Source organism: Agromyces sp. NPDC058126 (assembly GCF_042884595.1).
GTDB lineage: Bacteria > Actinomycetota > Actinomycetes > Actinomycetales > Microbacteriaceae > Agromyces.
Map to the genome: position 1 here is coordinate 55,163 of NZ_JBHVTS010000006.1, position 112,243 is coordinate 167,405.

General features: G+C 71.8%; 102 protein-coding genes (2 of these 102 cut by a window edge). 51 read left to right on the forward strand and 51 right to left on the reverse strand.

Features of this window, described 5'->3' with window-relative positions; genetic code table 11:
* On the reverse strand, positions 1-1,337 hold the start of the coding sequence (locus ACFVTR_RS17055) for an alpha-N-acetylglucosaminidase TIM-barrel domain-containing protein (protein ID WP_387039244.1). Its footprint begins 1,411 nt before the window's first position; 1,337 of the gene's 2,748 nt are visible here — the first part of the coding sequence; its start codon is at positions 1,335-1,337; its stop codon lies beyond the left edge, outside the window.
* Between the two features lie 127 nt (positions 1,338-1,464).
* Between ACFVTR_RS17055 and ACFVTR_RS17060 the strand changes: the two genes are divergently transcribed.
* Positions 1,465-2,691 (forward strand): ROK family protein, encoded by a 1,227-nt coding sequence (locus tag ACFVTR_RS17060; RefSeq protein ID WP_387039246.1) that lies wholly within the window; start codon positions 1,465-1,467, stop codon positions 2,689-2,691.
* A 19-nt stretch (positions 2,692-2,710) separates the two neighbouring features.
* Here ACFVTR_RS17060 and ACFVTR_RS17065 read toward each other — a convergent pair whose 3' ends face one another.
* Both ACFVTR_RS17065 and pheA read right to left on the reverse strand, forming a co-directional pair.
* Complete coding sequence (locus ACFVTR_RS17065) at positions 2,711-3,658, reverse strand: hypothetical protein (protein WP_387039248.1); 948 nt, start codon at positions 3,656-3,658, stop codon at positions 2,711-2,713.
* A 31-nt stretch (positions 3,659-3,689) separates the two neighbouring features.
* Positions 3,690-4,652 carry a prephenate dehydratase gene (pheA, locus tag ACFVTR_RS17070; RefSeq protein WP_387039249.1) on the reverse strand — a complete coding sequence of 321 codons (963 nt, stop codon included), beginning with the start codon at positions 4,650-4,652 and terminating at the stop codon, positions 3,690-3,692.
* Positions 4,653-4,709: 57 nt separating this feature from the next.
* Between pheA and ACFVTR_RS17075 the strand changes: the two genes are divergently transcribed.
* Positions 4,710-5,987, forward strand: coding sequence for a DUF445 domain-containing protein (locus tag ACFVTR_RS17075; protein ID WP_387039251.1), 1,278 nt, complete (start codon positions 4,710-4,712; stop codon positions 5,985-5,987).
* 31 nt (positions 5,988-6,018) lie between these two features.
* A complete protein-coding gene (pgm, locus tag ACFVTR_RS17080) occupies positions 6,019-7,647 on the forward strand; it encodes a phosphoglucomutase (alpha-D-glucose-1,6-bisphosphate-dependent) (protein WP_387039252.1) in 1,629 nt (542 codons plus the stop codon).
* Positions 7,648-7,659: 12 nt separating this feature from the next.
* On the opposite strand, the gene ACFVTR_RS17085 is transcribed toward pgm, so the two are convergent.
* The gene (locus ACFVTR_RS17085; protein WP_387039254.1) at positions 7,660-9,093 is read right to left on the reverse strand and encodes an amidase domain-containing protein; all 1,434 of its coding nucleotides are present in this window, start codon (positions 9,091-9,093) and stop codon (positions 7,660-7,662) included.
* A gap of 226 nt (positions 9,094-9,319) precedes the next feature.
* On the opposite strand from ACFVTR_RS17085, the gene ACFVTR_RS17090 reads away from it, so the two are divergent.
* Together ACFVTR_RS17090 and ACFVTR_RS17095 are read left to right on the forward strand one after the other, a co-directional pair.
* Positions 9,320-9,670: a GntR family transcriptional regulator gene (locus ACFVTR_RS17090; protein ID WP_387039256.1), complete on the forward strand. Its 351-nt coding sequence runs from the start codon at positions 9,320-9,322 to the stop codon at positions 9,668-9,670.
* Positions 9,667-10,680: a DUF1648 domain-containing protein gene (locus ACFVTR_RS17095; RefSeq protein ID WP_387039257.1), complete on the forward strand. Its 1,014-nt coding sequence runs from the start codon at positions 9,667-9,669 to the stop codon at positions 10,678-10,680. The genes ACFVTR_RS17090 and ACFVTR_RS17095 overlap by 4 nt, the downstream gene beginning before the upstream one ends.
* Here the strand turns inward: ACFVTR_RS17095 and ACFVTR_RS17100 are convergent.
* Complete coding sequence (locus tag ACFVTR_RS17100; protein WP_387039259.1) at positions 10,649-12,034, reverse strand: MFS transporter; 1,386 nt, start codon at positions 12,032-12,034, stop codon at positions 10,649-10,651. The genes ACFVTR_RS17095 and ACFVTR_RS17100 overlap by 32 nt on opposite strands.
* 5 nt (positions 12,035-12,039) lie before the next feature.
* Positions 12,040-12,846, reverse strand: coding sequence for a M15 family metallopeptidase (locus ACFVTR_RS17105; RefSeq protein WP_387039261.1), 807 nt, complete (start codon positions 12,844-12,846; stop codon positions 12,040-12,042).
* Between the two features lie 254 nt (positions 12,847-13,100).
* On the opposite strand from ACFVTR_RS17105, the gene ACFVTR_RS17110 reads away from it, so the two are divergent.
* The 5 genes from ACFVTR_RS17110 (at position 13,101) to ACFVTR_RS17130 (ending at position 19,007) form a co-directional block, all read left to right on the forward strand.
* A complete protein-coding gene (locus ACFVTR_RS17110; RefSeq protein WP_387039263.1) occupies positions 13,101-14,405 on the forward strand; it encodes an ABC transporter substrate-binding protein in 1,305 nt (434 codons plus the stop codon).
* A gap of 86 nt (positions 14,406-14,491) precedes the next feature.
* Complete coding sequence (locus ACFVTR_RS17115) at positions 14,492-15,523, forward strand: carbohydrate ABC transporter permease (protein ID WP_387039264.1); 1,032 nt, start codon at positions 14,492-14,494, stop codon at positions 15,521-15,523.
* A complete protein-coding gene (locus tag ACFVTR_RS17120) occupies positions 15,520-16,470 on the forward strand; it encodes a carbohydrate ABC transporter permease (RefSeq protein WP_387039265.1) in 951 nt (316 codons plus the stop codon). The genes ACFVTR_RS17115 and ACFVTR_RS17120 overlap by 4 nt, the downstream gene beginning before the upstream one ends.
* A 26-nt stretch (positions 16,471-16,496) precedes the next feature.
* The gene (locus ACFVTR_RS17125) at positions 16,497-17,960 is read left to right on the forward strand and encodes a GH1 family beta-glucosidase (RefSeq protein WP_387039266.1); all 1,464 of its coding nucleotides are present in this window, start codon (positions 16,497-16,499) and stop codon (positions 17,958-17,960) included.
* Between the two features lie 21 nt (positions 17,961-17,981).
* Positions 17,982-19,007, forward strand: coding sequence for a LacI family DNA-binding transcriptional regulator (locus ACFVTR_RS17130; protein ID WP_387039268.1), 1,026 nt, complete (start codon positions 17,982-17,984; stop codon positions 19,005-19,007).
* Position 19,008: 1 nt separating this feature from the next.
* Here ACFVTR_RS17130 and ACFVTR_RS17135 read toward each other — a convergent pair whose 3' ends face one another.
* The 3 genes from ACFVTR_RS17135 to ACFVTR_RS17145 all read right to left on the reverse strand — a co-directional run bounded on the left by ACFVTR_RS17135 (position 19,009) and on the right by ACFVTR_RS17145 (position 23,450).
* Positions 19,009-19,917, reverse strand: a complete 909-nt coding sequence (locus ACFVTR_RS17135; RefSeq protein ID WP_387039270.1) for a DNA-methyltransferase — start codon at positions 19,915-19,917, stop codon at positions 19,009-19,011.
* Positions 19,918-19,947: 30 nt separating this feature from the next.
* Positions 19,948-21,678, reverse strand: a complete 1,731-nt coding sequence (locus tag ACFVTR_RS17140) for an amidohydrolase (protein ID WP_387039272.1) — start codon at positions 21,676-21,678, stop codon at positions 19,948-19,950.
* 329 nt (positions 21,679-22,007) lie between these two features.
* Positions 22,008-23,450, reverse strand: a complete 1,443-nt coding sequence (locus ACFVTR_RS17145; RefSeq protein ID WP_387039273.1) for an APC family permease — start codon at positions 23,448-23,450, stop codon at positions 22,008-22,010.
* A 114-nt stretch (positions 23,451-23,564) separates the two neighbouring features.
* Between ACFVTR_RS17145 and ACFVTR_RS17150 the strand changes: the two genes are divergently transcribed.
* Positions 23,565-24,182, forward strand: coding sequence for a TetR/AcrR family transcriptional regulator (locus ACFVTR_RS17150; RefSeq protein WP_387039275.1), 618 nt, complete (start codon positions 23,565-23,567; stop codon positions 24,180-24,182).
* A 3-nt stretch (positions 24,183-24,185) separates the two neighbouring features.
* Here the strand turns inward: ACFVTR_RS17150 and ACFVTR_RS17155 are convergent, their stop codons facing one another.
* Complete coding sequence (locus ACFVTR_RS17155; RefSeq protein WP_387039277.1) at positions 24,186-24,509, reverse strand: hypothetical protein; 324 nt, start codon at positions 24,507-24,509, stop codon at positions 24,186-24,188.
* Between the two features lie 56 nt (positions 24,510-24,565).
* Positions 24,566-25,615, reverse strand: coding sequence for a lipoate--protein ligase family protein (locus tag ACFVTR_RS17160; RefSeq protein WP_387039278.1), 1,050 nt, complete (start codon positions 25,613-25,615; stop codon positions 24,566-24,568).
* 141 nt (positions 25,616-25,756) lie between these two features.
* Here ACFVTR_RS17160 and ACFVTR_RS17165 point away from each other — a divergent pair, with 141 nt between their 5' ends.
* The gene (locus tag ACFVTR_RS17165) at positions 25,757-26,401 is read left to right on the forward strand and encodes a histidine phosphatase family protein (protein WP_387039280.1); all 645 of its coding nucleotides are present in this window, start codon (positions 25,757-25,759) and stop codon (positions 26,399-26,401) included.
* A 71-nt stretch (positions 26,402-26,472) separates the two neighbouring features.
* Here ACFVTR_RS17165 and ACFVTR_RS17170 read toward each other — a convergent pair whose 3' ends face one another.
* Positions 26,473-28,194 carry a beta-N-acetylhexosaminidase gene (locus tag ACFVTR_RS17170; protein WP_387039282.1) on the reverse strand — a complete coding sequence of 574 codons (1,722 nt, stop codon included), beginning with the start codon at positions 28,192-28,194 and terminating at the stop codon, positions 26,473-26,475.
* 179 nt (positions 28,195-28,373) lie between these two features.
* Between ACFVTR_RS17170 and ACFVTR_RS17175 the strand changes: the two genes are divergently transcribed.
* A complete protein-coding gene (locus tag ACFVTR_RS17175; RefSeq protein ID WP_387039284.1) occupies positions 28,374-28,577 on the forward strand; it encodes a hypothetical protein in 204 nt (67 codons plus the stop codon).
* Between the two features lie 36 nt (positions 28,578-28,613).
* Here the strand turns inward: ACFVTR_RS17175 and ACFVTR_RS17180 are convergent, their stop codons facing one another.
* A complete protein-coding gene (locus tag ACFVTR_RS17180; protein ID WP_387039285.1) occupies positions 28,614-29,462 on the reverse strand; it encodes an alpha/beta hydrolase in 849 nt (282 codons plus the stop codon).
* 129 nt (positions 29,463-29,591) lie between these two features.
* Between ACFVTR_RS17180 and ACFVTR_RS17185 the strand changes: the two genes are divergently transcribed.
* Positions 29,592-33,395 (forward strand): NPCBM/NEW2 domain-containing protein, encoded by a 3,804-nt coding sequence (locus tag ACFVTR_RS17185; protein ID WP_387039286.1) that lies wholly within the window; start codon positions 29,592-29,594, stop codon positions 33,393-33,395.
* Between the two features lie 70 nt (positions 33,396-33,465).
* Here ACFVTR_RS17185 and ACFVTR_RS17190 read toward each other — a convergent pair whose 3' ends face one another.
* A complete protein-coding gene (locus tag ACFVTR_RS17190) occupies positions 33,466-33,879 on the reverse strand; it encodes a nitroreductase/quinone reductase family protein (RefSeq protein ID WP_376942160.1) in 414 nt (137 codons plus the stop codon).
* 117 nt (positions 33,880-33,996) lie between these two features.
* Between ACFVTR_RS17190 and ACFVTR_RS17195 the strand changes: the two genes are divergently transcribed.
* Together ACFVTR_RS17195 and ACFVTR_RS17200 are read left to right on the forward strand one after the other, a co-directional pair.
* Positions 33,997-34,479 carry a MarR family winged helix-turn-helix transcriptional regulator gene (locus tag ACFVTR_RS17195; RefSeq protein WP_376942162.1) on the forward strand — a complete coding sequence of 161 codons (483 nt, stop codon included), beginning with the start codon at positions 33,997-33,999 and terminating at the stop codon, positions 34,477-34,479.
* A 5-nt stretch (positions 34,480-34,484) separates the two neighbouring features.
* A complete protein-coding gene (locus ACFVTR_RS17200; RefSeq protein WP_387039287.1) occupies positions 34,485-35,864 on the forward strand; it encodes an MFS transporter in 1,380 nt (459 codons plus the stop codon).
* Positions 35,865-35,867: 3 nt separating this feature from the next.
* On the opposite strand, the gene ACFVTR_RS17205 is transcribed toward ACFVTR_RS17200, so the two are convergent.
* From ACFVTR_RS17205 to ACFVTR_RS17230, 6 genes are all read right to left on the reverse strand, one after another.
* The gene (locus ACFVTR_RS17205) at positions 35,868-37,304 is read right to left on the reverse strand and encodes a GH1 family beta-glucosidase (protein WP_387039288.1); all 1,437 of its coding nucleotides are present in this window, start codon (positions 37,302-37,304) and stop codon (positions 35,868-35,870) included.
* Between the two features lie 45 nt (positions 37,305-37,349).
* Entirely contained in the window at positions 37,350-38,375 is a 1,026-nt protein-coding gene (locus ACFVTR_RS17210; protein WP_387039290.1) for an SLC13 family permease, read from the reverse strand.
* Between the two features lie 83 nt (positions 38,376-38,458).
* Positions 38,459-39,820 (reverse strand): NADP-specific glutamate dehydrogenase, encoded by a 1,362-nt coding sequence (gene gdhA / locus ACFVTR_RS17215; protein WP_387039291.1) that lies wholly within the window; start codon positions 39,818-39,820, stop codon positions 38,459-38,461.
* Positions 39,821-39,938: 118 nt separating this feature from the next.
* Positions 39,939-40,508, reverse strand: a complete 570-nt coding sequence (locus ACFVTR_RS17220) for a hypothetical protein (protein ID WP_387039292.1) — start codon at positions 40,506-40,508, stop codon at positions 39,939-39,941.
* Positions 40,509-40,573: 65 nt separating this feature from the next.
* Entirely contained in the window at positions 40,574-41,920 is a 1,347-nt protein-coding gene (locus ACFVTR_RS17225) for an FAD-binding oxidoreductase (protein ID WP_387039293.1), read from the reverse strand.
* A 91-nt stretch (positions 41,921-42,011) separates the two neighbouring features.
* The gene (locus tag ACFVTR_RS17230) at positions 42,012-43,544 is read right to left on the reverse strand and encodes a LuxR C-terminal-related transcriptional regulator (RefSeq protein ID WP_387039294.1); all 1,533 of its coding nucleotides are present in this window, start codon (positions 43,542-43,544) and stop codon (positions 42,012-42,014) included.
* A gap of 53 nt (positions 43,545-43,597) precedes the next feature.
* On the opposite strand from ACFVTR_RS17230, the gene ACFVTR_RS17235 reads away from it, so the two are divergent.
* On the forward strand, positions 43,598-44,521 hold the full coding sequence (locus tag ACFVTR_RS17235; protein WP_387039296.1) for a 2-hydroxyacid dehydrogenase: 924 nt from the start codon (positions 43,598-43,600) through the stop codon (positions 44,519-44,521).
* 30 nt (positions 44,522-44,551) lie between these two features.
* Here the strand turns inward: ACFVTR_RS17235 and ACFVTR_RS17240 are convergent, their stop codons facing one another.
* The 3 genes from ACFVTR_RS17240 to ACFVTR_RS17250 all read right to left on the reverse strand — a co-directional run bounded on the left by ACFVTR_RS17240 (position 44,552) and on the right by ACFVTR_RS17250 (position 48,988).
* Positions 44,552-46,144, reverse strand: coding sequence for a serine hydrolase (locus ACFVTR_RS17240; RefSeq protein WP_387039297.1), 1,593 nt, complete (start codon positions 46,142-46,144; stop codon positions 44,552-44,554).
* Between the two features lie 116 nt (positions 46,145-46,260).
* On the reverse strand, positions 46,261-47,898 hold the full coding sequence (locus tag ACFVTR_RS17245; protein WP_387039298.1) for an alpha/beta hydrolase: 1,638 nt from the start codon (positions 47,896-47,898) through the stop codon (positions 46,261-46,263).
* 118 nt (positions 47,899-48,016) lie between these two features.
* Positions 48,017-48,988, reverse strand: a complete 972-nt coding sequence (locus ACFVTR_RS17250; protein WP_387039300.1) for an aldo/keto reductase — start codon at positions 48,986-48,988, stop codon at positions 48,017-48,019.
* Positions 48,989-49,190: 202 nt separating this feature from the next.
* Between ACFVTR_RS17250 and ACFVTR_RS17255 the strand changes: the two genes are divergently transcribed.
* The 4 genes from ACFVTR_RS17255 (at position 49,191) to ACFVTR_RS17270 (ending at position 53,645) form a co-directional block, all read left to right on the forward strand.
* Positions 49,191-50,264: an NYN domain-containing protein gene (locus tag ACFVTR_RS17255; protein WP_387039302.1), complete on the forward strand. Its 1,074-nt coding sequence runs from the start codon at positions 49,191-49,193 to the stop codon at positions 50,262-50,264.
* A 44-nt stretch (positions 50,265-50,308) separates the two neighbouring features.
* Positions 50,309-51,343 carry an NAD(P)-dependent alcohol dehydrogenase gene (locus tag ACFVTR_RS17260; RefSeq protein ID WP_387039303.1) on the forward strand — a complete coding sequence of 345 codons (1,035 nt, stop codon included), beginning with the start codon at positions 50,309-50,311 and terminating at the stop codon, positions 51,341-51,343.
* Positions 51,344-51,468: 125 nt separating this feature from the next.
* On the forward strand, positions 51,469-52,188 hold the full coding sequence (locus ACFVTR_RS17265; protein ID WP_387039305.1) for a FadR/GntR family transcriptional regulator: 720 nt from the start codon (positions 51,469-51,471) through the stop codon (positions 52,186-52,188).
* Between the two features lie 26 nt (positions 52,189-52,214).
* On the forward strand, positions 52,215-53,645 hold the full coding sequence (locus tag ACFVTR_RS17270) for an alpha-hydroxy-acid oxidizing protein (protein WP_387039307.1): 1,431 nt from the start codon (positions 52,215-52,217) through the stop codon (positions 53,643-53,645).
* 34 nt (positions 53,646-53,679) lie between these two features.
* Here the strand turns inward: ACFVTR_RS17270 and ACFVTR_RS17275 are convergent, their stop codons facing one another.
* Positions 53,680-54,264, reverse strand: a complete 585-nt coding sequence (locus ACFVTR_RS17275) for a dihydrofolate reductase family protein (RefSeq protein ID WP_387039309.1) — start codon at positions 54,262-54,264, stop codon at positions 53,680-53,682.
* A gap of 71 nt (positions 54,265-54,335) precedes the next feature.
* Between ACFVTR_RS17275 and ACFVTR_RS17280 the strand changes: the two genes are divergently transcribed.
* Complete coding sequence (locus ACFVTR_RS17280; RefSeq protein ID WP_387039311.1) at positions 54,336-54,908, forward strand: TetR/AcrR family transcriptional regulator; 573 nt, start codon at positions 54,336-54,338, stop codon at positions 54,906-54,908.
* Here the strand turns inward: ACFVTR_RS17280 and ACFVTR_RS17285 are convergent.
* From ACFVTR_RS17285 to ACFVTR_RS17305, 5 genes are all read right to left on the reverse strand, one after another.
* Positions 54,868-55,377 (reverse strand): hypothetical protein, encoded by a 510-nt coding sequence (locus ACFVTR_RS17285; protein ID WP_387039313.1) that lies wholly within the window; start codon positions 55,375-55,377, stop codon positions 54,868-54,870. The genes ACFVTR_RS17280 and ACFVTR_RS17285 overlap by 41 nt on opposite strands.
* Before the next feature lie 117 nt (positions 55,378-55,494).
* The gene (locus tag ACFVTR_RS17290; RefSeq protein ID WP_387039315.1) at positions 55,495-55,836 is read right to left on the reverse strand and encodes a hypothetical protein; all 342 of its coding nucleotides are present in this window, start codon (positions 55,834-55,836) and stop codon (positions 55,495-55,497) included.
* 186 nt (positions 55,837-56,022) lie between these two features.
* On the reverse strand, positions 56,023-58,329 hold the full coding sequence (locus tag ACFVTR_RS17295; RefSeq protein WP_387039317.1) for a glycoside hydrolase family 3 C-terminal domain-containing protein: 2,307 nt from the start codon (positions 58,327-58,329) through the stop codon (positions 56,023-56,025).
* Positions 58,326-59,111 carry a phosphatase PAP2 family protein gene (locus tag ACFVTR_RS17300; protein ID WP_387039318.1) on the reverse strand — a complete coding sequence of 262 codons (786 nt, stop codon included), beginning with the start codon at positions 59,109-59,111 and terminating at the stop codon, positions 58,326-58,328. Before ACFVTR_RS17300 ends, ACFVTR_RS17295 begins: the two co-directional genes overlap by 4 nt.
* Entirely contained in the window at positions 59,111-60,427 is a 1,317-nt protein-coding gene (locus ACFVTR_RS17305) for an MFS transporter (RefSeq protein ID WP_387039320.1), read from the reverse strand. The genes ACFVTR_RS17300 and ACFVTR_RS17305 overlap by 1 nt, the downstream gene beginning before the upstream one ends.
* Positions 60,428-60,522: 95 nt before the next feature.
* Between ACFVTR_RS17305 and ACFVTR_RS17310 the strand changes: the two genes are divergently transcribed.
* The 5 genes from ACFVTR_RS17310 to ACFVTR_RS17330 all read left to right on the forward strand — a co-directional run bounded on the left by ACFVTR_RS17310 (position 60,523) and on the right by ACFVTR_RS17330 (position 66,739).
* Entirely contained in the window at positions 60,523-61,119 is a 597-nt protein-coding gene (locus ACFVTR_RS17310; RefSeq protein ID WP_376942206.1) for a TetR/AcrR family transcriptional regulator, read from the forward strand.
* A complete protein-coding gene (locus tag ACFVTR_RS17315; protein ID WP_387039322.1) occupies positions 61,116-62,321 on the forward strand; it encodes an ROK family protein in 1,206 nt (401 codons plus the stop codon). The genes ACFVTR_RS17310 and ACFVTR_RS17315 overlap by 4 nt, the downstream gene beginning before the upstream one ends.
* Before the next feature lie 164 nt (positions 62,322-62,485).
* On the forward strand, positions 62,486-63,799 hold the full coding sequence (locus ACFVTR_RS17320; protein ID WP_387039323.1) for an MFS transporter: 1,314 nt from the start codon (positions 62,486-62,488) through the stop codon (positions 63,797-63,799).
* A gap of 9 nt (positions 63,800-63,808) precedes the next feature.
* Entirely contained in the window at positions 63,809-65,383 is a 1,575-nt protein-coding gene (locus ACFVTR_RS17325) for a carboxylesterase/lipase family protein (protein WP_387039325.1), read from the forward strand.
* Between the two features lie 114 nt (positions 65,384-65,497).
* On the forward strand, positions 65,498-66,739 hold the full coding sequence (locus ACFVTR_RS17330) for an ROK family protein (protein WP_387039327.1): 1,242 nt from the start codon (positions 65,498-65,500) through the stop codon (positions 66,737-66,739).
* On the opposite strand, the gene ACFVTR_RS17335 is transcribed toward ACFVTR_RS17330, so the two are convergent.
* Positions 66,691-67,485, reverse strand: a complete 795-nt coding sequence (locus ACFVTR_RS17335; protein WP_387039328.1) for a polyprenol monophosphomannose synthase — start codon at positions 67,483-67,485, stop codon at positions 66,691-66,693. The two genes, ACFVTR_RS17330 and ACFVTR_RS17335, sit on opposite strands and share 49 nt — an antisense overlap.
* Positions 67,486-67,531: 46 nt before the next feature.
* The gene (locus ACFVTR_RS17340; protein ID WP_387039330.1) at positions 67,532-69,052 is read right to left on the reverse strand and encodes a peptide MFS transporter; all 1,521 of its coding nucleotides are present in this window, start codon (positions 69,050-69,052) and stop codon (positions 67,532-67,534) included.
* A gap of 127 nt (positions 69,053-69,179) precedes the next feature.
* Here ACFVTR_RS17340 and ACFVTR_RS17345 point away from each other — a divergent pair, with 127 nt between their 5' ends.
* The gene (locus tag ACFVTR_RS17345) at positions 69,180-69,929 is read left to right on the forward strand and encodes a DUF4097 domain-containing protein (protein ID WP_387039332.1); all 750 of its coding nucleotides are present in this window, start codon (positions 69,180-69,182) and stop codon (positions 69,927-69,929) included.
* A gap of 79 nt (positions 69,930-70,008) precedes the next feature.
* Complete coding sequence (locus tag ACFVTR_RS17350; protein WP_387039334.1) at positions 70,009-70,797, forward strand: hypothetical protein; 789 nt, start codon at positions 70,009-70,011, stop codon at positions 70,795-70,797.
* Between the two features lie 18 nt (positions 70,798-70,815).
* Here the strand turns inward: ACFVTR_RS17350 and ACFVTR_RS17355 are convergent, their stop codons facing one another.
* The 3 genes from ACFVTR_RS17355 to ACFVTR_RS17365 form a co-directional block, all read right to left on the reverse strand.
* The gene (locus ACFVTR_RS17355) at positions 70,816-71,619 is read right to left on the reverse strand and encodes an LLM class F420-dependent oxidoreductase (RefSeq protein ID WP_387039336.1); all 804 of its coding nucleotides are present in this window, start codon (positions 71,617-71,619) and stop codon (positions 70,816-70,818) included.
* Between the two features lie 72 nt (positions 71,620-71,691).
* Positions 71,692-73,071, reverse strand: a complete 1,380-nt coding sequence (locus ACFVTR_RS17360) for an APC family permease (protein WP_387039338.1) — start codon at positions 73,069-73,071, stop codon at positions 71,692-71,694.
* A gap of 29 nt (positions 73,072-73,100) precedes the next feature.
* The gene (locus ACFVTR_RS17365) at positions 73,101-74,756 is read right to left on the reverse strand and encodes an amidohydrolase (protein ID WP_387039340.1); all 1,656 of its coding nucleotides are present in this window, start codon (positions 74,754-74,756) and stop codon (positions 73,101-73,103) included.
* Between the two features lie 119 nt (positions 74,757-74,875).
* On the opposite strand from ACFVTR_RS17365, the gene ACFVTR_RS17370 reads away from it, so the two are divergent.
* The 5 genes from ACFVTR_RS17370 to ACFVTR_RS17390 all read left to right on the forward strand — a co-directional run bounded on the left by ACFVTR_RS17370 (position 74,876) and on the right by ACFVTR_RS17390 (position 77,961).
* Positions 74,876-75,496 (forward strand): TetR/AcrR family transcriptional regulator C-terminal domain-containing protein, encoded by a 621-nt coding sequence (locus ACFVTR_RS17370; protein ID WP_387039341.1) that lies wholly within the window; start codon positions 74,876-74,878, stop codon positions 75,494-75,496.
* 71 nt (positions 75,497-75,567) lie between these two features.
* Positions 75,568-76,005: an Lrp/AsnC family transcriptional regulator gene (locus ACFVTR_RS17375; RefSeq protein WP_022889580.1), complete on the forward strand. Its 438-nt coding sequence runs from the start codon at positions 75,568-75,570 to the stop codon at positions 76,003-76,005.
* Positions 76,006-76,113: 108 nt separating this feature from the next.
* Complete coding sequence (locus ACFVTR_RS17380; protein WP_387039343.1) at positions 76,114-76,674, forward strand: RNA polymerase sigma factor; 561 nt, start codon at positions 76,114-76,116, stop codon at positions 76,672-76,674.
* 214 nt (positions 76,675-76,888) lie between these two features.
* Positions 76,889-77,551: a hypothetical protein gene (locus tag ACFVTR_RS17385; protein ID WP_387039345.1), complete on the forward strand. Its 663-nt coding sequence runs from the start codon at positions 76,889-76,891 to the stop codon at positions 77,549-77,551.
* Positions 77,552-77,604: 53 nt separating this feature from the next.
* Complete coding sequence (locus ACFVTR_RS17390) at positions 77,605-77,961, forward strand: GntR family transcriptional regulator (protein ID WP_387039347.1); 357 nt, start codon at positions 77,605-77,607, stop codon at positions 77,959-77,961.
* 29 nt (positions 77,962-77,990) lie between these two features.
* Here the strand turns inward: ACFVTR_RS17390 and ACFVTR_RS17395 are convergent, their stop codons facing one another.
* Complete coding sequence (locus ACFVTR_RS17395; protein ID WP_387039349.1) at positions 77,991-79,184, reverse strand: RimK family alpha-L-glutamate ligase; 1,194 nt, start codon at positions 79,182-79,184, stop codon at positions 77,991-77,993.
* A gap of 26 nt (positions 79,185-79,210) precedes the next feature.
* On the opposite strand from ACFVTR_RS17395, the gene ACFVTR_RS17400 reads away from it, so the two are divergent.
* Both ACFVTR_RS17400 and ACFVTR_RS17405 read left to right on the forward strand, forming a co-directional pair.
* Positions 79,211-79,711: an ATP-dependent zinc protease gene (locus ACFVTR_RS17400; RefSeq protein ID WP_387039351.1), complete on the forward strand. Its 501-nt coding sequence runs from the start codon at positions 79,211-79,213 to the stop codon at positions 79,709-79,711.
* An 8-nt stretch (positions 79,712-79,719) separates the two neighbouring features.
* Positions 79,720-80,796, forward strand: a complete 1,077-nt coding sequence (locus tag ACFVTR_RS17405; protein ID WP_387039352.1) for a hypothetical protein — start codon at positions 79,720-79,722, stop codon at positions 80,794-80,796.
* Positions 80,797-80,903: 107 nt separating this feature from the next.
* Here ACFVTR_RS17405 and ACFVTR_RS17410 read toward each other — a convergent pair whose 3' ends face one another.
* On the reverse strand, positions 80,904-84,587 hold the full coding sequence (locus ACFVTR_RS17410; protein ID WP_387039354.1) for a proline dehydrogenase family protein: 3,684 nt from the start codon (positions 84,585-84,587) through the stop codon (positions 80,904-80,906).
* 157 nt (positions 84,588-84,744) lie between these two features.
* Between ACFVTR_RS17410 and ACFVTR_RS17415 the strand changes: the two genes are divergently transcribed.
* Genes ACFVTR_RS17415 through ACFVTR_RS17425 form a run of 3 tightly spaced genes read left to right on the forward strand, consistent with a single transcriptional unit; the run spans position 84,745 to position 86,654 of the window.
* The gene (locus tag ACFVTR_RS17415) at positions 84,745-85,698 is read left to right on the forward strand and encodes a LysR family transcriptional regulator (protein ID WP_387039355.1); all 954 of its coding nucleotides are present in this window, start codon (positions 84,745-84,747) and stop codon (positions 85,696-85,698) included.
* Positions 85,699-85,747: 49 nt separating this feature from the next.
* The gene (locus tag ACFVTR_RS17420) at positions 85,748-86,179 is read left to right on the forward strand and encodes an META domain-containing protein (RefSeq protein WP_387039357.1); all 432 of its coding nucleotides are present in this window, start codon (positions 85,748-85,750) and stop codon (positions 86,177-86,179) included.
* 22 nt (positions 86,180-86,201) lie between these two features.
* A complete protein-coding gene (locus ACFVTR_RS17425; protein ID WP_387039359.1) occupies positions 86,202-86,654 on the forward strand; it encodes an META domain-containing protein in 453 nt (150 codons plus the stop codon).
* Positions 86,655-86,709: 55 nt separating this feature from the next.
* Here ACFVTR_RS17425 and ACFVTR_RS17430 read toward each other — a convergent pair whose 3' ends face one another.
* Both ACFVTR_RS17430 and ACFVTR_RS17435 read right to left on the reverse strand, forming a co-directional pair.
* Positions 86,710-87,495, reverse strand: coding sequence for an alpha/beta fold hydrolase (locus ACFVTR_RS17430; RefSeq protein WP_387039360.1), 786 nt, complete (start codon positions 87,493-87,495; stop codon positions 86,710-86,712).
* The gene (locus ACFVTR_RS17435; RefSeq protein ID WP_387039361.1) at positions 87,492-87,770 is read right to left on the reverse strand and encodes a DUF1905 domain-containing protein; all 279 of its coding nucleotides are present in this window, start codon (positions 87,768-87,770) and stop codon (positions 87,492-87,494) included. The genes ACFVTR_RS17430 and ACFVTR_RS17435 overlap by 4 nt, the downstream gene beginning before the upstream one ends.
* 78 nt (positions 87,771-87,848) lie before the next feature.
* On the opposite strand from ACFVTR_RS17435, the gene ACFVTR_RS17440 reads away from it, so the two are divergent.
* On the forward strand, positions 87,849-88,469 hold the full coding sequence (locus ACFVTR_RS17440) for a TetR/AcrR family transcriptional regulator (RefSeq protein ID WP_387039362.1): 621 nt from the start codon (positions 87,849-87,851) through the stop codon (positions 88,467-88,469).
* A 4-nt stretch (positions 88,470-88,473) separates the two neighbouring features.
* On the opposite strand, the gene ACFVTR_RS17445 is transcribed toward ACFVTR_RS17440, so the two are convergent.
* Positions 88,474-89,475, reverse strand: coding sequence for a helix-turn-helix transcriptional regulator (locus ACFVTR_RS17445; RefSeq protein ID WP_387039363.1), 1,002 nt, complete (start codon positions 89,473-89,475; stop codon positions 88,474-88,476).
* Between the two features lie 60 nt (positions 89,476-89,535).
* Here ACFVTR_RS17445 and ACFVTR_RS17450 point away from each other — a divergent pair, with 60 nt between their 5' ends.
* From ACFVTR_RS17450 to ACFVTR_RS17470, 5 genes are all read left to right on the forward strand, one after another.
* The gene (locus tag ACFVTR_RS17450; RefSeq protein ID WP_387039365.1) at positions 89,536-90,534 is read left to right on the forward strand and encodes an ATP-binding cassette domain-containing protein; all 999 of its coding nucleotides are present in this window, start codon (positions 89,536-89,538) and stop codon (positions 90,532-90,534) included.
* 27 nt (positions 90,535-90,561) lie between these two features.
* Positions 90,562-91,353, forward strand: a complete 792-nt coding sequence (locus ACFVTR_RS17455; protein WP_387039366.1) for an ABC transporter permease — start codon at positions 90,562-90,564, stop codon at positions 91,351-91,353.
* A 113-nt stretch (positions 91,354-91,466) separates the two neighbouring features.
* The gene (locus ACFVTR_RS17460) at positions 91,467-92,570 is read left to right on the forward strand and encodes an MBL fold metallo-hydrolase (protein WP_387039368.1); all 1,104 of its coding nucleotides are present in this window, start codon (positions 91,467-91,469) and stop codon (positions 92,568-92,570) included.
* A 45-nt stretch (positions 92,571-92,615) separates the two neighbouring features.
* Complete coding sequence (locus ACFVTR_RS17465; RefSeq protein ID WP_387039370.1) at positions 92,616-94,316, forward strand: phytoene desaturase family protein; 1,701 nt, start codon at positions 92,616-92,618, stop codon at positions 94,314-94,316.
* 43 nt (positions 94,317-94,359) lie between these two features.
* Positions 94,360-94,944, forward strand: coding sequence for a TetR/AcrR family transcriptional regulator (locus tag ACFVTR_RS17470; protein ID WP_387039371.1), 585 nt, complete (start codon positions 94,360-94,362; stop codon positions 94,942-94,944).
* A gap of 5 nt (positions 94,945-94,949) precedes the next feature.
* Here the strand turns inward: ACFVTR_RS17470 and ACFVTR_RS17475 are convergent, their stop codons facing one another.
* Both ACFVTR_RS17475 and ACFVTR_RS17480 read right to left on the reverse strand, forming a co-directional pair.
* On the reverse strand, positions 94,950-95,312 hold the full coding sequence (locus ACFVTR_RS17475) for a DoxX family protein (RefSeq protein ID WP_387039373.1): 363 nt from the start codon (positions 95,310-95,312) through the stop codon (positions 94,950-94,952).
* Between the two features lie 66 nt (positions 95,313-95,378).
* Entirely contained in the window at positions 95,379-95,747 is a 369-nt protein-coding gene (locus ACFVTR_RS17480; RefSeq protein WP_387039375.1) for a hypothetical protein, read from the reverse strand.
* 88 nt (positions 95,748-95,835) lie between these two features.
* Between ACFVTR_RS17480 and ACFVTR_RS17485 the strand changes: the two genes are divergently transcribed.
* On the forward strand, positions 95,836-96,342 hold the full coding sequence (locus tag ACFVTR_RS17485) for an SRPBCC family protein (RefSeq protein WP_387039376.1): 507 nt from the start codon (positions 95,836-95,838) through the stop codon (positions 96,340-96,342).
* A gap of 9 nt (positions 96,343-96,351) precedes the next feature.
* The gene (locus ACFVTR_RS17490; RefSeq protein ID WP_387039377.1) at positions 96,352-97,452 is read left to right on the forward strand and encodes an AI-2E family transporter; all 1,101 of its coding nucleotides are present in this window, start codon (positions 96,352-96,354) and stop codon (positions 97,450-97,452) included.
* Positions 97,453-97,465: 13 nt separating this feature from the next.
* Here the strand turns inward: ACFVTR_RS17490 and ACFVTR_RS17495 are convergent, their stop codons facing one another.
* The gene (locus tag ACFVTR_RS17495) at positions 97,466-98,026 is read right to left on the reverse strand and encodes a thioesterase family protein (RefSeq protein WP_387039378.1); all 561 of its coding nucleotides are present in this window, start codon (positions 98,024-98,026) and stop codon (positions 97,466-97,468) included.
* A 133-nt stretch (positions 98,027-98,159) separates the two neighbouring features.
* Here ACFVTR_RS17495 and ACFVTR_RS17500 point away from each other — a divergent pair, with 133 nt between their 5' ends.
* Positions 98,160-99,290 carry a M24 family metallopeptidase gene (locus ACFVTR_RS17500; protein WP_387039379.1) on the forward strand — a complete coding sequence of 377 codons (1,131 nt, stop codon included), beginning with the start codon at positions 98,160-98,162 and terminating at the stop codon, positions 99,288-99,290.
* Here ACFVTR_RS17500 and ACFVTR_RS17505 read toward each other — a convergent pair.
* Genes ACFVTR_RS17505 through ACFVTR_RS17520 form a run of 4 tightly spaced genes read right to left on the reverse strand, consistent with a single transcriptional unit; the run spans position 99,287 to position 103,601 of the window.
* Complete coding sequence (locus tag ACFVTR_RS17505) at positions 99,287-100,435, reverse strand: bifunctional 2-methylcitrate synthase/citrate synthase (RefSeq protein ID WP_387039381.1); 1,149 nt, start codon at positions 100,433-100,435, stop codon at positions 99,287-99,289. The genes ACFVTR_RS17500 and ACFVTR_RS17505 overlap by 4 nt on opposite strands.
* Positions 100,436-100,470: 35 nt before the next feature.
* Complete coding sequence (gene prpB / locus ACFVTR_RS17510) at positions 100,471-101,370, reverse strand: methylisocitrate lyase (RefSeq protein WP_387039383.1); 900 nt, start codon at positions 101,368-101,370, stop codon at positions 100,471-100,473.
* Positions 101,370-102,905, reverse strand: a complete 1,536-nt coding sequence (locus tag ACFVTR_RS17515; protein WP_387039510.1) for an MmgE/PrpD family protein — start codon at positions 102,903-102,905, stop codon at positions 101,370-101,372. Before ACFVTR_RS17515 ends, prpB begins: the two co-directional genes overlap by 1 nt.
* Before the next feature lie 30 nt (positions 102,906-102,935).
* Positions 102,936-103,601 carry a GntR family transcriptional regulator gene (locus tag ACFVTR_RS17520; protein ID WP_387039385.1) on the reverse strand — a complete coding sequence of 222 codons (666 nt, stop codon included), beginning with the start codon at positions 103,599-103,601 and terminating at the stop codon, positions 102,936-102,938.
* A 178-nt stretch (positions 103,602-103,779) separates the two neighbouring features.
* Here ACFVTR_RS17520 and ACFVTR_RS17525 point away from each other — a divergent pair, with 178 nt between their 5' ends.
* Together ACFVTR_RS17525 and sufU are read left to right on the forward strand one after the other, a co-directional pair.
* The gene (locus ACFVTR_RS17525) at positions 103,780-105,129 is read left to right on the forward strand and encodes an aminotransferase class V-fold PLP-dependent enzyme (protein WP_387039387.1); all 1,350 of its coding nucleotides are present in this window, start codon (positions 103,780-103,782) and stop codon (positions 105,127-105,129) included.
* On the forward strand, positions 105,126-105,578 hold the full coding sequence (gene sufU, locus ACFVTR_RS17530; RefSeq protein WP_387039389.1) for a Fe-S cluster assembly sulfur transfer protein SufU: 453 nt from the start codon (positions 105,126-105,128) through the stop codon (positions 105,576-105,578). The genes ACFVTR_RS17525 and sufU overlap by 4 nt, the downstream gene beginning before the upstream one ends.
* Before the next feature lie 13 nt (positions 105,579-105,591).
* On the opposite strand, the gene ACFVTR_RS17535 is transcribed toward sufU, so the two are convergent.
* Positions 105,592-106,698, reverse strand: coding sequence for an enoyl-CoA hydratase/isomerase family protein (locus tag ACFVTR_RS17535; RefSeq protein WP_387039391.1), 1,107 nt, complete (start codon positions 106,696-106,698; stop codon positions 105,592-105,594).
* A 48-nt stretch (positions 106,699-106,746) separates the two neighbouring features.
* On the opposite strand from ACFVTR_RS17535, the gene ACFVTR_RS17540 reads away from it, so the two are divergent.
* Positions 106,747-107,385 carry a LysE family translocator gene (locus ACFVTR_RS17540; protein ID WP_387039393.1) on the forward strand — a complete coding sequence of 213 codons (639 nt, stop codon included), beginning with the start codon at positions 106,747-106,749 and terminating at the stop codon, positions 107,383-107,385.
* Between the two features lie 77 nt (positions 107,386-107,462).
* Here the strand turns inward: ACFVTR_RS17540 and ACFVTR_RS17545 are convergent, their stop codons facing one another.
* The 4 genes from ACFVTR_RS17545 to ACFVTR_RS17560 all read right to left on the reverse strand — a co-directional run.
* Complete coding sequence (locus ACFVTR_RS17545; RefSeq protein WP_387039395.1) at positions 107,463-109,028, reverse strand: sodium:solute symporter; 1,566 nt, start codon at positions 109,026-109,028, stop codon at positions 107,463-107,465.
* 71 nt (positions 109,029-109,099) lie between these two features.
* Positions 109,100-110,734, reverse strand: a complete 1,635-nt coding sequence (locus ACFVTR_RS17550) for a thiamine pyrophosphate-binding protein (protein WP_387039397.1) — start codon at positions 110,732-110,734, stop codon at positions 109,100-109,102.
* Positions 110,727-111,725 (reverse strand): agmatinase, encoded by a 999-nt coding sequence (speB, locus tag ACFVTR_RS17555; protein WP_387039399.1) that lies wholly within the window; start codon positions 111,723-111,725, stop codon positions 110,727-110,729. Before speB ends, ACFVTR_RS17550 begins: the two co-directional genes overlap by 8 nt.
* A gap of 211 nt (positions 111,726-111,936) precedes the next feature.
* Positions 111,937-112,243 carry the 3' portion of a helix-turn-helix domain-containing protein gene (locus ACFVTR_RS17560; protein WP_387039401.1) on the reverse strand. Its footprint extends 272 nt past the window's final position, so only the last 307 of its 579 coding nucleotides appear in the window; the start codon falls outside the window, past its right edge; it ends in the stop codon at positions 111,937-111,939.

Here is a 112,243-nt window from a genome sequence, read left to right on the forward strand (position 1 = left end):
ATGCCGTCGACCGCACTGCCCTCGGCGTCGAGCCAGTCGTAGTAGCGCTCGTTCCACGTCGAGAGCTCGGCGCCCATGGTCGTGTGCCCGCCGAAGTTCCAGATGGTGCCGAAGGCGTACGGGATGCCGCTCCACTGCTGCTCGAGTCCGCCGCGACCGTCGTAGCGGTCGGAGAGGCCGTCGACGATGAAGGTGGTTTCGGGGTTCGCGGCCGCGGCGACGTCGGCGGGCGGGTTGTTCTGCCAGCCGAGCAGCACCCACGTGGCATCCGGATGCGCCGTCTGCAACGCCGTCTCGATCGCCCGCGTGGCGGCGGGCACGTCGACCGTGCCGCGACGACCGCCCTCGTGCAGGACGTCCATCTTGTACGCGGCCGAGACGCCGAGCTTCTGTTCGGACGCCGTGTAGAAGGCGTCGGCCACCTCGGGGAACACGCTCGAGTTCGGGTCGAGCCATCCGGGGCGCTGGAAGCCGACCCAACCGCCCTGCGGCTCGACGCGCGCGCCGGCGTTGCGGTCGGCGAAGTCGGTCGGCACGGTGCCGAAGTAGCCGGGCAGCACGGGGGTCATGTCGAGCTCGCGCAGTCGATCGGCGATCTTCCTGCCGAGCTCGGCCCGCTCGGCGAGCAGTGCGTCGCTCGTGCCGGCGGGATAGCTCGACATGTTCTGCAGCAGCCACCACGGTTGGTGGCCCGGCAGCGGGATCCAGGCGCGCGCCTCCTCCGCGGAGTACCCGAACTGCGTGAGCACCTCGAAGTACACGGCCTCGGAGCCGACCGGCATGAACACCTCGTTGAAGCCGAGCGCGGCGAGCTCGTCGATCTCGCGCTCCCACTGCTCCCAACTGCGATAGGCGCCGGTGTAGCCGTCCTCGGTGTCGTTGCCGTAGAAGCGGTGCGAGACGTTCGAGTTCGCCGTGATCGGCGAACGCGGCAGGGGCAGTGCGGCGTCCTCGTCGAGGTTGCGCACGTTCCACGAGATCGACTGCCCGATCGTGCCGAGGTAGGCGTTGACGCCCGCGATGGCGGTGGCCGGGTCGGTCGCGGCCACGCGGACGTGATTGCGCTTCGACGTGATCTCGTACCGGTCGGCGCCGTCGGCCGCGTCGAGCTTCGCGAAGTCGAAGCCGTCGGCCGCGTCGCCGAGGAGGCGATCGGCCGCGGCGCGGGCCGACTCGAACCCGCTCGCCGTCTTCGGCGGGACGTTGAGCTTCGCGTTGCGGTCGGGCGGCTCGGCGCTCGCGCCGACGGCGGTGCCGGTCACGAGCAGCAGGGTCGTCGCGAGCGCCGCGAGCGGCGCGATCACGGCGCGTCGACGGCGGTTGGGCGTTGGGTGCATCATCGGGCCTTTCGCCAAGGGAGTGCGCGGGATCCGCGCGGTCACGACCGACCCAACCAGAGCCCCAACATTTACGCAAGGTCTTAACGTAAAGTCTCGGCTAAAGTAATCTCGGAACGGAGCCCGAATGAACGACCCGATCGTCGGCACCGCGCGACTGAAGCGCTACAACACCGCGCGCGTGCTCGATGAGCTCCGCACCGGCACCGATCCCCAGCGCATCGTCGAGATCGCCGAGCGCACGGGACTCACCCGCTCGACGGTCGCCACGATCATGGAGGAGCTCGAGGTCGACGGCTGGCTGCAGCGTCACGAGCCCGCCGGATCGCTCGGCCGGCCGGCCGTCCGCTTCTCGGTCACGCCCGGCCGGTTTCACGTCATCGGCGTCGACATCGGCCTGCACCGCGTCGTCGCCGAGGTGGCGGATGCCTCGGGCACGGTCCTCTCCTCGGCGGATGCGCAGCACGAGCTGCACGACGGGCGGGCGCTGCTCCAGCTCGTCGGCGCGACGATCGACCGCGCCCTGGACGGTGCCGGACTGACGCGGCCCGACGTGGCGGCGCTCTCCATCGCGAGCGTCGGCATGATCGATCACGCCGAGGGTCGCGTCCGGGTCATCCGCGGCATCGACGCCTGGTCCGACCTCGACCTGACCCGAGAACTCGGCCGCGGCTTCACCTGCACCGCCGAGCTCGACAACGACGCCAACCTCGCGGCGCTCGCGATGTCCCGGCTCGACGACTGCCCGCCCTCCTTCCTCACCGTGCAGTGGGGCGAGCGGCTCGGCGCCGGGCTCGTGCTCGACGGACGCCTCTACCGCGGGCCGCTCGGCGCCGCCGGCGAGATCGGGGCCCTCCGAGTGGTCGACCCGTGGAGCGGCGAGCCGGCGGCGCTCGAAGCGGTCGTGGGAGCCGAGCGGATCGACGAGGTCGCCCGCCTCGTCGCCGCGCGCGACCCGTTCACGCGGCTCGCGTCGGTGCTCGGCGCCGAGGCGGCGACCGCCCAGGTGTTCGAGCGGGCGAACGACGGCGAGCGTGCCGCGATCGAGATCGTCGACCTGCTCGCGGACGTCGCGGCGCGCGCGCTCGCGCCGATCCTGCTCGCCCTCGACCTGCACCGCATGTACATCACGGGCGGCATCGCCCGCGGCGGCGAGGTGCTCACCGCCGCGCTCGAACGACGCCTCGCGGTCGGCGGCGCGTCCCCGATCGAGGTGCGGCTCTCGCCCTTCACCGAGAACACGGTGGTGCGGGGGGCCATCACCGCCGCGCTGCGGTCCGCCTGGGACGCCGCCCTCGACGGCGGCCTCGGACGCGTCGACCGTCCCGCCGAGGTGCACCGGGCCGCCCGCTGACGACCTCGCGTCCGCCGGGTCAGCGCCCGTCGGGCTCGATGCGGCGGGGCATCCCGCGCGCCGCCCGCCAGACCTCGATCACCGTGATGGCGACGAGGGCCGCGATCGCGGCGGACGCCATCGCCGGGATCAGCATCTGGGCGACCTGACCGAGCGCCATGGTGTCGAGGAGCGTCTGCTGGTCGTCGGAGACGTTCCCGTCGGGGTTGAACTGGAGGCTCGAGCCGACCCGGTTGCCCTCGACCGCGAGCGCGACGCCCCACGCGATCAGCACGACCGCGGCCACCACGATCGCGAGCAGCGCCCACCACGCGGGCGCGCGCCGGAATGGCGGGCCCTCCTCCGAGCCGGCGGGCCGCGCGTCGTCGTGGAGGTTCGCTGCCACGCCGGTCACCACGACCGCGCCGATCGCACCGGTCAGGAGCAGGGACGGTGCGAGCGCCCAGCCGAGGACACGCAGGTTCTCGGACGCCTGGTCGACGATGCCGCTGTAGTAGCTGAAGTCCGAGTTCACGCTCCACGACAGCCAGGTGCCGAGCAGCAGCGCTCCCCCGGTGACGGCCCACCCGGCGATCAGCCAGCTGTGCACGCGCGCGGCGGCCGCCCGGCGATCGGACTCCAGGTCCCGCTCCCCCGGTCGTCGCGTCCCCGCCATCGGCCCCTGCGCCCGACGCGGGTCCACCGCGGGGTCCGGGTCCGGGTGCGTCGACGGATCGGGGTCGGCGGGGGGCGGCGGCGTGATGTAGGCCGGCCGGTCGCGCCCGGCATCGAGCGACGGCTCGGGTTCGCCGGCCGCATCGGGCCCGCCGGCGTCGCGACCGGCAGCACCGTGCCCGGCATCACCCCGCGCCCCGACGGCGCTCGGGGCACCGGTCGACGCCGTGGCCTCGCCGTCGCGCGACGCGTCGTACCCGCGCTGGAACCGTGGGTCGTATCTCGGGTCCATGCCCCGTCCGGTGTCCGTCATCGTCGACCTCCTCCGCGAGCCTGCGTCGCCGTCAGGCGCCCTCGGGTTCGCCGCTCAGGATGCCGCGCAACCAGTCGCGGGCCTCGATGAAAATCTCGTCATCGTACTTCGAGTGGTACGCGACCTCCTGCAGGTCGGCGCGGGGGTACGAGCCGAGGAAGATCACCTTCGGGCTCGTGCGGCGCAGGCCCAGCAGGGCGTCGGCGACCCGTTCGTCGGCCGCGTGCCCGTCGAGGTCGACGACGAAGCGGTACCGCCCGAGGGCGTCGCCGATCGGCCGCGACTGGATGAGCGAGAGGTTCACGCCCCGGGTCGAGAACTGCTCGAGCATCGCGAGCAGCGCACCCGGCTCGTCGTCGGGCAGTTCGACGATGAGGCTCGTCTTGTCGGCCCCGGTCGGCTCGGGCAGCACTCGCGAGCGGCTCACGAGCACGAAGCGGGTCACCGCGTTGGGATTGTCGCCGAGGTCGCGGGCGAGCACCTCGACGTCGAGGTGCTCGGTGATGCCGGGCGGCGCGACGGCCGCGTCGGCCTGCGAGTCCTCGAAGAGGGATGCCGCGGCCGCGACGTTGCTCGTCGCCGGGATGTGCCCGTGGTCGGGCAGCTCGCGCTCGAGCCAGCCCCGCGACTGGGCGTAGGCGACGGGGTGCGCGTTGACGACCTTCACCTCGGCGAGCGTCGTGCCGTGTCGTGCGACGAGCACGAAGTTCACGGGCACGAGGTACTCGCCGACGATGCGAAGACCCGGCACCGTCGCGAGCGCGTCCTGCGTGGCGCTCACGCCGCCGTCGATGGAGTTCTCGATCGCGATCATCGCCGCCGTCGACCGGCCGGTGACGACGTCGGCCAGCGCCTCGCCCACGTTGTTCACCGAGCGCCAGTGCTTGCCCGCGGCCTCGGGAACCTGCTTCAGGGCCGCCTCGGTGAAGGTGCCGGCCGGCCCGAGGTACGAGTACGTCTCGTCGGGGGGTGTCGGCGTGGCATCCGTGGTCATGCGCCAAGCCTAACGAGCGCCGCGCGGGGCGCCTGAAATACTGCGGAGGTGGACGCGGTGACGACGAGGACCGTGCCGCCCGTGCCGAGCGACGCGGAGCGGCTGGCCGCGCTGCGTCGCATGAAGCGCGTCGCGACCGGCCTGCTCGTGGTGGCCGCCGCGGTGTTCGCCGTGTCGTTCGCCCTGCAGGACGACATCGCGTGGCTCGGCTACGTGCGGGCCGCCGCCGAGGGGGCGATGGTCGGCGCGATCGCCGACTGGTTCGCGGTGACGGCGCTGTTCCGGCATCCGCTCGGCATCCCGATCCCGCACACCGCGATCATCCCGAAGCGCAAGGACGAGATCGGGGCGAGCCTCGGCGCGTTCGTCGAGCACGAGTTCCTCTCCGATGAGGTCGTGCTCGGCAAGCTCCGCTCGATCGGCATCGCGCGGCGGGTCGGCGGATGGCTCGCGGAGCCCGCGAACGCCGAGCGGGTCACCGCCGAGGCCGCGGTCGCGGCCCGGGGCATCCTCACCCTGCTCGGCGACGACGATGTCGAGGACGTCATCGAACGGCTCGCCCGCCGCCATCTCTTCGAACCCGAGTGGGGCCCTGCGATCGGCCGGATCGGTGCGAGCCTCGTCGCCGCCGACCAGCAGCGCGCCGCCGTCGACGCGGTGCTCGAGAAGGCCGAGTCGTGGCTGGCCGCGCACCCCGAGGCGTTCGGGCGCATGGTCTCCGAGCGACTGCCGCGGTGGATGCCTGGCTTCGTCGACCGCCTCGTCGACGACCGCGCCCACCGCGAGGTGCTCGCCTTCGTACGGGCGGTGCGCGCCGACCGGGCGCACCCGCTGCGCCGCGCGATCGACCGGTACCTCGCCGAGCTCGCCGACGACCTGCAGCACGACCCCGTGATGATCGGCCGGGTCGAGCGCGTCAAGGCCGACCTCCTCGCGAGTCCCCGCGTGCGCGAGTTCGCGGGCGAGGCGTGGGGCGCGGTGAAGTCGACCCTCGAGGAGGGGCTCGCCGACGCGACGAGCGAACTGCGCACCGCGCTGCGCGACGCCGTCGTCGAGGTCGGCGCCCGCCTCGCGACCGACGAGGCGCTCGCCGCGAAGGTCGACGCCTGGCTGACGGATGCCGCCGCGTACGTCGTGCGCAACTACCGTCACGAGATCGCCGGCGTGATCACCGAGACCGTCGAGCGATGGGACCCGCGGGAGACGACCGAGAAGCTCGAGCTGCAGGTCGGCCGCGACCTCCAGTTCATCCGCATCAACGGCACCGTGGTGGGCGCCCTCGCCGGCCTCGCGATCTACTCGATCGCGACGGCGCTGCACGCGCTCGCGGGTTGAGGCGGGCTCCGCCCCGCGCCAGACTGTTCGCATGCACGAGCGAGCGGGAACCCCGGCGACCGAATCCGACCTCATCGACGTGGAGGCCCTCGTCAGGGCCTACTACGAGAAGAAGCCGGATGCCTCGGTGCCCGGCCAGCGCGTCGCCTTCGGCACCTCGGGGCACCGCGGCTCCTCACTCACGACGAGCTTCAACGAGGACCACATCCTCGCGACGACGCAGGCGATCGTCGAGTACCGCGCCGCGCAGGGCATCACGGGGCCGCTCTTCATCGGCGCCGACACCCACGCGCTCAGCGCCCCCGCGCAGACCACCGCGCTCGACGTGCTCGTCGCCAACCGCGTGCGCGTGCTCGCCGACGAGTTCGACGACTACGTGCCGACGCCCGCGCTCTCGCACGCGATCCTGAAGTGGAACAACGACCCCGCGAAGCGCGCCGAGGGCGAGGCCGACGGCATCGTGATCACCCCGTCGCACAACCCTCCGCAAGACGGCGGCTTCAAGTACAACCCGCCGCACGGCGGGCCCGCCGACAGCGACGCGACCTCCTGGATCGCGGCCCGGGCGAACGAGCTCATCGAGGACGGGCTGCGCGGTGTCCTGCAGGCCGAGCCGAGCGCGGTCGAGACCTACGACTTCCGCGGCGAGTACGTCGCCGACCTCGCGAACGTGATCGACTTCGACGCGATCCGCCGCTCGGGCATCCGCATCGGCGCCGACCCGCTGGGCGGGGCGTCCGTCTCGTACTGGGCCGCCATCCGCGACGCGTACGAGCTCGACCTCACCGTCGTGAACGAGAAGGTCGACCCGCGCTGGGCATTCATGACGCTCGACTGGGACGGCAAGATCCGCATGGACCCGTCGAGCCGCAACGCGATGGCCTCCGTCGTCGCGCAGGCGGGCTCGTACGACCTCCTGACGGGCAACGACGCCGACGCCGACCGGCACGGCATCGTCACCCCCGACGGCGGCCTCATGAACCCGAACCACTACCTCGCGGTCGCGATCGAGTACCTGTTCAGCCACCGCGCCGGCTGGCGGCCCGACGCCGCGATCGGCAAGACGCTCGTCTCGTCGTCGATGATCGACCGGGTCGCGGCCTCGCTCGGCCGACGCCTCTGGGAGGTGCCGGTCGGCTTCAAGTGGTTCGTGCCCGGGCTCGTCGACGGCTCGGTCGGCTTCGGCGGGGAGGAGAGCGCCGGCGCGTCGTTCCTGCGCTTCGACGGCACCGTCTGGACGACCGACAAGGACGGCATCCTGCTGTGCCTCCTCGCCGCCGAGATCCGCGCGGTCACGGGAAAGTCGCCGTCGGAGCTCTACACGGAACTCGTCGAACGGTTCGGCGACCCCGCCTACGAGCGAGTGGATGCCCCGGCGAACGCGGCGCAGAAGGCCGCCCTCGGCAAGCTCGACGGCGACGCGATCGCGGCGACCGAGCTCGCCGGCGCCCCGATCACGGCGAAGCTCTCGCACGCGCCCGGCAACGGCGCCGCGATCGGCGGGGTGAAGGTCGAGACGGCCGATGCCTGGTTCGCGGCACGGCCGAGCGGCACCGAGGACGTCTACAAGATCTACGCCGAGTCGTTCAAGGGCGCAGAGCACCTCGCGGAGGTGCAGGCCGAGGCGAAGCGCATCGTCGACGCCGCGCTCGGCGGCTGAGACCCCACCGGCCTACTTCAGCGAGAAGTAGGTGACCGCGCCGCCGCCCGAGGCGAGGGCCTCGTCGACGTTCCAGTAGTCGGCGTCCTTGGTGTGGCCGCCGACCCAGACGGCGGTGCCGTTCGCGGAGTGCTCGACGCGGGTGACGACGGCGGTGTGGTCGCGATCGCCCGAGCCGTCCCAGTCGAACTGGGCGATGTCGCCGACCTTCACGAGGCCGCGCTGCGAGTCGTCGAGCGGGGTCGCGAGGTCGGGGCGGCTGTACAGCCAGTCGCGCATCGCGGTCGAGCTCGACCAGCTCGGCGACATCGCGCCGGTGGCGCGGTCGTAGTACCAGCCCGCGTCCATCTTCCAGCCGCGGGCCATGAGCGACTGGCTCGTGAAGTTCGCGCAGTCGACGCCGCTCAAGACGGTGTACTCGGCCGAGTTGTAGTTGTTCCAGTGGGCGAGCACGTAGCCGAGCTGCGCGTCGATGGCGGGGTTGCTCGTGTAGGTGAGCGTGAGCGCGTCGAGCTGCTCGGTCGGCGCGACGGTCGTCGCCGACAGCTCGACGCCGGCGGCGGCGATCGAGGAGACGGTCTCCTCGACGGGCACGACCTCGCCCGAGGCATCCGTGAACTGCACCTCGACGCCGCCGAGCGCGTCGGCCGTCGTCGCGGGCACGGCGAAGGTGACCGCGCTCTCGTCGGCGGCGACGATCGTCGCGGGCACGCCGGCGACGCTCACGGCGCCGACCTGGTCGAGTTCGTCGCCAGTGACGGTGATCTGCGTGCCGCCCGTGAACGGCACCGAGGCCGTCGAGAGTCCGCTCGTGATGGTCGGCCCCTCGTCGACCACGGGCGTCGCGACGATCTCATCGGCGGCGCCCGCTGCGGCCGCGGCGTCCGTCACGGCCGACTCCTGCGCGAGCAGCGCCGGCGCATCGGAGGTGTCGGCCGACGCCGCGACGGCGCCGAAGGCGCTCACGCCGAGGATCGCCGTGGTGCACGACAGCGCCGCGAAGCGGCGGGCGCCGCTCGACGGGCGACGGTTGCGCACGTGGTCGGCGCGGTGGCGGGGCTGGGACGCCCGTTCGGCGGCGGGTTCGACGGCCGGCTCGGCCTCGGGCTCCTGGTCGGCCGGACTCGGCGATTCGGAGGCGGAGTCGATTGCATCAGGGGCGGATTCGGCGGCGCCCGACTCGACGACGTCGGCCTCGTGCGCATCGGCGTCGGCGTCGGGCGCGGCGGCAGCCGGGTCGACGGCATCGACTTCCGACGCGTCGGCGTCGGGCGCGGCGCGGAAACCCCGCCGACGACGCACGGGCTCCGAAGGCTCGATCACCTCGGCGGTCGCGGACTCCTCATCCGTGGCCGGCGATTCCGTCTCGTCGACCGCCCCCTCTGCGAGGAGAGCGGCGTCGATCGTTCCGGGCGCGCGGAAGGTCGAGCGACGGCGTTCGGGCATGGAGGCAGGCGGCGTCTTGCTGAGGCGTTTGAACACGAAGGGGGTTTCGGGTCGGCGTTTCGGGGGACAGGACACCTCATCATGCGATTTTGTGAGGAACCCTCCTGAACTCTGGGAGACCGGTGAGAACGCTCTCTCGAAAAGCGAGCGGCGTTCCGTTCTCCGGGTGGTCTGCGGCCGCTCGCAACTGTTCTAGTATTTATAGAACAGTTGTGAAGGAGCGCATGTGCTGATCCGAATCGATCCCGCGAGCGAGACGCCGATCTTCGCCCAGGTCGCGGCGTCGGTCCGAGCCGACGCCGCGGCCGGCCGCCTCCGCGCGGGCGACCGCCTCCCGTCGGCCCGCGACGTGGCCGCCTCGCTCGGCGTGAACCTGCACACGGTGCTTCGGGCGTACCAGGTGCTGCGCGACGAGGGCCTGGTCGACATGCGGCGCGGCCGAGGAGCGGTGGCCACCGACGCGGTCGAGCCGCTCGCCCAGCTGCACCACGACATCGAGGCGCTCGTCGCCCGCGCCCGCGACCTCGCCCTCTCGCCCGACACGCTCGCCGCCCTCGTCAAGGAGACCTACCGATGACCCGTTCCGACGAATTCCGCACCGCCCGGCGCCGCTATCTGCTCGTCGCCGCCCTCGCGCCCGCACTCGTCACGCTCGCGGGCGTCGCGCTCATGCTCGCCTGGCTGCCCGAGGTGCCGTCGACCATCGCGACGCACTGGAGCGGCGACGGCGCCCCCGACGCCTTCGCCCCGGCGTGGACGGTGCCGCTCGGTGCAGCCCTGCTCGGTTTCGGCCTCACGGCGCTCTTCGCCGGATTCATGTTCGCGGGCACCCGCGACGGTCGCTGGGGGCCGATGATGCGGCTGCTCGGCGCCTTCTCGCTCGGCACGACGGTGCTGCTCGTCGTGCTGCTGACCTGGTCGCTCGGCATGCAGCGCGGGCTCGACGACCCCGCCGACGCGCCGGGCATCGGCATCCCGCTGCTCGTCTCGGCCGGGCTCGCCGTGCTGTCGGGCCTCGCCGCCTGGTTCGCCCAGCCGCGCACGACGATCGCCGGCGCGAACGCGAGCACGACGGTCGCCCCGCTCGAACTCCGGCCCGACGAGCGCGCCGTCTGGGTGCGCACCACGACGATGTCGCGCGGGGCGATGATCGCGATCGGGGCGAGCATCGCCGCACTGGCCATCGGCACGATCGTCTTCGCTGCGGTCGGGTCGCCGGCGTGGTGGATCATGCTCGCCACCACCCTGCTGCTCGCGGTGCTGGCCGCCGCGACCTTCGTGTTCCGCGTGCGTGTGGACGAGCGCGGTCTCGAGGTGCGCTCGTCGATCGGCGCGCCCTGGTTCAGGGTGCCGCTCGCGCAGGTGCGCTCGGTGTCGGTCACCGATGTGAACCCGACGGCCGAGTTCGGCGGGTGGGGCATCCGTCTCGCCCCCGACGGCGCCTTCGGCATCGTGCTGCAGAGCGGCGAGGCCCTGCAGGTCGTTCGTGAGAACGGCCGGCGCTTCGTCGTGACGGTGCGCGACGCGGCCACCGCCGCCGCACTGCTCGAGGCGCTCAGCGAGCGGGCGCGCGCGTCCCGGCGCTGACCTCGGCGCCGGCACCGCCCGAGCGCGCCGCGCGAACGCCCGCGACCACGAGCGGCACGAGCACGAGGACTGCGACGGTGTTCACGCCGGCGAAGCCCCCGACACCGAGCACGAAGCCCGAGAGCGCAGCGGCGATCGCCGCCGAGAGGTTCATTGCCGCATCGGTGGCGCCCTGCAGCGGCACGCGGATCGACGGATGGACGGAGCTCGTGAGGAGCGTCGAGCCGCCGATGAGCCCGCACGACCAGCCGAGCCCGAGCAGGCCGAGCGCGAGCGGCACGAGCAGCATGTCGTCGGCCGGCGCGAGGATGCCGGTGAGGGTCGCCGAGAGCAGCACTCCCACGCCGATGAAGATCACGCGCGAGGCGCCGATGCGGTCGACGAGCCATCCGACGAGGGGGCTCGCGCCGTACATGCCGAGGATGTGGATGCTGATCACCACGCCGATGAGCGTGAGCGACAGCCCGTGCGCCATCATGTGCACGGGCGTCATGACCATGACGCCGACCATGACGGTGTGCGAGCACACGATCGCGAGGATCGCGAAGAGCGCCCGCGGCGTCCTCGCCGCGATGCGGAGCGCCTCCCACGCGCCGACCGGTTTCGCAGGGGCGGGGTCGGCCGGGTCGGATGCCTCGGCCGCCGTCGTGGCGGAGACCCCTGCGCCGATCGGCTCGGCGGGCACGGCCTCCGGTGCCGCATCGTCGCCCGGTGCAGGCGTCGCCGCCGGCACGGCGTCGGCGGCGAGCTGCCCCGCCTTCGGCAGGCGCAGCAGGGTCGCGACCAGCAGGGTCGAGAGCGCGAACGCCGCCCCCGAGAACAGGAAGGGGCCGACGAGCGGCGGGAGCCCGAGCGCCCGGCCGACCGTGTCGCCTGTCTCGGAGAGCAGTGGGCCCGCGACCGAGCCGAGCGTGGTGGCCCAGAGCACGAGCGACATCGAGCGGGCCTCGAACCCCGGCGCCGCGACCTCGGTGGCGGCGAAGCGCGCCTGGAGACCTGCGGCGGTGCCGGCGCCGAAGGCGGCGAGCCCGAGGAACACGAGCGGCACCCAGCCGCTCGTCGCCGCGATCACGATGAGCACCGCGCCGGTCATGCCGAGGGCGTAGCCCGTCGCGAGGGCGACGTGCCGGCCCGATCGCACCGCGAGCCGGGCGAGCGGGATCGCCGAGAGCGCCGCGCCGAGCACGCTCGACGACTGGGCGAGGCCGCCGAGGACGGCGGCGCCGGTGAGCTCGCCGATGAGCAGGGCCGCGACGGCGATGCCGGAGGCCACGCCCACGCCGGCGAGCAGCTGGTTGACGATGAGCACCGCGAGCGACAGGCCGCGGTGCGGCACGGGGGTCGCCCGAGGCATCCGGCTCATTGCGCCGCGCCGCCCGGAACGCCGAAGAACTCCTCGAGGGTCGTCACGCCGCGCTCGTGCATCTCGGTGGCGAGCTCGACGCCGACGTAGCGGAAGTGCCACGACTCGTGCGGGTAGCCGGTGATCTCGACCTTGTCGGCGGGGTAGCGGAGGATGAAGCCGAACCGGTATCCGTTCGCCCGGATCCATTCGCCCTCGGCGCTGTCATCCATGCACTCGAAGCTGCAGCCGCCCTCGGTGCCGATGTCCATGGCGAGGCCGGTCTGGTGCTCGGAGTGCCCGGGCGGCGCGGTCGTCGGGTCGCTGCCGTCGCCGTAGAGCTCGACCTGCGTCTCGTAGCTGCGGTAGGCGCTGTTGGAGGCCAGGTAGAAGTCGGCCTCGTCGGCGGCGGCCTCGAACATCGCGACGGCCGCGTCGGAGGCCTCCTGCCGCAGTTCGGGCACCCAGGTGTGGGCGACCGGCACCTCGACGAGGTCGTCGGGCACGTAGTCCTCGGGGTTCAGCGCACGCACCTGGTTCACGACGACCCAGATGCTCGCCGGGTCGTCGAGCGAGTGCGCGGCCTTGTCGAAGGTGTCGACGGTCGCGGGCGCGGCGGGTGCGGTCGGCGCGGGCCGCGGCGTGGCGGTCTCGTCGGCGGAGGCGGATCCGGGGGTCGCACCCCCGCCGCCTCCGGTGCCGACCACGGCACCGACGACGATCACGGCGACCGCGACGAGCACCGCGATGAGCGAGAGCGCGATGGTCATGCGGCGTCGCTGGACCGCCTCGTCGATGGGCGGCAGGCCTGCGGGATCGGACACTCTCACGAGTCTACGCGGGGCCTCCGCGCCACCCCGGCCTGCACGCCGAGGGGCTTCCCAGCGGGGTGTGCCGCACCCGCGCCACCGCGTCGCGGGCCCTCCGTGAGAGCGCTCTCTTGACATCTCGCGAAATCACTCGTAGAGTCACCTCCCGACGGTGTGAGAGCGCTCTCACGTTGACGTGAGAGAGCGCTCTCACCCTTGCACCGAAACACATCCCCACGCACACAACCCACGCACACAAAGGAGTGACCGTGAAGCTCTCACGACGCACCCGTGGTGCCGTCGCCCTCGCCGGCGCGGCATCCATCGCCCTCCTTGCCACCGCATGCTCCACCGGTGGCGACCAGGGCTCCGACGGCGAGGACATCACCCTCACCATCACCACGTTCGGCACGTTCGGCTACGACGACCTCTACAAGGAGTACGAGGACGAGAACCCGGGCGTGAAGATCGAGGCGACCAACATCGACACGGGCGGCAACGCCCGGACCGACGCGTTCACGAAGATCGCCGCCGGCTCCGGACTCAGCGACATCGTCGCGATCGAAGAGGGCTGGCTCGGCGCCATCATGGAGGTCTCCGACCAGTTCGTCGACCTCACCGAGTACGGCATCGAAGACCGCAAGGGCGACTGGGTCGACTGGAAGTACGACCAGGCGACCGACGCCGACGGCCGCGTCATCGGATACGGCACCGACATCGGTCCGACGGGTCTCTGCTACAACGGCCCGGCCTTCGCCGCCGCCGGCCTTCCGACCGACCGCGAAGAGGTCGCGGCACTGCTCGAGGGCGACTGGGCGCACTACTTCGACGTCGGCCGCGAGTACCAGGCTGCGACCGGCAAGGCGTGGTTCGACCAGTCCGGCTTCGTCTGGAACTCGATCGTGAACCAGATGCCCGAGGGCTACTACACGAGCGACGGCGAACTCAACGTCGAAGACAACGCCGAGCTCAAGGCGAACTTCGACCTGCTCGCCGCCGCGGTCGGCGACAAGCTCTCGGCAGCTCAGGCCGAGTGGGACTGGAACAGCGGAAAGTCCTTCGTCGACGGCACCTTCGCCACGGCGGTCTGCCCCGGCTGGATGCTCGGCGTGATTCAGGGCAGCACCGAGGCCGGCGGCGGCGACGCCTCCACCGGCTGGGACTTCGCCGACGTGTTCCCCGGCGGCCAGGGCAACTGGGGCGGCGCGTGGCTCTCGGTCCCCGAGACGAGCCAGCACAAGGAGGAGGCCGCGAAGCTCGCCGACTGGCTGACCCAGCCCGAACAGCAGGTCAAGCAGTCCACGGCCGCCGGCAACTTCCCGAGCACCCTCGGTGCCCAGGAGGAGCTCGCGTCCGCCGCCGAGCCCAACGAGTTCTTCAACGGCGCACCCACCGGTGCGATCCTCGCCAAGCGCGCCGAAGGCATCGTCGCCCAGTTCAAGGGCGCCGACGACTCGGTGATCCAGGAGAACGTGTTCGGCCCCGTGCTCGATGCCCTCGACCGCGGTGAGGTCGACGCCACCACCGGGTGGGACCAGGCCATCGAGCTCCTCCACGAGCTCGTCGAGGACTGACCGACCGCTCGCGCATTCGGGGTCCCCGGGCTCGCGCCCGGGGACCCCGACCCGTCCTGATCTCCCCACCCCGAGAACGGCCAGCCATGACCACCACGCTCCGCACACCCCGCGCGGACGCGGCGCCGACCCCGCCGCCCGCAGGCCCGTCCCGACCGACGTTCCGGCAGCGACTGTCCAGGTTCGACCTGAAGGCGTCCCCGTACCTCTACGTCTCCCCCTTCTTCCTCCTCTTCGCCCTCGTCGGCCTCTTCCCGCTCGGGTACACCCTCGTCGTCTCGATGCACGAGTGGGACCTGCTGAAGGGTCAGGGCCCGTTCGTCGGGCTCGACAACTTCGTCGAGATCCTCGGCGACAGCATGTTCTGGAACTCGATCTTCAACACCGTCAGCATCTTCCTGCTGTCCGCGATCCCCCAGCTCATCGTCGCGATCGTCTGCGCGTACCTGCTCGACCAGGGGCTCCGGGCCCCGACCTTCTGGCGCATGGGCGTGCTGCTGCCCTTCGTCGTCACACCCGTCGCCGTCGCCCTCATCTTCTCGAGCATCTTCAACGAGGCCGACGGTCTCGCGAACAACCTGCTGAACCTCATCGGCATCCCCGATCAGGCGTGGAAGCACGACACGTTCCTCAGCCACATCGCGATCGCCACAATGGTGAACTTCCGGTGGACCGGTTACAACGCACTCATCCTGCTCGCGGCCATGCAGGCCGTGCCCCGCGACCTCTACGAATCCGCCGCGATCGACGGGGCCGGCAGCATCCGTCGCTTCTTCTCGATCACGATCCCCTCGATCCGGCCGACCCTCATCTTCGTGATCATCACGGCCACCATCGGCGGCCTGCAGATCTTCGCCGAGCCGAGACTGTTCGACGTCTCGAGCGCGGGCGGCATCGGCGGCAGCGACCGTCAGTTCCAGACGACCGTGCTCTTCATGTGGGAGCTCGCCTTCTTCCGCCGCGACTTCGGCGAAGCCGCCGCCGTCGCGTGGCTGCTGTTCCTGCTGATCGTGGGCTTCGGCCTCGTGAACTTCCTGATCTCGCGGCGCATCGCAACCGGAGAGGGTCGCCCGAACCGTCGCACCCGCCGCGCCCTCGCCCGAGGAGAGAACCGATGAGCACCGCCATTCCCGAGCCGCTGCCCGCCGTCCAGGTCGACACCGTGGGCCCCGACCAGCCGCGCCGCCCGCGCGACGAGCGTCCGGCCGACTCGGCGCCCCGTCGCCGCCGCTCCTCCGGCGTGGCCGGCCTCGGCAGCCGCCCCGGGTTCCTCACCTACGGACTGCTCACCGCGTTCCTCATCGGCAGCGCCTACCCGTTGTGGTGGTCGTTCGTCGTCGGGTCCGGCACGAACTCGACGCGCGGCGAGACCCTTCCGCTCATCCCGGGCGGCAACTTCCTCACCAATGCGCAGAAGGTGCTCGACGCGATCCCGTTCTGGCTCGCGCTCGGCAACTCGATCCTGATCTCGACGATCATCACGATCTCGGTCGTGACCTTCTCGACGCTCGCCGGGTACGCGTTCGCGAAGCTCCGGTTCCGCGGCCGCGACGGCCTCCTGGTCTTCGTCGTCGCGACGATGGCGATCCCGACCCAGCTCGGCATCATTCCGCTCTTCATGATCATGAAGGAGCTCGGCTGGACCGGCACGATCGGCGCGGTCATCGTGCCGACGCTCGTCACCGCATTCGGCGTCTTCTTCATGCGGCAGTACATGGTCGACGTCATTCCCGACGAGCTCATCGAGGCGGCGCGCATGGACGGCGCGAACCAGCTCCGCACCTTCTTCACCGTCGGCCTGCCGGCGGCACGACCGGCGATGGCGATCCTCGGGCTGTTCACGTTCATGACGGCCTGGACCGACTACCTCTGGCCGCTCATCGTGCTGAGCCCGTCGAACCCCACGCTGCAGACCGCGCTCAGCCAGCTGCAGTCGGGCTTCTACATCGACTACTCGATCGTGCTGACCGGTGCGGTGATGGCGACCATCCCGCTGCTGATCCTCTTCGTCATCGCCGGAAAGCAGCTGATCTCGGGAATCATGGCAGGAGCAGTGAAGGGATGACCGTCGAACTTCGAGAGGAACGTCAGATGACCGCCACGACGGATGCCACGCGCCGCCGCTTCCCCGACGGGTTCCTGTTCGGCGCGGCCACGGCCGCCTACCAGATCGAGGGGGCCGCGTTCGAGGACGGCCGCCGCGCCTCCATCTGGGACGCCTTCACCCGCGTCCCCGGTGCGGTGACCGGCGGCGACAACGGCGACGTCGCCTGCGACCACTACCACCGCATGCCGCAGGACGTCGCGCTGATGCGCGAGCTCGGGCTGCAGACCTACCGGTTCTCGACCTCGTGGGCACGGGTGCGCCCCGACGGCGGCCCGGTGAACCCCGCCGGCGTCGACTTCTACTCGCGCCTCGTCGACGAGCTGCTCGGCGCCGGCATCAAGCCGTGGCTGACGCTCTACCACTGGGACCTGCCCCAGGCCCTCGAGGAGCTCGGCGGCTGGACGGTCCGCGAGACGAGCGACCGCTTCACCGAGTACGCGCTCTCGCTGCACGACGCGCTCGGCGACCGGGTCACCACCTGGACGACGCTCAACGAGCCGTGGTGCGCGTCGTTCCTCTCGTACACGGGCGGCGAGCACGCGCCTGGGCACCAGAGCGTCGCCGAGGGCCTGCTCGCCTCGCACCACCTGCTGCTCGGGCACGGGCAGGTCGTGCGCGAACTGCGGGCGCGCGACGCGTCGCTCGACCTCGGCCTCACGCTGAACCACACCGTCGCCGACCCCGCCGACCCGCAGAACCCCGCCGACGTGGATGCGGTGCGCCGCCTCGACGGGCAGTTCAACCGCTGGTTCCTCGACCCGGTCTTCCGTGGCTCGTACCCGGCCGACATCATCGAGGACGTCCGGGCCGTCGACGCCGCGGCCGTCGCGCGCTTCGAGGCCGCCGTCCAGGAGGGCGACCTCGAGGTGATCGCCGCCCCGATCGACACCCTCGGCGTGAACTACTACCACGGCGACCTCGTCTCGGCGGAGCCGCCCGCGACCCCGCCGGTGTCGGGAGCGCCCGCGAACGCGCGCCCGACGCGCAGCCCCTACCCCGCGCCCGACGGCCTCCACTCGGTCGAGCGGGGCCTGCCCCGCACGGCGCAGAACTGGGAGGTGCAGCCCGAGGGGCTCACCCGCCTGCTGCGGCGCATCTGGGACGACTACGCCGCCGCCGCGGGCACGGTGCTCGCCGTCACCGAGAACGGCGCCGCCTACGACGACGCCGTGACGGTCCTCGACGCAGCGGGCGGCGGCGGTGTCCGCATCGACGACGCCGACCGGGCCGAGTTCCTGCGCGCGCACCTCGCGGCGACGCTCGACGCCGCCGACGCCGGGGTCGACGTGCGCGGGTTCTTCTACTGGTCGCTGCTCGACAACTTCGAGTGGGCCTGGGGCTACGACAAGCGCTTCGGCATCGTGCACGTCGACTACGACACGCAGGTGCGCACGGTGAAGCACAGCGGGCACGAGTACTCGCGGATCATCCGCGACCGCGCGCTGTGACCGCAGACCTAGACTGACGACATGGCGAAGGATGCCGCGGGGTCGCCCCCGACCCTCGAGATGGTGGCCCGCGTGGCCGGGGTGTCGCGCGCGACGGTGAGCCGCGTGGTCAACGGCTCGCCGAAGGTCAGCCCCGACATCGTCGAAGCCGTGAACGCCGCCGTCGCCGAACTGCACTACGTGCCGAACCGGGCGGCGCGATCGCTCGCCCGGCGCTCGTCGAACGCGATCGCGCTCGTCGTGCCCGAAGACGTGACCTGGTTCTTCAGCGACCCGTACTTCGCGACGATCGTGAAGGGCATCACGAGCCGCGTCGACGACAGCGAGTTCGTGCTGAACCTGCTCGTCGCCTCGACCGACCCGCACCACAAGACCCTGCGCTACCTGAACTCGGGCGTGGTCGACGGGGCGATCGTCATCTCGCACCACGTCGGCGACGCGATCCTCGCCGACACCCGGCCCGCGGTGCCGCTCGTCTTCGGCGGCCGGCCCGCGCTCGACGCCGGCCAGGACGACTACTTCGTCGACGTCGACAACCGTGCCGCCGCCGCGGCGGGCACCGAGTACCTCATCGGCCGCGGGCACCGCCGCATCGGCTCGATCACCGGTCCCGTCGACATGCCGGCAGGCATCGACCGGCTCGACGGGTACCTCGACGCCGTTCGCGGCGCCGGGCTCTCCGACGAGCTGTTCGAGACCGCCGACTTCACGGCCGCCGGGGCGACGCTCGCCGCTCGCCGACTGCTCGACCGCGTCGGCGACGACGGCCTCGACGCGTTGTTCGTCGCGAGCGACCTCATGGCGACGGGCGTCGTCGCCGAACTGCGTGAGCGCGGCCTGCGCGTGCCCGACGACGTCGCCGTGGTCGGCTTCGACGACAGCCCCGCGGCGATCACCGGACCGGTGCCGCTCACGACCGTCGCACAGCCCTCCGAGGCGGCGGGCGCCGCGATGGCCGACGTGCTGCTGCGGCTGCTCGCCGGCGAGGCCGAGGTGCCGCACGCGACGATCCTGCCGACCGAGCTCGTGGTGCGCGAGTCGGCGTAGCTCAGCCCGCTGCCGCGGTGGGCCCGGTTTCGAAGGCGACCCCCGCGACCTCCGCGAAGCGCGCCTGCATCACCGCGATCGCGTCGGGGTGCTCATCGACGAGCACGAAGCGGCGGCCGAGCGTCGCCGCCACGGCGCCGGTCGTGCCCGAGCCGGCGAAGAAGTCGAGCACCCAGTCGCCCTCGCGGGTCGAGGCCTGCACGATGCGCCGCAGGATGCCCTCGGGCTTCTGCGTCGGGTACCCGGTCTTCTCCTTGCCGGTCGGCGAGACGATCGTGTGCCACCAGACATCGGTCGGCAGCTTGCCGAGCTCGGCCTTCTCGGGGGTCACGAGCCCCGGCGCCATGTACGGCTCGCGGTCGACCGCGGTCGAGTCGAACCAGTAGGCGTCGGGGTTCTTCACGTAGACGAGGATCGTGTCGTGCTTCGTCGGCCAGCGCCGCTTCGACTTGGCGCCGTAGTCGTACGCCCAGATGAGCTCGTTCAGGAAGCACTCGCGCCCGAACAGCGCGTCGAGCAGCACCTTCGCGTAGTGCGCCTCCCGGTAGTCGAGGTGCAGGTAGAGGGTGCCGTCGTCGGCCAGGAGGCGCCAGGCCTCGACGAGCCGCGGCTCGAGGAACCCCCAGTAGTCGTCGAAACGGTCGTCGTAGCGCAGCAGGTCGCCGCGGATGCGCTCGTACTGGCGCCCCGCGAACCCGGTGATCGTGTTGACGGTGTTCGCCGAGGCCTGCTCGGGCGACGGGTCGCCGCCGGCGCGCTGCCGCACATGGCGGGTGGCCTGCCGCGCCTGCGCCCGACCGGTGTTGAACGGCGGATCGAGGTAGATGAGTGTGAAGCCCCCCTCGGGCAGGGTGGGCAGCACGGCGAGGTTGTCCGCATGGATGATGCGGTTCGGTTCGTCGGCTGCCACGCCCCCAGTCTGCCAGTCGCCCCGCTCGGCTCAGTGGCCGCCGTGCGCGTGCGCCTCCGAGAACTCGCGGCCCGCGACCGGATCGGCGGCGGACGCCGCACCGACCGCGTCGGCCACCGCACCGCGCGAGTGCACGACGCACCCGCCGACGAGCGTCACCTCGGCGTGCTCGCCCAGCAGGCCCGCCGGATCGTGCTCGTGCGCGAAGAGGTCGCCCGACCAGACGACGAGGTCGGCGTCCATGCCGGGCACGAGTCGGCCGCGTGATCCCTCGAGATGCCAGGCCCGTGCGCCGTGCACCGTGTACGCCTCGAGCGAGCGGTCGAGGCCGACCCGCTCCCCCGCCGTCCACGCGTCGCCGCCGTCGAGGGCCGCGCGGGTCGCGGCCGAGAAGAGGCCGACGAGCGGGTCCATCTCGCCGACCTGCCAGTCGCTCGAGAAGGCGACGGTGGCGCCCGATTCGAGCAGGCTCCTGAACCGCCAGGCCCGGTTCCACCGCTCCTCGCCGACGTTGTCCATCCAGGTGCCGGCGACGAGGTCGGGCGAGCAGTGCCGCGGCTGCATCGCCGCCGTGACGCCGAGCTCGGCGAACCGTCCGAGGTCGTCGGGGTGCAGGCATTCGACGTGTACGACGCCGTGGCGGCGGTCGACCGTGCCGTTCACCCGCTGCGCGTGCTCGATCGCGTCGAGCGCGAGCCGGATACCGCCGTCGCCGGTCGCGTGCGTGTGGGTCTGCAGGCCGAGCCGGTCGAGCTCGGTGACGACGTCGACGAGCTCGCGCCCGCCGTTGCCGGCGTAGCTCGGGCGCCCCCGCCGTCCTGGGCGGTTCGCGTAGTCGTCGAGCATGAGCGCGGTGTGCGGCTCGATGACGTCATCGGCGTAGAGCTTGATCGGTCCGAGGCGCAGGAGGCCCGAGGCATCCGCGTGCTCGGCCGCGTTCGTGATCGTGTCGCGCAGGGTACTGCGGAACTCGCCGTCGGCACCGACCGGGTGGAACAGCGCCGCGATCACCCGCGAGCTCAGCACGCCCTCCGCGAGGGCTCGCTCGAAGAGCGGCAGCTCGGCGAGGGGCACCTGCGGCTCGACGACCGTCGTGATGCCGAGGGCGGTCGCCATGCGCATGCTCGACTGCAGCTTGCGGTAGCGGCGTTCGGGCGAGTACATCGGGATGTCGCGCTGCAGCCCCGCGAGCCCCGCCACCGTCATCGCGCTCGTGTAGAAGTCGGTGACCCATCCGGTCGCCGCGCCGTCGGCGTCGCGCTCGGCGCGGCCCCAGGCGATCTCGCCGCCGTCGTCGATTCCGAGCACCTCGAGGGCGCGCCGGTCGAGCCAGACCGAGTGCTGGTCGTAGGTCGTCACGAAGATCGGCCGGCCCAGCGGGTCGAGCCCCGCGAGATCGCGCGCGTTCGGGCGGCGGTTCTCGACGATCGCATAGACGGCGTTCTCGGCGCAGATCCAGGGCAGCTCGGGACGCGCCGCGGCGAACTCGGCGATCCGGCGACGCACCTCGTCGAGGGTGTGCGCCCCCTCGAGCGAGACCGCGTCCTCGTCGAAGCCGAGCAGCAGGTGGTTGTGGCTGTCGATGATGCCCGGGGTCACGAGCCGCCCGTTCGCCTCGATCGTGCGGCGGGCGGCGGGCGCCTCATCGGCTGGGCCGACGAAGGCGATGCGATCGCCCGAGACGCCGATCGCCTCGGCCCACGGCTGCGCCGGGTCGAAGGTGCGCACTCGGGCGCCGGTGATGAGGAGGTCGAGGGTCATGGTGCTGGGCTTTCTGTGGTGTGCGGTGGTTCGGTGCGCGGTTGGGCCTCAGGGGTGTCGACGCGTCCGCAGCGATCGTGTGGATTCGTGGATTCGTGGACGCCTGAGCGAAGTGGGATGCACCGCGGCCCGGGGGTTCACCCCACGGACGGTGTGGTCATGTGGTCGTGTGGTCTCGACCGGTGTGGTCATGTGGTCGTGTGGTCTCGACCGGTGTGGTCATGTGGTCATGTGGTCTCGCTCCCCGCGGGGATGCCCCCGGGGCGACGAGATCGCGCAGCCGGAACGACCGGCCGACCGCCGCGATCCCGTCGCGTTCCGTGGCGAGGTCAGACGAGATCGTCGTCCTCGTCGGCGTCGAGGAGGTGGGCTGCGCCGGGGTTCCGGCGCAGGTACAGGGCGTAGTAGGCGAAGCCGGCGGCGATGATGCCGGCGGCGATGCCGAGGCTCAGCCACTGGCCCGGGTCGAGGATGCCGATGACGAAGATCGTCGCGATCGCGGCGAGGGCGACGATCGGCGCGAGCGGCCAGAACGGCATGCGGAAGTACGCAGAGGTCGAGGCGCCGGCCGCGGTCTCGCGGTTCGTCTGACGGCGCACGACGATCGCGGCGAGGGCGATGAAGCCGTAGCTGAAGGCGAGCGTCGAGCCGGTCGCGTTGAGCAGCACGTCGAAGGGCACGAAGCAGGCGGCGAGGGCGAGCACGCCCATGACGACGGTCGCGGCGACGGGCATCTTCGTCGACGGGGAGACGGTGGCGAGGGGGCGCGCGAGCCCGGCCGGCATGGCCCGGTCACGGGCCGCGGCGAACAGCAGGCGGCCGGACTGCAGGGCGATGGCGATGATGGCGTTGACGATCGCGAGGGCGATCGCGACGAGCACGACGATCGTGACGGCGTCGCCGGCACTCTCGGCGAGGAAGGTCTCGACCGGGAGCGCCGCACCGAAGAGACCCTCGAGCGAGTCGGCGCCGAGCAGGATCGCGGTGAGCGGGATGAGCTCGGCGAGCACGGTGATGAGTGCGCTCCAGAGCACGGCGCGCGCGATCGTGCGGCGGGCGTTGCGGGTCTCCTCGGCGAAGTAGATCGCCCCGCCGTAGCCGTTGTACGAGAAGATGCCCTGCGTGACCGCGAGCACGAGGCCGGCGATGCCGAGTGGCGCGAGCCCACCGGTCGCGGGTTCGAGCACCTGCGGGTCGAACAGCGCCGTCACGGGCCGCTCGACGTGGATGAGGCCGAGCACCGCGAGCAGCACGAGCGCCGCCATCTCGACGAAGAGGAACGCGCCGGTCACCCACGCGTTCGTGCGGATGTTGAAGCACGCCGTCACGGTCGCGAGCACGATCACGATGAGCGCCGTCCACAGCGGGTCCAGTCCCGCGATCGCGACGCCGAGGTAGTCCGCGACGCCGAGCGCGAAGATCGCGACGATGAGCGGCAGGGTGACGAGGTTGATGAAGAAGACCGCGGCGCCCGCGGCCGGGCCGAGCACGCGGTTCACGAGCGAGTAGTCGCCGCCGGCAATGGGATGCCGCGACCCGAGCTCGGCGTAGCAGAGGGCGACGAGCAGGCTGATGACCCCGGCCAGGGCGAAGCCCCAGAAGACGCCGGTGCCGTAGGTCGCGAGCGCGGCGCCGCCGAGGATGAAGACGCTCGAGGCGGGCGAGATGCCCGAGAGCGTGATGAGCACGTTGCCGCCGACGCCGAGCGAGCGCGAGAGCTGCCCGCCGTGCGTCGTCGTCGCGGCGGTGTCGAGGGAGGGAGGGGTGGACATGTCGGTCTCTCTTCGTCGGGGGATCCGAGTGGTGCGTCGTTGGGGACGAATAATTTGACTCAAGTGTCAAAGAATGCACCGAGCATGACAGGGCGATCGGTTAGTGTCAAGGGCATGGCCCGACCCCGCGACCAACGCGCCCGCCGCGAATCGCTCATCGAGGCGACGTATGCCGCCGGGCGCATGCACGGCCTCCGATCGCTGTCGCTGACCGATGTCGCCGCGCAGGCCGGCCTCACCCGAGGCGCGATCCTCTACTACTACGAAGACCTCGACGCGCTGCTCGCCGAGGCGCACGCGGCCGGCGTCGAACGCTTCTGCGACCAGCGCGACGCCACGATCGCGACGCTCGACGACCCGCGGGAGCAGCTCGCGGCGGCGATCGACGGCGGCCTCCCGAGCGGCCCCGACGACGCCCTCATGAGCCTGCTCTACGAGTTCGACGTGCTCAGCGGCAACTCGACCCTCCACGACGAGCTCGTGCAGAATCTCTACCTGCGCCAGCTCGAGACCTACCGGCGCATCCTCGCGGCGGGGCGGGCCGCCGGGCACTTCACCCCGAGGCTCGACGACGAACAGCTCGCGATGACGTTCGTCGCCCTCGAAGACGCCTACGGCCTGCACATCGTCGGCGGCAACGCGCTCATGACCGTCGCGACGGCGGCAGCGACCATGCGCGCCGTGGCCGCCGAGCTCGGCTGCCCGACGTCGACGACGGCGACGGCCGAGTAACCGTCAGACGTCGAGGCGGATCGAGCCCTTGAACCGCTCGGCGCGCGCCGCAGGCGCCCCCGAGGCATCCTGCTCGTCGGCGAAGGCGATGCCCTTGTCGCCGTCGGGCGTCGGGGCGGGCGTCGGCAGGCGCTTCTGCCGCTCCATCTCGACCTGGGCCTCGTACTTGCGCGGCGCGAAGACCTCGTCACCGATCATCATGACGGCGCTGCCGCTCGGGCGACCCTTCTTCGTCTTGTCGGAGAGGTCGATCCAGCCGCGCTTCACCGCGACGCCGAGCACGACGACGGCGACGAGCGCGCACAGGAGCCAGATCCACCAATCCACCCGGCGAGTCTAGCGGTGCGACCCTGAGACTTCCTCGCCAGGGTGCGCGGGGCCGATCACGGCACCCGGTAGAGCCACTCGCGAGTCGCGAACTTCGTCTCGACGAGCTCTTCGGCCTCGGCGAGCTCATCGGCCGAGACAGTGCCGACCGTCGCCCCGGTCAATGAGGCGAAGGTCTGCTTGAGGCTCTCGATGATCGCCGCACGGCTGAGTCCCGTCTGCGACCGCAGCGGGTCGACCCGCTTCGCGGCGCTCGCGATGCCCTTGTCGCTGATCTTCTCGCGGCCGATGCGCAGCACCTCGAGCATCTTCTCGTTGTCGAGGTCGTACGCCATCGTGACGTGGTGCAGCACCCCGCCCGAGCCGAGCCGCTTCTGCGCGGCGCCGCCGATCTTGCCCGCCGGGCTCGCGATGTCGTTGAGCGGCTGATACGTCGCCTCGATGCCGACGTTGCGCAGACCCTGCAGCACCCAGTCGTCGAGGAAGGCGTACGAGTCGGCGAAGCTCATGCCCTGCACGAGCTCGGCCGGCACGTAGAGCGAGTAGGTGACGACGTTGCCGCGCTCCATCATCATCGCGCCGCCGCCCGAGATGCGGCGGACGACCTCGAAGCCGTACTTCTCGGCACCCTCGGGGTCGACCTCGTTCTTCACCGACTGGAAGGAGCCGATCACGACGGCCGACTCGTCCCACTCCCAGAAGCGCAGGGTGGGCTTGCGCCGCCCCTCCCCCACGCGCGAGGCGAGCACCTCGTCGAGCGCGAGGTGCGTGCGCGGCGGCACGGCCTCGTCGTGCACGATCTCCCACTCGTAGTCGGCCCAGCTCGTCGCCTCGGTGAGCGCGCGTCGCACCGCGACCGCGACCGCGTCGGCGGAGAAGCCGAGCATCACGGCGTCGCTGCGGAGGCCCGCGGTGATCGCGGCCGCGATCTGCTTCGCATCGGATGCCGCGGGCAGCCCCTCGAGCGCGGCGTTGATGTCGTCGAGGGCCTCGTCGGGCTCCAGGAAGAAGTCGCCCGCGACGCGGACGTTTCGCAGCATCCCGCCCTCGACGTCGAAGTCGACGATCACGAGCTTGCCGCCGGGCACCTTGTATTCACCGTGCATGCGGTACAGCCTACGGATCACCGCCGGCACCGGGAGCGAGTCGGAGGAGGATCGGCGATCGGCACCGGTCGTTCACGGCGTGTCCGCCGATTCATCCTGCGACTCGTTCCCGTTCGTCGACCTCCTGCGTACGCTGGCGGCATGACGACGTTCTTCCTGGCCAGGCACGGCGAGACCGTCTGGCACGCCGAGCACCGCTACGCGGGCAACTCCGACGTGCCGCTCACCCGGCACGGCCTCGGCCAAGCCGCGGCACTCGGCGCCTGGGCGGTCGGCGCGCAACTCGACGCGATCGTCGCCTCGCCGCTCAGCCGCGCCCAGCGCTCGGCGGCACCCGCGGCCGAGACGACCGGCCTGCCCGTGCGCAACGAGGCCCGGCTCGTCGAGATCGACTTCGGCGACGCCGAGGGGCTGACGCCCGACGAACTCGTCGAGCAGTACCCCGAGGAGTGGGCGGCGTTCTGCGAGGCGCCGGCGTCGAATCCGTTCCCCGGCGGCGAGACCGGCCGCGCCGGCATCGAGCGGGCGCTTCCGGTGTTCGACGAGCTCGTTGAGGAGTTCCCCGACGGCCGGGTGCTCATCGTCGCGCACGCGACGCTCATCCGGCTCCTGTTCTGCGAGCTCGCCGGCATGGACCCCGACGGCTACCGCGACCTGCTTCCGGTGCTCGGCAACTGCAACGTGACCACGATCGTCTACCCGTGGGCGACCGAGTCGCGGGCGGCGCATCACCCGCGCATCCGCCTGCTCGGCTACGACGTGCCGCCGTGGCACGCGGGCGTGTAGCCCCGGGCGGCGCGAACACGACGAGGCGCCACCGGGAACCCCGGTGACGCCTCGCACGGGTGCGACGGACCTCAGTCCTCCCAGGGCACGTCGGGCGCACGGTAGTACCCGATGCCCATCTCGTCCCAGCGGTCGGCGTGCGCGACGATGCGACGCTCGAAGTCGTCGAACGAGCGGACCTCGGGCGCGGACCAGCCGACCTCGGCGATCGCGGGCATGCGCGGGAAGCTCGTGAAGTCGGCGTACTGCGCGACCGGGATGAACTGGTCGAGCGAGGTCGGCAGCGAGTTCGAGCCGCGGTACGCGCGGTCGGCCCAGAGCGCCGCCTCGACGCCCTCGATCTGGTCCTCGGTCGCGAGCGAGACGCTGCCGTCGGGGCTCGAGGTCACCGAGATCGGGTCCCAGTCGTACGCGCGCTCGAGGTCGACGTAGCCTGCCCAGCGCAGGCCGTACGGCACGCTCGCGTCGTACTTCATGTCGAGGTACGCGCGGTCGGCGGGCGACGCCACGACGGTCGCGCCCTGGGCGAGCGCGGTGCGCAGTTCACGCACGCCGGCTCGTTCGTTCGGTGTGCCGATCGACGCCTGATCGCCCGCATCGGCCCACCACTGCATGATCGACCCGGCGGGCAGCGGCGATGCGCCGATCTGGTGCCAGCCCATGACGCGCTTGCCCTGCTCGGCGAGTACCTCGGCGGACGTCTCGACGTACCAGTCCATCTGCTCCTGGGTCGTCGACGGCACCTCGTCGCCGCCGATGTGCACGATGTCGGAGGAGCTCTGCTGCGCGGCCTCGGTCAGCACGTCCTGCAGGTAGGCGCGCACCTCGTCGCGACGCTCGGGCGTGAGGCAGATGGTCGGCAGGCCGACGTCGAAGCCCGAGTACGGCGCGACGGCCTTGCCGTCGCAGTTGATCTCGGGGATCGAGGCCTTGGCGGCCATCGCGTGACTCGGCCCGTCGATCTCGGGCACGACCTCGATGAAGTGCTCGGCGGCGTACGACACGATCTCCTGGTAGTCGGCCTTCGTGTAGAACCACGGCCCGCCGGTCCCGGGCTTCCAACCGCTCTGGGTCGAGGCGCCGATGCGCGTCAGCTCGGGTCGCGCATCGACCGTGAGCCGCCAGCCCTGGTCGTCGGTCAGGTGGAGGTGGAGGGCGTTGTACTTGTAGAGCGCCATCTGGTCGATGAACCGCTTGACGTCGTCGACGGGGTAGAACCGTCGACCGACATCGAGCATCGCGCCGCGGTAGTCGTAGCGCGGCGCGTCGTCGATGCTGACGGCGGGAACCGACCAGTCGACCCCGGGCGACCCGACGGACTCGATCTCGTCGGGCAGGAGCTGCCGCAACGTGGTGGCGCCGCGGAACAGCCCCTCGGCGCTGTGCGCCTCGATCGTCACGCGCGTGCCCTCGGATACGAGCCGGTATCCCTCGTCGCCGAGGGCGGCGTCACCGCGGGTCGAGAGCACGATGGTGGCGCCCTGGGATGCCCCGGCCGCGCGCTGCCCGACCGGGATCGCGTAGCCCGTGGCATCCCGGAGCAACTCGGCGAGACCCTCGCCGACCTCGGCGGCGCCGTCGTCGCGGGGATGGATCTTGATGACGCTGCCCGAGCCGAGGTCGACCGGCGTGCCGGCGCCGGCGACGAGTTCGGCCGACGCGGGGATGAGCGCGATCTCGGCGCGGTCGTCGCCGGTGTCGGCTGCATTGGCTGGGAGCGGTGCGGCGATGAGCGCGAGCGCGCCCACTGCGACGGTTGCGGCGAGCGCGGTGGCGCGGGGTCGTCTGGACATCGGTGTCCTCCTCGAGCATCGGCGGTCAGGTGGTCCGGGTTTCCTCGAAGCTAACGAGATCTGATCGAGTGTGTCAATAGCGAGCCCGAATCGATCACTTACGCGCAGATCGAGTGATCATTCACTCACGATCGCCCGCGGATCACCCCGTTCTCCGGGGCCCGCCGTAGACTGCGCGAATGGACGAGGACGACCGGAGACCCGCCCCGAACGGCACCGTCGACCCGCCGTATCAGGCGGTCGCGCCGAACCTCGACCGGCTCTCGCGCGACTCGCTGAAGCCGGGCAGCGTGAGCCGCCGCCGCATCGGCCGCGCGGCGACCGGCCTCGCGCTCGTGCTCGCCGCCGTCGCGGCGATCATCGTGTGGACGCTCGTCGCCTGAGCCCGCCGGCGCCCGCGCCCGCGCCCCGCGACCCGCTCAGTCGACCGCGAACCGCTCGTCGAGCCAGCGCACGAGATCGGCCCGCACCTCCTCGCGGTTCGTCTCGTTGAAGATCTCATGGCGGGCGCCCTCGTAGACGACGACCTCGACATCGGTGAGCCCCGAGTGCCGCACGTAGCGCTCGGCGAGGAGGCGCACGCTGCGTTCGCCGCCGAGCGGGTCGTCGGAGCCGATCATGATGAGCAGCGGGAGCTCGGGCGGGAGGCCCTTCACCGGGCGGCCGAGCAGGCGGGCGGCGTCGACGATGCCGAACAGCTTCCGCACCGAGTCAGCCGTCGTGTACGGGTCGGCCATGAAGGCCGGGGCGACCGCGGGATCGCGGCTCAGCCACTCGACCGGCGTCGGTCCGAGCTTGCGGAACCGTGCGTTGAGGTCGCCGCCGTTCATGTGCAGCAGCGTGCGGTACGCCGTCCCGGTGAGCACGAACGCGTCGTAGTTCTCGGCCGAGCGGTTCATGATGATCTGCCCGACGAGCGAACCCCACGAGTGGCCCAGGTAGACGAGGGGCACGTCCGACCCCTCTTCGGCGCGGATCACCCCGGTGAACCGCTCGACGGCGTCGACCGTGGCCCGCAGCCCGCCGGGCCCCAGCCGGCCCATCCGGGTGAGATCCCCGCCGTGCTGCTCGAAGCCCGTCTTGCCGTGCCCGCGGTGATCGTCGGCCCAGACGGAGTAGCCGGCGGCGTTGAGGGCCTCGACGAGTTCGCCGTACCGCCCGATGTGCTCGCCGACGCCGTGCGCGAGCTGGATCACCGCATGCGGCTCCGCAACGCGCCACGACTCGTAGTGGACTCGGACCCCGTGCGCGTCGGTGAAGGTCGGCATGTGGTCATTGTGGCAGGCCGTTCGTCCTGAACCGCGACGCCCCCTTGACGGGGGTGATTCCGGAGTGATCTTATTTGAACGTTTAGCGCGTCAAAACGTCATAAACCATCACTTCCGAGAATGCGAGCAATGATGCAGCAACCTGGAACACGCGTCGCGGGTCGACCGCGGCGCACCACCGCCCTCGGCCTCGCGGCACTCGTCGCGATTACCGGAATCAGCGCCGTCGCCTTCACGGTCGGCGCCACGCCCGAGCCGGCCGCGGCCGCCTCGTCCGAACCCACGCCCATCACCCCGAAGAAGGTGAACCCCGAGGTCCCCGTCGACGACACCGGCGAGACCCTCGGCGCCGTGACCGACGTCACGAAGGACGGTGCGAGCGTCACCCTCGAGGCCGAGCACGGCGCCATCCGCGCCACCTTCCTCGACGAGCGCACCCTCCGCCTCGAGGCGACCCCGACCGGTGAGTTCACCGACCCGGCGAACACCCCGCAGAACGACCCGGCGCGCACGGCGAACATCGTCATCGGCACCGAGGACTTCGACGGGGCATCCGTGGAGGTCACCGAGGGCGACACCATCACCGTCTCGACCGAGCAGGTCTCGCTCGCGATCGACCGCGCGACCGGCGCCGCGACGCTGACGCGCGCCGACGGCTCGCTCGTGTGGGCGGAGTCCGAGCCGCTGACCTTCGGCGGCGCCTCGACCACGCAGCACCTGGCCGCGGTCGACGGCGAGCAGTTCCTCGGCGGCGGCATGCAGAACGGGCGGTCGATCCACACCGGCGCGACCATCAACGTCGCCCGCAGCTACGACTGGGACGACGAAGGCTACCCGAACGCGGTGCCGTACTACATGTCGTCCAACGGCTACGGCGTGCTCCGCAACACCTTCGCCGCCGGCAGCTACGACTTCGCCGGACACACGACGACCCACGCCGAGCAGCGCTTCGACGCCTACTACTTCGTCGGCGACTACACGGATGCGCTCGACGGCTACACGAAGCTCACCGGCCGGCCGATGATGCCGCCCGTCTACGCCCTCGAGTACGGCGACGCCGACTGCTACAACCGGTCGAGCCCGACCTACTCGGGATCGAAGGACCCGGCGAAGCTGAAGACCCCGCAGGCGCTCGAGATCGCGAAGGACTTCGTCGAGCACGACATGCCCGCGGGCTGGATGCTCGTGAACGACGGCTACGGCTGCGAGTACCAGGAGCTGCCCGAGACGGTCGACGCAATCGCCGAGGAGACCGGCCTCGAGACCGGCCTCTGGACCCAGCGCTCGCTGACCCAGCAGGAGTACGAGGTCGGCGAGGCCGGCATTCGCCTGCGCAAGCTCGACGTCGCGTGGGTCGGCGCCGGCTACCGCCTCGCGCTCACCGGCTGCGAGGCCGCACACAGCGGCATCGAGCAGTACTCCGACGCCCGCGGAACCTCGCTCATGGTCGAGGGCTGGGCGGGCTCGCAGCGCTGCGGCATGCAGTGGACGGGCGATCACTCGGGCAACCTCGACGCAGTGCGCTGGCAGGTCTCGGCGCTCACCGGCGCCGGCAACTCGGGCATGCCCTTCACCACGGGCGACGTCGACGGCATCTTCGGCGGCTCCGCCGAGAGCTACGTGCGGGACCTGCAGTGGAAGGCCTTCGCCCCCGCGCTCTACTCGATGAGCGGCTGGGCCTCGGTCGACAAGCGGCCGTGGCTCTACGGCGACCAGGCGACCGAGATCAACCGCTCGTACCTGCAGCTGCGCCAGCAGCTCATGCCGTACATCTACTCGCTGGCAGCCGAGTCGCACGCGAGCGGCCTGCCGATGATGCGTTCGCTCGCGCTCGACTACCCGAAGGACCCCGGCGCCTACAGCGTCGAGGCGAACAACGAGTTCCTGCTCGGCGGCGACTACCTCGTCGCCCCGGTGTTCACGAAGACGACCGTGCGCAACGGCATCTACCTACCGGCGGGCGAGCAGTGGGTCGACTACTGGACGGGCAGGCTCTACGAGGGCGGCCAGGTGCTCAACGGCCACCCCGCGCCGCTCGACAAGCTGCCGATCTTCGTGCGCGCCGGCGCCGTCGTGCCGCAGGGCGTCGTCGCCCGCAACGCCTCGCTCGTGCCCGAGGACTCGCCGATCACCCTGTCGGTCTACCCGCAGGACGAGAGCGAGTTCGCGCTCTACGAGGACGACCAGGTGACCCGCGCCTACGCCGACGGCGAGTCGAGCGTGCAGCGATTCACGGTCGACGCGCCGAAGGCCGGCAAGAAGGGCACCGTGCGCATCGAGATCGGCGAGCGCGACGGCGACTACGACGGCAAGGCCGAGTCGCGGCCCTACCGCGTCGAGGCGCACACCGGTTCGGAGCCCAAGAACGTGAAGCTCGGCAACCGCGCGCTCCCGCGCGTCGACGACGTCGCGGAGCTCGACGAGGCGCCCGGCTGGGCCTTCCTCCCCGAGCAGGCGGGCGGAGTCGTCGTGATCTCGACGGGTGCGATCGACTCGAACCAGTCGGTGCGGCTGACCCTGACCGACACGAGCGGCGTGGGCGGGCAGGATGCCGACGTCACCGCGGCATCGGTCGCCGTCGACCTCGTCGACCGCGTCTTCCAGGGCGACGAGACCACCGTCACCGCGACCTTCACCAACACGGGCACGAAGGCGAAGGACGACGTCGTGCTGACGCCCGTCGCACCCGAGGGCTGGAGCCTCGTCTCCTCGAGCGGCGAGCACGCAGGCACCGTGAAGAAGGGCGGCACGGCGAACGCCGAGTTCGTCTTCGAGGTCACGGATGCCGCGGCCGCCGACCTGCAGACGGTCGCCGTCGAGGCGTCGTACACCTCGAAGGGCCAGCCGAACACGGTGGCGGGGGCGAACCAGCTCTACGTCGCCTACGGCTCCCTCGCGGGCGCCTACAACGCCGACGCGATCAGCGAGATCGCGACGGCGAAGGCGGCGAACTTCGACGGCGGAGGTGCGAGCTTCTCGGCCGAGGCGCTCGCCCGCGCGGGCGTCACGCCGGGCTCGACGGTCACCGTCGGCACGGGCGACGCGGCGATCGGGTACACGTGGCCCGCACCCTCGGGGGCGGCCGACTCGGTCTCGCCGGCGGGGCAGACGATTGCGCTCACGGGCAAGGGCACGCACCTCGCGATCCTCGCGTCGGCGGCGACGGGCGGCGGGGTCAACCCCGAGCTCGAGCTGCACTACGCCGACGGCAGCGTCGCGAAGCAGAGCGTGTACTTCCCGAACTGGCTGCTGCAGGCCTCCGGCCTGCAGGGGTCGTCGGTCGCGATCACCTCGCTCGGGCGCAACAGCGCGACGAACCCGAACGTGTACGAGTACCCGACGGGCAAGTACCAGGTGTACTCGAACGTGCTGCGGCTGAACCCCTCGAAGGAGCTCGCCTACGTCGTGCTGCCGACCGAGTCGCGGATGAAGATCTTCGACTGGAAGGTCGTCGACCAGCCGCTGCCGACGCCGCCGTCGGGCACGGTCTTCGCCTCCGAGCTGCCGTGGCTGAGCGCCTCGAACGGCTGGGGCGTCATCGGCAAGAACGTGGCGAACAAGGACGCCGCGAACTCGCCCGACGTGCCGCTCGCGATCAACTACACCGACCCGGCCACGGGGCAGAACCCGACGTACGCGAAGGGACTCGGGGTGCACGCGCTCTCGAAGATCACGTACTACGTGGGCGGGGCGTGCAGCGCCTTCACCGCGGAGGTCGGGCTCGAGGCGAAGTTCGCCGGCAACGTGATCTTCAAGGTCGACGCCGACGGCGACAACCGCTACCAGTCGCGCACCTTCACCCCCGGGTTCGCGCCCGAGAAGGTGAGCGTCGATCTCGAAGGCGTGCAGTACGTCGACCTGATCGTCGAGGCGCCCGGCAGCATCAACGGCGCCCACGGCGTGTGGGGCGACGCGAAGTTCACCTGCGACTGAGGTCGCGATGACCCGGATGCCCCGGCAAGTGCGACTCGCCGGGGCATCCGCGTGTTCGGTCCGGTGCCGATCAGCTCACGCTGGGCGTGAGCTGCAGCACCGGGATCCGACGGTCGGTCTTCTCGAGGTAGCCGCCGAACTGCGGCTCCTCGGACACGATCGCGTCGTACGCCTCGCGCCACTCGTCTTCGGGGATCTCGGTCGCGGTCACCGTCTGGACGACGACCTCGCCGTCGACGAGCGCCTCGAGCTCGAACGTCGGGTTCGCGCGCAGGTTGTGGTACCAAGCGGGGTTCTCGGGCGTGCCCCCCTTGGATGCCACCACGCGCCATCCCTGGTCGTTGCGGAAGCCGACGACGGGATTCAGGCGCGTCTCGCCCGACTTGGCGCCGATGGAGTGCAGGATCACCAACTTCGGGCCCCAGTGGTTCTCGGTGCCCTTGGTGCTGCGGAACTGCTCGATGACGTCATCATTCCAACCCATGTCGGCTCCAACGCGGGCGGAGTGCGGAATCTTCCTCGCGCCGTCGATTCCGCGGGAGGATCTCACGGCATCGCTCCCTGAAATACTTAGCCACACTAATTTGTTAGACTAAGCATCATGACGGATGCCACGAACACTGCCGCGATCACGCGACCCAACCCCGTGGCATCCTCTCGACGCCTGACGCTGGCCGAGCAGTCGACCGAACTCCGCATCGCGGTGATGCGCCTCTCGCGGCGCCTGCGCCAGCAGCGCAGCGACACCGAGATCAGTGCCTCGCAGTTCTCGACCCTCGGGTGGATCCACAGCGAGGGGCCGCTCACGATCGGCCGCCTCGCCGAGCTCGAGCGCGTGACCGCGCCGAGCATGAACCGCACGGTCAACTGCCTCGTCGACGCCGGCTACGTCACGCGCCGCACCGACGACGACGACCGCCGCAAGGTACTCGTCGAGGTGACCGAAGCGGGCGACGTCGTCGTCCGCGAGACCCGCAAGCGCCGCGACGCGTGGATCGCCAAGCGGTACGCCGCCCTCGACCCCGCCGACCGCGAGGTCCTCGCTCGCGCCACCACGATCCTCGGGAGGCTCCTCGACCAGTGAGTGCCATGTTCCGTTCCCTCAGCCACGTCAACTACCGAATCTGGTTCATCGGCGCCCTCGTCTCGAACGTGGGCGCCTGGATGCAGGCGACCGCCCAGAACTGGGTCGTCCTCACCGAGCTCACCGCCAACGACGCCCTCGCCGTCGGCGTCACGATGGCCCTGCAGTTCGCCCCGCAGCTGCTGCTCGTGCCGATCACCGGTCTCATCGCCGACCGCTTCGACCGCCGCAAGATCCTCATGTGCACCCAGACGGCGCTCATGCTGCTCGGCCTCGCCCTCGGCCTGCTGCTCATCTTCGGCCACGCCGAACTCTGGCACCTCTACGTCTTCGCGGGCCTGCTCGGCATCGTGAACGCGATCGACAACCCGGCGCGGCAGACTTTCGTCACCGACCTCGTCTCGAGCTCCGACATGTCGAACGCGGTCGCGCTCAACTCGGCCTCGTTCAACACCGCGCGCCTCATCGGCCCCGCCGTCGCCGGTGTGCTCATCGTGCTCGTCGGCTCGGGCTGGGTCTTCATCATCAACGCCGTCACCTTCCTCGCGGTGCTCGGCGCCCTCGCGATGCTCAAGGGCAAGAAGCTCAAGCGGATGCCTCGGGCGAGCCGCGAACGGGGAGCCTTCGTCGCGGGCTTCCGCTACGTGTGGAGCAGGCCCGACCTCGTCGTCGTCTTCGTAATCGTGTTCCTCGTGGGCGCGTTCGGCATGAACTTCCCGATCTTCTCCTCGACGATGGCCGTCGAGTTCGGGCGCGGCGCCGGCGAGTACGGCCTGCTCAACTCGATCCTCGCGATCGGCTCGCTCGCGGGTGCGCTGCTGGCCGCCCGCCGTGAGCGCGCACGCCTCCGTGTCGTCATCCTCGCGGCCGCCGGATTCGGCGTCGCCGCCGGGATCTCGGCGGTGATGCCCACCTTCGTGCTCTTCGCCGCCTCGACGGTGCTGATCGGCTTCGCCGCGGTCACGATGCTCACGACGGCGAACGGCTACGTGCAGACGACGACCGACCCGGCGCTGCGCGGGCGCGTGCTCGCGCTGTACTTCGCGATCCTGTCGGGTGGCACGCCGATCGGCGCGCCGATCGTCGGCGCGGTCGCGAACAGCTGGGGTCCGCGCTGGGGTCTCGGCGTCGCCGCGATCGCCGCCGGGGTGGCGGCGTTGATCGGCGCGATCTGGCTCATCGTCTCGCGCGGCATGCGCGTGACGAGGCATCCTGAGCGCCGCTGGGCCGCCGCGGTGCGCTTCGACGCGCCGCCGACGGCCGCGATCGCCGTCGTGCCGACCTCGGCCATCGCGGTGCCGACGGAGGCCCTGCAGGTGCCGACGGAGGCGACCCCGATCATCACGACCGACGCCCTGCGGGTGCCGAGCACGGCCAAGGGCTGAGCCTCAGCCCTGCCGCGCCTCCGCGCGTGCGGCGAGGAGGCCGGCCAGCCAGCGCCCGCTGTCCTTCACGAGCCGCTCCTGCGTGTCGTAGTCGACCCGGACGATGCCGAACCGCTTCGAGTAGCCGTAGCCCCACTCGAAGTTGTCGAGCAGCGACCACACGAGGTAGCCGCGCAGGTCGACCCCGCGGTCCATCGCCCGACGGGCCGCGGCGAAGTGCCGACGCAGGTAGTCGACCCGCTCGACGTCGTGCACCCGGGGGCCGTCGAGCGTCGGCGTCACCACGTCGGCGAAGGCCGCGCCGTTCTCGGTGATCATCAGCGGCTGCCCGGGGAACTGCTCGCCGAGCGAGACCAGCAGCTCCTCGAGGCCGTCGGGCGCGATGTTCCAGCCCATGTCGGTGTACGGCCCGGGCTGCGGCAGGAACTCCACGTGCTCGCTGCCGGGCCACGGCGTGCCGCCGACGTCCTTGTGGCCGTCGTTGCGGCTGCGCTCGCTCACGCCGTCCCACATCGCGACGGTCACGGTCGAGTAGTAGTTGACGCCGAGCACGTCGATCGGCTGGTGCACGAGCTCGAGGTCGCCGTCGCGCACGAACGACCAGTCGGTCACGCCGGCGGTGTCGGCGATGAGGTCGTCGTCGTACCTGCCGAGCAGCATCGGGCTCGTGAAGGCGCGGTTGGCGAGCGCGTCGATGCGACGCGTCGCCTCGGCGTCGCCGCCGCGGATGACGTGGAAGTTCAGGGTGGCGGAGACATCCGGAGTGTTCGTCGCACGACGTCGGATCTCGGGCACCGCGAGCCCGTGCGCGAGGTTCAGATGGTGCACCGCGGCGAGCGCGGCGGCACCGTCGGTGCGGCCCGGCGCGTGGGCGCCCGAGCCGTAGCCGAGGTACGCCGAGCACCACGGCTCGTTGAGCGTGGTCCACGTGTGCACCCGGTCGCCGAGCGCGTCGACGGCATGCCCCGCGTAGTCGGCGAAGCGCAGCGCGGTGTCGCGGTTCGTCCAGCCGCCGGCGTCCTCGAGCTCCTGGGGCAGGTCCCAGTGGTAGAGCGTCGCGATGGGGCGGATGCCACGGGCGAGGAGCCCGTCGACGAGCCTCGAGTAGAAGTCGACCCCCGCGGGGTTCGGCCGATCGCCGGCGCCCGGCAGCAGCCGCGACCACGAGAGCGAGAAGCGGTACGCCTCGAGACCGAGCGAGGCCATCAGGTCGAGGTCGGACTCGAGCCGGTGGTAGTGGTCGCAGGCGACATCGCCGGTGTCGCCGTTCCAGGTGCGGCCGGGCGTGCGGCTGAACGTGTCCCAGATCGACGGCGTGCGGCCGTCTTCGTCGGCGGCACCTTCGATCTGATACGACGCGGTCGCCGAGCCGATCACGAAGCCAGGGGGGAACTCGAGCGGGCCGACGTCACTGGGCGATGCACTGGTCACGGCGCTCATCCTCGCACCTTCCGCGCACCGCGGACGCGTGATCGTCACGATTCGTCAGCCGAATGCGGCGAGCGCGAACACCGCGCCCGTGACGGTCAACGGCGCGACGGCGAGCCCGAGCGCGGCGAACTTCGGCCAGGAGATCTGCACCCCCATCGAGACGAGCCGATGATGCCAGAGGAGGGTCGCGAGCGACGCCCACGGGGTGACGAGGGCGCCGGCGTTGACCCCGATGAGCAGGGCGGCGGTCCGCAACGGGCTCGACGCGAACGGCTCGAGGGCGAGATACGCGGGGAGGTTGTCGAACGCGTTCGCGCTGACCGCGGCGACGCCCGCCAGCCGCAGGAGCTCGAGCGGGTCCTCCCCCTCACCGGCGATCGACGCGAGGACCTCGGTCAGGCGGAGTTCGTGGGCGGCCTCCATCACGACGAAGAGCCCCGCGACGAACACGACCAGCTGCCACGGCACGAGCGCCGGTCGGAGCACCGAGGGGCGGCGCAGGAGGAACGCGACGAACAGCACCGCCGCGCCGGCCGTCGCGGGAATCCACACGTCGATCCCCGACACGAGCAGCGGGACGAGCAGGACGAGCACGGCCGGCGCCCACATGACCGCCGCGAACTCGACCGGGTGCGCGCCGAGACGCCCGGCCGCGAGGAGGTTCGTGAGGTTGGACACGGGAAGCAGGAGCGAGGCGGTGTTCGCGAGCCAGACCGTCGTCAGGGCGAAGGGGATCGGCGAGATGCGGGCGTGGGCCGCGACCGACACGACGACCGGCGTGAGCAGGACCGCGGTCGTGTCGAGCGAGAGGAACACGGTCGACGCCGTCGCCAGGGCGACGACGAGCAGCCACAGCGCCATCGCGCGACCTCGTGCGAAGCGGGCCAGCTGCTGGGCGATCGACCGGAAGACCCCGGCCTCGGCGGCCAGCTCGGCGACGATCGTCATCGCGACGACGAAGCCGAGGATCGGGGCCGACCGTGCCGCGAGCGCGCCGACCGCCTCGATCGGGAGCACACCGCCCGCCACCGCGATGATGCCGAGCGCGACCAGCACGCTCCCGACGACTGCGATCCGCACCAAGCGAGGCTAGCCGACCCCAGGGGGTCGGTTGCGCCTCAGTCGAGCACGAGCACGAGTACGAGCATCGAGTCGACCGCGCCTCAGATCACGCCGAGCGCGAGCATCGCGTCGGCCGCGCGCACGAAGCCCGCGATGTTGGCGCCGACGACGTAGTCGCCCGGCGCACCGTACTCCTCGGCCGTCGTCGCGCAGCGCTCGTGGATCGACTCCATGATCTCGGCCAGCCGCTGCTCGGTGTGCTCGAAGCTCCACGAGTCGCGGGAGGCGTTCTGCTGCATCTCGAGCGCGCTCGTCGCGACGCCGCCCGCGTTCGCCGCCTTGCCGGGCCCGAACAGCACGCCCGCGTCGCGGAGCACGGTGATCGCCTCGGGCGTCGTCGGCATGTTCGCGCCCTCGGCGACCGCGATCACCCCGGCTGCGACGAGCGCACGTGCGTGCGTCTCGCCGAGCTCGTTCTGCGTCGCGCACGGCAGCGCGACCTGCACGGGCCCGCGGTCGGCGAGGTCCCATACGGTGGCGCCGGCGACGAACTCCGCGCGGCCGCCCCGCTCGGCGACGTACTGCTCGATGCGGTCGCGGCGCACCTCCTTCACCTCGCGCAGCAGGGCCACGTCGATGCCGTCGGGGTCGTAGACCGCACCCGAGGAGTCGGACGCGCCGACCACGACGCCGCCGAGCTCGTGCACCTTCTCGATCGCGTAGATCGCCACGTTGCCCGACCCCGAGACGAGCACGCGCGCACCGTCGAACGAGCGGCCCCGGGTCTCGAGCATGTGCTGGGTGAAGTACACCGCGCCGTAGCCGGTCGCCTCGGTGCGCACGAGGGAGCCGCCCCAGGTGAGGCCCTTGCCGGTGAGCACGCCCGACTCGTACTGGTTCGTGATGCGCTTGTACTGACCGAAGAGGTAGCCGATCTCACGCGCACCGACGCCGATGTCGCCCGCCGGGACATCCGTGTACTCGCCGAGGTGCCGGTACGCCTCGGTCATGAACGACTGGCAGAAGCGCATGACCTCCGCGTCCGACTTGCCCTTCGGGTCGAAGTCGCTGCCGCCCTTGCCGCCGCCGATCGGCATGCCCGTGAGCGAGTTCTTGAAGATCTGCTCGAAGCCGAGGAACTTCACCGTGCCGAGCAGCACGCTCGGGTGGAAGCGCAGGCCGCCCTTGTACGGGCCGAGCGCCGAGTTGAACTGCACCCGGAAGCCGCGGTTGATCTGCACGCGCCCCGCGTCGTCGACCCACGGCACCCGGAAGATGATCTGCCGCTCGGGCTCGCAGATGCGCTCGAGGATCGACGCCTGCACGTAGTGCGGGTTGCGCTCGAGCACGCGGTCGAGCGAGCCGAAGACCTCGCGCACCGCCTGGTGGAACTCGAACTCGCCCGGGTTCCGGGCGAGGATCTGGGCGTAGACGTCGTCGATGGCAGTGCGAGATGCGGTCACGCGCGCTCCTTCATGGTCGAACGGATGCCACGTGGTGCAGTCGCGCGCGGCGTCCTTCCAACATACCCAGTGCTGAGGAAGCCTCCGACACTGTGACGCGCTCGGCGCCCGGGCGGGCTCAGTGGCCGTGCGCGAGCTGCTGCAGCACGACGACGGCGAGGCCGAGCGCGACGAGCGCGCCGAGCGCGATCACCTGCTTCCACCAGTCGATCCGCGTACGCCGCACGGCGATGAAGCCGATGACCCCGAGCGTCGCGACGTAGACGATCGAGGCGGCGCGCAGGGCGTGCTCGAGCTGGATCACGCCGAGCGCTGCGAGGCCGAGGAGGAGGAGCGGGACCCCGGCGGAGGCGATCGCCGATCCCGCGATGCGGAGCATCCGGCCGACCTCGGCGCGGTCGGGGAAGGCGGCGTGCACGGCGAGATGCGAGATGACGTCGGCGACGAAGCCCGCCGTGGTGATCGCGACGATGCCGACGAGCAGCGTCACGACCGCGCGGGGCGCCTCGACGTGCTCGACGTTGGCGTGCTGCACGAGCACGATCGCGAGCCCGGTGAAGGTCGCGTAGACGCGCTCCTTGAGGGCGTCGACGCGCTCGTCGGCGGGGCGGTCGTGACGGTCGTGGCGGTGCCGGCGACCGTCGCCGCCGGCGTCGCCCGTCTTCGGGGCCTCGGCCGCGTCCTCCATGGGCGCAACGGTAGCAGCAAGGCATCCCCGACGTCGTGCGCGACGCCCGCGCCGTCCGGGGGCTCCTACGGCGTGATGTTGTGGTTCAGCCGGAAGACGTTGTCGGGGTCGAAGGCCCGCTTCACGGCGACGAGGCGATCCCAGGCGGCGCCGTACCCGGCCCGCGTGCGATCGGCTCCCTCGTCGCCGATGAAGTTGAGGTAGACCTGCCCCGTGGCCCACGGCCGCATCGTCGCTCCCACCGCCCGGGTCCATTCGCGGGCGCGGTCGTCGTCGGCCGGATCCGTCCAGAGCGCGAACGGGTGGGCCACCCACGGCGCGGTGCGCCACGGCACGGGGTACTCCGCGCCCGCCCGACCGACGGCGCCGCCCTCGGGGAAGAGCACGTGCTGCGACGCGGAGGGGACGATCATGCCGTCGAGGGCGGACTCGAACGCCGCGATCGCCGCGTCGGGAAGGCCGGCCAGGTGCTCCGCCGACCAGTAGTTGCGATAGTCGGGCGGGTCGTCGAGCATGCAGTTCAACTCGGCGTAGGGCAGCTCGACGATCATCCGGCCCGCCGGGTCGTGGGCCAGGATCGGCTGGAGGTACGGCCGGGCCTGCTCCTCCGTTCCGACGAAGGTCACCAGGAGGAGCAGTGCGAGCCGTCCCTGCAGGTGTTCGGGCACGAACTCCTCCTCCGGACCGGTGCCGTACAGCACGCCGCCGCCGAGTTCGTCGGGACCGTGCTCGATCGCATCCCGGAACGTCCTGATCACCTGCTCCCCCTGCTCTGGAGCGAACACGAGGAGCGCGGCCGTCATGGTGGGCACCTCGTGGAGGCGGAAGGTCATCGAGGTCGCGACGCCGAAGTTGCCGCCGCCGCCGTGCAGCGCCCAGAACAGCTCGGGGTGCTCGTCGGCCGACGCCGTCACGAGGTCTCCGTCGGCGGTGACGAGCTCGGCCGAGACGAGATTGTCGCAGGCGAGCCCGAACTTGCGGTCGAGCCAACCCGACCCGCCGCCGAGCGCGAAGCCGCCCACTCCGGTGGTCGAGACCCGACCGCCGGTCGTCGCGAGGTCGAACGGCTGGGTCGCCCGGTCGAGGTGGGCCATGGTGGCCCCACCGCCGACCCGTGCGGTCTTCGCGACCGGGTCGACGACGACGGCGTTCATCCGACGCAGGTCGACGACGAGCCCGCCGTCGGTGAGCGCATTGCCCGCGACGGAATGTCCGCCGCCGCGGACGGCGATCTCGAGGTCGCGCTCCCGTGCGTGCCGGATCGCCGTCGCGACGTCGGCGACGGTCTCGCATTGCGCGATCACCGCGGGCCGCTTGTCGATCATCGTGTTGAAGACGACGCGCGCCTCGTCGTACTCGCTGTGAGCCGGGGTGAGCAGCCGCCCCGTCAGCTCGATGGTGTGGAGTGTCATGCCTGCAACGCTAGGAATCGCGGGCGGGCCGCCTCTTCGCCGGAACCGGCCAATTCGCGGGTCGCCGGGATGGCCCGATCGGGCCACCCGCTCAGAGCAGTCCGAGCGCTCCGGCCCTCGCCACCGCGGCGGCGCGAGTGGAGACCTCGAGCTTCGTCATGATGTTGGCGACGTGCCGATGCACCGTGTGCTCGCTGAGGTGGAGCCGCGCGGCGACCTGCGCGTTGCTCATCCCCTCGGCGACGAGTCGGAGCACGTCGGACTCGCGCGCGGTGATCACCCGGCCGCGATCCGTGCGCTCGCGGCCGGTCGCCCGGTCGATCCGCTCGAGCAGCGCCCGGGACCCGGTCGCGGCGAGCGGCGCGCCGGCGCGCTCGGACTTCACGATGGCGTCCTCGGCGGCACGACGGGCGGCCTCCTCGTCGCCCTGCGCGAACCGCACGACGGCGGTCGCGTGGAGCGCGGCCGCGACGAGGACGCCGTCGCGCAGCGTCGCCACCGTCTCCTGCAGTTCGCGGAGCGGAGCCTCCGCCTCCTCGCTCAGGCCGTCGGCCACCAGCGCGAGCACGAGCAGCTCGAGACCACGGAACCGACCGATCCGATCGTCGGGGTCGTGCTGCCTGAGGTACCGCTCGGCGGCCCGGCGCGCCTCCTGCGCGTCGCCCGCGTCGAGGGCGATCGCACCGAGCCCGAGGATCGCGAGCGGCTGCCCCCCGCCCCGGCCGAACAGCTCGGCCGCCTCGGCGACCCGCCCCTGGCGTCGGCGCAGCTCGCCGAGCTGCACCATCGGCACCGTGACGAGCGGGGGCCGCCGCGCCGCCAGGATCTCGGCGGCGACCCGCAGCTCCCGGTCGGCACGATCCCAATCCCCCTGCTCGACCAGCACGCCCGCGTACTCGGTCCGGCAGATCTGCTGCAACGCGTAGTAGCCGGCGCTGCGGCAGTGCTCGTCGAGCTTGGCGCACCATTCGCCGGCCCGTCCGACGTCGCGTACCTCCTGACATGCGGTGATCAGGTAGCAGCACGCGTACCCGGCGTAGGCGGGATCGCTGATCTCGCCGGTGAGCGCGGCGACGGCGGTGGCCTCGAGCAGCCGCATGCCATCCTCGACCTCGCCGCGCATCAGCCGGACGAGCCCCTGCTGCGCCCTCGCCAGCAGCTCGATGTCGGAGTCGTCGAGCAGTCGGCCGATCTCGAGCGCCTCGGCTGACCTGAGCTGTGCGATGCCGAGGTTCGAGTCGCTGAGCGCGAAGTCCGCCTCCCAGAGGGCCAGGTGCCCGTGCTCGGCGGCGACCTGCCGTCCGGCGAGCGCGCGGCCTGCGAGCTGCAACCAGCCCTCGGCCACCGACTCCTCGTTGCGGAAGTTGACGTGGTCCCAAGCCAGTGCGATCGCGACCCGCGCCGCGCCGTACGGGTCGCGGGCGGAGCGGTACTTCCGATACGCCCGCTCCCGCACCTCGATGGTGGCCGCGTGGTCCGTCCAGAAATACGCCGTGCCGAGCGCCTCGAGCACCGCCGCCGACGGCTCATCGGCGGCAGCCTCCTCCAGCAGCGCCGCCGCCTGCTGCCAGTCGCGTGCGCCGAGGGCGTCCAGGCCCGCGTCGTACGCGCTCCTGCCGGTCACAGGATCAGGCTAGACGATCGGGGCGGCGACGGCGCGTCTGCGAGGATCGGAGGATGGATGCCTCGCTCCTCGTCTCCGTTCCCGGCGCCACCCTCCGCAATGCCCTCGGCGTCCCGCCCGAGGGGGTCGAGGTCGTCGTCTGGAACCTCGACTCGCCGCCGCCGGCCCCGCACCTCGACATCGTGGTGCCGCCGTACATGGGCGCCGCCGACCGGCTCGGGGCGCTGGCCGACGTCACCACCCGGCTCGTGCAGTCGCAGTCGATCGGCTACGACGACATCCCCGCGGCACTGCCGCCCGGGCATGTCTTCGCGAACGCCGCGAGCGTGCACGAGACCTCGACGGCCGAGCTCACGCTCGCCCTCGTGCTCGCGTCGCAGCGCGGCATCCCCGACTTCGTGCGCGCCGCCGGCGAGGGCCGCTGGGCACCCGCCCGGCACGAGAGCCTCGCCGACCGGCGCGTGCTCATCGTCGGCTACGGCGGTGTCGGGCGAGCGATCGAGGCTCGGCTCGAGCCCTTCGAGGTCGAGATCACCCGGGTCGCCGGGCACGCCCGCGACGACGAGCGCGGGCGCATCCACGGCGTCGACGAGCTGCCGGCGCTGCTGCCCGAGGCCGAGATCGTCATCGTCGGCGTGCCGCTCAGCGACGCGACGACGGGCCTCATCGATGCCGGCTTCCTCGCCGCCCTCCCCGACGGCGCCCTCGTCGTGAACATCGCGCGCGGCCGAGTCGCCGACACCGACGCGGTGCTCGCCGAGGCGCGCTCGGGCCGACTGCGCTTCGCGCTGGATGTCACCGACCCCGAGCCGCTGCCCGACGGCCACCCGCTCTTCGCGCTGCCGAACGTGCTCGTCTCCCCGCACGTCGGCGGGGCGTCGACGGCGATGATCCCGCGCATGGCCCGGCTCCTCCGCGAGCAGATCGACCGGATGCTCCGGGGCGACGAGCCGGCCAACGTCGTGCTGCGCAGCTGAAGCGCCGCCGCTCCCGTTTTCGGCGAGGGGTCAGCGCGTCCAGGTGCCGAGGCCGTTGACGTCGAAGAACTGCAGCGTCATCGTCGAGGTGCCCGCCGCGTCGCCGAGCACGAACGTCGCCGACGACCGCGAGCCCTCCGGTGCGTTCTCCCCGTCGGGGGTGAACGCGAAGACGTCGCCGTCCCAGGCCTCGAGCGAGATCTCTGAGCCGCCGTCGGGCCCGAGGCGGACGACGAGCGCGCCGCCCTCGACCGCGACCTCGGCCGGGCCGAAGTACTCGTTCGACCAGGTGCCGGCGAACGACTCGAGCGATGCCGACGGGGCCGCGGGCGAGGCCGGGGCCGACTCGTCGACGAGGTCCCCCGCCGGCTCGCGGTAGTGGGCGAGGGCTGCCCCGTACGCCTCGCCCCAGTCGCGCGTCGACTCGCCGTACTGCACGAGGTCGAGGAACTCGCTCACGATCGCCTCGGCGGCACCGACCGGCGCCCCGTTCGTGAGCGCGACGACGCCGAGCCCGAGCGACGGCACGAGCTGGAAGTTCGTGCCCGCCCCGAGCACGAAGGCGCCCGAGTGCGACGCCGTGGCGCGGCCGCTCGTCTGGGTGCCGACGTTGAACCCGAAGCCGTAGGAGCCCGAGCGCATGCCGGGCACGTTCGACGGCGCGGAGGTGACCTGCGGCCGCATCGCGGCGGCCAGGTCGGCGGCGTCGACGAGGGTCTCGCCCTCGGCGACGCCGTCGGCCAGCACGAAGCTCATCCACTTCGCCACGTCGACGACGTTCGAGCTCACGCCGCCCGCGGGCGACTGCGCATCGGGGTCGCGCTCGTACAGGGGCTGGAACTCGCCGTCGACGAGCGCATGCAGGGCGGCACGGTCGTCGCGGGCGAGGAAGTCGTCGTGCCGCGAGCTCGTGGAGGTCATGCCGAGCGGCTCGTAGATCGCCTGCTCGGAGAGCGTCTCCCAGTCGACGCCCGCGGCGTTCGCGACGGCCTCTGCACCGGTCGTCATGCCGAAGTTCGCGTAGCCGTAGCTGACGCGGAACGGGTTCAGCGGCTGGTACCTGAGGTGGTCGATGACGTACTCGCGGTCGTAGCCGAGATCCTCGAGGTCGTCGCCCGCGGCGAGCGGCAGGCCCGATCGGTGCGCGTAGAGGTCGCCGACCGTGAGGTGCTCCGTCACCCACGGGTCGGCGAGCGCGAACCCGGGCAGCAGCGGGGCGACCGGGGTGTCCCAGCCGACGACGCCGTCGGTGACCTGCGTCGCGACGACGGTCGCCCCGATCGGCTTCGACATCGAGGCGACCTGGAAGACCGTCTCGGCGTCGACCGGGTCGTCCTCGCCGACCTTCCGCACGCCGAATCCCTCGGCGAAGACGGTCTCGCCCTGGTGCACGACGGCGACGGCGGCGCCGGGAACCCCGGTCTCGTCGAGCACGCGTTCGACGAGTTCGGGCAGCGACTCGAGCGCGGGGTCGAGGGCGCCCTCGGCGAGCTCGACCGCGTCGGCGGGCGGCGCGTCGCCGAGCTCGATCCTCGGCGCGTACGGCTCGGCGGCCGTGCATCCGGCGAGCGCCACGGCCAGGATCACGACCGCCGGAACGGCGGCACCTCGAACGACGCGCATGGCGCTCCTCCCCCTCGCACCGGGCTCCCCCGAGCCCCGGCTCCCCCATGAGCCGACGAGCGCAGCCTAACGGTCGATGCCGCCCGGAAGCACGAGCCGGGGCCCGGTCGACGCGACTACTCGGTCACGCTGCCGACCGGCTGCACCGCCGCGTACCCCTCGAGCACGCCCTGGACGCGAGCGAGCGCGGGCTCGTCGAGGTCGCCGTCGCCCGTGACGGCCTGCCATCCGTCGAGCACGACGTCGCCGTAGTTGTGGCCGTGGCTCGCGGGCACGCTCTCGCCCATGAACATGTCGATGACGACCTGCAGTGCGGTCACGGCCGGGATCCAGCGCATCGAGTCGCTGACCTCGTCGGCACGTTCGCCGGGCTTCAGCCAGTCGGGCTCCGCCCAGATCAGCTCGAGGCCGAGCCAGGTGACGGGATCGTTGGCGTGCTGCAGGTATGCGACCCGCGGTTCCTGCCAGTCGGGTCCGAGTGCGTGGAAGTCGCCTGGCTCCGACAGCCATCGCACCTCGGCACCGCCGTCGACGACGGGCAGCCACTGCGGGCTGCCCGCGTCTCGGCCCTCGGTGAGGGTGCGCCACATCGTCGAGCCGTTCGGACTGCCGACCAGGAGTGCCCCCTCGGTGCGCGCGCGCAGTTCGTCGAGGTCGTCGAACGCCTCCTGGGTGCCGTGCGCACCGAGGCTCAGCCCGTAGACCACGAGTTGCGGGCGGGTCTCCTCGGGCAGGGTCTCCCACTTCGCGCTGACGGCGTCGAAGAGGGCGACGGATGACGCGACCGGCGCGTCGGGGTCGAATACGAACGACACCCAGCTCGGCGTGTACGCGTACTGCATCGAGACGATCGCCGTGTCGCCGCCGTGCAGGTATTCGACGGCGTCGACGGCCTGCGGCTCGAGCCACCCCGACCCGGTGGTCGTCGCGACGACGAGCACCTCGCGGTCGAAGGCCCCGGTGCGCTCGAGCTCACGCACGGCGATGGCCGCGCGCTCGTCGACGGTCGGCGCGTTCGCCTGGCCGACGTACACGCGCACCGGTTCGAGCGCCGGGCGCCCGGTGAGCTCCTCGATGTCGGCCGCCGTCGGGCCTCCGCCGAGGAAGGCGGTGCCGTGCCGGCCGACCACGTCCCACTCGACCTCGGAGTCGGGACCGGCCGAACGGAAGGCGCTCATCGGCTCGGTGACCCACGGGGCCGCCGGGCCGTTGTTGGCGAGGTAGAGCCGGTCGAGGCCGAACATCACGACGGAGACCAGTGCGACGGTCGAGCCGACGACGATGGCCGTCGTGACCGTCGCGCCCCACCCGCGCCCGAGCCCGGCCGACAGGCGCCGGCCGAGCCGGCGCACCGCCCGGGCGAGCGCGATGCCGAGGAGCACGACGGGCACGAAGCCGACGATGAAGACCAGGGCGTCGAAGCCGTCGATCTCCGGCAGCTCGACGGTCCGGCGCACCTCGTTCTGCCAGCCGACCGAGGCGAAGCCGAGCACGATCGCGAGCAGCACGGCGGCGCCCGCGTAGACCCACCAGCCGATGCGGCGCTGCGACGGGGTCGGGCGCCAGCGCACGAATCGGCGCACGAGCCACCATGCGCCGACTCCGACGCCGTACCCGATGAGGAACGCGAGCGCGGTGATGATGCCCTGGAACAGCGCCGGTCGTGGCAGCAGCGACGGAGTCATCGAGAGCGCGGCGGCGAGCAGTCCGACGAGGGCGCCTCCCGGGTCGAGCCGCCACCAGTGAGCCTTCACGACCGCCCTCCACACCACCGCCTCCGCGGCGATGTCACCGCATCATGGCACGGCACCCGGTGCCGAACGCGGCGACACGGCCCATCACGCGACCGTGTCGCCGCGCACGGCTCGCGGATCAGGCCGAGGCGTCGGCGAGGGCCGCGAGCTCCGCCGGGGTCAGCTCGAGCCGGATCGACGCGAGCAGGTCGCCGAGCTGCTCGACGCTGCGGGCGCTCGCGATGGGCGCCACGACGGTCGGCTGCTGCCGGAGCCACGCGAGCGACACCGAGGCCACGGATGCCGCGTGGGCGGCCGCGATCTCGTCGAGCGCCGAGAGCACCCGGTTCCCACGCTCGCCGAGGTACGGCGCCGCACCGCCCGCGCGCACGCTCGCGCCCTCGGCGGTGACGTCGGCCTCGGTGCGGTACTTGCCCGCGAGGAAGCCCTTCGCGAGCGAGAAGTACGGGAAGACCGCGAGCCCTTCGCGCTCGGCGCGCACGCGCAGCCCGTTCGTCTCGAAGTCGCGCTCGACGAGGTTGTAGTGCGGCTGCAGGGCGACCGCACGGTGGAAGCCGTTCGCCTCGGTGACCCGGAACCACTCGTCGATGCGCTCGGGCGAGTAGTTCGAGATGCCGATCGCGCGCACCTTGCCGGCGTCGACCAGCTCGGAGAATGCGGCGACCGTCTCCTCGAGCGGCGTCTCGGCGTCGTCGAAGTGGGCGTAGTAGAGGTCGATGACGTCGGTGCCGAGACGCTGGAGCGAGGCATCCGCCGCCGCGTGGATGTTGGCCGCCGCGAGGCCCGTGAACTCGGGGTGCGTGCTCACCTTCGTCGCGATGACGACGTCGTCGCGCGCGCCGCGCGAGGCGATCCACTCACCGATGAGGCGCTCGCTGTCGCCGCCGGTGTTGCCGGGCACCCAGGCCGAGTAGCCGTCGGCGGTGTCGAGGAAGTTCCCGCCGCCGGCGGTGAACGCGTCGAGCACGGCGAAGGTGGCGTCGCGGTCGGCGGTCCAGCCGAAGACGTTCGTGCCGAGCGAGAGCGGGGCGATCTCGAGGTCGGATGCGCCGATGCGGGCGCGTGCGGCGGCGGTGGCGGTCTCGGTCATCTGTGCTCCAGGGGGTCGATCGTCAGGGTCGGCGCCGGCGACGCGAGTCCGGCCGGCAGTGACCACAACGACGGGCGGAGACCGGTATTCCCGTGTTTCCCCGCGTGACACCGGGTCGGCCGGAGCGGCCGGCGCACCGACTCCCGGGTTCGCACAGCTCGGCGGCGTAGCATCGGAGGCACACCCTCGATGGAAGGTCTCCATGCCCATCTCGGCAGAACCCCGCGTGGCCCTGTACTTCGACTTCGACAACATCGTCATCTCGCGCTACGACCAGTTGCACGGCGATTTCGCGTACCGCAAGGACACCTCGCGCTCGAAGGCGCCGTCCGCCGGCACGAAGACCGCCGAGAAGCTGCGGGAGGCGACGGTCGACATCGACGCCGTGCTCGACTTCGCCGCGACCTTCGGCACGATCGCGATCGCCCGCGCCTACGCCGACTGGTCGACGCCGGTCAACGCGAGCTACCGCGGCCAGCTCATCGACCGCGCCGTCGACCTCGTGCAGCTGTTCCCGCTCTCGGCGACGAAGAACGGCGCCGACATCCGGCTCGCGGTCGACGCGGTGGAGGACATGTTCCGCATCGACGACCTCTCGCACATCGTGATCGTCGCCGGCGACTCCGACTACGTCGCGCTCGCGCAGAAGGCGAAGCGGCTCGGCCGCTACGTCGTCGGCATCGGCGTCGCGGGCGGCACGAGCCGGGCCCTGACGGCGGCGGTCGACGAGTTCGCCGACTACGACGCGCTGCTCACGACCGACGCCGAGGTGGGCGACGACGCCGATGAGGCGGCGGCGACCGCCCCCGCGGAGCCCGCGCCCAACCGGCGCCGTCGGGCGTCGACGAAGACCGTGGAGGCGGCGGCCGAGGACGCGCCCGAGGCATCCGGCCGTGCCCGTGGTTCGCGGCGCGCGAAGAGCGAACCCGTCGTGGCCGACGAACCCGCCGAGCCGACCGCGCCGGTCGAGCGCCTCTCGCCTCGAGTGCTGCAGTTCGTGGCGCCGGGCGATCCCGTGCCAGACGAGGTCGGCAGCAACCCGCGCAACCCGGGGCGCCTGCTGCAGAAGGCGATCGAACTGCTGCACGCGAAGAACGACGAGGAGTGGCAGTCGTCGAGCGCGGTGAAGAACCAGATGATGCGCATGGACCCGTCGTTCCAGGAGCGGCGCCTCGGATTCGCCTCGTTCACGGAGTTCCTGAAGTCGCGCGGCGGCGTCGTCGAGCTCGACGAGACGGGTCGAGGACGGGTGCGGATCCGGCCGAAGAAGGACTGACTCCGGCGCTCGCGACGCCGGCCATCACGAAGAAGGGGATCGAGATGAAGGCACTGCAGTACCGCAGCATCGGGCAGGAGCCCGAGGTGGTCGAGATCGACACGCCCGAGCCGGGCCCGGGCGAGGTGCGCATCCGCGTGACCGCAGCCGGGGCGTGCCACTCCGACAGCTTCATCATGGGGCTGAACGAGGAGCAGTACATCTACGGCCTGCCGCTCACCCTGGGCCACGAGGGCGCGGGCGTCGTCGACAAGCTCGGCGACGGCGTCACGGGCGTCGAGGTGGGCGAGGCCGTCGCGGTGTACGGGCCCTGGGGATGCGGACGCTGCGCGCAGTGCGCACAGGGCAAGGAGAACTACTGCGAGCGCGCCGCCGAGCTCGAGATCCGTCCGCCCGGTCTGGGTGCGCCGGGCGCGATGGCCGAGTACCTCGTCGTGCCCGACGCCCGGTTCCTGCTGCCGCTCGGCGACCTCGACCCGGTCGAGCACGTCGCACTCACCGACGCCGGGCTCACGCCGTACCACGCGATCAAGATGTCGCTGCCGAAGCTCGTGCCGGGATCGACCGCCGTCGTGATCGGCGCGGGCGGACTCGGGCACGTCGCGATCCAGATCCTGCGGGCGCTGACGCCGGCGACGGTCATCGCGCTCGACGTCAGCCAGGACAAGCTGCGGCTCGCGACCGAGGTCGGGGCGCACCACGTGTTCCCCTCCGACGGCGAGTCGGCGGCCCGGGTGAAGGAGCTCACGGGCGGCAGGGGCGCGGCGGCGGTGTTCGACTTCGTGGCGATCCAGCCGACGCTCGACGCGGGCCACGCGATGCTCGCCGTCGAGGGCGACCAGGTCATCGTGGGCGTCGGCGCAGGCATGCTGCCGGCCGGCATGCTGATGACCCCGTACGACGCGACGGTGCGCTCGCCCTACTGGGGCTCGCGCGCCGAGCTCTTCGAGGTGCTCGATCTCGCCCGCGCCGGCCTCGTGAAGATCGAGACCGAGCGCTTCACGCTCGACGAGGCGCCCGAGGCGTACCGACGCCTCCACGACGGCACCCTGCGCGGGCGCGCGGTCGTCGTGCCCTGACGGGCGACGCGCAGCTTCGACGGATGCCCCGGGGTCGCCCCCGGGGCATCCTTCGTGTGGTCTGACCACATCTGCTAGCCTGTGGTCAGACCACAGCGGCACGGCGAGCACGGAGGCGATGGAGCATGAGCGAGACGCGCGCCTGGCGCACCGTGCTCGAGCACATCGAGACGCAGCTGCTCGACGGCGCCCTGCGCCCCGGCGACCGCCTGCCCGGCGAACGCGCCCTCTCGGCCGAGCTCGGCGTCGGCCGCTCGAGCGTGCGCGAGGCGCTGCGGGTGCTCGAGGTGCTCGGCCTCATCCGCACCCAGGCCGGCTCCGGCCCGAACGCCGGCGCCGTCATCATCGCGACGCCCGGCGGCGGCATGAGCGCCCTCATGCGGCTGCAGGTCGCGGCGAGCGGGTTCCCGGTCGCCGACATCGTGCGCACCCGGCTCATCCTCGAGAGCGCGGTCGCGGGCGAGCTCGCCGAACGGCTCGGGGGCGAGGCATCCGACCCGATCGATCTCGGCGCGGCCGACCGCCTGCTCGACGCGATGGACTCGCCCGCCCTCACCGCCGCCGAGTTCCTCGCGCTCGACGCCGAGTTCCACCTCGCGCTGGCCGAGGCATCCGGCAACCAGGTGATCACCGCCACCATGGCCGGGCTCCGCAGCGGCATCGAGGGCTACGCCCTCGAGGGCCTCGCGCACCTCGACGACTGGCAGGCGACCTCGCAACGGCTCCGCGGCGAGCATCGCGGCATCGTCGCCGCGATCAGGGCGGCGGATGCCTCGACAGCACGCGCCCGCACCCACGACCACATCTCGGGGTACTACGCCGAGACCTTCATCCACCACCACTGACACCCAGCACGAGAGGCAGCACCACGATGGTCCAGCGCCAGTTCCCGAACCCGAAGGAGCTCGCCGAGCTCATGCGCTTCAAGAAGCCGACGCTCGACGCGAAGCGGCGCCGGCTCGACGCCGCACTGACGATCGCCGACCTCCGCACGATCGCGAAGCGCCGCACGCCGAAGGCGCCGTTCGACTACACCGACGGCGCCGCCGAGGGCGAGCTCTCGCTCGCGCGCGCCCGCCAGGCCTTCGAGGACATCGAGTTCCACCCCGGCATCCTCCGCAACGTGCCCGAGGTCGACACGAGCCGCGAGGTGCTCGGCGGGCCGACGGCGCTGCCCTTCGGCATCGCGCCGACCGGGTTCACCCGCATGATGCAGACCGAGGGCGAGGTCGCCGGTGCGGGTGCGGCGGGCGCCGCAGGCATCCCCTTCACGCTCTCGACGATGGGCACCACCTCGATCGAGGACGTGAAGGCGGCGAACCCGAACGGCCGCAACTGGTTCCAGCTCTACGTGATGCGCGACCGCGACCGCTCGTACGAGCTCGTGCACCGCGCGGCGGCCGCGGGGTTCGACACGCTCTTCTTCACGGTCGACACCCCCGTCGCGGGCGCGCGCCTGCGCGACACCCGCAACGGCTTCTCGATCCCGCCGCAGCTCACCCCCGGCACGGTCCTCAACGCCCTCCCGCGCCCGGCCTGGTGGGTCGACTTCCTGACGACGCCGAAGCTCGAGTTCGCCTCGCTGCAGTCGACGGGCGGCACCGTCGGCGAGCTCATCGACGGCATGTTCGACCCGACGATCGGCTGGAACGACCTCGACACGATCCGTGCGATGTGGCCGGGCAAGATCGTCGTGAAGGGCGTGCAGACCCTCGCCGACGCGAAGGAGCTCGCGAGCCGCGGCGTCGACGGCATCGTGCTCTCGAACCACGGCGGCCGCCAGCTCGACCGCGCGCCCATCCCCTTCCACCTGCTGCCCGAGGTCGCGCGCGAGGTCGGCGGCGATCTCGAGGTGCACCTCGACACCGGCATCATGTCGGGTGCCGACATCGTCGCCTCGGTCGCACTCGGCGCCCGCTTCACGCTCATCGGCCGCGCGTACCTCTACGGCCTGATGGCGGGCGGGCGCGAGGGCGTCGACAAGGCCATCGAGATCCTGTCGAAGCAGGTCGTGCGCACCATGAAGCTGCTCGAGGTGCAGACGCTCGACGAGCTCGGCCCGCAGCACGTCACCCAGCTCGCCCGGCTCACGCCGATCGCGCGCCCGGTGCACGACGCCGCCGCCCAGGCCGCGTCGGCGGCGCCGAAGACAGTTCGCGCCCCGCGTGCGGCGGCGAAGCCGGCCTCCGCCAAGCCGACTGCGACGAAGGCCGCGGCAGCGAAGCCCGCCGCGACGATGCCCGCCGCCGCGAAGACCGCGTCGAAGCCGGCCGCGAAGCCCCGTACCGCCGCGAAGAGCTGAGCCTCAGGCGGCCGGCCCGCTGGGCGGCCGCCGCTCAACCTCGCCGGGCGTACTCGCCGAGCGTCACCCCCGACTCGAATGCGCGCGACTCGACCGCCTCGAACGCGCGAGCTGCATACTCGCGCGGCCCGAACAGCGGAACGCCCGCTCCGAAGAGCACGGGGTAGCGCTTGATCACGAGGCGGTCGATCTCGTCGGCGAGCGCGGAGGCGAGCGCCCCGCCGCCGCAGAGCCAGATGGAACTCCCCTCCTCCGCCTTGAGCTCGCGCACGAACTCGACGGGGTCGCGATCGGTCACCTCGACGCCCTCGACCTGTTCGGCCGGGGCCGCGTGCTCGCGGGAGAACACGATCTGCCGGAGGTGCCGGTACGGGCTCGTGATGCCGTACGGCAGGCCGACGGCGTAGGTGTTCCACCCCATGAGCACGGTGTCGAACATGCGCCCGTCGGCCTCGACCCCGAAGGCCTCCGCGACGTGCGTCGCCACGGTGTCGGAGTATCGCTCGTTGATCGCGGTCATGTGGTCGCCCTCGACGGAGAACGCATCGTACTCGCCGTTCGGTCCGGCGATGAAGCCGTCGAGGCTGACGGCCACGTAGTACACGAGTTCTCGCATCATCTTCCTATCCACTACTGATGTTGTGGTTGCGAAACTACTACAGCTGTCGTGATCTTGTCTAGACTCGGGGCATGGCCCGAAACGACGACCGCCGCCGACTGCTCGCCGATGCGGGTCTGGCCGTACTCGCGCGCGAGGGCGCGCGCGGCCTCACGCACCGCGCGGTCGACGACCAGGCAGGCGTGCCGACCGGCACGACCTCGAACTACTTCCGCAGCCGCGACGCCCTCATCGCCGGCCTCGTCACACGCATCGGCGAACGGCTCATGCCGACCGACGCCGACCTCGCGCACCGCGCCGCGCAGCCGCCGAGCCGCGCCCTCTTCGCGGACTACGTGCGAGACATCGTCCGACGGCTCGGCGAGCACCCCGATGTGACGCTCGCGCTCTTCGAACTCCGCCTCGAGGGCGCCCGCCGCCCCGAGGTCGCGGCGATGCTCGCCGAATGGCAGCGAGCCGGCTTCGCGGCCGACGTCGAGTTCAACCGCGCCGCGGGCCTGCCGGGCGACGCGCGCGAGATCGCGCTCTTCCACTACGCCATCGACGGCCTCATGCTCGACCGGCTGACGACGCCGATCGACCCGGGCACGACGACCGACGAGGTCATCGACGATCTCGTCGCGGGGCTGCTGCCCGACGGCTGACCCGCTCGCCCGCAGTCGGCGCGTCGGTGTCGTCCGGAACGACGATCACCTGGCCGATCGTGAGCGCGGCGACCTTCTTCGCCATCTTCCGCGCCTGATCCGCCTGCTTGCGCCGGCGCTTCACGAGCTCGGCTCGGACCTTCGCCCGCACCGCGGCATCGGCGCCGACGAGGCGCTTCCGGTCGCCCCGGCCCGAAGCCGCTCCCGCAGCCGATCGCGGCCCGAACCGGATCGACGCCCGGTCGAGTCGCGCGGCCGCACGCTCAGCCCGTCTCGCGGCGAGACCGGGCGCATCGCGCCGCGCTGCTTCGGCAGCGGTCACCTCGGCCTCCGCGAACCTCACCGCAGCCTCGAGCCGCGACCGCGACCGCGTGCCCGCGGGCGATCGCTTCGCCATGCGCCGCACCTCGGCCTCGACCGCCCGCGCCGAGTCGATCGCCTGCTTCGCCTCCCTGCGCTCCCGCCTCATGGCTGCCCCCTTCGTGTCCCCGGACACCTCCGGTCTACGTCACGCGAGTGCATCCGACAAGGGGTTGCGGGAGCCCAGCGGCTTCGTTCGCCGGCTCGGGACGCGCTCATCGACGGGTCACGGCCGCACCCCCGCGTCCCGCTGATGAGTCGGGGACACGGGCGACGCGGGGCTCGCGCCGGCCTTCCCCTTCGCGCGCGGCGACGAGCGATAGCGCACGAACCAGACGAGCATGAGCGCCGAGGCGACGAGATAGAACGTGTGCAGGAACCAGATGGGGCCGAACGGCATGCTCAGCACGTAGACCGTGTAGAGCCCGTTGCCGAGGTTCGTGATGACCAGGTTGCCGACGCTGTACGACGAGAGGTCCTTCGAACGCACGGCCTTCACCAGCATGGGCAGGTAGCTCATGGCGAAGAGGCCGGTCGAGATCGCGCCGGCGACGACGGCGACGTTCATGCGCTGAACGCTACGAGCGCGATGGATGCCCCGCATCGGGACCGCCCCGCGCACGGGAACGCCGCGCGGCGCCGATCAGCTCGGTGACGCCCCCGACCCGGCCTGCGGGACTCCGTCACTGATACCACTGGCGGATCAGTGACGGAGTCCCGCGACTGCGAGGTCGGCCGGGTCGAGGCTCGCCCGCTACCTGCCTTCGGCCGCGCCTGCGTTCGCCGCGGCGATGAGCTGCTCGATCTGCTCGTACGACACCGGGATGCCCGGGAATCCGACGAGCCGCCCGATCGGGAACGACGCCATCATCTTCTGCATGCCCTCGTCGGTGAACACGTCGGTGTCGGCCATGCCGCCGGCGAGCGAGGCGAGCGCCGCCGCGGCCGCGGGGCCGGCGATCGGGTCGGCCATGACGTCGGCGATCGACGACTCCATCGAGAGCGGCAGGCGCACGTCGTCGCCGTCGATCGCGACGGTTCCGGTGAGACGGATGTCGCGGCTGGACGCCCCGACCTCGACCGTGAGCTCGCCGCCCTCGACGACCCAGCGGTCGACACGGACGTCCCAGTACGCGAGGTCCTCGCGGCGCACCCGCACCTCGACCTCGCGCGACTCGCCGGCGGCGAGCTCGACCGAGGCGAACCCGGCGAGCGCGCGGGGCGCCCGCTGCACCAACGACCCGGGGAGGCCGGTGTAGACCTGCACGACCTCGCGCCCGTCGCGTGCGCCGGTGTTCTCGACGGTCACGCGCACGGCGAGCCCCGCGGCATCCTGCTCGACCGAGAGCCCCGAGTACGCGAACGTCGTGTACGAGAGGCCGTGGCCGAAGGGGTACCGCACGGCCGCGTCGCGCGCGTCGTACCAGCGGTAGCCGACGAAGAGGCCCTCGCCGTAGCGCACGTGCCCGAACTCGCCGGGGAAGTCGAGGAACGCCGGGGTGTCCTCGAGGCGCAGCGGGATGGTCTCGGCGAGCCGGCCCGAGGGGTTCACGACGCCGTAGAGCACATCGGCGATGCCGCTGCCGCCGGCCTGGCCGCCGAGCCAGCCCTCGACGATCGCGGGCACCTCGCCCGCGAACGGCAGCTCGACGACGCCGCCGTTGGCGAGCACGACGACGGTGTTCGGGTTCGCGGCGCGCACCGCCTCGACGAGCGCGAGCTGGCTCGCGGGCAGCCGGAGGTGCTCGCGGTCGAAGCCCTCCGACTCGGCCGCGGCCGGCAGGCCGAGGAACAGCACGGCGACGTCGGCCGCGGCCGCGGCGGCCACCGCCTCCTCGACGAGGGCGGATGCCTCGGCGGCGTCGACGTTCCCGTCGATCGTGAAGCCCGGCGCGAAGACGACCCCCGCGCCGGCCTGCTCCTCGATCGCCGCGAGGGCGGTGTCGAGGCGGGTGGGGTTGATGAGCGACGAGCCGGCGCCCTGGTAGCGCGGGGTGCGCGCGAACTCGCCGATCACGGCGACGTTCTGCGCGGGCGCGAGCGGCAGCAGGCCGCCCTCGTTGCGCAGTAGCACGGCGCCGCGGGCGGCGGCCTCGCGGGCGAGGGCGTGGTGCGCGTCGACGTCGTAGCCCGCGTCGGCGGAGGCGCCGGCGACGGCCTTCTGCGCGAGCTCGACGGCGCGGCGCACCGCGAGGTCGAGCGCGGCCTCATCGAGGCGGCCGTCGCGCACGGCGGCGACGAGCTGGGCGTCGGTGCGTCCGTCGGAGGCGGGCATCTCGAGGTCGAGCCCGGCGGGCAGGCCCTCGACGCGGTCGTTCACCGCACCCCAGTCGCTGACGACGAGGCCCTCGAAGCCCCACTCGTCGCGCAGCACGCTCGTGAGCAGCCACGGGTCCTCGCTCGTGTACACCCCGTTGAGCCGGTTGTACGAGCACATGACCGTCCACGGCTGCGCGTCCTCGACGACGCGCTGGAAGCCGCGCAGGTAGATCTCGCGCAGCGGCCGCGGGTCGACGTCGCTCGACGCGCGCATGCGGTCGTGCTCCTGGTTGTTCGCGGCGAAGTGCTTGAGCGAGGCGCCGACGCCCTGCGACTGCAGGCCGGTGACGAGCGCCGCGCCGAGCACCCCCGAGACGAGCGGGTCCTCCGAGAGGTACTCGAAGTTGCGGCCGCACAGCGGCGAGCGCTTGATGTTGATGCCGGGGCCGAGGAGGACACCGACGCCTTCGGCGCGCGCCTCCTCGCCGAGTGCGCGGCCGACGCGCTCGAGCAGCTCGGGGTCGAAGGTCGAGCCGAGTGCGACCGCGGGCGGGAAACAAGTCGCGGGCACGCTGTCGCCGATGCCGAGGTGGTCGGCGCTGCCGCGCTGGAGGCGCACGCCGTGCGGCCCGTCGGTCAGCACGATCGACGGCACGCCCGCGCGCTCGACGGCTTTCGTCGTCCAGAAGCTCGCGCCGCTCGTGAGCGAGGCCTTCTCCTCGAGGGTGAGCTCGGCCACGATCTCGGCCGCGTCGCGCTCGGCGAAGCCGGCGGCCTGGTCGGTCTGCAGGGTGTCGGTCATGCTGCTCCTTCGTTCGCCGGCGTCGCGATCGCGCGCCGGAAGAGTGATTTTCCGTAGTCCTTCTGCAGCAGGGTCGCGAACGCCCACCAGATGATGAGGGTCGCGGAGGCCCCGCCGATGATGCCGAACAGCGCATCGGAGAGCCAGTGCGCGTTGATGAGGGTGCGCTGCCAGATCATGCCGACCACGAGCAGGGCGCCGACGATCCACCAGACGAGTCGCTTGGCCGGCGGCAGCAGGGCGGCGACCGCCACGACGAGGATGCCGGTGCTCACGGCGTGCCCCGAGGGGAACGAGCCGTGGTCGACCTGGAACAGCGGGCCGAAGAGCCCTGCGGCGACGTCATCGGCCGGTCGCGGACGGTCGACGAGGTTCTTCGTGAGCTGCGAGACGCCGAAGTTGCCGACGAGCTCGGCCGTGAGGAAGAACAATGCCGAGCGCCAGCGGCGGATGACGAACAGCCACGCCGGGATGAGCAGCATGGTGAGCACGGCGCCGGGGATCTGGCCGAGGTGCTGGAAGAGCATCGGCAGCGCCCAGGTCTCGCCGCCCGTGCCGGGTGCGAGGCCGACGAGCGCACGCCAGGCGTCGTCGACGGGCTGGGTGAACGGCGCTTCGACGTTCTGCGCGACCGCGAACCCGAAGGCGATGAAGGCGGCCAGCCCGACGAGACCGGCGACGAGCAGCGCGCGCGGCCGCGTCGGGCGGGCGGATGCCTCGCCGGCATCGACCCCGAGCGGCGCGGACGACGACGGGACGGTGGCGCTCGTGGCATCCGTCATCACTTCACCGCCTTGATCGGCCAGACGGCGAAGGCGCCGAGCACCGAGAGCACGATGCCGACGGGGAAGAGCCCGGCGAAGCCGAAGGTCAGCACGATGCCACCGGCGACGGCGGGGGCCAGGGTCTGCGGCAGGGTCGCGGCGATGTTCACGACGCCGAGGTCCTTCGCGAACGACTTCGCCGAGGGCAGCACCTCGCTCATGAGCGCCGTGTCGACGGCCTGGAACATGCCGAAGCCGAGGCCCGCGATGAAGGTCATGATCATCCACGCGGTGAGGTCGGGCCAGACCCACGGCACGACGAGCGCGAGTCCCGTGACGATCGAGGAGGCGAAGACGAACGGCTTGCGACGGCCGAACCGGTCGGAGAGCGGTCCGGAGGCGACGGTCGCGATGAGGATGCCGGCGAGGCTGATGAGGCCGAGCATCGGGATGACCTCGCCCGGGTTCTCGATGCCGAAGTAGTCGGTGAGCAAGAAGAACTGGTAGCCGGTCACCGCGAAGTAACCGGTGTAGAGCAGCAGCCGGCCGGTGAAGGCCCAGAAGAAGTCGGGGTGCTTGACGGGGTTCACCCAGAAGGTGCGCAGGAAGTCGGCGAGCTTGAACGGTTCGGGCACGACGTCCGTCGACGAGTAGTCGGGGTTGAACACGATGAAGAGCGTCAGGATGACGAGCGAGAACACGGCGAACGTGACGTACCCCGCGGCGATCGAGCCGAGGAAGAGCGAGCCGACGATCTGACCGCCGAGGGCGCCGACCATGAGGCCGATGCCCGACAGCGCGGCGAACGTGCCGCGGCGGTTGAGCGGAACCCGGTCGGGCATGACCGCGCTGAGCGGGCCCTGCGCGAAGTTGTAGGTGATCTGCACGAGGGTCCAGGCGATGACCACGCCGACGAGCGAGTCCGCGAAGGCGAGGCCGACGAGCGCGAGGCCGCCCGCGAGCGAGCCGATGAAGATCCACGGGGCGCGGCGGCCGAAGCGCGAGCGCGTCCGGTCGGAGATCTGACCGGCGATGGGCTGCGCGAGCATCGAGAAGAACGAGCCGATGGTCGTCACGATCAGGAGGTTGGTGACCTTGTCGGCCTCGCCGAACTGTGCGGTGATCTGCGCCGGCAGCAGGATGCCCGGCACCGCGCCCCAGATCATGAAGATGCCGAGGTTCGCGGGGATGATCCAGCCGAGGAGCCGCCGGACGCCCTTGATCGGGGCGGGCGGATCCTCGTTGCCCGCGGCGTCCTCGAAGAAGGCCGCGGCTTCGTCGAGATCGTCTGGGCGGAGGTCGGTGGCGGGTTCGGGGGTGGACGCCGTTGTCATCTGGGGGATCCTTCTCGATGCGGCCTCGCCGATGAGACCGAGTGCGAAAACCATACGTCACTCGGTTTTAGTTGGCAAGCGACTAGCATTCAGGTATGGCACGACGGGGTTCGTACGCGAAGGGCATCGCCAAGCGTGAGGAGATCCTCACCGCGGCACTCGAGGTGATCGCCCGCAACGGCTACGGCCGCGCCTCGGTGCGCGAGCTCGCCGACGCCGTCGGGCTCAGCCAGGCCGGCCTGCTGCACTACTTCTCCTCGAAGGAGGAGCTGTTCGCCGAGATCCTGCGCAAGCGCGACGAGGTCGACCGCGAGACCATCGCAGCGGCCGACGCCGATAACGAGCTCAGCATGCTCGACGGATTCGTGCAGGTCATCCGCCACAACGTCGACGTGCCGGGGCTCGTGCAGCTCTACGCTCGGCTGTCGACCGAGGCGACCGAGCCCGAGCACGCCGCCCGCCCGTTCTTCGACGAGCGCTTCCGCGCCTTCCGTGAGATGGCGGCGGAGGGCATCCGCGAGAGCCAGCGCGAGGGCGGCCTGCCCGCCGACCTCGATCCCGACCGCGTGGCGACCATGCTGCTCGCCCTCGCCGACGGACTGCAGACCCAGTGGCTGATGGACCCGTCGATCGACATGGCCGCCCACATCGAGGACTTCATCCGCATCCTCAGCCGCCCCGCCGCGCCATGACCTCGCTCGCGAGCGCCGACGTCCGCCGGCACAACCTCGCGCTCGTCGCGACGCGGCTCGCCGAGGTCGGCACCGCCTCGCGCAGCGATCTGGCGGATGCCACGGGCCTCGCCCGCGGCTCGGTGACGGCGCTCGTGCGTCAGCTCGAGTCCGACGGGCTCGTGCGCGAGACCGAGCTCGTCGCCGCGGAGGGCAGGGGCCGGCCGCGCACCATGCTCGAGCTCTCGGGCGACCACCTCGCGATCCTCACGCTCCTCATCGACGCCGACCACGCGAGCGCGGTGGCCTCGACGCTCGGCGGTGAGCGGCTCACCCGGGTCGAACGCCGGCACGGGCGCCCCATGGGCGACCCCGCCCGAGTGCTCGACATCGCGGCCGAGGCGTTCGACGCCGCGCTCGGCGGGCTCGGCGATCGCGAGGTCGCCGACGCCTCCGTCGTGGTGTGGGCACCGGTCGGCGGCGACCCCGCGGTCGTGCTCGCCGACACCGACCTCGGCTGGGGAACGGTCGATCTCGTCGCCCTCCTCGCCGACCGCTCGCCCCGGTTCGCCGCGCTCGCCTCCAGCGGGCGCGTGCGACTCCTCGCCGACACCCAGGTCGCGGCGCTCGCCGAGCACGCCGCCGCGGGTCGACCGAGCGAGCTCGTCTACCTCAAGAGCGACTCGGGCATCGGCGGCGCGGTCGTCGTCGACGGGATGCCGGTCGACGGCAGCCACCACCTGGCCGGGGCGCTCGGGCACCTGCCCGTCGTTCCGGGCGGGGTGCGCTGCGAGTGCGGCCAGCACGGATGCCTCGTCACCGTCGCCGGCCCCGACGTGCTGCTCGAGCGGGCCGGCCTCTCAGGGGTCGCCCGCGATGACGGCCTCACGGTCGCGCTCGACGAGTTCGTGCGCCGCATCCGCGCAGGAGAGCCGGTGGCGGTCGACGCCTGGGAGGCGGGAGCCGCCGAGCTCGCCCGCACGCTCCAGATCGTGACGCTGACCGTCGACCCCGCGCTCATCGTCGTCGGCGGCTACCTCGCCGCACTCGCCGACGACCTCGGCGATCGGCTCGCGAAGATCCAGCCCGGCCTCGAGGGTGCGTTCCTCACCGCCCCGCAGGTCGTCGGAAGCCGGCTCGGGCGCGACGCCGCGCTCATCGGCGCCCAGCAGACCGCGGTCGCGCGCCTCCTCGCGGACCCCGCAGCACTCTCCCCCGCCTGAGTCGCGGACCGAGGGGCGCACCGACGCACGCTCGCACCCGGCTACGCATATAGTTCACGACTTGAATTTTCATGCTCCGCGCGTCACACTGAAGCCGAATGCCGCTCGGGATTCAGCCCGAGTCCTCCCGAAGCCCACGGACGTCTCGACGATGAGGAGCCCACATGTCCCTGCAACCGCCCCTGCCCGACCCCACGACCGAGCTCGCCCCGACCGGCGCCATCTCGGCCACCGAGCCCGTCCCCGGCGACCCGCCGCAGAGCCCGCCGCCGACGAAGCGCACCCTGCCCGGCATCCTGCTCGTCGCCTTCGCGCTCTTCGCCACCTACGCGGGCCTCATCGCCATCCTGCTGCCGATCCAGGTCGCCCTCATCGATGAGCAGAACAAGGTCGCGAACCTCGCGATCATCATGACGGCCTCCTTCGTGTTCACGCTCTTCGCGCAGCCGATCGTCGGTGCGATCAGCGACCGCACCCGCTCGCGCTTCGGTCGTCGCGCGCCGTGGATGGTCGGCGGCGCCCTCATCGGCGGCGTCCTGCTCGTCGGCATGGGCTTCCTCGACTCGATCCTCTGGCTCACGGTCTTCTGGGTGCTCATCCAGGTGTCCCTGAACGCCGTGCAGGGTCCGCTCTCGGCGATCACGCCCGACCGCTTCCCGCGCGACAAGCGCGGTGTCGCGAGCGCCATGTTCGGCATCGGCATGCAGATCGGCGCGACGGTCGGCATCATCGTCGCCGGCCAGTTCGGCACGAACTTCGGCATCGGCTATGCGACTTTCGGCATCATCGTGATCGTCGCCACGGTCGTCTACGTCATCATCGACCGCGACTGGTCGTCGAAGGAGGCGACGGTCGCGCCGTGGAGCTGGAAGCAGTTCTTCGGCGGCTTCTGGATCAACCCGAAGCAGCACCCCGACTTCGCGTGGGCCTTCACCGCGCGCTTCCTCTTCATGCTCGGCTACTTCGTCGTCTCGGCGTACGGGCTCTACATCCTGACCGACTACATCGGCATGGAACTCGCCGAGGCAGCCGGAGCCCAGGCCATGCTCGCGTTCGCCGCGCTCGTGCCGACCCTGGTCTCGGTGGCGATCTCCGGCTGGTGGAGCGACAGGATCGGCCGCCGCAAGGTGTTCATCTACGCCTCGTCGGCGATCATGGTGGCGAGCCTCGTCTTCCCGTTGATCATGCCGAACATGACGGGCATGCTCATCATGAACATCATCATCGGCTTCGGATTCGGGTTCTACATGTCGGTCGACACCGCACTCATGACCGAGGTGCTGCCCGGCGGCGGCACCGACGCCGGCAAGGACCTCGGCATCCTGAACATCGCCACCAACATCCCCCAGGCCATGAGCGCGGCGGTCGCCGGCATCATCATCTCGAGCCTCGGCGGCTACGCAATGCTGTTCGTGTTCGCCATGGTCTTCGTCGTGATCGCGGCCGTCGCGGTCGCCCCCATCAAGAGCGTGCGTTAGGAGTTCCACATGTCGCACACCCCCGCCCAGCCCGACACAAGCATCGAGACGGATACATCGGCGGCATCCCCGTTCGTCGAGGTCGACACGCTCGCCGGCCGCGTCCGCGGCCAGTGGCGCCCGACCAGCCGCCACGCGGGCGACGCGACCGGGGGCCGTGGCGCCGAGCGGTCGGCGGCGTTCCTCGGCATCCCCTTCGCCGAGGCGCCGGTCGGCGAGCTCCGCTTCGCGGCGCCCGTGCCGAAGGCTCCGTGGACGGGGGTGCGCGACGCCCTCGAGTTCGCGCCGACCGCGCAACGCGGCGACCCCGGCGTCACGCTCATCCCCGAGCCGAGCATCGAGGGCGACTCCACGCTCAACGTGAACGTCTTCACGCCCTCGCCCGAACGACCCGCCGACGGTGGAGCAGGCCTGCCCGTGCTCGTCTGGATCCACGGTGGCGGCTACTTCGCCGGCTCGCCCGCGAGCCCCTGGTACGACGGCCGCAACTTCAACCGCGACGGCGTCGTGACCGTGACGATCTCGTACCGGCTCGGCTTCGACGGCTTCGGCTGGATCGAGGACGCACCGTCGAACCGCGGCATCCGCGACTGGCTGCTCGCGCTCGAGTGGGTGCAGCAGAACATCGCCGACTTCGGCGGCGACCCCGGGCGGGTCACGATCGCCGGCCAGTCGGCGGGCGGTGGCGCCGTGCTGACGCTCCTCGGCATGGAGGCGGCGCAGCACCTCTTCCACGGCGTCTACGCGATCTCGGGGGCGACGGCCGATGTCACGCCCGAGCGCGCCGAGGCGCTCGGGCGCAAGGTCGCCGCAGAGCTCGGCGTCGAGCCGACCCTCGCGGGCTTCCGCTCGGTGAGCGAGGAGCGCCTGCTCGAGGTGCAGAAGGCGGCGACCGCGCTCGAGGGCCCCGACGCCATGAACGAGCTGCTCGAGCTCGGCCTGCAGCTCGGCCCGACGATCGACGGCGAGCTGCTGCACCGCTCGACGGTCGACTCGCTCGCAGCGGGCATCGGCGCCGGCAAGCCGCTCGTGCTCGGCGCGACCGACGACGAGTTCGCGATGGCGCTCATGGATGCTCCGAAGATCCTGCGCTTCGTGCCGAAGTCGATGCTCGTGAAGAAGTCCGGCCTGACGAAGGCGCAGGTGCGCCCGTACCTCGCGGCGAACCGCGACGTCTCGAAGCACGGCAACGCCCGTCTGCTCGGCCGCCTCATCACCGACCGCATGTTCAAGGTGCCGATGCTCCGCGTGGTCGCGGCCCGCGCGCGCCTCGCCGATGCCGCAGGCACGTGGCTCTACCGCTTCGCGTGGCCGAGCGGCACGTTCGGGTTCGCCGAGCACTGCCTCGACGTGCCGTTCTTCTTCGACTGCCTCGACGGCCCCGCGATGGTGCCGCTCGCGGGGCCGAACCCGCCGCAGACGCTCGCCGACGAACTGCACGCCGGCGCGGTCGCGTTCGTCGCGACCGGCGACCCCGGCGAGGCGTGGCCGCGCTGGTCGGATGCCTCGCGCGCGACCCGCGTGTACGACACCCCGACGACCGTGGCGGACGACGGCTACGCGAGCGTGCGCCCGCTGCTCTGACCGTCCCTTCCCCCGCTGCGCCCCGCCTCACCCCACGAGGTGGGGCGCAGTGGTACGAGATGACCCCCGAACGGGGTACGTGACCCCGCGACGCGAGCCGAGCATGCTTGCGACATGACCGCGGCCGGCGAATCTCCCGTACCCACCACCACCGGCCCGCTCGACGAGGTGCACCGGGCCCAGTCGGCCCGCCTGCTCGACCACCTCGTCGTCCACGGGCCGGCCACCCGCTCCGAGCTCGCCACGGCGACGGGGCTCGGGCGGGGCACCATCGCGGGGCTCACCTCGCGCCTGCTCGACGCCGGCGTGCTGCGCCCGGGTGGCACGGCGGCATCGGGCGACGGCCGCGCCGCCCCGCTCGCACTCACCGCGGCCGACCGGGTGCTCGTCACCGCGATGCTCACCCCCGACGACGCGATCGCCACCGTCGCCACGCTCGGCGGCGACGAGATCGCCCGATTCGTCGAACCGCTGATCCCCGTCGACGGCGATGCCGCCGACCCGCTCGAACTCCTCGCGATCGTGCTCACCCGCGCCGCCGCCAGGGCGCAGCGCGGGAACCATCCCGTCGCCGACCTCACCGTGCTCGTCGACGGCGCCGTCGTCGGGCGACCCGCGGTCGTGGTCGCCGACGCCCGCCTCGGCAGCGAGCCCGTCGACGTGCTCGGCGCGCTGCGGATCCTCGCCCCGGCGCTCGCCGAGCTCGAGCCCGGGCTGGCGCTCCCGATCACCCTTCTGCCTTCGGCGTCGGCGGCCGCGTCCGCCGAGCACGCCGAACTGCCGGGCATCGACGAACTGCTCTACATCGCGGGCGACGACGCGGTGACCGCCGCGGCGATCTCGGGCGGCCGCCCGCTCACCGGCGCGCACGGGCTCGCCGCCACCTTCGCGCACCTCCCGGTCGTGCCCGGCGGTGCTCGCTGCACCTGCGGACAGCTGGGCTGCCTCGCCACGGTCGCGGCACCCGAGCTGGTGCTCGAGCGCGCCGGCCTCACGGAGTTCGCCGCCGCCCACGGTCGCACTGCAGCCCTCGCCGAGCTCGTCGAGCGGGTCGCGGCCGCCGACGACCGGGCGCGCTGGTCGTGGCTCGACGCCGCGCACTGGATCGGCCGGGCGCTGCAGCTCGTCGTGCCGACCCTCGATCCGTCCGCGGTCATCGTCGGCGGTTACTGGGGCGTCCTCCTCGGCGACGTCGATGCCGCGTTCCGCGCGAACCGGCCGACGATCGGCGGCGGTGCGCTCGAGGCGATCCCGACGCTGGCGCCCGCCCGTCTCGGCCCCGGGGCCGTGTTCGCCGGTGCCCGGCGTCAGGCGCGCGAGCGCCTGGTCGCGGAGCCGTCGCTGCTCGCCGGCTGAGTCGTCCGCGGCCGGTGCCGCAGCCTGCTCGCGATGCCCCAGCCGGTGACGCGCAGCATCGCCTCGACGACGATGCCGATGCTCATCTTCGAGCGCCCGCGCTCGCGCTCGACGAAGGTGACGGGCACCTCGGCGATCGTGAGGCCGGCCTCGCGGGCGTGCCACAGCATGTCGACCTGGAACCCGTAGCCGCGGGTGTGCACGTCCTCGAGGCGCACCCGCCGCAGCCCGTCGGCCCGGAACGCCCGGTACCCGGCGGTGGCGTCGCGCGTCGGCAGCCGCAGCACCCAGCGGGCGTAGGCGCTGCCGCCGCGCGAGAGCAGCTGACGTCGCCGCGGCCAGTTCTGGATCGAACCCCCCGGCACCCAGCGCGAGCCGATCACGAGATCGACGGGTTCGCCCGCCGGGTCGACGCCGGCGAGCGCCGCGAGCATCGCGGGCAGCTGCTCGGGCAGGTGAGAGCCGTCGGCGTCCATCTGCACGATCGGGTCGTACCCGCGGGCGAGCGCCCAGTCGAAGGCCGCGAGATACGCCGCGCCGAGCCCCTCCTTGCCGGCCCGGTGCAGCACCTGCACGGCGCCGTCGGCGGCCGCGAGCTCGTCGGCGAGCACCCCGGTGCCGTCGGGCGAGGCATCGTCGACGACGAGCACCGAGGCATCCGGAACCGCCGTGCGCACCCGGCCCACGATGGTGGCGAGGTTCTCACGTTCGTTGTACGTGGGGATCACCACGAGCGGTCGGGACATCCCTCGAATCGTAACCGCTCACGCCGGTCGCGTCGCGCGCGCCCGGTCAGCGCACCCCCGACATGAGCTTCAGCACCCCTCGGCTGCCCACGGCGAGCGCGAGGCCGAGCACGATCGCGATGCCGCCGAGCACGCCGAAGTAGACGACTTCGTTCTCGCTCGAGTAGAACTCGGCGAGCCGCCCGGAGATCGCCGTACCGAGCGCCACCGAGAGGAAGAAGAGCGCCACCATCTGCGTGTGGAACACCTTCGGCGCGAGCTTCGTCGTCACCGAGAGGCCGACCGGCGAGAGCAGCAGCTCGGCCACGGTGAACACGAAGAGGATGCCGATGATCGCGAGCAGCGGCGTCGAGTTCGCTGCGCCGCCCGCGAATGGGATGAACAGGAGGAAGGCGACGCCCATGATGGCGGTGCCGAGTGCGAACTTGATCGGCGTCGAGGGCTGGCGGTCGCCGAGCTTCGTCCAGATGGCGGCGAAGACGCCCGACAGGATGATGATGAAGATCGGGTTGATCGACTGCACCCAGGACACCGGCATCTCCCAGCCGAACAGGTCGCGGTTCAGCTGCTCGTCGGAGTAGATCGTGAGCACGGTGAACTGCTGCTGGTACAGCGACCAGAAGGCGACGCTCGCGATGAACAGGGGGATGAATCCGAGCACCCGACGGCGTTCGATGGACTCGATGCGACGGCTCCCGAGGATCACCGCGAAGTACGCGATCGCCGCGGCGATCGTGCCCATGATCACCCACGTGACGAGGTTCGTCGCGGTGATCGCGCCGGTGAGGACGAGCACGACGACGGCGATGACGGCCGCGACGGCGATCGCGATCACCAGCCCGATGCGATCGCGGGGCAGCGGGTTCGGCACGGCCGACGCGACGGCGGGCAGCCGCTTGCGCCCGAACGAGTACTGGATGAGTCCGATCCCCATGCCGACCGCCGCGAGCCCGAAGCCCCAGTGGAACCCGAGCGTCGAGGCGAGCAGCCCCGTGAGGATCGGCCCGAGGAACGCGCCGAGGTTGATGCCGAGGTAGAAGATCGAGAAGCCGGCGTCGCGGCGGGGGTCGTGCTCGGAGTACAGCGTGCCGACGACGCTCGTCGCGTTCGCCTTGAGGCCTCCCGAGCCGAAGGCCACGAGCACGAGCCCGACGCCGACGCCCACGAACCCGGGCAGCAGGGCGAGTGCGATGTGTCCGGCCATGATGACGATCGCGCTGTAGAACAGCACCCGCTCGCTGCCGAGGAGCCGGTCGGCGAGCCACGCCCCGAGGATCGTCGAGAGGTACACGCCGCCGCCGTACGCGCCGACGATGCCGGCCGCGGCGGTCTGGTCCATGCCGAGGCCGCCCTCGGCGGCCGAGTAGTAGAGGTAGATCAGCAGGATGCCCTGCATGCCGTAGAAGCTGAAGCGCTCCCACATCTCCACGCCGAAGATGTTCGCGAGTGATCGAGGCTGTCCGAAGAAGCCGTGATCGCCCCGGGTGTCGCGCTCGACCGGCACGCTGCCGTTCGCGGGCTCAGGCGGCCCGGACTCCCCCGGGGCAGGTTCGGTGACGCTGCCCATGCGTTTCACCCTACTCCCGACCGCCATCCCCCGGCCCGATCCGGGGGTGAGCCCCCGTTGCCGCGCCGGCCGGGCTGGCTACCATCGGTCGTGGGAGCGAAAGCACCCATCGGCAAGGGGGAAGATCATGACTCGCATGACGCGCACGGGCCGGACGATCGCGATCGTCGCGGTCGCAGCGGCGGCCACGATGGCGATGAGCGGATGCGCCTGGCTCGCGCCGCCCGAGCGGTTCAGCGACGACGCCACGCTCGACGAGCAGGTGCAGTCGATCGAGATCGAGCACCCCGAGGGCAGCGTGACCGTCGAGGGCGTCGAGGGCGCCACGGCCGTCTCGGTGTCGCGCACCGTGTCGTATCGGGGCGACCGCGAGATCGGCTCCACGTTCGAGGTGCAGGGCGACGTGCTCGTGCTCGGCGGATGCGGTCGCAACTGCTCGGTCGACTACACGGTCGAGGTCCCGATCGGCGTCGACGTCAGCGGGGCGACCTCGAACGGGGCGATCGCCCTCACCGGGGTGAACGAGGTCGAGGTCGAGACGAGCAACGGACGCATCGAGCTCGACGACGTCACGGGCGGGATCGAGGCGAAGACGAGCAACGGACGCATCGAGGGTCGGGGGCTCGCCGGCGACGGCGTGCGCGCCTCGACCTCGAACGGGGCGATCGAGCTGCGCCTGGCGACGCCGCAGGACGTCGAGGCCCACACCTCGAACGGCTCGATCGACGTCTCGGTGCCGTCGGCCGAGGGGAGCTACCAGGTCGAGACCGACACCTCGAACGGTTCGGTCGACGTCGACATCGACGACGTCGTCGACGGCGAGTTCCTGCTCGACCTGTCGACCTCGAACGGCTCGATCACCGTCAGCGGCGGCTGAGCCCCGCCCCTTGCCCCGGCGTCGTGCTTGCGGCATCCTGAGCTGACCCGGCCGCCGCCGGCGCGACCGGGGAGGGCGAGTGGAGGCATCCGACCACGACGAACGGCTGCGCCGCCTGCAGCGGCTGGCCTACGGCGCCGACACCTCGCCCGAGGAGCGCGCGGCCGCCGAGGCCGAGCTGCAGGCGTTGTCGGATGCCGCGGCGAGCGCCGCCACCGCCGCCGCCGCGGAGTCTGCGGTCGAGGTCGTGTCCGACGACACCGGCTCTCCGGCGACGCCCGGAGACGTCGACGCCCCGGCACGCGAAGGAGCCGCCTCCTCGACGACGATGCGCTGGGCGATCGGGGCCGGCGTCGCCGCGCTCGTGATCGGCATCACCGTGGGCGTCGGCGTCTCGGGGCTCACGGCCGTTCCGGCGGGCGCGGGGGCGCCCGGATCGGCCGACGCGATCGGCGCCGACACGCAGGCTGAAGCGAGCACCGAGCCATCCGTCATCACCGGACCGGGCACGCCCGTGGAGCTCACGCCCGTCTACGAGGTGTTCGAGCGCGAGCAACGCCCGTCCGACCTCGTGGCCGACGACGTGCTCGCGGGAAGCGATCTCGATCGGACGGGAACGCGGCTGCTCGTCACGCGATCCGACGGCGCCACCCTGTACGCCGCGACCCTGGGCGGGGGTGCCGACCTGTGCCTCGTCGTGGTCGTGCCCGAGATCGGCGCGGGCAGCGCCTGCACCGACGGGGGCGTCCTGCCGCCCGAGGGGCTGGCCGTCAGCTTCGGCTTCGGCGAGGGCACCCCGATCACCGCGAGCCTGCACGCCGACGGCACCGCCGGGTTCAGCGCCGCCGAGGCGCCCGCCGCCGGTTGACGCCGGGGGTGCGGAGCGTCAGCCGTTGCGGGCGTCGCGCCAGGCGAGCCAGCGCTTCACCGGCTCGAGGTCGTAGTCGGGTCCGTCGACCCCGATCGTGAAGAGCCGCACGCCCGCGCCGAAGAGGGCGTCGGCGTGCTCGACGTCGAGCCCGTGCCGGTCGAGCTCGTTCGAGACGGTGATCTCCGAGACATCCCGCCCGACCTCGTCGCACCAGCGACGCAGTACGTCGAGCTTGTGCGCGATCTCGTCGGGCCCGACGAACGAGTGCCAGATGTCGGCGTGCTTCGCGACCAGCCGCAGGGTCTTCTGCTCGCCCTTGCCGCCGATCATCACGGGAATGCGCCGGGTCGGCGCGGGGTTCAGCTTCGCCCAGCGCGCCTCGATGCGGGGCAGTGCCGCGCCGAGGGCGTTCAGCCTCGAGCCACGCGTGCCGAACTCGTAGCCGTACTCGTCGTAGTCGCGCTCGAACCACCCGGCGCCGGTGCCGAACACGAAGCGGCCGACCCCGGTGCCCTTCGCCGAGATGTGGTCGATCGTGCGGGCCATGTCGGCCTGCAGGTCGGCGTTGCGGTACGAGTTGCAGTTGACGAGCGTGCCGAACTCGATGCGCTCGGTCTGCTCGGCCCAGGCGCCGAGCATCGTCCACGCCTCGAAGTGCAGGCCGTCGCGGTCGCCGTGCAGCGGGAAGAAGTGGTCCCAGTTGAAGACGAGGTCGGCGCCGAGGTCTTCGAGGCGCAGCACCGCGTCGCGGATGGCCGGGTACTGCGCGTGTTCGGGCTGCAGCTGCACGCCGAGGCGCACGCGGTCGTCGTAGGGCATGCCGACAGCCTAGGGTCAGCGGATGTCGCGGCGGGGCCGTGCGGTCGGCCGCCGCCGCGACATCCGGTTCGCTCACTCCTTGAGGTCGAGCATCGGGGTCGGCCGACGGAAGCCCTTCGTCGCGATCGCGAGGATGATCACGCCGACCGCGAGCCAGATGCCGCCGATCAGGAACGTGAGTCCCGACAGGCTCGTCCAGAGCCACACGGTGAGCGCGAAGCCGATGAGCGGCAGGATCAGGTTGCGCACGAGGCTCCACCCCGCGCGCTCCTTGCGATCGACGTAGTAGTGCTTGATCACCGAGAGGTTCACCACGGAGAACGCGATGAGCGCACCGAAGCTGATCATGCTCGCGAGGACGTTGAGGTCGATCCAGATCGCGGCCAGCGACACGACCGACACCACGAGGATCGCCACGTGCGGGGTGCCGAACCGCTTGTTGAGGTGCCCGAAGACCGACCGAGGGAGCACGCCGTCGCGGCCCATCGCGAACAGGATGCGCGCGACGGACGCCTGCGAGGTGAGCGCCGACCCGAAGGCGCCCGCCACGAATCCGGCGATGAAGAGCGGCGTGAGCCACTGTCCGCCGACCGCGGCCACGACGTCGAACGCCGCGGTGTCGGCAGAGCCGAACTCATTCGACGGGAAGCCGATCTGCGCGCTGTACGCGAGCAGGATGAAGAGCAGGCCCGCGCCGATCGTCGTGATCATGATCGCCCTGGGCACCGTGCGGGTGGAGTCCTTCGCCTCCTCCGAGAGGGTCGACACGGCGTCGAACCCGAGGAACGACAGGCAGAGGATCGCGGCACCGGCGAACAGCGTCCCGAATCCCTCGACGGTGCCGTCGCCCGTGAACGGGGCCAGCAGGTCGACGTCGCTGCCGGAGGCCGAGGCGATCACGAGCGACACGAACACGACGATGAAGATCACCTGCACGGCGATGATCACGAAGTTCGCGCGCGCGACCGAGACGATGCCGATGAGGTTCAGCACGGTGACGATCGCGATCGCCAGCACGATCCAGACCCACGGCGGCACCGCCGGGAACGAGGTGTTCAGGTAGAGCCCGAGCACCAGGTAGTTGATCATCGGCAGGAACAGGTAGTCGAGCAGCAGCGCCCACCCGGCCATGAAGCCGACGGCCCCGCCGAAGCTCCGCTGCGCGTACACGTAGGCCGAACCGGCGAACGGGTACGCCACCGCCATCCGCGCGTACGAGCGCGCGGTGAACACCATGACGACGAGGGTGATGATGTACGACGCCGCCACGCGGCCGCCGGTGATCTGCGTGACGATGCCGTAGGTGGTGAAGACCGTGAGCGGCACCATGTAGGCGAGCCCGAAGAGCGTGAGGGAGGGCACGCCGAGGACGCGCTTGAAGCGACCCTCGGTGACCTGCGCGGTCGCCGAGGTCGGCGAGATCAGCGGCTCGGGGCCGGACGAGTGGGACATGGACGGGGGATCCTTTCGTGGGTGCGCGGCTACGTTGCGGCGCGGTATCGGGGGCTTCCTGCGAGGTAGGTGGCGAGGACGGCGACGCCGGCGAGCTCGCCGGCCGGGACGTCGCGCGGGTCGCGCGCGAGGTGGACGAGGTCGGCGCTCGCACCGGGTTCGATGCGGCCCCAGGGGGTGGACGCCTCGTCGGCGAACGCCTGGTGGGCGACGGCCGTCGAGTACGCGTCGAGGGCGCGATCGACGGGCAGGATCTCGGCGGGGGTCCAGCCGCCCGCGGGCACGCCCTCGGCGGTCTGCCGCGACACGGCGATCGCGAGGCCGTCGAGCGGGGCGCCCGAGCTGACGGGCCAGTCCGAGCCGAACGAGAGCACGGCGCCCGAGTCGTCGATCGTGCGCATGCGGTACTGCCGATCGGCGCGCTCCTGCCCGAGGCGCGGCACGGTCAGCACGGTCATGAGGCCGTCGAGCTGCGCCCAGAGCGGCTGCATGCACGCGATGACCCCGAGCTCGGCGAAGCGGGCGAGGTCGGCGTCGTCGACGAGCTGCGCGTGGGCGACGACGGGCCGCCGGTCGCGGGGGCCGTTCGCGTCGATCGCCCGCTCGATCGCGTCGAGGGCCTCGCGCACGGCCGCGTCGCCGATCGCGTGGATGTGCACCTGGAACCCGGCCGCGTCGACGGCGCGCACGGCGTCGGCGAGGTCGTCGCCCTGCCACACGGTCATGCCGAGCTTGCGGTCGCCGTGGTCGTGGAGCCCGGTGCAGTAGGGCTCGAGCAGGGCGCCGGTCTCGGACTCGATGACCCCGTCGGCGAAGAACTTCACGGTGTTCGCGGTGAGCATCGGCGAGCCGAGCTCGGCCACGCGGCGGCGCGACTCGCGCATGAGCGGGAGCTGCGCGGCGAAGCGCCGGGGGTCGGCGTACAGCGCGAGGTTGAACCGCACGGGCAGGATGCCGCGCTCAGCCGCCTCGAGGTAGCTGTCGACGTCGCCGGGCTCGACCCAGGCGTCCTGCACCCAGGTGACGCCCCGTTCGAGGTAGTACTCCCCCGCGCGTCGCAGTGCGCGCATGCGCTCCTCGGCGGGCCTGACGCCGGCGGCGTCGAGCACGAGCTCGACCGCGCCCCACTCGCGCAGGGTGCCGAGCGGGGTGCCGTCGGGGCGGCGCATGATCTCGCCGAGCACCGGGTCGGGGGTCTCGGCGTCGATGCCGGCGAGCTCGAGCGCCCGCGAGTTCACCCACACCGTGTGGTAGTCGTAGGCGCGCAGCACGACCGGCCGGTCGGCGACCGCGGCGTCGAGCCAGTGCGCGTCGAAGAGCCCCTCCTCGACGAGGCTCGGGTCGTACGAGGCGCCCACGATCCACTCGGCGTCGGGGTTCGCCGCGGCGTACCCGGCGACGGCCGCGACGATCTCGTCGACGGTGCGGCAGTCGCGCACGGCCGGCCCCTCGGCCTCGAGCCCGCCGAAGAGCGGGTGGGCATGCCCGTCGCCGAAGGAGGGCATGAGGAACCCGCCGCCGAGGTCGACCGCCCCGACCTCGGTGGCCGCGAGCGCGGCGTCGGCCGCGGCATCCGCCTCATCGTCGAACGCGACGACCAGCCCGTCGCGCACGAAGAGCGAGCGCGCCGTGGGCGCTCCCGCGCCGCGCCAGATGGTTCCGCCGGAGAAGTGGATCGTCGTCATGCACCGTTGCCTTCGTGAGCCGGGAGCGCCGTACGAACGATGTTCGTACGAACACTGTTCGTATCAGTGCTGAGAGGTTACACTCTCGGCAGGGCGGACGGAAGAGTCGAGGTGCGGCGATGTCGACGGTGAATCGCGAGCAGCTCGTGCACGCCGCGCTCGAGCTCGTCGACGAGCAGGGCAGCGAGGCGCTCACCATGCGCAGCCTCGCGAAGCGCGTGAACCGGCAGGTCTCCTCGCTCTACAACCACGTCGGCAGCCGCGACGAGCTCATCGAACTCGTGCGCGCCCGCATCGTCGAGGACATCGACACCTCCCCCTTCGCCGAGCATCCCTGGGACGTGGCGCTCGAGGCCTGGGCGCGCTCGTACCTCACGGTCTTCGCGGCCCACCCGAACCTCATCCGCGTGCTCGCGACGACGCCCATCCGCGACGTGTCGACCTTCGTGATCTACGACGAAGTCATCGGCGCGCTCATCGACGGGGGCTGGCCCCTGCACGACGCGGTCGCCGTGATGCGCACGGTCGAGGCGCACGTGCTCGGGTCGGCGCTCGACATCGTCGCACCGAGCGACATGCTCGACCAGGCCTCGGTGCCCGCCGAGCTCGAGCGGGTCCACGCCGCGCTCGACCCGCGCTACGAGGAGTCCACGAGCGCCACCGCCGCGTTCGAGCTCGGCATCGCCGCGCTCCTCGACGGCCTCCGCGCGCGGCGTGCCACCCTCGCCCCGATCGACTGACACCGCAGCACCCCGCACGAATCCCGCGCGAACGGGTGTCACGGCGCAAAGAACCCGCGTACACTCCCACCATGGACAACCTCGATCGCGCCATCCTCGACCTGCTCCGGCAGAATTCCCGGGCCGGGTACGGCGACATCGGGTCGTCCGTCGGGCTCAGCGCCTCGGCCGTCAAGCGCCGCGTCGACCGGCTCGTCGCCGACGGCGTCATCCGCTCGTTCACGATCCAGGTCGACCCCACCGTCGACGGGATGTCGACCGAGGCGTACGTCGAGTTGTTCTGCCGCGGCACCGTGGCGCCCGACGAGCTCAAGCGCATCCTCCAGGACGTGCCCGAGGTCGTCTACGCGGGCACCGTCACCGGCAGCGCCGACGCGATCGTGCAGATCCGCGCCCGCGACATCGCCTCCCTCGAAGACGCGCTCGAACGGGTGCGCATCGCCCCGAACGTCGACCACACGCGCAGCGCGATCGTGCTCTCGCGCCTCGTGAACCGCAACCGCGACTGACCCGATGACGGGCCGGAGCGCCTCGCGCCGAGGCATCCGGCAGAATTCCGCCACGCGCGGTGTGACCTTTCCGATTCTCCCGACATCTCTCAGGTGAGGGAGGTGGACGTGGAACACTACATCGACGTCGGCGACGACGAACTGCTCGCCGGACTCGTGCGCGGCGACCGGAGCGCGTTGCCGGTCCTGTTCGATCGCCACGCGCCGACCGTCACACGCTACGCGTGGGCGATCGCGCAGAATCGGCAGGACCTCGAAGAGATCGTGCAGGACACGTTCATCACGCTCTGGCGGAAGTCGGCCGAGATCGTGCTCTACGAGGCATCCCTGCTGCCGTGGCTGCTGACCACCTGCCGCTACCTCGCCGCGAACGCCGGTCGCCGGCACTTTCGCAACCAGGCCGACGAGCTCCCCGATGACTCGCGCCTCGGGCGGTCGACGCATGCGCACCGCGAGGCGGAGAACGCCAAGGAGCAGCTCCGCTGGGTGCTCGACGAGATCGCCCGGCTCGACCCGATCGATCGACGCGTCTGCGAGCTCTGCCTTGTCGACGGCGTGCCCTACGGCGAGGCGGCCGAGTCCCTCGGCCTCTCCGTCGGAGCCGTCAAGCAACGTGTCCTGCGCAGCCGCGCACGACTCAGGAAGGCGGTGACCGCCGATGAGAACTGAACCCCCGAACGGCGACGAGCTCGATCGCCTGCTCTTGTCGATGCGACAGAAGGTGATCGAGCAGACCGAGAACGGGCCCGCCCCCCGCGTTCGCGAATCGCGCCTGCGCAACGGCGTGCTCGGCGCACTCGCCGCGATCGCCCTGCTTCTCGGTGTCGGTGCCGGGGCCGCGTTCGCGTTCGGGCTCTGGCCCGACGGCCCCGAACCCGAGCCGGTGGCGATCTCGACGCCGACCGCCGCACCGTCCGCGGCGCCGTCGCCGACCACGACGATCGAGCAGGAGGAGTACACGACCGTTCCGGCGCCCGACCCCGTGCCCGCGGTGATCGAGATCTCCTCGGAGCGCGTGGCCGTGATCGCCGATGACGGATCGGAGTTCGCCGCGTACAGCTACTTCGAGGAGCCCGCCCCGCTGATCGCACTGCTCACCGAGCAGCTCGGCGAACCGGTCGTCACCGAGGTTCGCCCGCAATGGGAGGGATACAGCTCGACCCAGTACGAGTGGGACGGATTCGTGCTCTCGGACGGCATCCATCCGCCGGATCCACCGTTCAGCCCCGGCTTCTTCGTCCGGGCAACCGCGGCGGCGGTCGGCGACCTTGTCGTCCGCACGCCCCCGGGCGTCGGTACCGCAGCAGGGGTGTCGGTGGGGGATTCGACGGCAGACATCGTCGCGGAAGAATCCTGGTCGGAACATCCCAATTCCGACACAAGCCGGGCTCGGCGATCGACACGGATCGGTATAGGAGAGCCCCTTCCACCGCTCAGTCCGGCAGTGAACGAGTTCGAAGCCAACTTCGGTGTGTGGGTGACGGCTGATGCAGAAAGCGATCTCGTGGTCGAACTCATTGCACCGGCGGCGAACTACGGGGTGTGAGCGTCACGCGGTCCGGTTGACCGCCCTCGACGGAGCGTCATAACCTGAGCGCCATGCTCGAACTCGACCCCGCGTCATCCCTGCCGCCCTCCGAGCAGCTGCACGGGGCCGTCGTCGCCGCGATCGCCGACGGCGGGCTCGCCCCCGGGTCGAAGCTGCCGACCGTGCGCGCCCTCGCTGAGCAGCTCGGCCTGGCGGTGAACACCGTCGCGAAGGCGTACAAGGCACTCGAGGCCGACGGCGTCGTCGAGGGGCGGGGCCGCAACGGCACCTTCGTCGCCGAACACGGTGATCCCGCCGAGCGGGCCCTGCAGACCGCCGCAGCCGACTACGCCGCGCTCGCGCGCCGGCTCGGCGTCGGGGCATCCGACGCTCGTGCCATCGTCGTCGCCGCGCTCGACGCCGGCTGACGCCGACGCCGACGCCGGGGCATCCCGCCCTACTCGGCGACCGGGATCGGCTGCTTCGGGAGCTTGCGCACCTTCGCCCGGCGGCGACGGCGCTCGGGAATCATCGAGCGCATCTCCTCGAGCTTGCCGAAGCAGAGCAGGCGATCGTCGGCCTCGAGCACGACGCCCTTGCGCGGGTTCGGGATGACGGTCGTGCCCCGGTGCAGCGTCAGCACCGTGATGTCCCGCTCCCAGAGTCCGGATTCGCCGAGGGTCTTGCCCACGAGGTCGGCGTTGCCGTGCACGAGCAGCTCGGCGACGCCGTAGCCGGTCGAGACCGTGAGCCGCTGGCGCACGTCGATCTCGGGGAACGCGACCTGGTTCGCCATGTAGTCGATGATCGCGCCCGCGACGTCGAGGTTCGTCGCGGTCTCGATGCCCTGCAGCCCGGGCGAGGAGTTGACCTCCATCACCAGCGGGCCGTCGTTGCCCTCGAGCATGTCGACGCCGGCCACCTTGAGGCCCATGATCTGCGCCGAGCGCACGGCGGCGAGCTCGTACTCGGGCGAGAGCTCGACGGCCTCGACGCTGCCGCCGCGGTGCACGTTGGAGCGGAACTCGTCGCCGTTCGCGACGCGGCGCATCGCCGCGACGACGCGGTCGCCGACGACGAGGGCACGGATGTCGCGACCCCGGCTCTCGGCGATGAACTTCTGGATGAGCACGTTCTGCTTCGTCGAGTGCAACGTCTCGATGATGGCCTCGGCGACCTTCACCTGCGGCGCGAGGATGACCCCGATGCCCTGCGTGCCCTCGAGCAGCTTGATGACGACGGGCGCCCCGCCGACCTGCTCGATCGCCGGTCGCACGTCGGCGCGGTTGCGCACGAACGCGGTGGGAGGCAGCGCGATGTTGTGGCGCGAGAGGATCTGGTTCGCGCGCAGCTTGTCACGGGCGTTCGAGATGCCGTTCGCCGTGTTCGGCGTGTAGACGTCCATCTGCTCGAACTGACGGACCACGGCCGTGCCGAAGTACGTGATCGAGTTGCCGATGCGCGGCAGGATCGCGTCGTAGTCGGAGAGCGGACGCCCGCGGAACTGCAGGTCGGGCTCGGGGCCCGAGAGGTCGATCGCGAATCGCAGGGTGTTGAGCACCTTCACCTGGTGACCGCGCTGCTGCGCGGCGGCGCGCAGTCGCTGGGTCGAGTACGCCTGCGGCGCGCGCGAGAGGATCGCGAGTTTCATCGGGTGAGCCCTGCCAAGATGGTCGAGTGAACGAGGAATCCCATTCAAGCACCATCGCCGGGTGGCGCGAATGGGTGAGCCTGCCGGATGCCGGAGTGCCCTGGATCAAGGCGAAGCTCGACACGGGCGCCCGCACCTCGTCGTTGCACGCCTTCGACGTGGAGGAGCTGCCCGGTTCGTCGGATGCCCCGGGCGGCGAGCCGCTCGGCCGCGTGCGTTTCGGCATCCGCCCCTGGCAGGAGAGCGACGACGACGCGGTCGTCGTCGAGCTGCCCGTGCACGACCGGCGTCAGGTGCGCAGCTCCTCGGGGCACTCCGAGGAGCGGATCGTCGTGCTCCTCGACCTCGTGCTGCAGGAGCGCACCGTGACCGCCGAGGTGACCCTCACGAACCGCGACGAGATGGGCTTCCGCATGCTCATCGGCCGCGAGGCGCTGCGCCAGGGCTTCGTCGTCGATTCGGCCCGGTCGTTCGTCGGCGGGCGTGCACCCCGTGGCATCCGCCGCCGCAATCGCGGGCACGCGTAGCGACGCGCGTGACCGAGGCAACGACCGCGACCGAGGAGCCGGCGGAGCCCTCGGCGCTCCGTGCGGCGCTGTGGCGGCGCCTCATCCGCAATCCGCTCGTCTGGGCGGCGGTGTGCTTCGCGCTGACCGTGCCCTGGTTCGCCGCCGGGCAGGGAATGGAGTTCGTGCCCTACCTGCTGATGCTCGTCGGCGGCTGGCTGTGCGGGTTCTCCTTCGTGAACCTGACGTTCCGCATCAGGCCCGAGCGCGACGGGGCGATCCTGCACGTGGTCGGCGCGGTCGTGGCGGGGGCTCTCGTCTGGTTCATGGTCGACGTCGGTCAGCCGCTGCTCGAGACCGCACCCGAGCCGATCAAGATCGCGTTCATCATCGCGCAGTTCGCCACCATCCCCGCCGCCGGGTGGATCTGGCTCGGCCTCCTCTCACGCATCACCTCGGCCGTCGGGCGCCCCTCGAAGAAGCGGCCCGCACGGGTCACTCCCGAATGGGTACGCGCCGAGACCGGTCGCGGCTCGGAGGTGCGGTTCACCGCGGTGCCGATGACGATGCGCGCCCTCACGACCGCGATCGTGCTGATCGTCATGGTGGTCGGTGCCGTCGCCGTCGTCGCACTCATCGCCGTCACCGAATACGTCGTACAGCTCGGTCCGCGCTTCGCGATCTTCCTCGTCGGCGTCGTGTTCGCGCTGCCCGCGTACTTCATCTACATGGCGGTCGTGCAGCGTCGCACCCTCGACTGCACGATCGGCTTCGGCGACGACCGGCTGTGGCTCCGCACCGACGCATCGGCGACCGGGGCGATCGGTGCATCGACGACCATCGTGAAGTTCGACGAGCTCGACGAACTCGTGTGGCGCTGCAACAGCGACTACGCCCGCGTCGAACTGCGCGGCGCGAACCTCGATGTCTCGCTCATCACGGGCATCGCCAAGGGCCGGCGGGGCTTCACCGCCGAGCTTCCGGCGCTGCCTCGGCGGGTGCTCGGGCGGCTCGCCGACCTCGGCTTCGAGCTCGAACGCTCGAAGCGCGACGAGGTGCTGACGTTCCGGCGCCCCCCGACCTCGTCGGTCGAGCCGGCTGCGTAGCGCTCAACAGGATGAGCCGGCCGGCACGCCCGCAGCTGCGGGTGCCGACCGGCTCATCCTGTTCACGCGAGTCGCACCGAGCGACCGGTGGTCTCGACGGACCGGGCTCAGATCACCCCGTCGGACAGGGTCGTCGGGTTGCCGAAACGGTGGTTCGTGATCGAGATCGCCTGCTCGTGCAGGAACGGCAGCAGCTCGACGCGGCCCGACGGGGTCACGGGGTGCGACCACACGGCGACGTCGGGGGTGCCGCCGAGCGCCGAGGCCAGCGCCGAGGCGTCCCCGCCGACGAGTCGCACCCGGCTCGCGCCGAGCGCCGACGCCGCGTCCTTCGCGACCCGGCCGAGCCAGGCGGCGTCGCCCTCGCGCACGATCTTCACGTCGCGCGCGGCGAGCAGCGCGCGCACGCCCTTCGGCAGCTCGACGGCCGACGACAGGGTGAACGCCGACTTCGCGAGGAGCCCGGCCGCGATGACCCGCAGGCCCTCCGCGAGCGAGGCGCGTTCCCCGATGCGCACGGCCACGGGCAGCGAGCGGTAGCGGAAGAGGTTGCGCTCGACGCCGACGCCCGAGACGTCCTTCACCGTGCCGTACTCCTCGGCCCAGGCGACCTCGTCGGAGAGCGCCGAACGGCGCAGCACCTCGAACGAGTCGTAGTCGAGGGCCGACTGCGAGGCCTCGATGAGCTCGGAGACGCGCCGCTCGAGCCCGCGCAGGTGCAGCGACTTCGAGACGCTTCCGCCCGCGGGCACCCAGTCGCCGAGGCCGAACAGGTAGTTCGGACCGCCCGCCTTGGCGCCGGCACCGACGGCCGACCGCTTCCAGCCGCCGAACGGCTGCCGCTCGACGATGGCGCCGGTGATGCCGCGGTTGACGTAGAGATTGCCTGCCTCGACCTTGTCGAGCCAGGTCGCGAGCTCGCCCGCGTCGAGCGAGTGGAGGCCGGCGGTGAGGCCGTAGTCGACCGCGTTCTGGAGTCGGATCGCCTCGTCGAGGTCCTTCGCGTGCATGATGCCGAGCACCGGTCCGAAGAACTCGGTGAGGTGGAAGTACGAGCCGGGCGCGACGCCCGTGCGCACGCCGGGCGACCACAGCTTGCCGCTGCCGTCGAGCTGCTTCGGCTCGACGAGCCACTCCTCGCCGATGCCGAGCTGGGTGAGCGCGTGCAGCAGCTTGCCGTTCGCGGGCTCGATGATCGGGCCCATCTGGCTCTGCGCATCGGCCGGGTAGCCGACCCGCAGCGAGGTCGCCGCATCGACGAGCTGACGGTGGAAGCGCTCGGACTTCGCGACCGAGCCGACGAGGATCACGAGCGAGGCCGCCGAGCACTTCTGGCCGGCGTGGCCGAAGGCGCTCTTCGCGACGTCGGAGGCGGCGAGGTCGAGGTCGGCCGACGGCGTCACGATGATGGCGTTCTTGCCGCTCGTCTCGGCGAGGAGGGGCAGGTCCTCGCGGAACGAGCGGAACAGCTCGGCCGTCTCGTAGGCGCCGGTGAGGATGACCCGGTCGACGGCGGGGTGCGAGACGAGCTGCTTGCCGAGCTCGCGTTCGCCGATGTCGACGAGCGCGAGGAGGTCGCGCGGGATGCCCGCCTCCCACAGCGCCTCGACCATGACGGCGCCCGAGCGCTGCGCGAGCTTCGCGGGCTTGATGACGACGCCCGAGCCTGCGGCGAGCGCGGCGAGCACGCCGCCCGCGGGGATCGCGACGGGGAAGTTCCACGGCGGGGTCACGACGGTGAGCTTGGACGGCACGAACGTCGCGCCCTGCACGTGGTCGAGCTCGCGGGCCCGCTCGGCGTAGTAGTGCGCGAAGTCGATGGCCTCGCTGATCTCGGGGTCGGCCTCGGCGATGGTCTTGCCCGTCTCGGCGGCCATGACCTCGATCAGGCGGTCGCGGTTCGCAGCGAGCGCGAGACCGGCGCGGTGCAGCACGGCGGCGCGCTCGGCGCCGGGCAGCTCGCCCCAGGCCTTGCCCCGTGCGGCGACCGACGCGATGATCTGCTCGAGCTCGGACTCGTCGTCGACGCGGGCGGCCTCGATGGTGGCCAGGCCCAGGGTCGTGTCGGGCACGCGGGCGAGGATGCGGCGACCCCACTCGCGGTTCGGCGCGAGCGCCGGGTCGGTGTCGGGTTCGTTGCTGAAGCCGGGGGTCACACCAGGGCCGCTCGGCGCGGCGGCGACCGGCGCGGCAACGGCCGAGGCGGCGGCCGACTCGTCGTCGGCGGTCGCGAAGCCGGATGCCACGTCGTCGGTGAGCTGCGTTCCGCCCGAGCCGCGCGTGATGCCGAGCACGACGCTCGTGAGCGAGGCGTCGTCGTCGTGCTCGGTGCCGGGCGCCGGGGCCTCGGGTGCGGCGATCGCCGCGGCGAGCGCGTCGCCGTCCCACTCGGTGCGGCGGTTCTGCGTGCGGTTCGGGGTCGGCGCCGAGACATCCGCTTCGAGCGCGGCGAGCGAACGCTCGTAGCGGGCGCGCTCGCGTTCGAAGAGGCGCTCGTTCGCCGCGAGCTCGAACACGGCCGACATGAAGTTGTCGTCGCTCGCGTTCTCCTCGAGGCGGCGGATCAGGTAGGCGATGGCGACATCGAACTCGGAGGGGTTCACGACGGGCGTGTACAGCAGCAGGTTGCCGACGTCGCCGCGCACCGCCTCGGACTGACCGGTCGCCATGCCGAGCAGCATCTCGAACTCGACGCGGCTCTCGACCCCGCGCTCGCGCGCCGTGAGCCAGGCGTGGGCGACGTCGAAGAGGTTGTGGCCCGCGACGCCGAGCTTCACCGCGTGCGTGCGCTCGGGCGTCATCGACCAGTCGAGCACGCGCTTGTAGTTCGTGTCGGAGTCCTGCTTGGTGCCGTAGGTCGCGACGGGCCAGCCGTGCACGGCGGCGTCGACGTGCTCCATGGCGAGGTTCGCGCCCTTGACGACGCGCACCTTGATCGGGGCGCCGCCGCCGGCGCGACGCGCGGTCGCCCAGGTGGTGAGCTCCTGCATGGCGCCGAGCGCGTCGGGCAGGTAGGTCTGCAGCACGATGCCCGCCTCGAGGCCGCGCAGCTGCGGCTGGTCGAGGAGGGTCGTGAACACCGCGATCGTGAGGTCGAGGTCGCGGTACTCCTCCATGTCGAGGTTGATGAACTTCGACTTGCCGCGGGCCTCGCTCGCCGCGGCGAGCTCGTAGAGCGGCGTGAGCTTGGCGACGACCTTCGCGACGGCCTCGTCGAACGACCACATCGAGAGCTGGCTGACGACTGACGACACCTTGATCGAGACGTAGTCGACGTCGTCGCGGGCGAGGAACTCGAACGTGCCCGTGAGGCGGCGGTCGGCCTCCTGCTCGCCGAGCACGGCCTCGCCGAGGAGGTTGAGGTTCAGGCGGTTGCCCGACTCGCGCAGCTTCGCGATCGCGGGGCCGAGCTTGTCGGGGGTCGCGTCGAGCACGAGGTGGCCGACCATGGCGCGCAGCACCCGGCGCGCGATCGGGATGACCGCCCACGGCAGCACGGGCGCGACGACGCCGCCGAGGCGGATCGCGGCCTTGAGGTACCACGGCAGGAACTTCGGGGTGAGCTTCGCGACCTGCTCGAGGTTGCGGCCCGCGACGCCGAGGTCTTCGGGGCGCATCACGCCGTCGACGAAGCCGACGGTGAAGGCGAGTCCGTTCGGGTCCTTCAGCACGCCCGCGAGGCGCTGGGCGGCAGGCTCGACGGGGTACTTCGCGCTCTCTTCGAGCCAGCGGCGCACGAGGGCGACGACGTGATCGGTATCCGGCCGGGCATCCGTGGCGGCGTTCGACATGGTCACGAGGGTAGTGTCCTTTTCTTCGGGCGCGCCGGGGGTACGCGCGCCTGTCGGATCAAGTGTGCGCCCGAGCCATCCATTCGGTACAGCGAATGATTCTGATGAATACTGTTCGGAAGAACCGAAAGATCAGCCGGATGCCACGGAGGCCCCCATGCTCGATGTCCGCCGCCTGCGGCTGCTCGTCGAACTGAGCCAGCGCGGCACCCTCACCGCGGTCGCCGACGCCCTCTCGTACAGCCCCTCCTCGGTGTCGCAGCAGCTCAGCCTGCTCGAGCGCGAGGCGGGCGTGCCGCTGCTCGTGCAGGTCGGCCGGCGGGTGCAGCTCACCCCGCAGGCGCTCGTGCTCGTCGAGCATGCACGCGCGATCCTCGATCGGCTCGAGGAGGCCGAGTCCGAGGTGGCGCGCTCGCTCACCGCCGTCGGCGGCACCGTGCGCATCGCGGTCTTCCAGTCGGCGGCGCACGCCGTCGTGCCGCAGGCGCTCACCCTGCTGCGCGCCGAGCATCCCGCGCTGCGGGTCGAGATCACCGAGCGCGAGCCCGACGTCGGCCTCTTCGAGGTCGCGGCGCGCGACTTCGACCTCGTCGTCGCCGAGCAGTACCCCGGCCACACCCGCGCCCACCGTGCCGAGCTCGACCGCGTGCACCTCGCCGCAGACGCGATCCGTCTCGCGCTGCCGCCCCACCCTGCCGCGCGTTCGGCCGGCCTTTCGGCCGCCGCCAGACTCGAGACCGCCGCGAACATGGCGTGGGTGCTCGAACCCGAGGGCACGGCCTCGCGCGAGTGGGCCGAGCAGCTCTGCCGCGAGGCGGGCTTCGAACCCGATGTCCGGTTCGAGACGGCCGACCTCATGGCGCACATCCGCCTCATCCGCTCGGGCAACGCGGTGGGGCTGCTGCCCGACCTCGTGTGGGCGGGCGAGGCGCCGAGCGTCCGGCTCGTCGACCTGCCGGGGCATCCCGAGCGCGAGGTCTTCACCTCGACGCGGCACGCCGCGGCGGCCCGGCCTGCCGTCGTCGCCTGCCGCGACGCGCTCGCACGCGCCGCGCGGGCGACCGCGACCCCGGCACCTCCCGCACCGGCCGCCCGATCCGTGTCTCCCTGACCCCGTCCGGGGCATGGCGGACGGCGCTCGGGAGGACTACCCTGCGGGCATGACCACGATTCAGAGGGTCGTGCGTGGCGCCGGCGCCGCGGCGGGGGCTGCCGCGCTCCTGCTCCTCCTGGCCGGCTGCCTCGGCGAGTCCGGTTCGGTGCAGGGCGGCTCGATCGATCCGACCGGAACCTGGGGTGACGCGGACGACGCCGAGGCGCCGTCGCTCACGCTCGAGGACGACGGCAGCTTCAGCGGCACCGACGGCTGCAACCAGCTGACCGGCACGTGGACGGTCGACGAGTCCGACCACGTCCAGTTCGACGACTCGGCCTCGACGATGAAGGCGTGCGAGGGCGTCGACACCTGGCTGGCGGGGCTGAGCGAGGCCACGATCGCCGACGACACCATGACGGTGCTGGGCTCCGACGGCTACGAGATCGGCACGCTCCATTCGAGCTCCGGCGAGCAGCAGACCGGCGAGGACGAGTGAGCCACGAGGCGACGGGCCGCACATGAGCGACTCGGGGCCGGGCCGGCGAGCCATGCGCACGGCGTCCGCCGTCTCGCTCGCGGCCGCGATGCTCGTGCTGTTCGGCGCGTGCGCGAGCGCCGGCACCTCGAACACACCCCCGGCGAGCGTCCCCGCGACGGCACCGTCGCCGTTGCCGGTCTCAGCGAGCACGGTGGGCACCTGGGGCGACACGGACGACGCCACCGCCCCGTCGCTCTCCCTCGTCGCCGACGGCACCCTCGCCGGCACCGACGGGTGCAACCGCCTCACGGGCCGCTGGGAGGACGAGGGCGGCGGCCGCATCGAGTTCGACGACGTGGCCTCGACGCGCATGGCGTGCGAGGGCGTCGACACGTGGCTGTCGGCGCTCGACGAGGCCACGGTCGACGGCGACACGATGACCGTGCTCGGCGACGACGACGTGGTCATCGGCTCGCTCGAGCGCACGGGCTGAGCGTCCGCGCCGCAACCGCCGAGCGCCGCGGAGCGCAGCGCCGCGCCGCGCCGGCTCAGCCCTCGAGCATGACGGCGAGCCGAGCGGCCATCGCCTCGGGGTCCCAGCTGTGCCATGCGCCGGCCAGCTCCTCGCTGGCGCCGTGCGGGGCCGCCGCGGCGATCGCGTCGGCAGCCGCCGCCATGCCGGGGAAGGTCTCGGTGCCGACCACCGCGAGCACCGGCACGTCGAGCGAGGCGAGCGACGCCGCGGCGCCCTCCGATTCGACCGCGGCGAGCGCCCGGCCGTCGGGGATCCAGCTCAGCACGAGCTCGGGGTAGTCGGGCGACTGCCTGAGCTGCTCGAGCCATTCGGGCGGCATGTCGACCATGTAGGCGGCCACGGCCTGCTCGAGCTCGCCGGCGTCGAGGTGCCGCTCGACCCCGGCCCACCAGTCGGGCGCACCCGCGGTGAACAGGCCCAGCGGCGCCTCCCACAGCACGAGCCCGGCCAGCCGCTCGACACGCGCCGCGGCGAGCATCGCGATCGCACAACCGGAGGAGTGCCCGACGAGCACGACCGGCGCGGCCGCCGAATCGGCGAGCGCCGCGATGGCGTCGAGTTCGCGTTCGAGCGAGATCGGCCCGGCGGTCGCCGATTCGCCGCGGCCGACCCGGTCGTGCACGAGCGCCTGGAATCCGCGCTCGGCGAGCAGCCGGGCCGTCTCGGTCGTCACGGGGTCGTCGGCGCGCGTCGGCCCGGCCCCCGCGATGAACAGCGCCGCGGGCGCACCGGCAGCGCCGTGGCGGTCGAACACCACACGGTCGCCTGCGCCCGTCACCACCGACTCGACGGCGCTCATGCCTCGGCTCGTTCGAGTCGCACGTGCACCCGGTCGCCGGCGGCCTTGCCGATCGCCGTGCGGGTCGCGGCCTTCACCGGGCCGAGGTGCGCGCCGGTGCCCGAGGGCATGAGCGTGATCGCGACGGGATGCTCGTCGATCGTGCCGGTCACCCGCACGGGATTGCCGGTGCCGAAGTACGCCTTCGAGTCGGGCACTTCGAAGACGGTCCAGGAGGCCGCTTCTGGTGCGACCCGGAGTTCGGCGTCGAACTCGAGCGCTGGTCTGCGTGACATGGTCGCCCTCATTTCTAGACTGATGAGTCTCATTCCGAATATAGACTCATCAGTATGATGTTGCAAGGAGGTCTTCAGATGCGCCCGAGTTCACTGCAGAAGCGCGAGGCCGCCCTCCTCGCGGCCGAGCGGCAGTTCCTGTCGACGGGGTACGAGTCGGTGACGATGGACTCGATCGCGAAAGAGTGCGGCGTCGCCAAGCAGACGCTGTACAGCCACTTCGGCAGCAAGCGCGCGCTCTTCCTCGAGCTCGTCACATCGAAGACCGTCGCGGCGCGGCGCGCCGTGCCCTCGCCGCCCGAGTTCGAACCGGCCGACGATCCTCGGCCGACCCTTCGGGCCCTCCTCGTCGCACAGCTCACCGCCGTGATGGCGCCGAGCGTGCTGAGCCTTCGCCGACTCGTGATCGGCGAGCTCTCACGCTCGCCCGAACTGGCCTCCGCGCTCTACGAGCAGGGCCCGCGACGCGCGATCACGAAGCTCGCCGCGCTCATCGCCGAGCTCCGCGACGCCGGGTTGCTGCACGTCGACGACCCCGAGCGCGCCGCCACGCAGCTGAACTGGCTGGTCATGGGCGAGCCGGTCAACCGGGCGATGCTGCTCGGCGACGCGGCGATCCCGTCACCGCCCGAGATCGACGCCCAGGTCGACTCGGCCCTCGACGTCTTCTTCGCGGCGTTCGGCACGGACGGCGCCTGACGACTCAGGCCGGGGGCACCGAGGCGCCGGCCGCCGACGCGAACCGCTGCGCCTGCGCAGCGAGGAACCCGCGCAGCTCGGGCGAACCCTCGATGCGATAAGCGACCCCTGCGGGCAGCCACATGAGCGCCATGCCGAGGGCCTCGACCGACTCGGCCTCGATCGGCCAGGCGCAGTGCGACGCGTCGACCGCCTCGACCTCGCGGCCGTACCAGCCGAGGTGCTCGACGAGCTCGGCGTGCGCGAGCTCGACGACGATGCGGGCGCGGATGCTGCGGCGCCGATGCCGCACGGCGCGTTCGACCCGCTCGCGTGCGGCCTCCTCGCTCATCTCCTGCGGCTCGAAGCGCACCCGCGTCGAGAACACCTCGCTGATGCGGTCGAGCCGGAAGGTGCGCCAGTCGACTCGCTCGCGGTCCCACGCGAGCAGGTACCAGCGGCGCGCCACGGGCACGAGCCGGTACGGCTCGACGATGCGCGCCGAGGCCGCGCCCGTGGCATCCGTGTATCTGAATCGGAGCCGTTCGCTGTCGCGGCAGGCGAGCGCGAGGATGCCGAGGAGTTCGGTGTCGACCTCGGGCGTGGGCCGGCCGGAACGGTTCCAGGCGCCGCCGGCGCCGACCGCGGTGTGGGACTGCAGCGCCTCGATGCGGCGGCGCAGCGCGGGCGGCAGCACCTGCTCGATCTTCGCGAGCGCCGAGAGGGTCGTGTGCTCGGCGCCGCGGAGCCCCGCAGTCGCCTGCGAGCGGAGCCCGAGCGCGATCGCGACCCCCTCGTCGTCGCTGAGCAGGAGCGGCGGCAGGCCCGTACCGGCCTCGAGCCGGTAGCCGCCGGCGCTGCCGCGCAACGACTCGATGCCGTAGCCGAGTTCGCGCAGTCGTTCGACGTCGCGGCGCAGGGTGCGGTCGCTCACGTCGAGCCGGTCGGTGAGTTCGCGCGCCGACCAATGCCGGTGGCTCTGCAGCAGCGAGAGCAGTTCGAGGGTTCTCGAGGTGGTTGCGGCCATGTTCCGATTCTCTCGCGAATGCGGACAGAAAGTGACCGGATGGCTCGAGAAGCTGGGGTCATGACGAACCAGATGATCACCGCACAGGGCCTCACGAAGACGTTCCGCTCGAACGGGCAGACCGTCGAGGCCGTCCGTTCACTCGACCTCGCCGTCGGCGAGGGCGAACTCGTCGCCTTCCTCGGCCCGAACGGCGCCGGCAAGTCGACGACCCTCCGCATGCTCACGACCCTGCTGCCCGCGACGAGCGGCGATGCCGTCGTGGCCGGATGCGACGTCCGCCGCGACCCGGCGGGCGTGCGCCGTCGCATCGGCTACGTCGGCCAGGGCAGCTCGGGCGGCCACACCCAGCGCGTGCGCGACGAGCTGCACGCCCAGGGCGCGTTCTACGGGCTCGGCCGCCGCGAGACGCGCGCCCGGGCCGCCGAGCTCATCGAGTCGCTCGAGCTCGGGCAGGTCGCGAACCGCACGGTGCAGTCGCTCTCGGGCGGGCAGAAGCGCCGGCTCGACATCGCCCTCGGGCTGATCCACCGGCCCGAGCTGCTCTTCCTCGACGAGCCGTCGACGGGCCTCGACCCGCACAGCCGGGCGAACCTCTGGCAGCACATCGTCGAGCTGCGCCGGGCGACCGGCACGACCATCTTCCTCACGACGCACTACCTCGATGAGGCCGACCGCCTCGCCGAGCGCGTCATGGTGATGGACCACGGCTCGGTCATCGCCGACGACACCGCCTGGGCGCTCAAGGAGTCGCTCGCCGGCGACCGGGTCACGCTCACCTTCGAGAACGCGGCGGACGCCTCGGCCGCTGCCGCCCGCCTCGGGGGCGAGCTCGACGGGGCCGATGCCCGCGTCGTCTCGATCACGGCACCCGGCGGCGACCGGGCGCTCCCCCGGTACATCCGCGAACTCTCGAATGCCGGGATCGACGTGGCCGCGGCCACCCACCGGCAGCCGACCCTCGACGACGTCTTCCTCGCGCTGACCGGGCGCAGCCTCCGTGACGAGGCCGCGCACGCCGAGCCGACCGCCGAGTCGGCCGAGTCCGTCGCCGCCTGACCTCATCCCTCTGAAAGGACCACTCCGATGACCACCACCGCACCCACCACCACCGGCACCCGCCCGACGGGCTTCGTCCGCGACACCGCCGCCGTGTTCGTCCGCGAGTCGAAGCCGCTCGTGCGCGACCCGTTCAGCGTGATGTTCTCGCTCGTCCAACCGCTCGTGTTCCTCGGCCTCTTCGGGCCGCTGCTCATCGGCGCGGCCGGCGGCGACGTCGCCGGCACCCTGCAGTGGTTCGTGCCCGGCATCCTCGTGATGGTGGCGCTGTTCGGCACCGCTTCGACCGGCGCGAACCTGCTCTTCGAGATGCAGACCGGCTCGCACGAACGCACCCTCGTCGCCCCGCTCTCCCGCAGCGCGCTGCTCGTCGGCCGCGCCCTCAAGGAGGTCGTGCCGCTCGTCATCCAGGGCACGATCGTCGTCGTCGTCGCGGTGCCCTTCGGCTTCGCGGTGGATGTCCCGGGGCTCGTCCTCGGCCTCGTGATCCTGGCCGTCTTCGGCATCGGCTTCGGCGCGCTGAGCTACACGCTCGCGCTCTCGTGCCGCAACCGCGACTGGATGTTCTGGATGGTGCACCAGACGCTGCTGTTCCCGCTCATGATCCTGTCGGGCATGCTGCTGCCGCTCGACGACGGCCCCGGCTGGATGAAGGTCGCCGCCGCGGTGAACCCGCTGAGCTACCTCGTCGGCGCCGAGCGGGCACTCCTCGCGGGCGACTTCGGCGACCCGGCCGTGATCGGCGGCGCGATCGCCGCGATCGTGACCTGCGCGATCGGCGTGTTCGTCGGGGTGCGCGCGATGCGCCGCGCGAACTGAGCCGGCCGACGAGCGGGGCGCGGGTGCACCCGCGCCCCGCTCGTCATTGCCCAGAGCGGCAAGGTGCCGATACCTTATTTCGGATACTGTATCCAGAACCGAGGAGAAGGCCGATGACGTTCGAATCCGCACCCCGTTCCGGGCTCACCCGCCGCAGCATGCTGACCGGCGCGGCCGCCATCGGCGCCGGCGGCGTCGGCCTCGGCGCCTCCCCGGCGTCAGCGGCACCGCTGACCGCCCGCGGGTACCGCACGCGCATCGTGCTGGCGGGCACCGCCGGCGGCCCGCCCCCGCAGGACGGGCGTCTGGGCATCTGCACCGTCGTGCTGGTCGAGGACCGCGCCTACCTCGTCGATCTCGGGCCGGGCGCCGTGACGGCGTACGCGCGAGCGGGCCTCACGATGGAGCAGGTCCAGTCGGTGTTCGTCACGCATCTGCACTCCGACCACCTGGCCGAGGTCTACAACCTCTTCTGGCTGAACTACGGCGCACCCGGCGCCCGCGGCAACATCTCGCGATCGGTCGGCATCTACGGCCCCGGCCCGGCCGGGACCGTACCGCAGGCGCCCGGAGCCCCAGTCCAGCAGCCCGACGCGCCGACCCCCGGCCTCACGGACTTCCTCCGCGCCTCCGTCGCCGCCACCGCCTACGACCTCAACACCCGCATGGCCGAGAGCCGCAAGCCCGACATCTGGAACGTGCTGGCCCCGCACGACATCGAGCTTCCCGACATCGGCGCGACGGCGGCGAACCGGGTCCCCGACATGGAGCCGTTCGAGGTCATGGACGACGGCTTCGTGCGAGTCACCGCGATCCTCGTCGATCACCCGCCCGTCTTCCCCTCCTTCGCGTACCGCTTCGACACCTCGGACGGCTCGGTCGTCGTCAGCGGCGACACCGCCCCGTCCGACAACCTGGTCCGCCTCGCACGCGGCGCCGACCTCCTCGTGCACGAGGTCTACGACCACGCCTACTTCACGGCCATCAACCCGCGGCTCGCCGAGACCTTCTCACGCACGCACACCGCCTCCGACCGCGTGGGCGAACTGGCGTCGGCCGCGGGCGTCCGAACACTGGCGCTGAGCCACCTCGTTCCCGCGGGCGTCCGAGACGTACCCGACCACGTGTGGAAGCGCCACGCGCGGAAGGGCTTCGACGGCACCGTCGTCGTGGGCCGCGACGGCGACGCGATCGGGATCGGGCGCCGCTCGCGGTGACCCGGACGGCTCGGCGGCGCTGCCGCCACCGCCTACGCTCGATGCATGTCACTCCCCCAGCCCGAGGCCGAGACCTCCGCGCACGACGTCGTGATCCTCGGCGGCGGCCACAACGGCCTCACCGCCGCCGCCTACCTCGCCCGGGCCGGGCTCGACGTACTCCTCCTCGAGCGCGACGACCACCTGGGCGGGGCGGCGGTCTCGGCCGAGGCCTTCGACGGCGTCGACGCCCGGCTCAGCCGGTACTCCTACCTCGTGAGCCTGCTGCCGCAGCGCATCATCGACGATCTCGGCCTCGACATCGAGCTCGTGCGGCGGCGCTTCTCGTCGTACACCCCCGATCCGGCGAACCCCGAGCGGGGGCTCCTCGTCGACAACGAGGCCGACGCCGCGGCCGCCGCCGGCGCCTTCGACCGCGTGGGCGCGGCGGCCGATGCGTCGGCCTGGGAGGCGTTCTACACCGAGACCGCGTTGCTCGCCGAGCGGCTCTTCCCGAGCCTCACCGAGCCGCTGCCGACGCGGGCCGAGGCCCGCGCCCTCCTCGGCGACGACGCCGCGTGGAACGCCTTCGTCGAGCGCCCGCTCGGCGAGACGATCGACGAGCGCTTCACGAACGACCTCGTGCGCGGCGTCGTCGCGACCGACGGGCTCATCGGCACGTTCACCACGCTCGACGACCCGGCGCTCGACGCGAACCGCTGCTTCCTGTACCACGTCATCGGCGGCGGCACCGGCGACTGGGACGTGCCGGTCGGCGGCATGGGCGCCGTGAGCGGCGAGCTCGCCCGCTCGGCGCGCGAGGCCGGCGCGGCGCTCGTCACGGGCGCCGAGGTGCTGGGCGTCGACCCGGCCGGCCGGGTGCGATACCGGCTCGCGGGCGGGGAGCGCCTCGCCACCGCGGCCACCCTGCTCGCGAACGTCGCGCCCGCCGTGCTCGAGCGCCTCGTCGAAGCGGGCGCGCCGGACGCACCCGCCGAGGCGAGCGGCAGCATCGCCCCGCGCGACCAGGCACCCTTCTCCGACGACGGTCCGATCGCGGTGCCTCCCGTGGTGCGCGAGCGGCTGCGCGCGCTGCACGCCCCTGAGGGCGCGCAGGTCAAGGTGAACCTGCTGCTCACCCGACTCCCCCGCCTGCGCGATGCCGAGGTCGCCCCCGAGCAGGCGTTCGCGGGCACGTTCCACATCAACGAGCTCGCCACGCAGCTCGATGCGGCGTACGCGACGGCTGCTCGCGGAGGCATCCCCTCGCCGCTGCCCTGCGAGATCTACTGCCACACCCTGAGCGACCCGTCGATCCTCTCCCCAGAGCTCGCCGCCTCGGGCGCGCACACCCTCACCGTGTTCGGGCTGCACGTGCCGCACCGCCTGCTCGAGCGGTACGGCAACGACGAACTGCGGGCCCTGCTGCAGCAGGCCGTGCTCGACTCGCTCGATTCGGTGCTCGCCGAGCCCATCGCCTCGGTCATCATGACGGATGCCGCGGGCAGCCCCTGCGTCGAGACGAAGACGACGCTCGACCTCGAGGCGGCGCTGCGCATGCCGGGCGGCAACATCTTCCACGGGCCGCTGTCGTGGCCGTGGGCCGAGCCCGGCGTGCCGCTCACGACGCCGGCCGAGCGCTGGGGCGTGGCCACCCGGCATCCGGCCGTGCTCCTGTGCGGCTCGGGCGCGGTACGCGGCGGCGCCGTCAGCGGCATCGGCGGGCACAACGCCGCGATGGCCGTGCTCGAGCAGTTCGCCGGCTGAGCCGCCTCGCGGCGACGACCATACCGTCGGGTACGGTGGCTCCATGGCGACGACACGGGAACGCTGGCTCGACGAGGGCCTGACGGTGCTCGCCACCGAGGGGGCACCGGCGCTGCGAATCGATCGCCTGGCCGCGCGACTCGGCGTGACGAAGGGCTCGTTCCACCACCACTTCGACGGGGCCGACGCGTTCAAGCAGGCGCTGCTCGCGTACTACGAGCAGCGCACGATCGCGGCGATCGACGAGGGGATCGCCGCGCGGGGCGAGAGCGGAACCCGCGGCACCCTCGAGTGGCTCAGCGAACTCGCGCTCACGGTCGGGCCGTCGATCCGCCCGACCGAGCTCGACGCCGCCGTGCGGGCGTGGGCCCACACCGACGTCGACGCCCGGGCGACGCAGGCGCGCATCGACGCGCGGGTCATCGGTGCGCTGCAGGCGGTGTGGCGGCCGGCGACCTCGTCGGATGCGGCCGCGCGCACCGCGGCGCTCGTGCCCTACCTGGTCTCGGTGGGCGCCGCGGCGACGGTCCCGCCGATCGGCGCCGACGAGCTTCGCGCCGTCTACGAACTGCTGCTCGAGATCGCCCCGGTCGCGGGCGAGCCGAGCGCCGACGGCGACCGCGACTGAGGCGCTCAGAGCACGAAGCAGAACAGCCCGGTCGCGACGCAGACCACCAGCATCCCCGTCGCGTTGACGAAGAGGTTGCGCCCGAAGTCGCGCGCCCGCACGTGCATGCCGATCGCAACGACGAAGTAGGCGATGAGCGCGGCGCAGGTGAGGGCACCGAGGTACGGGATCCAGATGCCGGCGACGAGCCCCGCAGCGGCGGCGAACTTGATCGGCGGCATGACCCACCACCACCGCCGCGGAAAGCCCACGTCGTCGAAGCACTTCGCGATGAACGCGACGGGCTTGAGGCACAGCAGTGCGTCACCGAAGCAGATGACGGCGAGGAGCACGACGGGCCAGACGGGGTCGGGGAACGCGGCATCCATGTTCCGTACCATACCGTATGGTACGGAATGATGCCATGGGCGATCGCAGCGAGTACCCCGCCGGGCCTAGAAGACGAAGACCTGCCCGAGGATCATGATCGCGATGACGAAGAGCGCGATCACGGCACCGACGACCACGAGCGACTTCACCGACAGCTTCGCGACGCCGAAGCCCACGAGGAAGGGCAGCGCGACGAGGAAGATCGTCACCAGCCACCAGAAGGCCTGGTAGCCGCCGGCCGTGGCATCCGAGAGGCGGCCCGCGAACAGCTGCTGCGAGTGGGGGTGCGTCGCGAACGCGAACGCCGCAGACAGCGGCACCGCGATGAGCGCGAACACGATCAGTCCGGCGAGGGCGCCCCACAGCCCCGACTTGCCCTCGGTGATGTCCATTGCTTCTTCGTGCGCCACGCGCTGCGACCCCTTCGAGCTCATGGCTCCGACTCTAGTGGTTCGAGGGCGCGGCTCTAGTGATTCCCACCCGCCCGGATTAGCCTGAAAGTCACGACGAGTGGGGGCGATGATGACCGCGAAACCGACCGGACACTACGTGCTGAAGGCCGACGGCCTGTACCTGCAGTTCGACCGCCTCTTCCACGCCCCCATCGAGGACGTGTGGTTCAGCCTCACCAATCCCAACGCGATGAAGGGCTGGATCGGCACCTACACGGGCAGTCCGTCGACGGGCGGCGTCCGCTTCCAGATGAGCGAAGAGGGCGCCGAGTGGATGAACGTGTCCATCCTCGAGTGCCGGGCGCCGCACAGCTTCACGGCCGACTCGGGCTCGGGTCCGACCGGCGTGCGGGTGTTCTGCCACCTCGTCGAGGGCGGCGGCATGACCACCCTGACCCTGGGCCAGCGCATGAAGGACGCGACCGAGGCCGCGAGCATCGGCCCCGGCTGGGACTTCTACCTCGATCGGCTCACCGCCTCGCGCTCGGGTGCGGAGCTGCCCGTCTGGGAGACGTACTACCCCCAGTTCGCGCCTCACTACCGCGAGCTCACGGTGCCGACTGCAGCCCAGCCCTAGACTGGCGCGGTGAACACGGCAGACAGACTTCGTCGGCGCAGCACCCAGGCGGCTGAGGAGCGCAACGGGCTCTTCGTGAACCACCCCTTTCGCTGGGGCTTCATCGTCACGCTCGGCGTGCTGCTCGCGCTCGCGCTCGCGGTCGCGGTCGTCAACCTCTCGAGCGTCGTGCTGTCGGTGTTCATCGCGGCCTTCGTCGCCCTTGGGCTCGACCCCCTGATCCGCTGGTTCCAGCGTCGCGGCATGCGCCGGGGCGTCGCGATCGTCACCGTCATCCTGCTCTTCGTCGGCTTCCTCGTCGGCATCGTCTGGCTCATCGTGCCGCCGGTCATCGGGCAGGCCGTCTCGTTCGCGAAGGCACTCCCCGCCGAGCTCAAGGACCTCTACTCCTCAGGCTGGTTCGACCGCGTCAACGAGGCGACGAACGGCATGCTCGAGTCCGCGGTCGCCTGGGTCAGCGGCATCCTCGCCGACCCCGACTTCTGGGCGGCGGTCGGCGGCGGCGCGCTGCAGTTCAGCGCCGCGGTGCTCGACGGCATCTCGACGGGCGTGTTCGTCGTGGTGCTCTCGATCTACTTCATCGCGACCCTCGACGCGACCAAGCGCGCCTGCTACACCCTCGTCGCGGCGAGCCACCGCCCCCAGGTCGAGAGCTATGCGGAGCGCATCATGCAGTCGGTCGGCCGCTACCTCAGCGGCATGGTCGTGCTCGCCTTCATGAACTCGGTGTTCTCGACCCTCCTGCTCATCGCGGTCGGGGTGCCGTACGCCCTGTTCATCGGTGCGATGGCGTTCTTCATCACGCTGATCCCCCTCATCGGTACGGTCATCACGACCGTGATCATGACGGTGATCGCCCTGCTCGTCTCCCCCGTCGCCGGCATCGTCGTGCTCATCGCGATGCTCGTCTACATGCAGGTCGAGGCGTACATCTTCACGCCGAAGGTCATGGGCAAGGCGGTGCAGGTGCCCGGCACGATCGTGCTCATCTCGGCGCTCGCGGGCGGCACCCTGCTCGGCCTCCTCGGCGCGCTCGTCGCGATCCCGATCTCGGCGGGCATCCTGCTCATCATCCGCGAGGTGGTCGTGCCGAAGCAGGCGCGCGTCTGAGCGAGCGCCCGATTCAGCTCCAGATCGACGGCGCCGCCCCGCGCATCGGCGGCAGCGCGACGTCCGCACCCCAGCGCTCGATCCACTCGGGGATGCCGTGGAGGGCCTCGACGCCGAACGCCTCGACGAGCTCGGACATCGGCACGGTGCCGCCCGACTTCCGCAGGAACCGCGCCCGGATGTACCCGGTCGCGTAGATCTCGGGCGTGCCCGTGGCATCGGGGCGCACGAAGCGCTGCTCCATGTACACGGCCTTGTCGTCGTGGCCGATGATCCGCGACTCGATCGTGAAGCGGTTCCACGGGTTGAGCGACTTGCGGAACGTGATCGTCTCGCTCGCGACGACCGGGTACCAGCCGCGGTCCCGCATGAGCTGCCAGACGCCGTTGCGCACGAGCATCTCGAACCGCGCGACATCCATGATCGAGAAGTAGACCCCGTTGTTCATGTGGTTGATGATGTCGAGGTCGGTCGGCAGCGTGATGAAGTTCGTGCGGGCGACGTCGCCGTGGCCGAGCCGCGAACGGAACCGGGCGAGCACGAAATGCAGCATCGTGCGGAAGAACATGTGCATGATCAACGACTGTATGACGAGATCGCGGTGGGTTTCGATAATCCGTCGATCCCGACAACGAGGGGCCGGATGCCTCGCGCCGAAGTTGTGCCGAACCGAACGGGCGGCGAGCCTCCGCCGTAGACTCCGTGGCATGTCGACCTCAGCAGCCGCGACGACCCATGATCGCCTCCACCGGCTCGCCGACGCCGCACGCGTCGCCGGCATCGATGCAGTGCTGGTCGCACCGGGGCCGGACCTCGCCTACCTCGTCGGGCACTCGGTGCCCTCGCACGAGCGCCTCACCCTGCTGGCCGTGCCCGCGGCCGAACCGGGCGACGCGGTGATGGTCCTGCCGGCGTTGGAGCGCGGCGGCTGGGAGGGCAGCACGGCCGAGATCGCGGGCATCCGCTTCGTGACCTGGCTCGACGGCGAGGACCCGTACGCGGCCCTCCTCGGAGAGCTCGGCGGCGCCGAGCCCGGCACCGCGGCCGTCGACGATCACCTGCCCTTCCTGCACGCCTTCCGGCTGCAGGCGTCCCGACCCGCACTGCGGCTGCAGCCCGCCGGCGAGCTCATCGCCGAGCTGCGCATGCGCAAGGAGCCGTTCGAGATCGACGAGCTCGCCTCGGTCGGCGCGGCGATCGATCGCGTGCACCGCCGCATCGGCGAATGGCTCCGGGCCGGCCGCACTGAGAACGAGGTCGCCGCCGACATCGCGGCCGCGCTCGTCGAGGAGGGGCACCGCACGGCGGACTTCGTCATCGTCGCCTCGGGACCGAACGGCGCCTCGCCGCACCACGAGGCCTCCGACCGTGTCATCCTCGCCGGCGACCCGGTCGTGGTCGACATCGGCGGCCCCAACCCGGCGGGCTACAACTCCGACAGCACCCGCACGTACCTCGTCGCCGGCGGTGAGCCCGACCCCGAGCTCGCGCGGGTGCACGAGCTCGTGCGCACCGCGCAGCGCGCGGCCGTCGACGCCGTGCGGCCCGGAGCGACCGCCGAGTCGATCGACCGCGCCGCCCGCGAGGTGATCGAGCGGGCCGGCTACGGCGAGTACTTCATCACGCGCACCGGCCACGGCATCGGCCTCGAGGTGCACGAGCACCCGTACATCGTCGCCGGCAACACCCGGCCGCTCGAGCCCGGCATGGCGTTCTCGATCGAGCCGGGGGTCTACCTGCCCGGGCGGTTCGGCGTGCGCATCGAGGACATCGTCGTGGTCGGCGACAACGGCGCCAAGCTCATGAACACCTCGCCGACCGAGCTCGTCGTCGTCTAGCCCTTCGCCGGCACGTGCCGCTCATCGACGCCGTCGTACACCGACAGCGGGCGGATGAGCGCGTTCGACGCCGCCTGCTCCATGATGTGCGCCGTCCACCCGGTGACCCGCGAGGCGACGAACAGCGGCGTGAAGGTGAGCGTGTCGAAACCCATCAGGTGGTAGGTCGGGCCCGCCGGGTAATCGAGGTTCGGCTTGATGTTCTTGCGCTCGCCCATCGCCTGCTCGAGGGCGACGTAAAGCTCGAGCAGGTCGGGGCGATCGTAGAACTCGACCATGCGCTCCATGGCGTCGCGCATCGTCGGCACCCGTGAGTCGCCGTTCTTGTAGACGCGGTGCCCGAAGCCCATGATCTTGCGCTTGGAGGCGAGCGCGTCGTCGAGCCAGGCGACGGCGCGCTCGGCGCCGCCCTCGCCGGCGCCGATCTCGTCGAAGGTGTGCATGACGGCCTCGTTGGCGCCGCCGTGCAGCGGGCCCTTGAGCGCGCCGATCGCCCCCGTCACCGCCGAGTACAGGTCGGAGAGCGTCGAGGTGATGACGCGAGCCGTGAACGTCGAGGCGTTGAACGAGTGCTCGGCGTACAGGATCATCGACACGTCGAAGGCGTTGACGACGGGCAGCTCGGGCACCTCGCCGAAGGTCTGCCAGAGGAAGTTGGCCGAGTAGCCGAGGTCGTCGCGGGGCTCGACGAACTCGAGCTCGTGGCGACGGCGCTGGTCGTAGGCGACGATCGACGGCAGCTTCGCGAAGAGCCGGATCGCCTTGTCGAGACTGGCGTCGCGCGAGTCGTCGGGAGTCGTCGCGTCGCTCGCGCCGATCACGCTGACCGCCGTGCGCACGACGTCCATCGGATGTGCGGTGAGGGGCAGCTCGTCGATGATGCGCTTCACCTCGTGGTCGAGCCCGCGCAGCGACCGCTCGCGATCCTCGAACACGCCGAGCTCCTCGTCGGTCGGCAGCTCGCCGTACCAGAGCAGGTAGGCGACCTCCTCGAAGGTGCACGAGGCGGCGAGCTCCTGCACGGGGTACCCGCGGTAGAGCAGCGAGTTCGTCTCGGGGTTGACCTTCGAGACGGCGGTGTAGTCGACCGGCACCCCGGCCAGCCCCTTGTAGATGGTGGGCGGGGTGATCTCCTGCTCGGCCATGGATGCTCCCTTGCGTTGGCGTTCTGCGATCGGCGTCAGCGTGCGACGGTGAAGTTGAAGATCGAGGTGTCGAAGTGGTTGTAGCCCTCGTAGTCGATCAACTCGTAGAGCTCCGAGCGGTGCTGCATCTCGTCGAGCCGGGCGGTGAGCGAGCCGGATGCCTCGAGCTCGTCGAGCCCCCGCATCGCCGATCCCATCGCGAGCCGCAGCAGCGACACCGGCCAGATGACGATGTTCATGCCGACGTCGGCCAGCTGCTGCACCGTGAACAGCTCGCTCTTGCCGAACTCGGTCATGTTCGCCAGCAGGGGCACGTCGACGGCGGCGCGGATCGCGGCGAACTCCTCGAGCGAGCGCATCGCCTCGGGGAAGATCGCGTCGGCACCCGCGTCGACGAGGGCCTTCGCCCGGTCGACCGCGGCCTGCAGCCCGTCGACCGCCGCGATGTCGGTGCGGGCCATGACGAGGAAGTTCTCGTCGCGGCGCGCGTCGACCGCGGCGCGGATGCGGCGCAGCGCCGTCTCGTCGTCGACGACCTGCTTGCCGTCGAGGTGGCCGCAACGCTTCGGGTTGATCTGGTCCTCGATGTGGAGGCCGGCGAGTCCCGCGTCCTCCATCTCCTGCACCGTGCGGGCGACGTTCATCGGCTCACCGAAGCCGGTGTCGGCGTCGATGATCGCCGGCAGCTCGGTCATCCGGGCGATCTGCTTGCCGCGGCCCGCGACCTCGGTGAGCGTCGTGAGGCCGATGTCGGGCAGGCCGAGGTCGGCGCTCAGCACCGCGCCCGAGATGTAGACGCCCTCGAAGCCGCGTTCGCCGATGAGCTTCGCCGAGAGCGGGTTGAACGCGCCCGGGAACCGCATGATCTCGCCCGTGGCGAGCCGCTCCCGGAACAGGCGGCGCTTCTCGTGGGCCGGGGTGGACGAGTACAGCATCAGAACAGCCCCTCGGGGATCTCCACGCCGGTGAGTGCGCCCGGCGCGACGGTGAAGGTGAGTCCGCCGAGCTCGTCGGGCGAGAGATCGGGCAGGCGCTGCGCGAGGTCGAGGAAGCGCTCGATCTCCTCGGGCGCGACCGCCCACTCGGCGAGGGTGCGGAACTTGTGCACGTACTGCTCGCGGGCGAACGGCCGGGCGCCGAGCGGGTGCGCGTCGGCCACGGCGATCTCGTCGACGATCTCGCCGCCGTCGGCGAGCTTGATGACGACGCGGCCGCCGAACGCCTTCTCGGCGATGTCGAGCGAGTGGTAGCGACGCGTCCACTCGGCGTCCTCGACGGTCGAGACCTTCTTCCACAGCTCGATCGTGTCTGGGCGGTGGGCGCGCTCGGGCGAGTAGGAGGTCTCGTGGTCCCACGCGCCGTCCTGCAGGGCGACCGTGAAGATGTACGGGATCGAGTGGTCGAGCGTCTCGCGCGAGGCGTCGGGGTCGTACTTCTGCGGGTCGTTCGCGCCCGACCCGATCACGTAGTGCGTGTGGTGCGAGGTGTGCAGGGTGATCGACTCGATGTGCGCGGCGTCGAGGATGAGCGGGTACTCGTCGTGGAGCTTGCGGGCGAGGTCGATCCAGGCCTGCGCCTGGTACTCGGCCGAGTGCTCCTTCGTGTACGAGTCGAGGATGGCCCGCTTCGCCTCGCCCTGGTCGGGCAGCGGCACGTCGTACGAGGCATCCGGGCCGTCGAGCAGCCAGGCGATCACGCCGTCCTCGCCCTCGTAGATGGGGACGGGGCTCGTCTCGCCGCGCATCGCGCGGTCGACGGCCTCGATCGCCATCTTGCCGGCGAAGGCGGGGGCGTGCGCCTTCCACGTCGAGATCTCGCCCTTGCGCGACTGGCGGGTCGCCGTAGTCGTGTGCAGCGCCTGGCCGATGGCCTGGAAGATCGTCTCCTGGTCGAGGCCGAGCAGGGTGCCGATGCCCGCGGCCGCCGAGGGGCCGAGGTGGGCGACGTGGTCGATCTTGTGCTTGTGCAGCGAGATCGCCTTCACGAGGTCGATCTGGATCTCGTAGCCCGTCGCGAGGCCGCGCACCACGTCGCGCCCGGTCAGGCCGCGGTTCTGCGCGAGGTGCTGGGCGACCGCGACGATCGGGGGGATGTTGTCGCCGGGGTGCGAGTACTCGGCGGCGAGGAAGGTGTCGTGGTAGTCGAGCTCGCGCACGGCGACCCCATTGGCCCAGGCCGCCCACTCGGGGCTCGTGCGACGGGCCGCGTCGGCGCCGAACACGGTCGCGCCGTCGCCGCCGATCGAGACGGGATGCGAGAGGGCCTGGCTGCGCGCCGAGACGACGGGACGGCGGGCCACTGCGGCCGCCGCGACCGCGGCGTTGTCGATGACGCGGTTCACCACCATGTCGACGACGTCGTCGTCGAGCTCGACCGGATCGGTCGCGACGCCCGCGAGCTTCCAGGCGAGTTGGCCCTCGCGGGCGAGGTTCTCGTCGCTGCGGTGGGTGCGCACGTGGTGGAGATGCATGGGGCGGACCTTTCTGAAGTGTTCCATCGGTCAGGCTACGCGGTGGCCGTCGGGGTGACGAGCCTCGATCGAGGCGAGCGCGTGGCGGAGGCTCAGGTGCAGGTGCACATGGGTGGCATGGGCGGCGAGGGCGGCGTCGCCGGCGACGATGGCGTCGACGATGAGCAGGTGCTCGGATGCCGCGGCGCGGAGCCGCTCGGGATGGTGGCGCGCGAGCCGCCGCACGCGCGCCGAGTGGAGGCGCACGCTGCGGAGCGCCGCACCGAGCATCGGGTTCGCCGCGGCCGACTCGATCTCGTCGTCGAGGGCGTCGACGGCGTCGTAGTAGGCGCGGAGCCCCGCCTCGCCGGTGTCGAGCAGTTCGGGGGCGTCGGCGATCCGCTCGCGGAGCGCGGTGAAGCGCTCGGGGTCGCGCCGGGCCGCCGCGAGGCGGGCCGCCTGGCCCTCGAGCGCCTCGCGCAGCTCGTAGAGCGAGACGATGCTCGCGGCGTCGATCGCCGAGACCTGCAGCACGCGCGCCGAGGCGGCGGTGGCGAGGCCGTCGGCCTCGAGCCGGGCGAGCGCTTCGCGCACCGGGGTCCGGGAGACGCCGAGCCGGTTCGCCTGCTCGACCTCGGCGAGCGCGGCGCCGGGCTCGAGGGCGCCGTCGAGGATCTCCTCGCGCAGTGCGCGGTAGGCGCGTTCGCTCGCTCGCATCGACCCTCCCCGCATTTATGTATACACTCCGCCGAGGTTCGACGCAATCGAAGGCATATTTGTGACTCGGTGTATACATTTCCGAAGAGTGCGTGCACATGGATCGCGAAGCACCACCGCGGCTGAGGATCTCCCGTGACCGGCCGCTCCCCCCGCTCGACGTGGGACGATGGAAGGGATGAGCATCAGCGATCTCGACACCATCGGGCAGCGCACGGTCAGCGACCTCCGCCGCGACTTCCCCGCCTTCGCCGACGGCGCCGCCTACGGCGCCCGGCCCGACGGCGGCGCGCCGGTCGCGTACCTCGACTCGGCCGCGACCGCCCAGCGCCCCGGCCGCGTGCTCGACGCCGAACGCGACTACCTCGAGCAGCACCTCGCCCCCGTGCACCGCGGCGCGAGCGCCGCCGTCGGCCGGTCGACGACCCTCTTCGAGGACGCCCGCGCCACGGTCGCGCGATTCGTCGGCGCCGGCGAGCGCGAGATCGTCTGGGCCGAGAACGCCACCGACGCGCTCAACATCGTGGCGCTCGGCATGGCCGACGCCTCGGCCGGACTCGGCGGGCGCGAGGCATCCCGGTTCGCCCTCGAGGCCGGCGACGAGATCGTCGTGACCGAGGCCGAGCACCACGCGAACCTCATCCCGTGGCAGCGCCTCGCCGCGCGCACCGGGGCGCGCCTGCGCGCCGTGCGCGTCGACGAGCGCGGGCTCTGGTCGGTCGATGCGCTCGCCGCCGAGCTCTCGGAGCGCACGCGCGTCGTCGCGATCGCCGAGGTGTCGAACGTGACCGGGTACCTCGCGCCCGTCGCCGACGTCGTCGCGGTCGTGCGCGAACGCTCGCCCCGTGCGCTCGTCGTGCTCGACGCCTGCCAGTCGGTGCCGCACCTGCCGAGCGACCTCGGCGCGCTCGGCGTCGACTTCGCCGCGTTCTCGGGGCACAAGATGCTGGGCCCGAACGGCATCGGCGTGCTCTACGGCCGGGCCGAGCTGCTCGACGCGCTGCCGCCCGCCCGCACCGGCGGATCGACCATCACGCGCGTGATGATCGACTCGGCCGAGTTCCTGCCGGCGCCGCACCGCTTCGAAGCCGGCACCCAGCCGGTCTCGCAGGTCGTCGCCCTCGCCGAGGCGGTGCGCTACCTCGAGTCGATCGGCATGGCCGCGGTTTCCGCGCACGAGCGATCGCTCGCCGAACGCGTCGCCCTACAGCTCGCCGAGGTGCCGGGCGTGCGCCTCATCGGGCCGCCGCCGGGCTCGCCGCGCGCCGGCCTCGTCTCGGTCGCCGTCGACGGGGTGCACGCGCACGACGTGGGCCAGTTCCTCGACGACGCGGGCGTCATCGTGCGCGTCGGCCACCACTGCGCGCAGCCGCTGCACCGCGCGCTCGGCATCACCGCGACCACCCGCGCGAGTGCGCACGTCTACACGACGGCCGACGAGATGGACCGCTTCGTCGCGACCCTCGGCGAGGTGCGGAGCTTCTTCGGCGTCTCGGGAGCCGACCAGGCCGCGGCGGTGATCGCGTGAGCGGGCTCGAGGGTCTGTACCAGCAGATCATCCTCGACCAGGCGAAGCGACGGAACGGCGACGGCCCGCTCGACGGCGCCGACGCCGAGCATCACGAGTTCAACCCGACCTGCGGCGACGAGATCACCGTGCGGGTGAAGCTCGGCGACGACGGCACGCGCCTCGCCGAGCTCGCGTGGCAGGGCGACGGCTGCAGCATCTCGATGGCCTCGGCCTCGACCCTCGCCGAACTGGCCACGGGTCGCCCGCTCGACGAGGTGCGGGGGCTCATCGAGGGGTTCCGCACGATGCTGCGCTCGCAGGGCGCCGGCGAACCCGACGAGGAGCTGCTCGGCGACGCGATCGCCTTCCACGGCGTCTCGAAGTACGTCATGCGCGTGAAGTGCGCCATGCTCTCGTGGGTCGCGCTCGAGGCGGCGCTCGCGAAGGCGGCGCCGGCCGCCGAGTAGCGAGCGCCGCCGGCTAGTCGAAGACCGGGCCGAAGCGCGCCTCGTCGAGCACGCGCGCGGCGAGGCCCGGCGGCACGTCGGCGAGCTCGGGCGGGTTCCAGCGGGGCGAGCGATCCTTGTCGATCACCTGGGCTCGGATGCCCTCGCGCAGGTCGTGCTGCTCGATGAACCAGGTCACCGCCCGGAACTCCTGCTCGAGCGCGGCCTCGAGGTTCGGAAGCGTGCGCGCCCGGCGCACCGACTCGAGCGTCACCGCGAGCGCGGTCGGCGAGAGCGTCTCGAGTTCGTCGGCGGCCGCGGCGGCGTACGCCCTCGCCCCCGGGTCGAGGGGATGGCTCGGGAAGGCGCTCGCCGAGGCATCCTGCCCGCCCTCGGCGAAGGCGCGCAGTCGCGCGATGATCTCGGCGACCGTCGGCGCCGAGTAACAGGCGTCGACCCAGTCGCGCGCGAGCGCGAGCGCCGAGGGGCCCGGGGTCTCGTCGAAGAGCATGACGATCTCGGCGGGGCTGCCGGGGTCGGCGCGCTCGGCGAGTGCCTGCAGCACGTGCGGGATGCGCTCGGAGGGCACGAAGGCGTCGGCGAAGCCGGCGTGCATGGCGTCGGCCGCGTCCATCGTGCGCGAGTTGAGGGCGAGGTGCACGCCGAGCTCGCCGGGCGCCTTCGCGAGCAGCCACGACCCGCCCACGTCGGGGGTGAAGCCGATGCGGGTCTCGGGCATCGCGATGCGCGAGCGCTCCGTCACGATGCGCACCGAGGCGTGCCCGGCGAGTCCGATGCCGCCGCCCATGGTGATGCCGTCCATGATCGCGACGACGGGCTTCGGGTAGCGGGCGATCGCCGCGTCGAGCCGGTACTCGGCGCGGAAGAACTCGCGGGCCTCGGCATGGTCGTCGTTGGTCGCGTACCGGTGCAGCTCGCGCACGTCGCCGCCTGCGCAGAAGCCCCGTTCGCCGGCGCCGTCGAGCACGACGAGCGCGACCTCCGAGTCGTGACGCCAGGCCTCGAACACCTCGGCGAGGGCGCGGATCATGTCGTACGAGAGCGCGTTGAGCGCCTGCGGTCGATCGAGCGTGACGTGGCCGACACCGTCGGCGACGCTCGCGGAGATGTGGTCGCTCACGCCTGCCACCGTATCGCCCGAACCAGCGGGCGGGGTTACGATTCCCGAATGGTCCCCGTCGAGAACCTCTGGGCGTTCGTGCTCGCCTCGGTCGTGCTCATCGTCATCCCCGGCCCGAGCGTGCTCTTCGTCATCGGGCGCTCGCTCGCGCTCGGCCGCCTCGGCGGCCTGCTCAGCGTCATCGGCAACGCCCTCGGCATGGTGCCCCTCGTCGTCGCCGTCGCGCTCGGCGTCGGCGCGATCGTCGCGCAGTCGGTCGTGCTGTTCACCATCATCAAGTTCGCGGGTGCGGCGTACCTCGTGTACCTCGGCGTCAAGGCGATCCGGCATCGCAAGGACGCCGCCCGCGCGGCGAACGGCGAGGTCGCCCTCCGCTCGCACTGGCGCCAGCTCGGCGAGGGCTTCGTCGTCGGCGTGACGAACCCGAAGACGATCGCGTTCTTCGTGGCCGTGCTGCCGCAGTTCGTGTCGTTCGAGGCGGGGGCCATCCCCCTGCAGCTCTTCGAGCTCGGCCTCGTGTTCATCGTGCTCGCCCTCGCCTGCGACTCGGTGTGGGCGCTCGCCGCGAGCGCGGCCCGCGACTGGTTCGCCCGCTCGCCGAGGCGCATCGAGCACCTCTCGGCCACGGGCGGGGTCATGATGATCGGCCTGGGCGGGGTGCTCGCGCTCAGCGGCAACAAGCACTGAGGCCCGCCCGCCGGGTCCTCCGCGCGGCGGTGGATGCGTCGCCCCCCAAGCGACGCATCCACCGGTCCGGGATTCCGCTACTCGGTCGCGGGCGCGGTGGCGGGAGCGGCGGGCGCAGCGGGCGCGGCCTGCTGCTCGGTGTCGGCACCGGCGGGGGCGGCGGCGGGGGCGGCGGACGCCTCGGCGGTCGCATCGTCATCGCCGTCGCGGCTCGCGAGCCGGTCGTTCCAGATCTTGAGCACCGACGCGGGCGTCCTCGGGGTGAGGAGGCTCACGACGACGTAGACCAGGAGGCTCGCGCCGAGGCCGAAGTAGATCGGCTCGTTGGCGAGCACGTCGCCCACGACGACCATCGTGCCGAGCGTCACGATCGTGCCGACGGCCATCGACCAGAGCGCGCCGGCTCCGGTCGCGCGCTTCCACACGAAGCCGCCGAGGATCGCCACGAGCAGGCCGCCGACGAGGATGTCGTAGGCGACGGTCAGCGCCGCGACGACGTCGTTGAGCAGTGCCGCGACGATGATGACCACGACGCCGAGGACGACCACGTAGAGGCGGTTGGAGCGCACGTCGTGCTCGGGGTTCGACGCCGCTGCGGCCTCGTCCCTGCTGCGGCCGACGAGGCGCTTCAGCAACGGCATCACGTCGGCGCGGGCGACGGTCGCGGTCGCGATGAGCGCGCCCGACGCCGTCGACATCATCGCGGCGACCGCCGCGGCGAGCACGATACCGCTCAGGCCGACCGGCAGGATCTGCTGGGTGATCGCGGCGTACACGTCGTCGCTCGCCTCGATGCCCGGCAGGAACGCCGCGGCCGACATGCCGATGACGGCTCCGGCGACGCCGTAGAGGAGGCAGTAGACCGCGGCGGCCGTGCCGCCCCACTTCGCGACCTTCGGCGAGCGCGCGGTGAACACGCGCTGCCAGATGTCCTGGCCGATGAGCATGCCGAACGTGTAGATGACGAAGAACGTGATGATCGTGTCGACGCCGATCGCGCCGAGGTCGAATGCCGCGGTGCCGAGGCGTTCGACGATGCCCTCGTAGCCGCCGGCGTTGAACCAGGCGAAGGGCAGCAGCAGGAAGAACACGCCGATCGTCTTGAGGACGAACTGCACCATGTCGGTGAGCGTGATCGACCACATGCCGCCGATCGAGGAGTACAGCATGACGATGCCGCCGCCGATGATCACCGAGATCGTGCGGTCGGTGCCGAACAGCACGTTGAAGATCGTCGCGTAGGCGATGGTCGACGTCACCGAGAGCATGAGGGTGTACGCCATCATCACGATGCCCGAGGCGCTCGTGGCGTTCACGCCGTACCGGAGCTTCAGCATCTGGGCGACCGTGTACACCTTGAGCTTCTGGATGCGCGAGGCGAACAGGATGCTGAGGAGGAAGAGGCCCGCGGCGATCGACACGACGAGCCACATGCCCGAGATGCCGAACTTGTAGCCGAGGCCGACCCCGCCGACGGTCGAGGCGCCGCCGAGCACGACGGCCGCCATGGTGCCGGTGTAGAGGCCGGGGCCGAGCCGGCGGCCGGCGACGAGGAAGTCGGCCGAGTTCTTGGTGCGGCTCTTGCCCCACCAGCCGAAGAGCAGCATCGCTCCCAGGTAGATGATGATGATCGCGATATCCATCGTTGGATCCTTTGCGTCGGAGGTTCAGTCGGGTTTCGGGTGGGTGGTTCGGATGCCGCGGCCGGGCCGCGTCATCCCAGGTGCGTCGCCGCGAACATGCGCAGCAGTGCGGGCACGACCACGACGGCGGGGCCGGGCTCGGCGAAGGTGCGGGCGATGGTCGCGCCCACGTCTTCGAGGGTCGACTCGTGGGCCGTCACGCCGAAGGAGCGTGCGAGGGCTGCGAAGTCGGGGCGGGCGAGCTCGGTGGCGGTGGCCTGTCCGAACTCCTCCGTCATGTACTCGCGGAGGATGCCGTAGCCTCCGTCGTCGATGATGAGCCAGGTCACGTCGGCATCGTGCTGGCGGGCGGTGGCGAGCTCGGCGATGGAGTACATCGCACCGCCGTCGCCCGAGACGGCGAGCGTGCGGCGACCCGATCCGATCGCCGCCGCGAGCGCGGCGGGGAACGCGAAGCCGAGGCCGCCCGAGCCCTGCGCCGAGTGGAACTCGCCCTGCTGCGGGTCCCACGCCGACCAGGCCCAGTACCCCGCGATCGTCATGTCCCAGAAGGTGTGCGCGTCGGCGGGCACCGCGGCGCGGAGATCGGCCATCAGCCCGAGCTCGGGCGCGAGGTCCTGGGCGGCGAGCCGCGCCTCGACGTCGGCGCGGAGGCGGGCGGCGAGCTCGGCGCCGCGCGCGGGCGCGTCGTCGGGGCGTGCCGGCAGCCGGTCGGCGATCGCCGAGAGCGCGAGGGCGGCGTCGGCGTGGACGCCGAGCGCCTCGTAGTTCGACTCGAGCACCCGGGCCTCGGCGTCGACCTGGATGAGCCGGCCCTGCGGCGCGAAGGTGAAGTAGTTGCTCGTGACCTCGCCGATCGCGGTGCCGACGGCGAGCAGCACGTCGGCCTGCTCGAGGAGCTCGGTGGTGTGCCGGTCCTCGATCCACGAGGCCGCGGAGAGCGGGTGGTCGAACGCGATCGCGCCCTTGCCGCCGACCGTCGAGACGACCGGGGCGTCGAGCGCCTCCGCCAGGCGGCGCAGCGCGGCCCGGCCGCCGGGCGAGCAGCGGACGCCGCCGCCGGCGAGGATCACGGGATGCTGCGCCGCGGCGAGCAGCCCGGCAGCCTCGTCGACGAGGTCGGGGCGGGGCATCCGCTCGGGGATCGCGGTGACGACCGAGCGCACCGGCGGCACGCGGGTGGCCTCGAGCAGGACGTCCTCGGGGATCTCGACCCAGGTCGGGCCGGCGGGCGCCGCCTGCGCGAGCGACCAGGCGTCGGCCAGCGCCGACGGGATCTGCGAGGCCTCGCGGATCACCGCGGTCGACTTCGTCACGTTGCGCGCGCTCTGCTGCTGGTCGTCGAGCTGGTGCAGCAGGCCCTTGCGGGTGCCGCCCAGGCCGCGGCGCGGCACCTGGCTCGTGATGACGAGGAGCGGCACGCCCGTCGCGTACGCCTCCTGCAGGGCGCCGAGCGCGGTCAGCGCACCGGGCCCGGTCGAGAGGAACAGCACGCCGACCTCGCCCGTCGCGCGGGCGTAGCCGTCGGCCCCGAAGGCCGAGTTGTTCTCGACCCGCGAGCTCACGAACTCGAGGCCGCTGCGCCGGATCGCGTCGAACAGGCCGAGGGCGTGCTGCCCGGGGATGCCGAAGACGTGCGTGACGCCGAGCGTCTCGAGGGTCTCGACGACGACGTCGCCGCCGTTGCGCGGCTGCGCCTCAGACATGGGCGGATGCCTCGGCGCCCGCGCCGACCGCGGCGCGGGCCGGGTGCGATGCGTGCCGGTCGGCGAGGAGCGACACGAGGTCGTAGGCCACGTGCGAGGCGGCGACGCCCGTGATCTCGGCGTGGTCGTACGCGGGGGCGACCTCGACGACGTCGGCGCCGATGAGGTTCATCCCGCGGAAGCCGCGCAGGATCTCGAGCAGTTCGCGGCTCGTCATGCCGCCGGCCTCGGGCGTGCCGGTGCCGGGCGCGTGCGCCGGGTCGAGCACGTCGATGTCGATCGAGATGTAGAGCGGCCGGTCGCCGATGCGGTCGCGGAGCTTCGCGGCCACCTCGTCGGCGCCCTGGCGGTACACGTCGGAGCTCGTCACGATGCCGAAGCCGAAGCGGCGGTCGTCCTCGAGGTCCTTCTTGCCGTACAGCGGGCCGCGCGTGCCGACGTGGCTCAGCGCCTCGGTGTCGAGGATGCCCTCCTCGAAGGCGCGGCGGAACGGCGTGCCGTGCGTGTACTCGGCGCCGAAGTAGGTGTCCCAGGTGTCGAGGTGCGCGTCGAAGTGCAGCAGCGCGACCGGGCCGTGCTGCTTCGCGGCGGCGCGCAGCAGCGGGAGGGCGATGGTGTGGTCGCCGCCGATGGTCACGAGCCGGGTCCCCTCGCGGGTGAGCTCGGTCGCGGCATCCTCGATCGCCTCGATCGCCTCGCCGATGTTGAAGGGGTTCGCGACGATGTCGCCGGCGTCGGCGACCTGGGCGAGCTCGAACGGCGACACGTCGAGTGCCGGGTTGTAGGGGCGGAGGAGGCGAGAGGCCTCGCGCACGTGGGCCGGGCCGAAGCGCGCACCCGAGCGGTAGGAGACGCCGGCGTCGAAGGGAACGCCCGCGACGACGATGTCGGCGTGCTCGACCTGGTCGAGGCGGGGCAGGCGGGCGAAGTTCGCGGGGCCGGCGAATCGCGGGGTCTTCGAGCTGTCGATGGGACCGATCGGCTGCGTCATGTCACAACCTCCTTGTTGCATAGTGTGAATCTTTTGTTGCTTGTGAGGCATCTGGCTGGAGACAACATAGCCGTGATGCGAGGAAGCGTCAAGACCTGGGATCAGCCTCAGGGACGAACGGCACGACGAACCCGCCCGGGGGTCGGACCGCGCAAGGATGCCGCGCACGCGACCGCCACCGCCCGAAGGGCGGGCGCCGGTCAGCGAACCGTCACGCGCTCCAGAGCGCGGGCACGAGCACCCAGATGACCTCGGCCGAACCGTCGCCCGCGATCCGCCAGCTGTGCGGCTCGTGGCCGTTGAAGGTGAGGCTGTCGCCCGGGCCGAGCTCCCAGTCGCGATCGGAGAAGCGCACGACGACCTCGCCGCGCAGCACGTGCAGCACGTCGACGTCGGCCGCGACCGCGTAGAGCTCCTGGCCGCCGTGGCCGCCGGGCTCGATCACCGAGCGGATCACCTGCACGCGCGACTCCGATCGCGGCGAGAGCAGGCGCTCCTCGGTGTCGACGCCGCCGAGG

Bases quoted from the DNA above. Each gene is read 5' to 3' on its own strand.
- ACFVTR_RS17060 (WP_387039246.1), top strand. From the start codon at position 1,465: ATGAACGACCCGATCGTCGGCACCGCGCGACTGAAGCGCTACAACACC.
- ACFVTR_RS17065 (WP_387039248.1), bottom strand. From the start codon at position 3,658: ATGACGGACACCGGACGGGGCATGGACCCGAGATACGACCCACGGTTC.
- pheA (WP_387039249.1), bottom strand. From the start codon at position 4,652: ATGACCACGGATGCCACGCCGACACCCCCCGACGAGACGTACTCGTAC.
- pgm (WP_387039252.1), top strand. From the start codon at position 6,019: ATGCACGAGCGAGCGGGAACCCCGGCGACCGAATCCGACCTCATCGAC.
- ACFVTR_RS17085 (WP_387039254.1), bottom strand. From the start codon at position 9,093: ATGCCCGAACGCCGTCGCTCGACCTTCCGCGCGCCCGGAACGATCGAC.
- ACFVTR_RS17095 (WP_387039257.1), top strand. From the start codon at position 9,667: ATGACCCGTTCCGACGAATTCCGCACCGCCCGGCGCCGCTATCTGCTC.
- ACFVTR_RS17100 (WP_387039259.1), bottom strand. From the start codon at position 12,034: ATGCCTCGGGCGACCCCCGTGCCGCACCGCGGCCTGTCGCTCGCGGTG.
- ACFVTR_RS17115 (WP_387039264.1), top strand. From the start codon at position 14,492: ATGACCACCACGCTCCGCACACCCCGCGCGGACGCGGCGCCGACCCCG.
- ACFVTR_RS17120 (WP_387039265.1), top strand. From the start codon at position 15,520: ATGAGCACCGCCATTCCCGAGCCGCTGCCCGCCGTCCAGGTCGACACC.
- ACFVTR_RS17125 (WP_387039266.1), top strand. From the start codon at position 16,497: ATGACCGCCACGACGGATGCCACGCGCCGCCGCTTCCCCGACGGGTTC.
- ACFVTR_RS17130 (WP_387039268.1), top strand. From the start codon at position 17,982: ATGGCGAAGGATGCCGCGGGGTCGCCCCCGACCCTCGAGATGGTGGCC.
- ACFVTR_RS17140 (WP_387039272.1), bottom strand. From the start codon at position 21,678: ATGACCCTCGACCTCCTCATCACCGGCGCCCGAGTGCGCACCTTCGAC.
- ACFVTR_RS17145 (WP_387039273.1), bottom strand. From the start codon at position 23,450: ATGTCCACCCCTCCCTCCCTCGACACCGCCGCGACGACGACGCACGGC.
- ACFVTR_RS17150 (WP_387039275.1), top strand. From the start codon at position 23,565: ATGGCCCGACCCCGCGACCAACGCGCCCGCCGCGAATCGCTCATCGAG.
- ACFVTR_RS17160 (WP_387039278.1), bottom strand. From the start codon at position 25,615: ATGCACGGTGAATACAAGGTGCCCGGCGGCAAGCTCGTGATCGTCGAC.
- ACFVTR_RS17165 (WP_387039280.1), top strand. From the start codon at position 25,757: ATGACGACGTTCTTCCTGGCCAGGCACGGCGAGACCGTCTGGCACGCC.
- ACFVTR_RS17170 (WP_387039282.1), bottom strand. From the start codon at position 28,194: ATGTCCAGACGACCCCGCGCCACCGCGCTCGCCGCAACCGTCGCAGTG.
- ACFVTR_RS17175 (WP_387039284.1), top strand. From the start codon at position 28,374: ATGGACGAGGACGACCGGAGACCCGCCCCGAACGGCACCGTCGACCCG.
- ACFVTR_RS17180 (WP_387039285.1), bottom strand. From the start codon at position 29,462: ATGCCGACCTTCACCGACGCGCACGGGGTCCGAGTCCACTACGAGTCG.
- ACFVTR_RS17185 (WP_387039286.1), top strand. From the start codon at position 29,592: ATGATGCAGCAACCTGGAACACGCGTCGCGGGTCGACCGCGGCGCACC.
- ACFVTR_RS17190 (WP_376942160.1), bottom strand. From the start codon at position 33,879: ATGGGTTGGAATGATGACGTCATCGAGCAGTTCCGCAGCACCAAGGGC.
- ACFVTR_RS17195 (WP_376942162.1), top strand. From the start codon at position 33,997: ATGACGGATGCCACGAACACTGCCGCGATCACGCGACCCAACCCCGTG.
- ACFVTR_RS17200 (WP_387039287.1), top strand. From the start codon at position 34,485: ATGTTCCGTTCCCTCAGCCACGTCAACTACCGAATCTGGTTCATCGGC.
- ACFVTR_RS17205 (WP_387039288.1), bottom strand. From the start codon at position 37,304: ATGAGCGCCGTGACCAGTGCATCGCCCAGTGACGTCGGCCCGCTCGAG.
- ACFVTR_RS17220 (WP_387039292.1), bottom strand. From the start codon at position 40,508: ATGGAGGACGCGGCCGAGGCCCCGAAGACGGGCGACGCCGGCGGCGAC.
- ACFVTR_RS17225 (WP_387039293.1), bottom strand. From the start codon at position 41,920: ATGACACTCCACACCATCGAGCTGACGGGGCGGCTGCTCACCCCGGCT.
- ACFVTR_RS17235 (WP_387039296.1), top strand. From the start codon at position 43,598: ATGGATGCCTCGCTCCTCGTCTCCGTTCCCGGCGCCACCCTCCGCAAT.
- ACFVTR_RS17240 (WP_387039297.1), bottom strand. From the start codon at position 46,144: ATGCGCGTCGTTCGAGGTGCCGCCGTTCCGGCGGTCGTGATCCTGGCC.
- ACFVTR_RS17250 (WP_387039300.1), bottom strand. From the start codon at position 48,988: ATGACCGAGACCGCCACCGCCGCCGCACGCGCCCGCATCGGCGCATCC.
- ACFVTR_RS17255 (WP_387039302.1), top strand. From the start codon at position 49,191: ATGCCCATCTCGGCAGAACCCCGCGTGGCCCTGTACTTCGACTTCGAC.
- ACFVTR_RS17260 (WP_387039303.1), top strand. From the start codon at position 50,309: ATGAAGGCACTGCAGTACCGCAGCATCGGGCAGGAGCCCGAGGTGGTC.
- ACFVTR_RS17265 (WP_387039305.1), top strand. From the start codon at position 51,469: ATGAGCGAGACGCGCGCCTGGCGCACCGTGCTCGAGCACATCGAGACG.
- ACFVTR_RS17270 (WP_387039307.1), top strand. From the start codon at position 52,215: ATGGTCCAGCGCCAGTTCCCGAACCCGAAGGAGCTCGCCGAGCTCATG.
- ACFVTR_RS17275 (WP_387039309.1), bottom strand. From the start codon at position 54,264: ATGATGCGAGAACTCGTGTACTACGTGGCCGTCAGCCTCGACGGCTTC.
- ACFVTR_RS17280 (WP_387039311.1), top strand. From the start codon at position 54,336: ATGGCCCGAAACGACGACCGCCGCCGACTGCTCGCCGATGCGGGTCTG.
- ACFVTR_RS17285 (WP_387039313.1), bottom strand. From the start codon at position 55,377: ATGAGGCGGGAGCGCAGGGAGGCGAAGCAGGCGATCGACTCGGCGCGG.
- ACFVTR_RS17290 (WP_387039315.1), bottom strand. From the start codon at position 55,836: ATGAACGTCGCCGTCGTCGCCGGCGCGATCTCGACCGGCCTCTTCGCC.
- ACFVTR_RS17295 (WP_387039317.1), bottom strand. From the start codon at position 58,329: ATGACCGACACCCTGCAGACCGACCAGGCCGCCGGCTTCGCCGAGCGC.
- ACFVTR_RS17300 (WP_387039318.1), bottom strand. From the start codon at position 59,111: ATGACGGATGCCACGAGCGCCACCGTCCCGTCGTCGTCCGCGCCGCTC.
- ACFVTR_RS17305 (WP_387039320.1), bottom strand. From the start codon at position 60,427: ATGACAACGGCGTCCACCCCCGAACCCGCCACCGACCTCCGCCCAGAC.
- ACFVTR_RS17310 (WP_376942206.1), top strand. From the start codon at position 60,523: ATGGCACGACGGGGTTCGTACGCGAAGGGCATCGCCAAGCGTGAGGAG.
- ACFVTR_RS17315 (WP_387039322.1), top strand. From the start codon at position 61,116: ATGACCTCGCTCGCGAGCGCCGACGTCCGCCGGCACAACCTCGCGCTC.
- ACFVTR_RS17320 (WP_387039323.1), top strand. From the start codon at position 62,486: ATGTCCCTGCAACCGCCCCTGCCCGACCCCACGACCGAGCTCGCCCCG.
- ACFVTR_RS17325 (WP_387039325.1), top strand. From the start codon at position 63,809: ATGTCGCACACCCCCGCCCAGCCCGACACAAGCATCGAGACGGATACA.
- ACFVTR_RS17330 (WP_387039327.1), top strand. From the start codon at position 65,498: ATGACCGCGGCCGGCGAATCTCCCGTACCCACCACCACCGGCCCGCTC.
- ACFVTR_RS17335 (WP_387039328.1), bottom strand. From the start codon at position 67,485: ATGTCCCGACCGCTCGTGGTGATCCCCACGTACAACGAACGTGAGAAC.
- ACFVTR_RS17340 (WP_387039330.1), bottom strand. From the start codon at position 69,052: ATGGGCAGCGTCACCGAACCTGCCCCGGGGGAGTCCGGGCCGCCTGAG.
- ACFVTR_RS17345 (WP_387039332.1), top strand. From the start codon at position 69,180: ATGACTCGCATGACGCGCACGGGCCGGACGATCGCGATCGTCGCGGTC.
- ACFVTR_RS17355 (WP_387039336.1), bottom strand. From the start codon at position 71,619: ATGCCCTACGACGACCGCGTGCGCCTCGGCGTGCAGCTGCAGCCCGAA.
- ACFVTR_RS17360 (WP_387039338.1), bottom strand. From the start codon at position 73,071: ATGTCCCACTCGTCCGGCCCCGAGCCGCTGATCTCGCCGACCTCGGCG.
- ACFVTR_RS17365 (WP_387039340.1), bottom strand. From the start codon at position 74,756: ATGACGACGATCCACTTCTCCGGCGGAACCATCTGGCGCGGCGCGGGA.
- ACFVTR_RS17370 (WP_387039341.1), top strand. From the start codon at position 74,876: ATGTCGACGGTGAATCGCGAGCAGCTCGTGCACGCCGCGCTCGAGCTC.
- ACFVTR_RS17375 (WP_022889580.1), top strand. From the start codon at position 75,568: ATGGACAACCTCGATCGCGCCATCCTCGACCTGCTCCGGCAGAATTCC.
- ACFVTR_RS17390 (WP_387039347.1), top strand. From the start codon at position 77,605: ATGCTCGAACTCGACCCCGCGTCATCCCTGCCGCCCTCCGAGCAGCTG.
- ACFVTR_RS17395 (WP_387039349.1), bottom strand. From the start codon at position 79,184: ATGAAACTCGCGATCCTCTCGCGCGCGCCGCAGGCGTACTCGACCCAG.
- ACFVTR_RS17410 (WP_387039354.1), bottom strand. From the start codon at position 84,587: ATGTCGAACGCCGCCACGGATGCCCGGCCGGATACCGATCACGTCGTC.
- ACFVTR_RS17415 (WP_387039355.1), top strand. From the start codon at position 84,745: ATGCTCGATGTCCGCCGCCTGCGGCTGCTCGTCGAACTGAGCCAGCGC.
- ACFVTR_RS17420 (WP_387039357.1), top strand. From the start codon at position 85,748: ATGACCACGATTCAGAGGGTCGTGCGTGGCGCCGGCGCCGCGGCGGGG.
- ACFVTR_RS17425 (WP_387039359.1), top strand. From the start codon at position 86,202: ATGAGCGACTCGGGGCCGGGCCGGCGAGCCATGCGCACGGCGTCCGCC.
- ACFVTR_RS17430 (WP_387039360.1), bottom strand. From the start codon at position 87,495: ATGAGCGCCGTCGAGTCGGTGGTGACGGGCGCAGGCGACCGTGTGGTG.
- ACFVTR_RS17435 (WP_387039361.1), bottom strand. From the start codon at position 87,770: ATGTCACGCAGACCAGCGCTCGAGTTCGACGCCGAACTCCGGGTCGCA.
- ACFVTR_RS17440 (WP_387039362.1), top strand. From the start codon at position 87,849: ATGCGCCCGAGTTCACTGCAGAAGCGCGAGGCCGCCCTCCTCGCGGCC.
- ACFVTR_RS17445 (WP_387039363.1), bottom strand. From the start codon at position 89,475: ATGGCCGCAACCACCTCGAGAACCCTCGAACTGCTCTCGCTGCTGCAG.
- ACFVTR_RS17450 (WP_387039365.1), top strand. From the start codon at position 89,536: ATGACGAACCAGATGATCACCGCACAGGGCCTCACGAAGACGTTCCGC.
- ACFVTR_RS17455 (WP_387039366.1), top strand. From the start codon at position 90,562: ATGACCACCACCGCACCCACCACCACCGGCACCCGCCCGACGGGCTTC.
- ACFVTR_RS17460 (WP_387039368.1), top strand. From the start codon at position 91,467: ATGACGTTCGAATCCGCACCCCGTTCCGGGCTCACCCGCCGCAGCATG.
- ACFVTR_RS17465 (WP_387039370.1), top strand. From the start codon at position 92,616: ATGTCACTCCCCCAGCCCGAGGCCGAGACCTCCGCGCACGACGTCGTG.
- ACFVTR_RS17470 (WP_387039371.1), top strand. From the start codon at position 94,360: ATGGCGACGACACGGGAACGCTGGCTCGACGAGGGCCTGACGGTGCTC.
- ACFVTR_RS17475 (WP_387039373.1), bottom strand. From the start codon at position 95,312: ATGGATGCCGCGTTCCCCGACCCCGTCTGGCCCGTCGTGCTCCTCGCC.
- ACFVTR_RS17480 (WP_387039375.1), bottom strand. From the start codon at position 95,747: ATGAGCTCGAAGGGGTCGCAGCGCGTGGCGCACGAAGAAGCAATGGAC.
- ACFVTR_RS17485 (WP_387039376.1), top strand. From the start codon at position 95,836: ATGACCGCGAAACCGACCGGACACTACGTGCTGAAGGCCGACGGCCTG.
- ACFVTR_RS17495 (WP_387039378.1), bottom strand. From the start codon at position 98,026: ATGCACATGTTCTTCCGCACGATGCTGCATTTCGTGCTCGCCCGGTTC.
- ACFVTR_RS17500 (WP_387039379.1), top strand. From the start codon at position 98,160: ATGTCGACCTCAGCAGCCGCGACGACCCATGATCGCCTCCACCGGCTC.
- ACFVTR_RS17505 (WP_387039381.1), bottom strand. From the start codon at position 100,435: ATGGCCGAGCAGGAGATCACCCCGCCCACCATCTACAAGGGGCTGGCC.
- prpB (WP_387039383.1), bottom strand. From the start codon at position 101,370: ATGCTGTACTCGTCCACCCCGGCCCACGAGAAGCGCCGCCTGTTCCGG.
- ACFVTR_RS17515 (WP_387039510.1), bottom strand. From the start codon at position 102,905: ATGCATCTCCACCACGTGCGCACCCACCGCAGCGACGAGAACCTCGCC.
- ACFVTR_RS17520 (WP_387039385.1), bottom strand. From the start codon at position 103,601: ATGCGAGCGAGCGAACGCGCCTACCGCGCACTGCGCGAGGAGATCCTC.
- ACFVTR_RS17525 (WP_387039387.1), top strand. From the start codon at position 103,780: ATGAGCATCAGCGATCTCGACACCATCGGGCAGCGCACGGTCAGCGAC.
- ACFVTR_RS17540 (WP_387039393.1), top strand. From the start codon at position 106,747: ATGGTCCCCGTCGAGAACCTCTGGGCGTTCGTGCTCGCCTCGGTCGTG.
- ACFVTR_RS17545 (WP_387039395.1), bottom strand. From the start codon at position 109,028: ATGGATATCGCGATCATCATCATCTACCTGGGAGCGATGCTGCTCTTC.
- ACFVTR_RS17550 (WP_387039397.1), bottom strand. From the start codon at position 110,734: ATGTCTGAGGCGCAGCCGCGCAACGGCGGCGACGTCGTCGTCGAGACC.
- speB (WP_387039399.1), bottom strand. From the start codon at position 111,725: ATGACGCAGCCGATCGGTCCCATCGACAGCTCGAAGACCCCGCGATTC.